The 85,935-nt window shown below is 38.6% G+C and carries 63 protein-coding genes and 1 rRNA gene; 26 read left to right on the top strand and 38 right to left on the bottom strand.

What is annotated here, in order from left to right; genetic code table 11:
• Nucleotides 1-377 precede the first annotated feature (377 nt).
• Entirely contained in the window at nucleotides 378-659 is a 282-nt protein-coding gene (locus DSM106972_RS44655) for a hypothetical protein (RefSeq protein ID WP_127086743.1), read from the top strand.
• 359 nt (nucleotides 660-1,018) lie between these two features.
• Here the strand turns inward: DSM106972_RS44655 and DSM106972_RS44650 are convergent, their stop codons facing one another.
• From DSM106972_RS44650 to DSM106972_RS54420, 3 genes are all read right to left on the bottom strand, one after another.
• Nucleotides 1,019-1,297: a hypothetical protein gene (locus tag DSM106972_RS44650; protein ID WP_325052276.1), complete on the bottom strand. Its 279-nt coding sequence runs from the start codon at nucleotides 1,295-1,297 to the stop codon at nucleotides 1,019-1,021.
• Nucleotides 1,282-1,599 carry a hypothetical protein gene (locus DSM106972_RS44645; protein ID WP_127086742.1) on the bottom strand — a complete coding sequence of 106 codons (318 nt, stop codon included), beginning with the start codon at nucleotides 1,597-1,599 and terminating at the stop codon, nucleotides 1,282-1,284. Before DSM106972_RS44645 ends, DSM106972_RS44650 begins: the two co-directional genes overlap by 16 nt.
• Before the next feature lie 122 nt (nucleotides 1,600-1,721).
• Entirely contained in the window at nucleotides 1,722-2,030 is a 309-nt protein-coding gene (locus tag DSM106972_RS54420; protein WP_127086741.1) for a DUF1016 N-terminal domain-containing protein, read from the bottom strand.
• Nucleotides 2,031-2,464: 434 nt separating this feature from the next.
• Between DSM106972_RS54420 and DSM106972_RS44635 the strand changes: the two genes are divergently transcribed.
• The 5 genes from DSM106972_RS44635 to DSM106972_RS44615 all read left to right on the top strand — a co-directional run bounded on the left by DSM106972_RS44635 (nucleotide 2,465) and on the right by DSM106972_RS44615 (nucleotide 24,958).
• Nucleotides 2,465-13,237 carry a non-ribosomal peptide synthetase gene (locus tag DSM106972_RS44635; protein ID WP_127086740.1) on the top strand — a complete coding sequence of 3,591 codons (10,773 nt, stop codon included), beginning with the start codon at nucleotides 2,465-2,467 and terminating at the stop codon, nucleotides 13,235-13,237.
• Nucleotides 13,238-13,479: 242 nt separating this feature from the next.
• Nucleotides 13,480-21,918: a non-ribosomal peptide synthetase gene (locus tag DSM106972_RS44630; RefSeq protein WP_127086739.1), complete on the top strand. Its 8,439-nt coding sequence runs from the start codon at nucleotides 13,480-13,482 to the stop codon at nucleotides 21,916-21,918.
• 85 nt (nucleotides 21,919-22,003) lie between these two features.
• Entirely contained in the window at nucleotides 22,004-23,020 is a 1,017-nt protein-coding gene (gntB, locus tag DSM106972_RS44625) for a guanitoxin biosynthesis L-arginine gamma (S) hydroxylase (protein WP_127086738.1), read from the top strand.
• Nucleotides 23,021-23,022: 2 nt separating this feature from the next.
• Entirely contained in the window at nucleotides 23,023-24,141 is a 1,119-nt protein-coding gene (locus DSM106972_RS44620) for an aminotransferase class I/II-fold pyridoxal phosphate-dependent enzyme (RefSeq protein ID WP_127086737.1), read from the top strand.
• Between the two features lie 52 nt (nucleotides 24,142-24,193).
• The gene (locus DSM106972_RS44615; RefSeq protein ID WP_127086736.1) at nucleotides 24,194-24,958 is read left to right on the top strand and encodes an SDR family oxidoreductase; all 765 of its coding nucleotides are present in this window, start codon (nucleotides 24,194-24,196) and stop codon (nucleotides 24,956-24,958) included.
• Nucleotides 24,959-25,321: 363 nt separating this feature from the next.
• Here the strand turns inward: DSM106972_RS44615 and DSM106972_RS52920 are convergent, their stop codons facing one another.
• Nucleotides 25,322-25,462, bottom strand: a complete 141-nt coding sequence (locus tag DSM106972_RS52920) for a hypothetical protein (protein WP_186538622.1) — start codon at nucleotides 25,460-25,462, stop codon at nucleotides 25,322-25,324.
• On the opposite strand from DSM106972_RS52920, the gene DSM106972_RS44610 reads away from it, so the two are divergent.
• Complete coding sequence (locus tag DSM106972_RS44610) at nucleotides 25,462-25,941, top strand: hypothetical protein (protein WP_127086735.1); 480 nt, start codon at nucleotides 25,462-25,464, stop codon at nucleotides 25,939-25,941. The genes DSM106972_RS52920 and DSM106972_RS44610 overlap by 1 nt on opposite strands.
• 353 nt (nucleotides 25,942-26,294) lie before the next feature.
• Here DSM106972_RS44610 and DSM106972_RS44605 read toward each other — a convergent pair whose 3' ends face one another.
• Entirely contained in the window at nucleotides 26,295-27,071 is a 777-nt protein-coding gene (locus tag DSM106972_RS44605) for a type 1 glutamine amidotransferase domain-containing protein (protein WP_127086734.1), read from the bottom strand.
• A gap of 101 nt (nucleotides 27,072-27,172) precedes the next feature.
• Here DSM106972_RS44605 and DSM106972_RS44600 point away from each other — a divergent pair, with 101 nt between their 5' ends.
• Entirely contained in the window at nucleotides 27,173-28,057 is an 885-nt protein-coding gene (locus DSM106972_RS44600) for a LysR family transcriptional regulator (protein ID WP_127086733.1), read from the top strand.
• A gap of 4 nt (nucleotides 28,058-28,061) precedes the next feature.
• Here the strand turns inward: DSM106972_RS44600 and DSM106972_RS51850 are convergent, their stop codons facing one another.
• From DSM106972_RS51850 to DSM106972_RS44590, 3 genes are all read right to left on the bottom strand, one after another.
• Nucleotides 28,062-28,214, bottom strand: a complete 153-nt coding sequence (locus tag DSM106972_RS51850; protein WP_158632980.1) for a hypothetical protein — start codon at nucleotides 28,212-28,214, stop codon at nucleotides 28,062-28,064.
• Between the two features lie 180 nt (nucleotides 28,215-28,394).
• Nucleotides 28,395-28,868 carry a hypothetical protein gene (locus DSM106972_RS44595; RefSeq protein WP_127086732.1) on the bottom strand — a complete coding sequence of 158 codons (474 nt, stop codon included), beginning with the start codon at nucleotides 28,866-28,868 and terminating at the stop codon, nucleotides 28,395-28,397.
• 84 nt (nucleotides 28,869-28,952) lie between these two features.
• Nucleotides 28,953-29,231 (bottom strand): hypothetical protein, encoded by a 279-nt coding sequence (locus DSM106972_RS44590; RefSeq protein WP_127086731.1) that lies wholly within the window; start codon nucleotides 29,229-29,231, stop codon nucleotides 28,953-28,955.
• Nucleotides 29,232-29,341: 110 nt separating this feature from the next.
• Between DSM106972_RS44590 and DSM106972_RS44585 the strand changes: the two genes are divergently transcribed.
• On the top strand, nucleotides 29,342-29,527 hold the full coding sequence (locus DSM106972_RS44585; protein ID WP_127086730.1) for a hypothetical protein: 186 nt from the start codon (nucleotides 29,342-29,344) through the stop codon (nucleotides 29,525-29,527).
• Between the two features lie 4 nt (nucleotides 29,528-29,531).
• Here DSM106972_RS44585 and DSM106972_RS44580 read toward each other — a convergent pair whose 3' ends face one another.
• Entirely contained in the window at nucleotides 29,532-29,810 is a 279-nt protein-coding gene (locus DSM106972_RS44580) for a hypothetical protein (protein WP_127086729.1), read from the bottom strand.
• A 187-nt stretch (nucleotides 29,811-29,997) separates the two neighbouring features.
• Between DSM106972_RS44580 and DSM106972_RS44575 the strand changes: the two genes are divergently transcribed.
• Both DSM106972_RS44575 and DSM106972_RS44570 read left to right on the top strand, forming a co-directional pair.
• Nucleotides 29,998-30,246, top strand: coding sequence for a hypothetical protein (locus tag DSM106972_RS44575; RefSeq protein WP_127086728.1), 249 nt, complete (start codon nucleotides 29,998-30,000; stop codon nucleotides 30,244-30,246).
• 225 nt (nucleotides 30,247-30,471) lie between these two features.
• On the top strand, nucleotides 30,472-33,210 hold the full coding sequence (locus DSM106972_RS44570) for a pentapeptide repeat-containing protein (RefSeq protein ID WP_127086727.1): 2,739 nt from the start codon (nucleotides 30,472-30,474) through the stop codon (nucleotides 33,208-33,210).
• 213 nt (nucleotides 33,211-33,423) lie between these two features.
• Here DSM106972_RS44570 and DSM106972_RS44565 read toward each other — a convergent pair whose 3' ends face one another.
• On the bottom strand, nucleotides 33,424-34,038 hold the full coding sequence (locus DSM106972_RS44565; RefSeq protein WP_127086726.1) for a calcium-binding protein: 615 nt from the start codon (nucleotides 34,036-34,038) through the stop codon (nucleotides 33,424-33,426).
• Nucleotides 34,039-35,042: 1,004 nt separating this feature from the next.
• Between DSM106972_RS44565 and DSM106972_RS44555 the strand changes: the two genes are divergently transcribed.
• Complete coding sequence (locus DSM106972_RS44555; RefSeq protein ID WP_127086725.1) at nucleotides 35,043-35,318, top strand: hypothetical protein; 276 nt, start codon at nucleotides 35,043-35,045, stop codon at nucleotides 35,316-35,318.
• Nucleotides 35,319-35,334: 16 nt separating this feature from the next.
• Here the strand turns inward: DSM106972_RS44555 and DSM106972_RS44550 are convergent, their stop codons facing one another.
• The 3 genes from DSM106972_RS44550 to DSM106972_RS44540 form a co-directional block, all read right to left on the bottom strand.
• The gene (locus DSM106972_RS44550) at nucleotides 35,335-37,761 is read right to left on the bottom strand and encodes an ATP-binding protein (RefSeq protein WP_127086724.1); all 2,427 of its coding nucleotides are present in this window, start codon (nucleotides 37,759-37,761) and stop codon (nucleotides 35,335-35,337) included.
• 330 nt (nucleotides 37,762-38,091) lie between these two features.
• Nucleotides 38,092-40,515 carry a two-partner secretion domain-containing protein gene (locus DSM106972_RS44545; RefSeq protein ID WP_127086723.1) on the bottom strand — a complete coding sequence of 808 codons (2,424 nt, stop codon included), beginning with the start codon at nucleotides 40,513-40,515 and terminating at the stop codon, nucleotides 38,092-38,094.
• 202 nt (nucleotides 40,516-40,717) lie between these two features.
• Complete coding sequence (locus DSM106972_RS44540) at nucleotides 40,718-41,878, bottom strand: hypothetical protein (RefSeq protein WP_127086722.1); 1,161 nt, start codon at nucleotides 41,876-41,878, stop codon at nucleotides 40,718-40,720.
• A gap of 565 nt (nucleotides 41,879-42,443) precedes the next feature.
• Between DSM106972_RS44540 and DSM106972_RS52915 the strand changes: the two genes are divergently transcribed.
• Both DSM106972_RS52915 and DSM106972_RS44530 read left to right on the top strand, forming a co-directional pair.
• Nucleotides 42,444-42,881 (top strand): type I restriction-modification system subunit M N-terminal domain-containing protein, encoded by a 438-nt coding sequence (locus tag DSM106972_RS52915; RefSeq protein ID WP_325052277.1) that lies wholly within the window; start codon nucleotides 42,444-42,446, stop codon nucleotides 42,879-42,881.
• A complete protein-coding gene (locus tag DSM106972_RS44530; RefSeq protein WP_201800871.1) occupies nucleotides 42,871-44,088 on the top strand; it encodes an N-6 DNA methylase in 1,218 nt (405 codons plus the stop codon). Before DSM106972_RS52915 ends, DSM106972_RS44530 begins: the two co-directional genes overlap by 11 nt.
• A gap of 260 nt (nucleotides 44,089-44,348) precedes the next feature.
• On the opposite strand, the gene DSM106972_RS44525 is transcribed toward DSM106972_RS44530, so the two are convergent.
• Together DSM106972_RS44525 and DSM106972_RS44520 are read right to left on the bottom strand one after the other, a co-directional pair.
• Nucleotides 44,349-44,585 (bottom strand): hypothetical protein, encoded by a 237-nt coding sequence (locus tag DSM106972_RS44525; RefSeq protein ID WP_127086721.1) that lies wholly within the window; start codon nucleotides 44,583-44,585, stop codon nucleotides 44,349-44,351.
• The gene (locus tag DSM106972_RS44520; protein WP_186538620.1) at nucleotides 44,575-45,531 is read right to left on the bottom strand and encodes a hypothetical protein; all 957 of its coding nucleotides are present in this window, start codon (nucleotides 45,529-45,531) and stop codon (nucleotides 44,575-44,577) included. Before DSM106972_RS44520 ends, DSM106972_RS44525 begins: the two co-directional genes overlap by 11 nt.
• A 112-nt stretch (nucleotides 45,532-45,643) precedes the next feature.
• On the opposite strand from DSM106972_RS44520, the gene DSM106972_RS52910 reads away from it, so the two are divergent.
• The 4 genes from DSM106972_RS52910 to DSM106972_RS55195 are packed head-to-tail and all read left to right on the top strand — an operon-like array spanning nucleotide 45,644 to nucleotide 46,346.
• The gene (locus tag DSM106972_RS52910) at nucleotides 45,644-45,961 is read left to right on the top strand and encodes a hypothetical protein (protein WP_201800870.1); all 318 of its coding nucleotides are present in this window, start codon (nucleotides 45,644-45,646) and stop codon (nucleotides 45,959-45,961) included.
• A complete protein-coding gene (locus tag DSM106972_RS52905) occupies nucleotides 45,897-46,157 on the top strand; it encodes a hypothetical protein (RefSeq protein WP_233787968.1) in 261 nt (86 codons plus the stop codon). The genes DSM106972_RS52910 and DSM106972_RS52905 overlap by 65 nt, the downstream gene beginning before the upstream one ends.
• Entirely contained in the window at nucleotides 46,085-46,264 is a 180-nt protein-coding gene (locus DSM106972_RS52900) for a type I restriction-modification enzyme R subunit C-terminal domain-containing protein (RefSeq protein WP_201800874.1), read from the top strand. The genes DSM106972_RS52905 and DSM106972_RS52900 overlap by 73 nt, the downstream gene beginning before the upstream one ends.
• On the top strand, nucleotides 46,212-46,346 hold the full coding sequence (locus DSM106972_RS55195) for a hypothetical protein (protein ID WP_267901224.1): 135 nt from the start codon (nucleotides 46,212-46,214) through the stop codon (nucleotides 46,344-46,346). The genes DSM106972_RS52900 and DSM106972_RS55195 overlap by 53 nt, the downstream gene beginning before the upstream one ends.
• 35 nt (nucleotides 46,347-46,381) lie before the next feature.
• Here DSM106972_RS55195 and DSM106972_RS55190 read toward each other — a convergent pair whose 3' ends face one another.
• Nucleotides 46,382-46,516: a TPR end-of-group domain-containing protein gene (locus DSM106972_RS55190; RefSeq protein ID WP_267901223.1), complete on the bottom strand. Its 135-nt coding sequence runs from the start codon at nucleotides 46,514-46,516 to the stop codon at nucleotides 46,382-46,384.
• Between the two features lie 99 nt (nucleotides 46,517-46,615).
• Between DSM106972_RS55190 and DSM106972_RS44510 the strand changes: the two genes are divergently transcribed.
• The 3 genes from DSM106972_RS44510 to DSM106972_RS44500 all read left to right on the top strand — a co-directional run bounded on the left by DSM106972_RS44510 (nucleotide 46,616) and on the right by DSM106972_RS44500 (nucleotide 51,741).
• A complete protein-coding gene (locus DSM106972_RS44510; RefSeq protein WP_127086720.1) occupies nucleotides 46,616-47,479 on the top strand; it encodes a Tab2/Atab2 family RNA-binding protein in 864 nt (287 codons plus the stop codon).
• Nucleotides 47,480-47,601: 122 nt separating this feature from the next.
• Nucleotides 47,602-48,924: a TldD/PmbA family protein gene (locus tag DSM106972_RS44505; RefSeq protein WP_127086719.1), complete on the top strand. Its 1,323-nt coding sequence runs from the start codon at nucleotides 47,602-47,604 to the stop codon at nucleotides 48,922-48,924.
• 57 nt (nucleotides 48,925-48,981) lie between these two features.
• On the top strand, nucleotides 48,982-51,741 hold the full coding sequence (locus tag DSM106972_RS44500; RefSeq protein ID WP_127086718.1) for a chloride channel protein: 2,760 nt from the start codon (nucleotides 48,982-48,984) through the stop codon (nucleotides 51,739-51,741).
• Nucleotides 51,742-52,050: 309 nt separating this feature from the next.
• Here the strand turns inward: DSM106972_RS44500 and DSM106972_RS44495 are convergent, their stop codons facing one another.
• The 3 genes from DSM106972_RS44495 to DSM106972_RS44485 all read right to left on the bottom strand — a co-directional run bounded on the left by DSM106972_RS44495 (nucleotide 52,051) and on the right by DSM106972_RS44485 (nucleotide 54,625).
• Nucleotides 52,051-53,040, bottom strand: a complete 990-nt coding sequence (locus DSM106972_RS44495; RefSeq protein WP_233787322.1) for a glycosyltransferase family 2 protein — start codon at nucleotides 53,038-53,040, stop codon at nucleotides 52,051-52,053.
• 238 nt (nucleotides 53,041-53,278) lie between these two features.
• A complete protein-coding gene (locus DSM106972_RS44490; protein ID WP_127086716.1) occupies nucleotides 53,279-54,070 on the bottom strand; it encodes a DUF4058 family protein in 792 nt (263 codons plus the stop codon).
• Nucleotides 54,071-54,316: 246 nt separating this feature from the next.
• Nucleotides 54,317-54,625, bottom strand: a complete 309-nt coding sequence (locus DSM106972_RS44485) for a WGxxGxxG family protein (protein WP_127086715.1) — start codon at nucleotides 54,623-54,625, stop codon at nucleotides 54,317-54,319.
• Nucleotides 54,626-54,823: 198 nt separating this feature from the next.
• Between DSM106972_RS44485 and DSM106972_RS44480 the strand changes: the two genes are divergently transcribed.
• Nucleotides 54,824-56,197, top strand: a complete 1,374-nt coding sequence (locus DSM106972_RS44480) for a glycoside hydrolase family 140 protein (RefSeq protein WP_233787321.1) — start codon at nucleotides 54,824-54,826, stop codon at nucleotides 56,195-56,197.
• A gap of 258 nt (nucleotides 56,198-56,455) precedes the next feature.
• Here DSM106972_RS44480 and DSM106972_RS44475 read toward each other — a convergent pair whose 3' ends face one another.
• The 3 genes from DSM106972_RS44475 to DSM106972_RS44465 form a co-directional block, all read right to left on the bottom strand.
• Nucleotides 56,456-58,048 carry an SDR family NAD(P)-dependent oxidoreductase gene (locus DSM106972_RS44475; protein ID WP_127086714.1) on the bottom strand — a complete coding sequence of 531 codons (1,593 nt, stop codon included), beginning with the start codon at nucleotides 58,046-58,048 and terminating at the stop codon, nucleotides 56,456-56,458.
• 315 nt (nucleotides 58,049-58,363) lie between these two features.
• Nucleotides 58,364-59,182 (bottom strand): alpha/beta hydrolase, encoded by an 819-nt coding sequence (locus tag DSM106972_RS44470; RefSeq protein WP_127086713.1) that lies wholly within the window; start codon nucleotides 59,180-59,182, stop codon nucleotides 58,364-58,366.
• Nucleotides 59,183-59,247: 65 nt separating this feature from the next.
• The gene (locus DSM106972_RS44465) at nucleotides 59,248-59,736 is read right to left on the bottom strand and encodes a helix-turn-helix domain-containing protein (RefSeq protein ID WP_083605055.1); all 489 of its coding nucleotides are present in this window, start codon (nucleotides 59,734-59,736) and stop codon (nucleotides 59,248-59,250) included.
• Nucleotides 59,737-60,088: 352 nt separating this feature from the next.
• On the opposite strand from DSM106972_RS44465, the gene DSM106972_RS44460 reads away from it, so the two are divergent.
• Nucleotides 60,089-61,144, top strand: a complete 1,056-nt coding sequence (locus tag DSM106972_RS44460; protein ID WP_127086712.1) for a hypothetical protein — start codon at nucleotides 60,089-60,091, stop codon at nucleotides 61,142-61,144.
• 204 nt (nucleotides 61,145-61,348) lie between these two features.
• Here DSM106972_RS44460 and DSM106972_RS52895 read toward each other — a convergent pair whose 3' ends face one another.
• The 9 genes from DSM106972_RS52895 to DSM106972_RS44415 form a co-directional block, all read right to left on the bottom strand.
• The gene (locus DSM106972_RS52895) at nucleotides 61,349-61,699 is read right to left on the bottom strand and encodes a GNAT family N-acetyltransferase (protein WP_201800867.1); all 351 of its coding nucleotides are present in this window, start codon (nucleotides 61,697-61,699) and stop codon (nucleotides 61,349-61,351) included.
• On the bottom strand, nucleotides 61,672-61,935 hold the full coding sequence (locus DSM106972_RS52890) for a GNAT family N-acetyltransferase (RefSeq protein ID WP_201800866.1): 264 nt from the start codon (nucleotides 61,933-61,935) through the stop codon (nucleotides 61,672-61,674). The genes DSM106972_RS52895 and DSM106972_RS52890 overlap by 28 nt, the downstream gene beginning before the upstream one ends.
• 204 nt (nucleotides 61,936-62,139) lie before the next feature.
• Nucleotides 62,140-62,574, bottom strand: coding sequence for a hypothetical protein (locus DSM106972_RS44450; RefSeq protein WP_127086711.1), 435 nt, complete (start codon nucleotides 62,572-62,574; stop codon nucleotides 62,140-62,142).
• A 321-nt stretch (nucleotides 62,575-62,895) separates the two neighbouring features.
• The gene (locus tag DSM106972_RS44445; protein ID WP_127086744.1) at nucleotides 62,896-64,962 is read right to left on the bottom strand and encodes a prolyl oligopeptidase family serine peptidase; all 2,067 of its coding nucleotides are present in this window, start codon (nucleotides 64,960-64,962) and stop codon (nucleotides 62,896-62,898) included.
• Between the two features lie 560 nt (nucleotides 64,963-65,522).
• Nucleotides 65,523-66,161, bottom strand: a complete 639-nt coding sequence (locus DSM106972_RS44440) for a histidine phosphatase family protein (RefSeq protein WP_127086710.1) — start codon at nucleotides 66,159-66,161, stop codon at nucleotides 65,523-65,525.
• 497 nt (nucleotides 66,162-66,658) lie between these two features.
• Nucleotides 66,659-66,901, bottom strand: coding sequence for a CTB family bacteriocin (locus tag DSM106972_RS44430; RefSeq protein ID WP_127086709.1), 243 nt, complete (start codon nucleotides 66,899-66,901; stop codon nucleotides 66,659-66,661).
• Between the two features lie 217 nt (nucleotides 66,902-67,118).
• Nucleotides 67,119-67,739 carry a PEP-CTERM sorting domain-containing protein gene (locus tag DSM106972_RS44425; RefSeq protein WP_127086708.1) on the bottom strand — a complete coding sequence of 207 codons (621 nt, stop codon included), beginning with the start codon at nucleotides 67,737-67,739 and terminating at the stop codon, nucleotides 67,119-67,121.
• Between the two features lie 450 nt (nucleotides 67,740-68,189).
• Complete coding sequence (locus DSM106972_RS44420) at nucleotides 68,190-68,615, bottom strand: response regulator (protein ID WP_186538617.1); 426 nt, start codon at nucleotides 68,613-68,615, stop codon at nucleotides 68,190-68,192.
• 476 nt (nucleotides 68,616-69,091) lie between these two features.
• Entirely contained in the window at nucleotides 69,092-71,695 is a 2,604-nt protein-coding gene (locus DSM106972_RS44415; RefSeq protein WP_127086706.1) for a CHASE3 domain-containing protein, read from the bottom strand.
• A 235-nt stretch (nucleotides 71,696-71,930) separates the two neighbouring features.
• Between DSM106972_RS44415 and DSM106972_RS44410 the strand changes: the two genes are divergently transcribed.
• Together DSM106972_RS44410 and DSM106972_RS44405 are read left to right on the top strand one after the other, a co-directional pair.
• Nucleotides 71,931-72,146, top strand: a complete 216-nt coding sequence (locus DSM106972_RS44410; RefSeq protein WP_127086705.1) for a hypothetical protein — start codon at nucleotides 71,931-71,933, stop codon at nucleotides 72,144-72,146.
• A 16-nt stretch (nucleotides 72,147-72,162) separates the two neighbouring features.
• On the top strand, nucleotides 72,163-72,435 hold the full coding sequence (locus DSM106972_RS44405; protein ID WP_127086704.1) for a hypothetical protein: 273 nt from the start codon (nucleotides 72,163-72,165) through the stop codon (nucleotides 72,433-72,435).
• A gap of 188 nt (nucleotides 72,436-72,623) precedes the next feature.
• On the opposite strand, the gene DSM106972_RS44400 is transcribed toward DSM106972_RS44405, so the two are convergent.
• The 5 genes from DSM106972_RS44400 to DSM106972_RS44380 all read right to left on the bottom strand — a co-directional run bounded on the left by DSM106972_RS44400 (nucleotide 72,624) and on the right by DSM106972_RS44380 (nucleotide 82,620).
• On the bottom strand, nucleotides 72,624-77,144 hold the full coding sequence (locus tag DSM106972_RS44400; RefSeq protein WP_127086703.1) for a hybrid sensor histidine kinase/response regulator: 4,521 nt from the start codon (nucleotides 77,142-77,144) through the stop codon (nucleotides 72,624-72,626).
• 196 nt (nucleotides 77,145-77,340) lie between these two features.
• Entirely contained in the window at nucleotides 77,341-80,319 is a 2,979-nt protein-coding gene (locus tag DSM106972_RS44395; RefSeq protein WP_127086702.1) for a methyl-accepting chemotaxis protein, read from the bottom strand.
• A 22-nt stretch (nucleotides 80,320-80,341) separates the two neighbouring features.
• Entirely contained in the window at nucleotides 80,342-80,872 is a 531-nt protein-coding gene (locus tag DSM106972_RS44390; protein WP_127086701.1) for a chemotaxis protein CheW, read from the bottom strand.
• 7 nt (nucleotides 80,873-80,879) lie between these two features.
• Nucleotides 80,880-81,245 carry a response regulator transcription factor gene (locus DSM106972_RS44385; protein ID WP_026093613.1) on the bottom strand — a complete coding sequence of 122 codons (366 nt, stop codon included), beginning with the start codon at nucleotides 81,243-81,245 and terminating at the stop codon, nucleotides 80,880-80,882.
• A gap of 103 nt (nucleotides 81,246-81,348) precedes the next feature.
• Nucleotides 81,349-82,620 carry a response regulator gene (locus DSM106972_RS44380; protein WP_127086700.1) on the bottom strand — a complete coding sequence of 424 codons (1,272 nt, stop codon included), beginning with the start codon at nucleotides 82,618-82,620 and terminating at the stop codon, nucleotides 81,349-81,351.
• A 351-nt stretch (nucleotides 82,621-82,971) separates the two neighbouring features.
• On the opposite strand from DSM106972_RS44380, the gene hmpF reads away from it, so the two are divergent.
• Nucleotides 82,972-84,720 (top strand): pilus motility taxis protein HmpF, encoded by a 1,749-nt coding sequence (hmpF, locus tag DSM106972_RS44375; protein ID WP_127086699.1) that lies wholly within the window; start codon nucleotides 82,972-82,974, stop codon nucleotides 84,718-84,720.
• Nucleotides 84,721-84,840: 120 nt separating this feature from the next.
• On the opposite strand, the gene DSM106972_RS44370 is transcribed toward hmpF, so the two are convergent.
• Together DSM106972_RS44370 and rrf are read right to left on the bottom strand one after the other, a co-directional pair.
• Nucleotides 84,841-85,278 (bottom strand): SMI1/KNR4 family protein, encoded by a 438-nt coding sequence (locus DSM106972_RS44370; RefSeq protein ID WP_127086698.1) that lies wholly within the window; start codon nucleotides 85,276-85,278, stop codon nucleotides 84,841-84,843.
• 354 nt (nucleotides 85,279-85,632) lie between these two features.
• A 5S ribosomal RNA gene (gene rrf, locus DSM106972_RS44365) occupies nucleotides 85,633-85,750 on the bottom strand.
• Nucleotides 85,751-85,935 lie beyond the last annotated feature (185 nt).

The raw sequence follows: 85,935 nt of genomic DNA, 5'->3' as shown, positions 1-85,935 counted from the left end.
CATCCTTGCCCGCCCATAGTTTGAACGGGCAAGGATGCCCATTCCACAATATGGAGAATTAAATTTTTGGAAGTCCCTTATATCTTGCGCCTATATAATATTAATTGCTGAATCTGCAACTACGCTCATACCCGTAAGCAGGTTAAAACCCATAGGCTAATAGCAAAAGTCCATTAAAATGGACTGCATATAAAGTAGTATTAGTAACATGATTATGTTAAATTAAGGCTTAATACGTAGAGGCACAAGATGTCAGGTATGTATGGTATCATTTATATTACACCCCACATTCCACACCCTAACTACCACAAGTTCATGAATACTAAAATAATTATTGTAGAATATTGTATAAGTAGTTAACAACGGAGATATTAATTATGAATAATGATTTTGCTTATGAATATGTTCATTATCAATCAGTTGGAAATTTAGAAAAGTGTAAAGAAATAATTAAAGATACTAATCAAAAACTCAAACAACTTTATAGTATACAGAATATTAAAGGTTATGAACTTCTTTTAATTAAGGATGATATTGATGTCGAAGAAAAATTGATAGAGCCAAAATTTGAAGAAGTTACTGAGGGGAAATTTCCATTTGTTTATTCAGCCGTACAACCTGTTAAAGATATTTATTTTTATTTTAATAGTTTAATGTAAGATTTACAATACAAAAGGGTTGATATATAAAGTTGATATATGTATATAAAAAATTTATAGTTATATTTATAATATACAGATAATTGATGTTCTTTGGCATTACGAACTTCTCAAATTTTATAACATACTGTAGGGTGTATGACGCCCACAGAAAGATTACGTTTTTCACGAAGAGACTTGTAGCGTCACGCACCGGCATTCGATGGTGTGAGATTAATATCAAACAAATGTTAAGCGTGGTTCACACTTATATGTAGTGTAAAATTATCCTAGAGTTAATAAACCCTGTGGTTTGTTTACTAATAACTGTTTAGTTTCTAGCCATTGGCGCCCAAGTAGAACTTCAGTTAAATTCTTACCTACATGTACAGGGATATCATATTCCTGACCATCAGTTTAATTTTTCCTACATAAATATCAAATGATGAAGTACCTTGTGCCGTCCTCATATCTTCCTGGTCAATATATATCCAACCAAAATCATCTATATCCTGGTCGTTTATAGCCAACCAACCGGAAAATCCGGTGTCGAACATAGACTCTATTTCTAGCCCTGAACCATCCGATGCAATTAATTCTATTTCAAAGAGCAAGGCATCCTCAACACCAAAAGTACCGTTTATCATATTGTTCCGCACACACCTGTTTCATTGATACGGAAAGTATGAAACCTGCGGTCAGGATATTTGTCGCGCGCTTCTAAGGCGCCTTTTATTTCATCTTGATTAATAAAATACTCGCCACTGTCGGGTTCAATTGTTAAATACCAATTGTAATGAGTTTCTATTAATTCTGGTTTGAGTTTTTCAAAGATAGGCAGACAGCGCGCTCTAAAAGCTTCTCGTTCAGCTTGACGTTGCTCTTTTTGTTCCTCAGTCCACTGTATTTCTGGAAAAATGCGTCCCCTGCGGACGGTGCGGGTTGGTTTTGTTTCAGTCATAACCTTCTCACGATAAAAGTGCAATATATATATTAAAGCGTATATTGAACCCGGAGGTGAGAGAACGAGGAGTCTTAACCCTCATTCGTTAACAGCACCAGTATTCGATGGTATGTGACGCCCTAAAACATCGCACATCTGCCTACCCTCTCATATATCCAAGCGCTTCCACGACTTTGGCGTCCCTTTATATAGAGTTTACTATCTCCGGCAAGCAGATGTAATCGCCTCTTGCAGTTTAGCTTGTCATATTCAGCGCGTTGACCTTGTAAAACTTCGGTTTGGATGCGTTTACCAACTTGCCAATATAATAAGGTTATTTCTGCATTGACGGCAACGGCGGCGCGTTGTTTGGCAGTGTCAATGAGTTGACGAATTTCTTGAAATAACAGATTGGATGGTTGGCTTGGTTGGGTGAGGTCATTGCTCATACTGGAATTTATTATTGAGCAGTTTTCAAAGTATTGTATCATTTATTAAAAATTACTTGGCGCCATAGAAATAACGTTTTTTTAGAAGCAAGGCACCTTGGCGCCTCAATACTGCAAAGGATAGAATTAAATCCCCCCTTCCACACGCAGGACGTGTACACATAAGTGGTTGAATTACGCTTATATCTTCAAAGCCCACCCCCTAACCCCCTCTCCGTTGCGGGGAGGGGAGTAAAATTTGTATATACACGGTAGCCGAAGAGAGCGGGGGATTGATTCTGAGAAAATTGCTATCCCTTGTAGTATTGCTTGGCGCCTGGGTGAGTAACTTAATAAATTCCCTAACTTTCCCTAACTTATATGCGTTGATTGTATTGAGCTTAATCAATAAAGTGAGATGTAATCCCGTATTACTACTAGAACTTTATTGATATATGAACCTGAAAGATAATATTGAAAACATCTATCCTCTTACACCATTACAAAAAGGGCTACTTTTCCACTCTCTCTACAATCCTGAGTCAGCAGTATACTTTGAACAGTTAAGTTGTACTCTAGAAGGCGCCGTTTCTATAGAAGCAGTCAACCAAGCATGGCAAAGTTTAATTGACCGTCACTCAATTTTACGCACTGCCATCATCACCAAAGGGCAAACCGAACCTGTACAAGTTGTTTTTCGTAAAATTGTATTCAAGGTTGTTGAGCAAGACTGGCGTGGTTTAAACACTTTTGCCCAACAAAACCGTCTCCAGCAATTTCTTATAGAAGACCGAAGCCAAGGATTTGTCTTGAACCGTCCCCCTTTAATGCGGGTTACTTTGATACGCTTGGGCGAAGAATCTTGGCAAATGGTATGGAGTCACCATCATTTACTACTTGATGGCTGGTCTATGCAATTACTGATGCGTGAGTTCTTTTTATTACACAAAGCTGCAAAGGAAGGTGTAAAGGCATCCTTACCATCTGTGCGTCCTTTTGGTGACTTTCTTAGCTGGTTAAAACAAAAAAATTCTCAAGCCGCAGAACCTTTTTGGCGCCATTATCTACAAGGCTTTAGCAGTCAAACTCCTTTATCAATAATACCAGCTAAAAAGCGAGATAATATAAGTAATAATACAGAAATTAGGCTACAACTTAACCCAGAAGAAACTGCTCAATTACAAAAATTAGCGCGCGCTTGTAATGTCACACTTAATACTATAATTCAAGGTGCCTGGGCAATTTTGCTCAATCGTTATAGTCGTTCCGAGGATATTGTATACGGTATCACAGTGGCAGGAAGACCACCTGAAATGTCTGGTGTAGAACAGATGATTGGGCCATTTATCAATACTTTGCCATTACGTGTTTCGGTATCCAATCAAACGTTAGACTCCTGGCTACAGATGCTACAACAACAGCAAGTAGAAATGCGTGAGTTTGAACACTCTAGCCTTGTAGATATTCAACGCCTTTGTGATGTCCCACGTGGGCAAACGCTGTTTGAAACTTTACTAGCATTTGAAAATTTCCCTGTTGATAAATCCTTAAAAGCCGAAAATTTTGGACTAAATATTCAAGATGTATCTTTCTTTGAAGTAACTAATTATCCCATTACTCTTATAGTAATTCCAGGTTTAGAGCTTTTATTTAAATTAACTTACGATTCGCAGCGCTTTGATGAAGATGCAATGCAGTTACTGTTAGAACAATTGCACAATCTTTTAAAGAATATGGCGCGCGATGCCAAAACGGCTTTAAGTTCGTTATCTCTGTTGACCTCTAATTTGACCTCTCCCCCTACTTTAATACAAACTCAGGGTGATACTCTCGGCGCCTGTTTTGGTCGAACTGTTAGTAAATATCCAGAGCGCATTGCAATTACCTTTGGTCAGGAAAATATTACATATGGCGAATTAGACCGTCGTTCTAACAGCATCGCTAGATTTTTACAGAAACAGGGAATTGGACGAGAAAAGCGCGTTGCTATTTGCCTAGAACGCTCTATTGATTTAATTATCGCCATGTTAGGTGTTGTGAAAGCGGGTGGTATTTATGTTCCTGTTGACCCTAATTATCCACGAGAAAGAATTGAGTTTACTGTCACCGACTGTGAAGCAGAACTGATTTTAACAACACAATGTCTGTCTGAGGTTTTACCAGCATCGGCTCAACTTCTATATATTGATGCTCTCGATGCACCACATTTAGTAGAAAGTGATGCACCAGTATTAAATGATAATTTAAATCCAGAAGATGGTGCATATGTAATTTACACTTCTGGTTCTACAGGTAAACCCAAAGGAGTATTAGTCACTCAGAATAATGTTACTCGCTTGTTTAGCAATACAAACGAATGGTTTGGATTTAATGAAAACGATGTTTGGACATTTTTCCATTCCTTCGCTTTTGATTTCTCTGTTTGGGAAATTTGGGGAGCATTGCTTTATGGCGGGCGCCTAGTTATTGTGAGTTATGCAGAAAGTCGAAATCCTCAAAAGTTTCTACAACTACTTCAAGAGCAAAAAGTTACTGTTCTCAACCAAACACCTTCAGCGTTTACCCAGTTACTAGCAGCAGAAAGTACCTCGTCATTATTAACTCAATTACGCTATATTATATTTGGTGGCGAAGCATTAAACTTACAAAGTTTGCGTCCTTGGTTTGACCGTCATGGTGAAGAAACACAACTAGTCAATATGTATGGTATTACCGAGACAACGGTTCACGTTACCTATCGACCAATTCGGCGCCAAGATTTATTAGATAATGTATCCGCTAGCTTAGTTGGGGTGCCAATACCCGACTTAGATATATATTTACTTGACCCCAATGGAAATCTTCTTCCCCCAGGAGTTACGGGTGAAATTTATGTAGGAGGAGCAGGAGTAAGTCGCGGTTATCTTAACCGACCAGAAATAAATAAAGAGCGTTTTATTCCTAATTCTTTCGCTTCAGATTCTAACGCGCGTCTTTATCGTAGTGGTGATTTAGCGCGCTTTCTGGGCAATGGTGACTTAGAATATTTAGGGCGGATAGATAATCAGGTAAAAATTCGCGGTTTCCGTATCGAAATTGGCGAAATTGAAGCGGCTCTTTCCCAGTTTCCTCAAGTAGTGGAAAATATTGTTGTAGTTCATTCAGAGGATGGGAATCAAAGATTAGTTGCTTACTTAGTTTGCACAGGCGCCATTAAGAGCATCGAAGCGTTACGAAACCATCTGCTTCAAAGTTTACCAGATTACATGGTGCCTTCGCAGTTTATTTACCTCGATAAATTACCTCTTACAACCAACGGTAAAGTTGACCACAAAGCATTGCCGGCGCCTGAATTTAAAAGAGAAAATCTTGAAGTTAGTTATGTTCCTCCTGAAACAGATGCAGAAAAAACCCTAGCACAAATTTGGGCGCAAGTTTTAGGAGTAAATACTGTGGGACGGTATGATAATTACTTTGCTTTAGGTGGTGACTCTATTCGCAGTATTCGTGTGTGTTCGCTAGCTTTATCAGCAGGACTAACGATAAAACTAGAACAAATTTTCTCTTATCCCATTCTATCAGAACTTGCCGCTCTATCTGAGTCTAAACAATCCTCAGCTAGTGATACTTATCAAGCATTTGAACTAATTACACCCACAGACCGTGAGAAACTTCAGCAGCTAAATATGGATGCTGTAGACGCTTACCCACTAGCTCAACTGCAAGCAGGGATGCTATTTCACAGCGATTATTTTGAAGGTGCAACGGCTTATAATGATGTTTTTAGTTTCCGTATTCGGATGCCTTTTAACCTCAATATTTGGCAGCAAGCTTATGCAGAAATGTTGCAACATAATATACTAAAAACAGCATTTTATTTAGGAGAATTTTCTCAACCTATTCAGGTAGTACTTAAAGAAGCCAATGCAGAAATTAAATTTGTAGATTTTACTTCTTTATCTTGCTCACAACACGAAGCAGAAATCAACTTATTTATTCAAAAACAAAGGGAAGAAGGATTTGATTGGTCAAAAGCACCGCTTGTAAGGTTTTATATTCATCATCTTGACCAAGATATCATCCAAGTAACTTTTGCCCTGCATCATGCTATTATGGATGGCTGGAGTTTAGCCCAATTTCTTTCTGAACTCATTAACACATATCTCCACCTTCTAGATAGTAAAGTACCATTGCCACAGGTGCCTCCATCTCTCCAATATTCTCGGTTTGTGGCATTAGAACAAGAAGCTTTAAAAGACAAAACTCAAAAATCGTTTTGGCAACAGCAACTAGCTTCAATTCCTTTTACTCAACTACCCCGTTATCAAGTTGACAACTCATCATCAGGGCAAATGGCTAAGATAGACATTGCGCTGTCACACGAACTTTCACAACAGATAAAAGCCTTATCTAATCAATTGGGTGTTTCTGTAAAAACAGTTTTGTTAGCTGTGCATATGCGTTTGTTAGCTTTTTATTCTGGCGAAGAGGAAGTTGTCACCGGATTGGTTTGCAATGGACGACCCGAAGAAAAAGATGGGGAAAGAGTTTTAGGACTTTTCTTAAATACTGTACCATTTAGACTTCAACTTTCTGGCGGCTCATGGATTGATTTAATTAAGCAAACTTTTCGCAACGAACAACTCATTATACCTAATCGTCGTTTTCCGCTTGCAGAAATTCAAAGAATGCATGGGAATCAACCGCTATACGAAAGTTCTTTTAACTTTGTCCACTTTCATGTTTATAAAGGACTTTTAGAATTGCGAGATATTGAATTAATCGAATCACTGTCTTTTGATGAAACAAACATTCCCTTTAGCGTTAGTTGGAGCGAAGAAGTTGATTCAGGAAACTTGCTATTTAATATTTCATATAATAATAGTGAGTTTGATGAGCAACAAGCAAAGAGAATGGGCAATTACTGCGCGCGGATGTGTGAGTCATTAGTGAGCGACCCAGAAGCAAACTATACCCAAGTAACAGAAGAATTTCCTGTCTACCCTACAACTCAAACCGAAAGCACAGTCAAAAATATAACTTTTCACATACATGAAATTTTTGAAAAACGGGCTGTTGATTTCCCTGACTTGCCTGCTGTCACCTGCCTTGGAAAAACTTGGACATATAGCGAATTAAATCAAAAGGCAAATCAATTAGCACGGTTTTTGCGTGAGCGTGGAATTTGTGCTGACCAACCAGTTGGAATTTGTCTAGAACGTTCTTTAGATATGGTTTGTGCGATTTTAGCAATCAATAAGGCTGGTGGTTGCTATGTACCTATTGACCCTCATTACCCAGATGTTCGCAAAAAGGAGATGCTTCAAGATGCTAAAGCGAATATTGTTATAACTCCGCAGTTCTTTTTAGATAATGACTCAGAAATAAGGCGCCAAGCATCGGAAAATTTAGGCATACCAGTATTGGGAGAACAAATAGCATATATTATTTTTACATCCGGCTCAACTGGGCGAGCTAAAGGTATTGCTATTTCTCATCAAGCTTTAGCAAATCACATGGCTTGGTTCTTAGAGACTTTTGCTGTAAACCAATCTGATGCAATTTTACAAAAAACCCCATTCAGTTTCGATGCTTCTGTATGGGAATTTTGGGCTGCTTTAATGACAGGCGCCAAACTGGTCATGGCAAAACCGGGAGGACATCAAGATACTACCTACCTTGTAGAGACAATCAAAAACAACAATATTACTTTGTTACAGGTAGTACCAACACTTTTAGAGATTCTGCTTAACGAACCAGGATTTTGTGAATGTTCCAGCCTGCGTCTATTATTTAGTGGTGGTGAAGCACTTAAAAAACGGGTATGGGATGATTTCCAAAACACTCTTAATATCCCCCTCATCAACCTTTATGGTCCTGCTGAAACCACTATTGATGTAGCTTTTCACTCTTGTAGAGTCAGTGAAAATACTCTTACTATTCCCGTTGGTAAGCCAGTACTTAATACTTCTTTATATATACTAGATAAATATTTGCAACCAGTGCCTATTGGGACTCAGGGCGAGTTATATGTAGCTTCCGAACAATTAGCTCGTGGTTACTGGCAGGCGCCTTTTATGACTGCCGAACGCTTTCTACCAAATCCATTTTCTTCAAATGGCTCCCGTTTCTATCGTACAGGAGATAGAGCTAGATATTTGCAGGATGGCACAATTGAGTTTCTCGGTAGAATTGACCACCAAGTTAAACTACGTGGTTTCCGCATTGAAACGGACGAAATTGTTACAGTTTTAGAACAGCAACCTTGGGTAGTACGTGCAGTAGTTAAAGCTTGGTCGCGTTTAGTAGCTTATGTAGAATTGAAAGAAGCTCCCAACAATTGGCAGGATATATTGCGCTCAGTAGTCCGCAATACTCTCCCCAGCTATATGGCGCCATCTTTGTTTGTGAATGTGGATACTTGGGAATTACTCCCCAACGGCAAGATAAATTTAAATGCGTTACTTGAACCGGAAGCAGAGCAAACAGTTACAAATAAAACTTACGTAGCTCCTCAAAACGAAGTTGAGAAAAATCTCACAAAAATTTGGTCTGAAGTATTGCGACTTCCCCATATAGGAATTGAAGATAACTTCTTTGACCTGGGAGGAGATTCTATTCTTTGTCTGCAAGTAATAGCCAAAGCTAGAAGTTTGGGAATTACTTTTACCCCCCAAGATTTATTTAACTATCCGCAAATTATCCAACTGGCGCCGAACGTTAAAAAATCAGTAACAACAACGCTTCCCTTAGTTCCGGTGGGTAGTGAAATACCCCTAACTCCAGTACAGCAGTGGTTTTTCCAACAATCATTTGCAAAACCAGAACATTGGAACCAAGCAGTTTTACTAGATTTAAAACAAAACTTTGATGTTGCAGAGCTAAAAACAGCTTTAGTTCAAATAGCCCAAAATCACGAAGCAACAAAACTCAGGTTCCGCAAAACACCAAACGGTTGGAAGCAATATCTTAGTAATAATGATAATCATGTAACTTTTGATGTCGTTGAATTAAGCGCGCGTCAAGCCTCATCATTACAAACCATCGCTAGTAAGTTTCAAGCTCAACTAAATTTAGAAGAAGGTACCCTGTTCCGGGCAGTTTATTTTCAAATAGAGGGAGACACACCAAATAAACTCTTGCTCATTATCCATCACTTAATAGTAGACGGTGTTTCTTGGCGAGTAATTTTGCAAGACCTAGCCATTGCGCTACAGAAACAACTTGCTAGCTTGTCGGTAAGTAACTTTGCGACTTGGGCAACTCAATTACATCTTTTGAGTGATACTCAGCAAGAAAAAAATAACTTAGAGAAAGACCTTGATTTTTGGACACAACAAATCTCTACCTCTGAACTACCACTTGATTTTCCAGAAAATCTTGAAAATAACTTTGAAGACTCTATAGCACAAATCGAGTGTAATTTTAGTCAGAGTGAAACTGAAAGTTTGCTTTATGAACTACCGCGCGCTCATAAAATACGTATCCAAGAAGCATTGTTAACTGTGTTACTCGAAGCAGTAACAGAATGGACTCAGCAATCTGAGATAGTTATTGCATTAGAAAGCCACGGTAGAGAAAGTAATTTTGAGGTTTCATTAGATGTTTCTAACGCTGTGGGTTGGTTTACCTCGCTGTTCCCGTTCAAACTAAAAAGAAAAACGGACAGCTTGTTAAAAAATCTAGAAGCTGTAAAACAACAGTTAGGAAACTTACCCAGTAACGGCATTTCCTACGGTTTACTTAGCTGTCGCCAAGAATTAGCTGATGTCTTACCAAAAATTCCTGAAGGTATTTTATTTAACTACCTAGGGCAATTTGATGAAAACTTTGGCAACGAGTCGGCGCCTTTTGTCCCTGCTACCGAAGATGCTGGAGTTTCGAGGGCACCCGAAAATAGGCGCCCGTTCCAGTTGGAAGTGACTGGTTTAATTATCAATGGCAAATTACAAATGCGGTTTGTGTTTAGCAAAGCATTACATCAAGAAGAAACTATTCAGGCTTTGGCGCAGAGATTTTACACAGCTTTTCAATCTCTTTTACAAGAAAGCACGACTATTGTAATTGAGGAAAATAATGTAGAAGATATTTATCCACTTGCACCAGTTCAAGAGGGAATGCTTTTCCACGCCAACTACGAATTAGAAAGCGGGGTTTACCTTCAGCAAGTAACGGGTGAAATGACGGGAGTTTTGGAAACAAGTGCTTGGAAACAAGCTTGGGAACGCACTATAGATAAGCATCCCAGCTTGCGCGCGACTTTTATCCAGCAAGATTTACCTCGACCGTTGCAGCGAATTCATCAACGGGTAAACTTACCTTTTGTTTACGAAGATTGGTCTGCACTAGATGCTGAGTCTATAAATAGTCAGTGGAACGAACTTTTAAAAACAGACCGTCAGCAAGGGTTTTGTTTAGAAACTCCTCCCCTGATGCGGTTAACGTTATTAAAAACAGGGGAGCAACAATGGCGATTTTTATGGACTCATCACCATCTTTTGCTTGATGGTTGGTCATTACCTTTAATTTTCCGCTCGGTAATTAATTTTTACTACAATCGTCCACAATATGAGGCGCCGTCATATCGTGATTTTATCGCCTACTTAAACAATAAGCCATCAAACTCAGCATCTGTAGCTAACTTTTGGCGCCACTCATTGAGTAATTTGTCTCAAGCAACCAGTTTTGGACTAAAACATGCCAATTCTGATTATCAAACCTTAGAAACAACTCTTGGTCATCAAACTTACCAGCAATTACTTACAGTCGCACAAAAAAATCGGGTGACTTTAAATACCATAGTTCAAGCAGCTTGGAGTATCCTATTAAGTCGATATAGCACATCCAATGATGTTGTTTTTGGTGTTACTGTGTCTGGGCGCCCGCCAGAATTACCTGGGTCATCAGAAATGGTAGGTCTATTTATTAACACCCTACCCTTACGTGTCACCTTAGATGAAGCAACACCATTAAAACAATGGTTACAACAACTGCGCGATTGCACATTACAAATCAACCAACATTCCTCTAGTCGTCTCGTAGATATTCAAGGTTTTTCTGACATTCCACGAGGACAATCATTATTTGAATCTATAGTTGTTTACGAAAATTATCCAGTAGATAACACTCTGCGGCAAGAGGAAAGCGAACTATCTATTAGTTCTGTGCAGTCACTAGAAAAAACTCATTACCCTGTCACCTTATATGCATTACCTGGAGACGATTTAACTTTAAAAATTGCTTTCCAAAAGAATATTGGTAGTGTAGAACAAAGAGAAAAGCTGCTAGATAACTTAACCCAAGTTCTACGGAATTTTACTGAAGATTTAGAGTTTGTTGGCGAAATTGGCTTGTTAAGTCAAGCTGAAGCACTCACCCATAACAAAGCTGACACAAATTTAATCCCGCAAGTTACCGTAGATAAACTATTTAGTCAGCAAGCATCTCTCACCCCCAATGCATTAGCAGTTCTCAACGGTTCCGAGTGGTTGACTTATGAAGAATTAGAACAAAAATCTCTTCAGTTTGCCCAAGTACTCCGACAAAAGGGAGTTACTCAAGAGACATTAGTTGCTGTGTACTTAGAGCGTCACGCCAACTTGTTGGTTACATTTCTTGGTATTTTAAAAGCGGGAGGCGCCTTCGTTGGGCTTGACCCATCTTTCCCAAGTGACCGTCTGGAATTTATGCTTGCCGATAGCGGAGCTAAATTTATTATTACCGAAGAGAAATTAGCTTCTCAACTGCCGTCTTCCCAAGCGACAACAGTATTACTGTCTGAACTAACATCACAACAAGCAGAAGAATTACCTGTTGTAAGTAATAACCACAACAATCATTTAGCTTACGTTATTTATACATCTGGTTCCACTGGGCGCCCAAAAGGAGTACAAATATCACATAGCGCGCTCGTCAACTTTTTATTGAGCTTCCGCTCTCAACCAGGAATGTCTGTTAGTGATACATTTGTCTCAGTTACAACTACAAGTTTTGACATTTCTATTTTAGAGTTGTTCTTACCCTTAATTACAGGCGCGCGGTTAGTTGTGGCAGAACGTGAAACTGTTTACGATGGTTTTAAGCTAGTTCAATTGCTACAGCAAACTCAAGCAACAGTTATGCAGGCAACTCCTGCAACATGGAGATTACTTCTAACAGCAGGTTGGCAACCGAGCAAATCTTTCCGCGTTTTTTGCGGAGGTGAAGCAATGCCAATTGATTTAGCAAAATCTTTACTACTTGCTGGAGTGGAACTGTGGAATGTTTACGGACCAACAGAAACTACAATTTGGTCTACCGTTAAGCAAGTCAAACAGCCAGAAGATGCACTTTCAATTGGTCAACCTATAGCCAACACCTCAATTTACATTTTAGACAGTGCAGGAAAACCAGTTCCTAACGGAATTGTGGGAGAATTATTTATAGGTGGTGCCGGAGTTGCGCGGGGTTATTTAGCCAGACCCAACCTAACAGCAGAGCGATTTGTGCCCAATCCATTCTCAAAAGAACCAGGAGCGCGAATGTACTGTACAGGTGACTTAGCGCGGTTTCTACCGAATGGAGAGATTGAGTTTCTTGGTCGTTTAGATTACCAAGTTAAAATACGTGGTTTCCGAATTGAACTAGGAGAAATCGAGACAGTTGTAGGCAATTACCCAGAAATTGCTCAAGCTGTAATCAAAGCTATCGATGATACAAGTAATACAAGTACAGACAAAAAACTTGTTGCTTATCTCGTCGCTAAACCCAATACAGACAAACCATCACCCTCAAACCTCCGAGCATATGTATTAGAAAAATTACCTGAATACATGGTTCCATCGGCTTGGGTATATTTAGATGCAATGCCTCTAACACCCAACAACAAAATAGATAGAAAAGCCCTAGCGGCGCCTACATTCGATTCTAGACTTGGATATACGGCGCCTAGAAATGATATTGAAGCAGCGTTAGTTGATATTTGGCAATCAATAATGAATATAGAGAGCATAGGTGTAAAAGATAACTTCTTCGACCTAGGTGGACATTCTTTGATTGCAGCACAAATTCATGCGACTATTAGAAAAGTTTTCTTTGTTGACGTTTCACTAAGAGAAATGTTTGCAGCGTTAACAATCGAGAAAACAGCACAACTAATCACTGGCAAAGAAACCCAACCAGGACGCACTGAGAAAATAGCCAAAGCATTCTTACGCATGAAACAGATGACACCGGAGGAAAAAGCCAAGCTGCTACAAACAAAACGTTAAAAAATTAAACCCCACCCCCTAACCCCCTCCCCGTATACGGGGAGGGGGAAAAAACTCTTACTCCCCTCTCCGCTCGCGGGGAGGGGTTGGGGGTGGGGTTTAATTCCGCCGAACCACATCATCTTATGCTTAATAAGTTAAGCTTCCGTATTCGATAATCCCTAACTTTTCTATATCGACGCGCGCATTCTAAAAGTCTATAAATAATGTAAAGCTATATTTAATTTGTACTATAAAACCCTATGCAAGACTTTGAACTGTTAGAATTAATACTTCAAGAAGAAGGAATTGAAATTGAAGCCGAACAAAGTTTAATTATACCACGATATGGTTTGCAACAGGCGCCAGCATCTTTTCAACAAAGCCGTTTGTGGTTTTTACACGAATTAGAACCTACTTCCTCAGCTTACAATATTTGTTCCGTTTTTCGTCTAGATGGAAAGCTTCACGTAAAGGCATTACAACAAGCTTTTGAACAGTTGCAAAAAAGACACGAAAGTCTTCGCACTACATTTACAGCTGTTGATGGTACACCTTGGCAACAAATTCATGCAAATGCATTAACCGAACTTCTATGGGAAGACTGGAGTCATCTGTCAGACATTGAAATTGAAAAACAAATCTCTACGGTAACACGTTCAGAAGCTGGACACGCTTTTGACCTAGAAAAGGGTTCTTTAGTTAGAATGCGGGTTTTTCAAATCAACTCTTTGCAAAGCATTCTCACACTAACGCTTCATCATATTATCGCTGATGGCTGGTCAATTGGTGTATTTTTAGAAGAATTAGCTTATTTATACCAATTAGCTCTTAAAGGTGATACTTCTTCTCTTGAAGAACTAAAAATTCAATACGCTGATTATTCAATTTGGCAAAAAGAGAAATTATCTAATTCTTCTTTAGAGTCACACCTGAGCTATTGGGAAAAGCAATTAGCTGAATTACCAGTTTTACAATTTCCTCTTGATTTTCCTAGACCAAACCTACAGTCATTCCGAGGAGATTTAGTTAATTTTTCTATACCGTCAGAACTAACTCGTGCAATTCGTGCTATTAGTCTCGAAGAAAGTACTACTCTTTTTACAACTTTAATGACTGCTTTTGCTGTGCTTTTAGCGCGTTACTCCAGTCAAGAAGATGTAAGTGTAGGAACTTCTATTGCTAACCGTCCAGGTAGCGGCGCCGAAAAGCTGATTGGTTTCTTTGTGAATATGTTGGTAATTCGCACTGACTTATCAGGAGAACCTAGTTTTCGTAGCCTTTTAAGACAAGTTCAAGAAACGGTATTAGAAGCATTTGAACATGGGGAAGTACCTTTTGAATCACTAGTTGATAGATTAAATGTTGAACGCGATACCAGTAGAAATCCCTTATTTCAAATAGCTTTTACTTTACTTAATGCTCCAAAGCCTAACTTCGCAGATGGTGATTTGCAAATAACAACTTTGGCAAGTCAAGATGCTGCTCGCTTTGATTTAGAACTTTTTGTTACAGAACATTCAGATAGTTTAAGCGCTGTTTTCTCCTACAACGTCGATTTATTTACACGAGACACTGTTGAACGTATTGCAGGTCATTTTAGCAACCTGTTGAAAAATTTAGTAGCACAACCCGATACCCCAGTAAGTTGTGTACCAATTCTGCAAGATGCCGAATATGCTCAGTTAATGCCAGTTAAGGCGCCTCAAAGTTTTCCAGTTAAAGATTGTCTCCATCAAATTTTTAGCCAACAAGCAGCAAAACGTCCAAAAAATACCGCATTAGTTTATGGAAAGGAAACTCTAACTTATCAAGAATTAGACGAGCGCGCAAATCAATTAGCTAATTATCTCATCAGTTTGGGTGTTAAGCCCGAATCACGAGTTGGGCTTTGGGTAGCTCGTTCTTTTGATACAGTAATTGGTATCCTGGCAATTCTTAAAGCTGGTGCAACTTATGTTCCTTTTGACCCAGAATATCCACGCGAACGAGTTGCTTATATGCTTGAAGATAGCGAAATATCAGTTTTGCTTACACAAGTTGAATTTGAGCATCAACTTCCGCCCCATCCAGCCATAAAAGTTTTTATTGATAGCTGTGAAGCGGCTTCACAGCAAAATTCAGAAAATCCAGAAGTTTCTGTAACCCCAGATAATGCAGCTTATGTAATCTATACTTCTGGTTCTACAGGAAAACCAAAAGGGGTTGTTGTTACTCATCGTAATGTTGTGCGCTTGATGTTGGCAACGGCACAGTGGTTTCGCTTCAACGAAAAAGATGTGTGGACTTTATTCCATTCTCACGCTTTCGATTTTTCTGTGTGGGAAATTTGGGGCGCCTTATTCTTCGGTGGGCGCCTGGTTATTGTCCCCTACTTAGTCAGCCGTTCACCAGAAGATTTTTATAACTTATTATGCGATGCTAGAGTCACTGTCTTAAATCAAACACCGTCAGCTTTTAGACAATTGATGCAGGCAGAAGAAATTGAGCGCCGAGAAAGCGAGCTAAATTTGCGCTATGTAATTTTTGGTGGAGAAGCCTTAGATTTACCTAGTTTAGAGCCTTGGTTTGAACGTCATGACGAGAATTTCCCACTTTTAGTAAATATGTATGGGATTACGGAAACAACGGTTCATGTAACTTACCGTCCCATTCGTTTACGCGATGTCAAAAAACGTTTAGGAAGTGTTATTGGTAAAGCAATTCCTGACCTTTGTCTCTACATTCTTGACCATAATCATCAACCTGTTCCAACAGGTGTGGTAGGTGAAATATATGTTGGTGGAGCAGGTATAAGTCGCGGTTATCTCAACCGTCCACAATTAACCGCCGAGCGCATGGTGGTTAACCCTGTTAATACAGAAGGAGAACGACTTTACAAAACAGGTGATTTAGCTCGCTATCTTGCTAATGGAGAAATTGAATATTTAGGACGTAACGACCATCAAGTTAAAATACGCGGTTTTCGCTTAGAGCTGGGTGAAATTGAAGCAGTTTTACAGCGTCACCCTGGTGTGCGTGAAGCTCGCGTTATGACTTATGGTGAGCAAGAAGATATACGTTTAGTAGCTTACATTATACCTCAAAATAATTTCACCAATCATGAAATATCAGATACGTTCACAATTGAGCAAAATCAAGAATGGCAATATACTTTTGATGAAACTTACGGAGGTAGCGACAAGATAGACGAGGAAAATATTAGCTTTAACATTGTCGGTTGGAATAACAGCTATGATGGTAAACCGATAAAAGCAGAAGAAATGCGCGAGTGGCTAGATAATACTTTATCACGTATTAAAACCCTTGCCCCAAAACATGTCCTAGAAATAGGATGTGGTACAGGCATGATACTTTTTAATATTGCTCCTCAAGCTGAATCTTATTGGGCTACTGATTTTTCTTCTACAGCTATTAACCGTTTAAAAGATCTTACTCAACATTCTTTACCTGGGGTAAATTTACTACATCGCGAAGCAACTGACTTTGATAATATTCCCGAATCTTATTTTGATACCATTATTATTAACTCGGTCGCCCAATATTTCCCCTCTATAGAGTATTTTCAACAGGTTATTGAAAAAGCGTTGCGCGCGCTAGTACCTGGAGGTAGTTTATTTATTGGTGATAATCGTCATTTTGGGCTACTAGAATCTTTTTATACTAGTGTGGCTTTGGCTCAAGCTGGTGATGACATAGATGATACAGCATTTTCTGCCTTTGTAAGGCGCCTAGCAGAAAAAGAAAACGAACTCGTTATTGACCCTGCTTACTTTATAAACCTTCGCCAAGTTTTTGACTGTGTAGATGCAGTCGAAGTTCACCTCAAACAAGGCACCTCTGATAATGAATTAACTAAATACCGTTATGATGTAATTCTGCATCGAAAAGTCGGCGCCGTAAACACAATATTAAATAGTACATGGCTTTCTTGGCAACAAGCAGATATAGATTTAAAAAACTTACATCAAATTCTCAATAACTTAGAATCTCCCATTGGTTGGCGAAATATTCCCAATGCTCGTCTTGTTGAAGAAACCAAAGCTATTAACCCATCACAGTTACAGCGGATTGCTACTGAAACAGGTTGCCAAGTTGTAATTAGCTACTCACCAACGCATCCCAATTATTTTGATGCTTGCTTTTATCCAGCCATAGAGAATACAAAACGTTGTCCAGTAATGCCATTGATTGATTTGGCGCCAACCAAACTCATTCAACCATACTCAACTAACCCGTTGAAAGCAAGTTTTACTAAAGCACTTATTCCCCAACTTCAAGAGCAAGTACGCGAACAACTTCCAGAATATATGCGTCCTACTACATTTATGATGTTGGAAAAGCTTCCCATGACTCCTAGTGGTAAGCTCGATAAACTAGCTTTACCAGCACCAAGTCGCGAAGAAGTTAGTATCAAGGATGTTTTTGTTCAACCCCAAACTCCCACCGAAGAAAAATTATCTGTAATTTGGAGCAATGTACTGGGTGTAGAACGAATTGGACGAGAAGAAGACTTTTTCCAAATGGGGGGACATTCTTTACTCGCAACAAAACTTGTTTCACGTATTCGCGAAGAATTTAAAGTTGGGTTGCCATTGCGAACAGTTTTTGAATATCCAACCGTGAGTCAACAAGCTGAACAAATCGATTTACTTGTTGATAGTGGAGATGTTGCGAACAATAGTACTAAAATTGAACTGGCGCCAAGACACACCATAGAAAATCTGCCGCTCTCATTTGCTCAATCTAGACTTTGGTTCCTTGATAAACTAGAGCCAAATAATCCCGCTTATAATATTGTTATTGGCTTGAGCATGAACGGATGTTTAAACAGTTCAGCGTTTGAGCGTAGTTTACAAGAAATCGTCGGGCGCCACGAAGTATTACGCACTACATTTTCTCAGGATGAGTACGGGAACCCAATTCAAATAATCAATGAATCAAATCATATATCTATAATCACCACTGATTTAAGTTATTTATCTCAAGCAGAACAGGAACAGCAGCTTGAAAAAATTGTCACAAAAGAAGCACTGCGTCCGTTCAACCTTGAAAGCGATTGTTTGCTACGGGTTCATTTGTACCGACTGGCAGATAATAATCATGTATTTGTTGCAGTAATGCATCATATTGTTTCTGATGCTTGGTCATTGGGAATAATGGTCAAGGAATTATCGCAGTGTTATACAGCTTTTTGCTCATCCAAAGCATCTGCTTTACCTCCGTTGTCTTTACAATATGCTGATTTTGCTTATTGGCAACGCAACATTTTTGAGAAAACACAGTTGCAACAGCAAATTGATTATTGGAAGCAAGAACTTGGTGGAAATATAGAATCGTTAGAATTACCTACCGATTTTCCTCGTCCAGCAATTACTAGTTACAGTGGTAGCGAAATACCTTTTGTAATAGAGCGCAAGTACTACGAAGGCTTTAAAAAGTTATGTGAAGTACAAGGCGCCACATTATTTATGGGATTATTAGGAGTATTCAAAACGCTGTTAATGCGTTATTCTGGTCAAGAAGATTTATTAGTTGGAACTCCAATAGCCAATCGTCACCATAAACAAACTGAAGAGTTAATTGGCTTTTTTGTCAATACCCTTGTAATTAGAACTGACCTGAGTGATAATCCTTCGTTTTTAAACTTGCTTTTAGGTATCAAAGAAAAAACCTTGCAAGCATATGCTCATCAGGATGTACCCTTTGAAAAACTGGTAGAAGAATTACAACCAGAGCGAAACCTTAGCCATAACCCCTTATTTCAAGTCATGTTTGTGATGCAAAATGCCCAAATTGGGGAGTTAGAATTGCCTGGTTTGAATTTATCTCCCTTGCCAATGAAAAGCACCACCGTTAAGTTTGATTTAAGTCTCTCGATGTCGGAGACAGAACAAGGACTTGAGGGAGTATGGGAATATAACACCGATTTATTTGCAGCTACCACAATTTCTCGAATGATAGAGCATTTCCAAAATTTACTAGCAGAAATTGTTATTAATCCTCAACAGCGGGTTTCTGAATTACGTTTACTCAAACAAGCAGAGCAACATCAATTATTGCAGAACTGGCGCCTGAATGTAGAACCTTTAGATGAGCAACTGCAAAAATTATGCATCCATCAATGGTTTGAAATACAAGTTGAACGTACACAAGGCGCCATCGCGGTAGAATATGAGCAACAACAATTAACTTACCGAGAATTGAATGAGCGTGCAAACCAATTAGCGCATTATCTGCAATCAAAGAAAGTAGGAGCAGAAGTACTGGTAGGTATTTGTGTAGAGCGTTCTTTAGAAATGGTAGTTGGAATATTGGGTATTCTTAAAGCTGGTGGAGCTTACGTACCTTTAGACCCAACTTATCCCCAAGAACGACTAGCTCTCATTTTGGAATCACAGGTATCAGTATTACTGACTCAACAAAGATTAATATCAAACCTACCACATCATGATTGTGTAGTTTGTTTAGATACAGACTGGCAAGCTATTTCTCAACACAGTAAAGAGAATTTAGTACAGTTAGTTCAGCCCGAAAACCTAGCTTATTTAATTTACACTTCTGGGTCTACTGGCAAACCTAAAGGGGTAATGATACAGCATTGCTCTCTAGTTAATTATACGATGGCAAGAATTACTGAATGTAGGCTTAACAGTAGTGACAAAGTATTACAATTTGCCTCAATTAGTTTTGATGGAGCAGTTGCAGAAATATTTTCAACTCTTGCTAAAGGCGCCACTTTGGTACTGCGAACTCCAGGTATGTTGACGGTGACAACATTTGTCGAGTATTGTCGAAATTATAAAGTAACAGTATTAGAATTGCCCACAGCATACTGGCATCAAGTTGCTTTTGAAGTAGCAGAGGGCAACGTGGTGTTACCTGAATGCCTTAGAGTCGTAGTAGTAGCTGGCGAACGTGTAATCCCAGAAAGGGTAGATTTATGGAGAAAATGCGTAGGTGCATATCCTCAGTTAATCAACGAATATGGGCCAACAGAAGCGACAGTTTCCGCAACCAGTTGTAATTTATCTAAGTTACAGCAATTAAATGGGCGCGAAGTAGCGATTGGAAAACCATTACCTAATTTACAAGTTTACCTGTTAGACAAAAACTTACAGCTTGTACCTGTCGGTGTGCCAGGTGAGCTATATATTGGTGGTGTTGCTCTTGCCAGAGGCTACCATAATCAACCTTATTTAACAGCAGACAAATTTATCCCTAATCCTTTTAGCGAAGGCGCCCGTCTATATAAAACAGGTGATTTAGCGCGTTATTTACCAAACGGTAATATTGAATATCTAGGACGAATTGATAACCAGGTAAAAATTCGAGGTTTCCGCATTGAACCTGGAGAAGTAGAGACTGTGCTAGCTCAACATCAGCAAGTGCGGGAAGTCGCGGTTGTAGTTCGCGAAGATAAACCAGGAGAAAAGCGGTTAGTTGCATATGTCGTATCTAACGATAAAAATACTAGTGACTTGCGCGCGTATCTCAAAGAGAAATTACCTGCATATATGATTCCCCCAACATTTGTAATGTTAGAGACTCTACCTGTAACACCAAATGGCAAAGTAGATAGAAAAGCATTACCGACGCCGAGTGTAGATAATTATCAAGCTAGCAAAATTTCACCCAGAACATCATTAGAATCTAAATTAGTAAAACTGTGGGAAGAAATGCTTCAAGTTAGTCCCATTGGAATTACAGATAATTTCTTCGACTTGGGTGGACATTCCTTGTTAGCAATTCGTATAATTACAGCAATGGAAAAACGGTTAAGTATAAGTTTGAGCGTTACTACCTTTTTCCGCGAAGGAACAATAGAAAAAATAGGCGCCTTCCTAGAGCAATCTTATCGCACTAAAGGATTGGAAGACTCTGATATTTTACTACCTTTGGAAACAAAAGGTGATAAACCTCCAATCTTTTTAGTACATCCTGCAAGTGGTTATGGTTTGCCATACTCGATTCTAGCTCATCACCTTGGTAAAAACCAACCATTTTATGCCCTACAAGCTCGTGGTTTGGATGGAAAACAACAGCCTTTAAACACCATTGAAGCAATGGCAACCACTTACATTCAAGCAATTAGAGAAATATATCCTAATGGTGATTATGTTATTGGTGGCTATTCATTAGGTGGATTAATAGCTTTTGAAATGGTATCCCAATTGGAAAAAACTGGACAGGTATCAAATCTGTTAATTATTGATACTCATCCTCCCTTACCCGATGAAACAAATACTCAACCAGACGATGATATAGCTTTACTTATCTACATTGTTGAGCAAATAGGAATTTACTTTGGTGTTGCTTTAAATCTTGACTACAATGAATTAGTAGTGATGGATAAAGCACAACAGCTAGAGCATGTAGTGCAAATCTTGCAGAATCATCAAATAATTACACCCTCTGAAAGCTTAAATTCAGGGAAAAACATGATTATCGGTTTAATTAACGTGCTTAAAGCTAGTTCGCAAGCAAGTAGCTATTATCAGCCAAAGCCAATTCAAACCGATATTTCTCTGTTTAACACTCCTGCACTCGCAAACAAATTTTCTCAAGATGCGAGTTTAGGTTGGCGTAAATTAACTAGTGGACAAGTGCATATTCATCAAGTCACAGGTAATCATGAAACTCTGTTGCAAGAACCTCATGTTCAACAACTAAGTATCGCTCTACAAGCAGCATTAAAGTAAGGTGGGCACTGCCCACCATACACACCGCTTCATCCCTCCAGTAAGGTGGGCACTGCCCACCATACACAAATATTTAAATACTACTATGAATACTATAAAATTACATCAAACTATCACCGAAGAATCATATCCCAAAAGGCTCAAATACAAATATAAAATCTATAAATTTGAGCATTCAATCCAGCAGCAAATAAAGACATTAGCAAAACTAGATAATTGGCATGGTATACTAGCTTTACTAGAAGATTATTCCTTAATAATTATCAGCATCTTAATAACGTACTACATTAGCTGGTATTTTTACCCTTTAGCAATTCTAATAATAGGCGCCCGTCAGCGAGCTTTAGCCACTTTACTGCATGAAGCAGCTCACAGAACCTTAGCAAAAAATAAACATCTGAACTTTGCATTGGGAACATACTTCTCTGGATACCTGATTTTACAAACTTTTACAGGATATAAAAAATCTCATGTAGATAACCATCATCGATACTTAGGTCATCCAATTTTAGACCCCGACTATTACTTTCATATTTCCGAAGGATTATATAGTTATATAAATCCTATGAGTTTTGTCAAAAAATATATACTTATGCCACTAGTGTTATCTAAAGTACCAAATTATCTTTACACATTAATTCAACAGAGATTACTCGCCAAAGCATCTCAACAAAAAGAAACCTTAATCATGTGTCTTTATATTCTCATAATTACAGCAACATTATGGAATTTAAATTGTCAAAACATGTTAATACTATTTTGGATAATACCTTATTTGACAACATTCCAAATTATTGGATGGTTTATAGAACTTAGCGAACATTATCCTTTAGTCGGCAATAATGACATTGATATTTACATGACACGTAATCGTCAAAGTCATTGGTTAGAAGCATTTTTCTTGAGCATCCACAACGAAAACTATCACCTCGACCACCATCTAAACCCCTCTACTCCTTTTTGGAACTTAGCAAAAGCTCATCAAATTCGCTTACAAGATAAAAATTATGCAGCATTAAATAAATCTGCAGGAGGAATTTTTATCTCTGCTAACGATTTACCCAGTCTTATACAAACCTTTATTGCCAAAATCAAAGTGTAACTATGAAAATATCACAATCTTTAATGGAACCGTGGTTTCTAAAATATCAAGACGTTCCTTACAACTTAGCCGAAAGTGGAGTTGATAATCAAACCTTAGAGCAATTAATTGATTCAACTAACATCAAAATAGCAGACTTGCTGCAAATTAGTTTAGCGAACAATGATACTCATGGCTCCTTAAATTTAAGAAAAACCATAGCATCATTTTATGAAGGAATAGACGCTGATAGAATTTTGGTAACTCATGGAACTACAGAAGCGATTTTTATGTATTTCCATATCCGTTATAAACCCAAAGCTAATGTTGTGGTTTTTTCTCCAGCTTTTGAAGTCTTATATCAAATTCCACAATATCTGAACTACGAAGTTCGCTTGCTTCCACTCAAAAAGGAAAATGATTTTAGACCAGATTTAGAGCAATTATCAAATTTAATTGATGATAATACAGAAGTTATAGTATTGAATACTCCCCATAATCCGACTGGAATTATGTTTTCGGGAACAGAAATTGAAACTATCATCAAGTTAGCAGAAAAGCATAACTGTGAAATTTTAGCTGACGAACACTATAGATTTATTAACTACGACAACACCGATATTCTTCCTTCGTTGATAAATAAATCTTCTAAAATAGTGTCTCTAGGTTCACCTGGTAAATGTTTTGGTTGTATTGGTTTACGTATAGGATGGATAATTGGTTCTCACGAGCTAATTAGTGCCTGTCGTGATTTCAAAGACTATACAACACATACTGTTTGCTCTGTCAACGACTTTCTTATTTTATCTGTTTTACAAAACTGGCAGAAAATAATACCTAAATATAAACAGCGAATTCAGGATAATTTGCATCAATTACGTACTTTTATAAACCAGCATCAAGATTTAATAAATTGGATAGAACCTCAAGCTGGGATTGTTGCATTTCCCTTTTTTGTCAAACCTATTAATAGCCAAGAATTTGCACAAAAATTAGTAGAAAAAACAGGTGTGCTGATTCTACCAGGTGAAGCTTTCAACATGCCTGGTCACTTGAGAATTTGTCTAGGTGTTCAGCAACATATTTTTGCAAAAGCATTAAGTCATTTCTCCGAATTTATCTTATCTAAACATTGGCTGTAGCCTACCAAACCAAATACATAAACAAACGCAAAAAATACAGGTTAAAATAATTATGAACTTAAAAGATGTAAGAGCAATAGTTACAGGCGCCGCTAGTGGAATTGGGCGTTGTATAGCTTTAGAACTAGCTTCTTCAGGCGCCCAAGTAGTTGGTGGCGACATTGATACAGATGGACTAAAAGAATTAGAAACACTTGGCGCCGACTTAGAAGGAAAAATCTATGGAGAATATGTAGATGTAGCAAACGAAACAGACGTTAAAAATTTTACAGAACAAGCCTTTAAAAAACTAGGATATGCCAACACTCTAGTCAACAACGCTGGAATTTTAAGAGATGGTTTGCTTGTAACTCGTGAAGAAGAAGGTTGGTTACGTAAACTGCCAACAGCACAATGGAAAAAAGTTCTGGATGTAAATTTAACAGGTTCATTTTTGATGGCACGAGAATTTGCAGCCACCTTAATGGAGATGAACATTGCTCCCAGTTTAATAGTAAATATATCCTCTGTAACAAGCTCTGGTAATCCAGGTCAATCTAACTATAGTGCATCAAAAGCAGGACTCGATGCACAAACACGCACTTGGGCATTAGAACTGGCGCCTTATGGATTTAGGGTAGCAGGTATAGCACCTGGATTAACCGAAACACCAATGTTAAGTTATGTATCACCAGAAGCTCAAGCAGAGATGATTTCCAAAATACCCTTACACCGTATGGCTAAACCTTATGAAATATGGTTAGCAATGCGCTTTATCGTCGAATGCGATTATTTTACAGGTAGCGTAATTGAAGTAAACGGCGGCGCGCGATTTTAATAACCCAAGTTATGAGTTACTCATAAGGGCGCCTATATTAAATTAAGTGGATACATTCATTTTTACATTGGCGCCTGTAATTGAAACAGGTGAAGGAGTTTTAGTCGGATAAATGGCGCTAAAATTAGCCGAAATGTGTAATAAGCAACTTGTAGATATTCACTGAAATTCTATAAGTACATTTAAAAGCAATGATAAACAAGGTACCCAGGACAGTTGGAATTTATTTTAGGTTAGATAACTGTTAAAACTATATATCGTCACATGAAAGTAGATGTATCTGGATAAATTAGCTTTATATTGGTTTGTTGCTATTCCGCTTTCTTCGAGTATGTCCGTAAGTTGAGAGTTATAAATGGCGCCTTAATCAGGAGCATAGTCGTTCGCAAAGGTTTCATCTAAAAATACTCTGATGCATAAAAGCTGTAAATCAACCATTTGAGTAAATAGAGGAATTATTCCTTGTCTTAAATACTCGTAATAAATCATGAGGTAAATTATCAATGATTTTTGCTCCTAAGCGCAAGCTGATCTTGCTATCTATTTTGGTTATTATCTTAACTGTTACAGCAAGCAAGGTTCAAGCTCAACAAGTAGATGATTTAGTGTTTTATGAAGGCAATGGCTGCACCCAAGGTATAGTCTTTGCGTATAACAGCTACAAAGCAGCAGATGATAATTGTAAGAAACGCAGTGCTTGTAAAGGTGATAATGACGAAGCTCGTTCACTAAGAATTGGAAAGTCTGTAAAACAAGGTGCAAAAATTGTTGTATTTGACAACCCTGGTGGTAGTACTCAGGATGACTATACAACAATAGATATTATCAACAGGTCGTTTATACAACCTGAAGGATATTGTTTACGTAGTTTTGAGCAAACCTTTGATAATCCAAATGCCAATTCAGGTATCCGAGTTGATCACTTCCATCAAAATGGTTTAGACGGTAAAGTATCGCGAGTTAAAGTGATACCTGGTTCTTAACCTTCAACAATTCAAGAACAGAGTCAATGTTTGACTATCTTGAATAGGCGCCTATGAACACGTGTTTGGTGCGTTCAACATCATTTTTTACGATTTTAAGCACCCTAACTACATTTGAATAGCACAGTACTAAGACTATTTAGTACTTGTGCTTATTTTGATTCCAAGCCCCATATCCAAACAAACAGGCGCCTCAAATTAATTAGAATCCAATGATTGAGCATTTATTAACATAAAAGCTGTTGGCGCCTGCTTCTTCAAATATAGCGCTAGATTTATTTGTACCTATGTTTGGAGTTTACAGGCATCACTTGGGATTACTCCGACGCACCTGTTTTAAGATTTTATCATAACTAACTACCTGGGGATGTTTTTTGCATCAACTCTACCATTTTTTCTCCCACACCTGTTGCTGATGCGGGATTTTGCCCTGTTACCAAACGCTTACTCACAACTACATGAGATTGAAAATTGGCAGCTTTGGTGTGTTTGGCTCCACGTTCAATTAATTTCGACTCCAGTAGGAACGGCATCACTTTCGTAAGTCCTACTGCTTCTTCTTCATCATTAGTAAATGCAGCCACAGTTTTACCTTTCACTAAATATTCACCATTGGATAATTTCACATTTACAAGCGCTGCGAGACCATGACATACGGCGCCCACTAATGCTCCTCGTTCGTACATTGATGCGGTAAGTTGCTGCAATGGTTTGTTATCGGGTAAATCCCACATTACTCCATGTCCACCAGCAAAGAAAATTGCTTGATAATCGTTGGGTTTAACTTCCCCAGGTGCGAGGGTGTCTTGGATTTTTGCCATCACTGCTTTATTTTGCAATAATTGCAGATTTTTCGGGTCGCTTTTATCGTTGCTTTTGGGGTCAATGGGAGCAGCTTTTCCTGTGGGACTGACGAAATCAACTTCGTAACTAGCCTGAGTAAAGGCAGCATAGGGATGGGATACTTCCGATAAATAAAATCCGGTGGGTTTACCCGTATTTCCCAATTGGGAATGGTTAGTCAAAACAATCAAAACTCGTTTACGTGCGGACTCTTGAGCAGAAGAAGTAGCACAAGCCGACATAGCTAATCCAACAATCACAGCAATTAAACCTTTTTTGATACTCATGGATAGTAATTTTTTAAGAGCAAAAGTTGCTTAATATCATCCTAAGCAGCATTTATCCAAAATACAAATTATAAAAATTGTGTCGTACTATAAATATATTTATGGTTAGCTTGGAATGGTATCGCAGTTTTGTCGAGGTTTATCGGGTAGGAACTGTATCTGGTGCGGCTCAAGTTCTCCACCTCACTCAACCCGCAGTCAGTCAGCATGTTGCAGGGCTGGAGTCGGCTTTAGATTATCCCTTATTTCAGCGAATGCCGAGACGTATGGTTCCTACTGAAGCGGGAAAGCGACTTTATACGGAAGTTATTGCCGCAATCGAGCGTTTAGAATCGATTACTGCCAAGACTACAACCATAGATGCACCCAAAATTCTGCGGATTGGTACACCTCAAGAATTTTTTGCAGAAATGGTTTTGCACCGTTTACCCCAATCATTCCAATGGCTGTATCGAATTCATTTCGGGTTGACGGGGGATGCAATTGCGGAATTATTGGAAGGTCGTTTGGATGCGGTCATTGCCACCCAAAAAATCGCGCGTACCGATTTGGAATATCAATTAATTTACGAAGAAAGCTTTTGGTTGGTGACTTCTCCTCGATTAGAAATTTCCTTCCTTAGCAATCTGCCGCAGTTAGAGGAATATTTGAGAACTCAACCACTCATAGCTTACGGTGAAGATTTACCGATTATCAGACGATTTTGGCGAGTGGTATTTGGAAAGCGATTAGATATGGTTCCCAGAATTGTGTTGCCAGATTTACGGCTAATTCAAAAAGCAATCACCCTAGGTAATGGGTTTAGTGTTCTTCCCGATTATCTTTGTGAAAGAGCAATTAATTCGGGTGAGTTACAATTACTACTGAAACCAACTGATGCGGTGACGAATCAAATTTGGTTAGCCTATCGCAAATCGGAACGAGAATCACAATCAGTGCAATTATTATTAAATGAACTTTCGAGAAAAGGTGCTGTGAAACCCTAATAATTTAGGGTTTTAAGAGTACAAATGCAAAGCTTAGTGTAAGGAACGGCGCCTTGAAGAGAGTCGCTTCAGTCGGACAAGGACGAAACCCATAATTCCACCCCGTTCGGGGGGCGCCGATGTAAGGAGGCAACCACACGCCCGGTATTTTCAGCACCTGAATCACCAGATACCACCTCCCAACCTGGAGAAGGCGCCTCCTTCGTAATTAGGATTCCGCTCTCATAAGAAAACAGTAAACTCGATTTTTAGGCGCCGTTCTGATTTTGATATGCTTCTTATCAAGAAAAATTGAAAGTCATAGTAAGTGCTTTAATTACGCCCAAACATACATCAATCATTTTTTGAATGAAATCAGGATTTTTTTGATTTTATTCACCTCTTGTTGAGTCGCTGTCTTTGTTTTGATGCCTAGCTTATAATTAACAGTTTTATCAATATCATTCCACCTTACTACAGGTTGTTCGTTACGCAAACCAGTGGAAACAAAATGGTCAACATATGAAATTTGCACTAATTTACCTTTTCTGAACTCATAGAATGCATGAGTAATATCACCAGAACTAGCTCGTAGAAATATTGGTCTACCTGAAATAGTACAAAGTTCATATTTGACTTTGTTATTATTTTCGATTACTTCAAGTTTCTTTAGTGGGCATTTCTGTGGTGCTTTATCACCACTAAACTCTTGAAGTTGCGTTTTTTTGAATTGATTGTAAGCTGCGCTAGCATTAACTACTAATGGCATACCTACAACTAAACTAATACTCATCAAGCTGCAAATAATTTTACGCATAGCTCCAGATCGCACGATTATTACCGTGTTATTAATTTGATAGATACATTGGTTAAAACTTACTACATGTCAGTAATCAGCAATTCCGCAAAAGTAAAACTATGTTCGTGAGGTTGCAGTGTAACTATTAACATAGCGTAAACAAGTACTTCTACAAGCTGTTAAATAAAGTCTGAATAACCGACACCACTCACTACCATAAGGAAAATAACGGATGCGGTCATATTTAGACCAGGGAGTTATTTTAGCTTTAATCTTGTAGTTCATGGGTAGTACACACTCGGTATATGCAAGTATAAAAGTAAAATAGGCGCCTGTATTTTCGATCCCCCTAATTCCCCTTAATAAAAGAGCTTTGGGATAAGTTCTATATTCCATAGTTTCCGGCGCCTATCTATATATATAGCGTGAAGCGCTCTTAACATAGTATATAAACTCTATCTATCTTACTAAAAAATGGGTATATTGTTCCAAACAAGCTATTTTATGTGCATAACCGCAGTAAACCACCTGTTTTCGACCCAAATATATTGCGCCTCAAAGTGGAAGGAACAGGTGTATCAAAGACAATTGAATTTACCCAGAACAAGGAATTTATAAAGTTGTTGAGTCAAGCTGGTTGTGGTAAAACGGCGCCAAGTCAAGTTCTTGATCTGACGTTATTGATAAAATAACCGACTACTTTACATCTGAATCGATATTAATGTCAATAGGTGTTGTTAGGATTTTACATAAATTATCAAGTTCATCTTTTTTTTCTTTAACAAGTTCATCTCCTAACTGTTGGAGTCGTTTTATTTGCTCTATCGAAGTGCCATCCATAGGGACATTTTCTTTAAACTTCTTCTGAAAACGGTAATATCGTTGTTCATATTCTTTCGATTCGTGGAGTATGTGAGGGTCTAAATATTCTAAAAGATCAAGCGTTTGATTGTGAGCTTCATTAGAATTTCCCATTGATGTAACCTAAAAAATCGAACCAGCCCAATTGGTTTTACCTGCTTTCTCTAAATCTTTTCTAGATGGACTAAATTCTCCAGTTCCAACAGAAACTAATAATTGGCTCTGCTGCTTAATGTGAGGAAACTTCTTTCTTGCTCGAAGGAGAAGATTTAATACCGGATTGTTAATGTAGACTCTTCCATTGATTAATAATAGTGGAATGCCTGTGGCACTGCTAGGCCCCGGTGGGATGATTGGCGGGATTGCATTTTTAGGTGTAATAGGTATTGCGGGAGATGCGCTTTCAAAGTTTGGTTTATCGGCAGTTCTTAAGGGAGTGTACTTGGAACGCAGGCACAAAGGTGAGTCTACTCAGAATCTTTGTCGAGAAATTGATGGGCTGTGGATTTCTAATGATTTAAAAAGAGAGTTGCGCGAACACATTAGCTAGTCATAGCTTCGATTACTCGACCACTTGCAACTTCTTCAGTTAGTTTGGCAATCCACACCGTTACATCCGCTACATCCGTTGCAAAGTTACAAACAAAGATTCGTTTTGTAAAATAGCCTATCCGTTACATCCGCTACATCCGTTGCAAAGTTACCCATAAGGAGTATTGTTTTAACTAGGCAAACTGGTTAAGCTACAATTGTGAAGTTTTGATGAAGCGAAGGAATGGAGAATTCTATAGAGTTTGCATATCAAGACCTTCGTGGTCGTTCGTTTCATGGCGCCAATTTAAGGGGTGCCGACTTTAGTTATTGTGACATACGCGGCGCCGACTTTAGCGAAACTACACTTATTGGCGCCAATTTTAGTCATGCGAAAGCAGGGTTGGGAAATTACCAAAATCTGCTTTTGATAGCAGTAGCTTTGATTTTATCGGGAATCTGCGGATTTGCGGCAGCGTTTTCGGGAGTTATTGCCACAGATTTTATTTACTTTGCTGTTCAGGAAGGATTAAAGTTTACTTTCGTTGCGGGTGGTATTGCCTTAGTAACGCTTTTCGTTTTTTGTGTGTTGAGTAATTATCAAGCACTCGAAGTTGCACTGGGTGCTTCAGCTGTAGTTGGTGCTGTAGCAATAGCAATAGCTGCTATTAGTGCTATTGATGGAGTAATAGCTGGTTCGGTAGCTGGGGTTTTGGTTGCTGTAAATGTGGCTTTTGGTTTAGTGATGGCTGTTTCGTTTACAATGACGATAATACTAACCCGTACTTTGGGTGTAATTATAGCTATATTTGCTGTAATAGTGGGTGGAATTGGGGGAGTAGCGTTAGGTGCTTTGATTACCAATAATGATAATGCATTTGTCAGCGCCATTAGTGTGGGAATATGTACAGCGTCAACGGGGACATTTTTAGGTAGTTATTTAGCAAGACAAGTTTTTAAGAACGAAGAGAAGTTTTTGTTCTTTCGTACCATAGCTGTAAATTTAGCTTCGATTCGTGGTACAAGTTTTATAAATGCCAATTTGACCAATAGCAACTTTCAGCAAAGTGTTCTCAAACACTGCGACTTTAGTAATGCGACTTTAACTCATACAAACTTTCATCTTGCCCAAAAGCTTGATTGTGCGAGAGTTGGCAATACAATTTTGGCAAATCCAAAAGTGCGGGAATTATTGGTCAAAAAGCGTGGTGTTAAACAATTATACATTGGATGCAACATTAAAGGTGGCAATTTAGCAGGCGCCGATTTAAGTGAAGCGAACTTCACGGAAGCAGATATAAGTGAAGCAACGTTTGTAGATGCAATTTTAGAACGTGCGAACTTTACCAAAGCACAAGCGATAAATACCAACTTTCAACACGCAAGACTAACCGCAGCATGTTTAGAAGCTTGGAATATAGATAGTACCACACAGTTAGAAGAAGTAATATGTGATTATGTATTTTTATTAAATAACCAAAATGAACGTCGTCCCAGTAGCGGAGTATTTGCACCCGGAGAATTTACTAAATTATTCCAGGTATTTATTAATACAGTTGATTTAATATTTCAGAACGGCTTAGATTTACAAGCATTATATAGTGCATTGGTAGATGTAAAGGCAGCAAATCAAGATACTCAGTTAGCGATAAGGAGTATAGAGAATAAAGGGGACGGAGTAGTAGTAGTAAAAGTTGAAGTAACCGAAGAAGCGAATAAAACAAAGATTCACAGTGACTTTACGCAAAGTTACCAGGTAGCATTGCAAGCAATCGAAGCGAAATATCAAGCACAATTACAAAGTAAAGATGAACAAATAGAATTATACCGTCAACACCAAGCCGATTTAAAGAACTTGATGCAAATGATAGTGGCGCCTGCATCAAAGTCAGAAATACCGGGTAAACTAGTAGTACTCAAAATTGGAGACACTGATGAGTTAAGTGGGAGTATTCCTGTAACGCTGCAAATTTCAAATGAAGGTGCAACTCCTAGTGTCGAATGTACAGCCAGACTACCAGTGGCGCCGCAGTTAGAGATATTATATAGTCAATGGCAATCAGCTTACTATCGTACCTTACTTTCAAGCGCGCGGTTAGAAATACCTGAGATGCAAACAACAAATATTAGTCGTTACGACTATTTACAAGAATGCGAAGCATCAGCACAACGCTTTAAACAATATTTAAACCACTGGTTGAATAACTCAGAGTCATTCCGAGTTATTAAAGAAAAACTGCTCGAACAATTAAACCCATCAGAAACAATACGTGTTATCCTGCAAACTGAAAACCGCACTTTACTAAAATTACCTTTTCAACAGTGGACTTTCTTTGATACGTACCGAAATGCGGAATTAGCAATATATACTGCTGCGTATAATAAAATAGAGGCGCCGTCCATTAGAAATAATCGTGTTAAAATCTTAGCAATACTAGGAGACAGCACAGGAATAGATGTTAACCAAGATAGAAGAATACTAGAACAATTACCGAACAGCGAAGTAACATTTTTAGTCGAACCGTTACGAAAACAAGTTAACGATGAGTTATGGCAACAACCGTGGGATATTTTGTTTTTTGCAGGACACAGTTATACAAAACAAGAAATAGGTCAAATTAACATTAACAAAAATGAGACGTTGAGTATAGGTCAACTGAAGAACGCACTACAAAAAGCTATTCAGCAAGGATTGAAACTAGCAATATTCAATTCCTGCGACGGTTTGGGGTTAGCGTTAAATTTAGTAGAACTAAATATACCCCAAATGATAGTAATGCGCGAACCTGTACCCGATAAAGTCGCGCAAGAATTTTTGAAGAACTTTCTTACAAAGTTCTCCAACGGTAAAACCCTATATATATCAGTAAGAGAAGCAAGAGAAAAACTACAGGGACTAGAAAACGAATATCCCACCACCACGTGGTTGCCCGTCATATTCCAAAACCCCTCCCAAATTCCACCCCTCTGGAATACAGATTAATATGTCATGCATAGTACTTTTGCACTGTTAAATACGACTAAATACGACTAAATACGACAACCTGAAAAAATACGTAGGTATGGCGCCATACCCACGAGTAAAAAGCACAAGTATTTTACTAAACGTACTTGCAATATTTAACACAAAGAGGAATGTAAAGACGCATTCACGGAGTGTACCGCAGGTAAATTTTGCGTCTTTACAAGGTCTAGCTTAAACGACGTAAGTTAGAGATGTTGGGTCAGCATTAATTCGCAATACAAGTTCTGCACCACCGACCTCAAAAGTTTTCGCTTCAAAGAAATTTCCTTTATCTTGAATTTCAGCGAAGCCACTAACACTAGTAACTCCAAAGCTTCTCAGGTCAATCAGGTCTATACCAACTTCGTAATCAGCAACAGTCAAGGTGTAGCCAACCCCATCCTTGTTTACAGCAACAAAAGTATCCTTCTGATTGTCAGGTGTAATGGCAGTGGTGAAGGGGTCATTCTGCAAGTTAGTAATTAACTGAGCATTATATTGGTTAGACCCTCCTCCTAAAAGAATGTCGTCTCCCCAAGCATATAAGATATCAGAACCAGAACCACCTACAAGAATGTCATTTCCCTTTTCAAATTGATTAGATGGTGATGTCGTTCTGTCCCCATCACCAGACAATATATCAGCACCCAAACCTCCAAAAAGATAATCATCATCCTTGCCACCTAGAAGGGTGTCAGCACCTCCAAGTCCTTCAAGAATATCATTTCCATTTCTTCCTCGAACTGTATCTGAACGGGATGTTCCTCTTAAACGGTTATCACTATCATTGCCAGTTATGGATGCCATATCTATTCTCCTGGAATTGAATTACATTATTTGAGTATTTCGGTATCATTAGAAACACACAGGTGTTGGCTTTGTCCCAACTTGAGTATTAATATATACGGTCTAATATGAGGTTTATATGAAAATTTAATGAGAAAATTCTTATTTATCGCGAATTCGTTGGCTTTACTACTTTTTCATTAAGCAGGCTTCAATATCCTCTTTTTTTCTGAAATTTGCGGACCAGAGCGTGTGATGGCATTGCATGATGCGCTTGCATATCAAAACTATGGATTGACAAGCATTCGTCAGAAAACCATGTAGTAACGAATATAAGGAATTTATAGTTAGTATTGCTTAGATTTACAACTCAATTTTTTCTTGATGGTTCCAGTGCAAACGGATATCCGAGTTGCGAATTGGAGATGACCTACAGGCGCCTATCATATTGATTAATATCACAGTCTTATGTAGAAAGTGATACCAGAATAAGTATGCTCAAAATATCTGTAATTAATCAGGAAATCAATCTCATTCCCATGCATAAAAATAAAGACTTGAAAGTTGGAACTTTAAAAGCGTTAATTAAAATTGCGGATTTAACCGAAGATGACCTAATGTAAAATAACTTACTCTAGGGCAAAATTTCACCTATCGTATGTTGGGTTCCGTTAATCTCTCGTAGAGAAGCCCGGTTTCTTTGAGCTTGTTGACAATGGTGCATTCCGGTAAGGTTAGGACACCTATGCAGAATAACAAATCGAAACGAAGTGTATTGCTATAGAGAAAGGCGCCTATTTATCCTAGAATTGGCTTTATCTTAAGTTGCACTTAAGTTGTCAAAGTTATGTGGTGCAAGTAGTGCTTCTTGTGTTCTCCTAGTATATAGAAAATCGGCGCCTGGGATATTACAAAAACTTTACCTTTATAGTATTTTGAAAAATAACAAGTATGATGGTTGTTTTCAGGTACCAATTTTAACAAATAAGTTTGTTATATTTATAACAAGTGGCTAAGTTTAACTTATGAAACTAGAATATGCTTGTATTATTAACCAACGTTGTATTTTGATGGTGCGTGCGGAGGCAGAAGCTGTTGCACATGCTCCAGATTTAGGTGAGGAAATATACACTGCTTGGGTAGAAACAATGGATGTTGCAAACCCTAACGATGTTGATTTGCACGATTGGATTGATGTATTAACTGTTAAATATCAAGCAAGTGAAGTTAGTGTGCGTGCGTTGTTTGAGGCAATTAGATTAATTATTATTCGGTACGATGAGCTTATTAATATTAATTAATTAGCTTAACCGTCCCTTAAGCAGTAACCAATCGCATTATAGTACAAATTAACTCATCTGGGTCAACGGGTTTGGCTAAGTGTTTTTGAAATCCAGCCATTATTACTTGCCGCTCGTTGACTTCTCCAGCAAAGGCAGTTAATGCTATCGCTAGAACTTCTCGATGCTGAGGTGGTAATTTAGTTCTGATTTGCTCGATAAACATATAACCATCCATTTCTGGCATTCCGATGTCGCTGATAATTAAATGGGGTTGAATTTGTTGAAGAATTTGCAGTGCTTCAATTGCGCTTGGCATGGCAATTACCTCTGCACCCGCTTGTTCGATAACAAAGGCAATAAAATCGAGCGAATCTGGTTCATCATCAACGACAATAATTCTGAATCCAGCTAATGGTTCGGAGTCGTCAGGGTAGGGTAAAGGGTCATCAGAATTATTTATGGGTTCTGTTACTTGCTTAATTAAGGGCAAGTTAACAGTAAAAGTGGCGCCAAATCCTTCTCCTGCACTTTCTGCTGTCACCATACCACCGTGAAGTTCGACGAGTTGACGCACAATTGCTAATCCTAATCCTAATCCGCCAAATTGGCGTGTTATGGCGCCATCTTCTTGACGGAAATGCTCGAATACATGAGGTAAAAAGTCAGAACTAATACCCTTACCATTATCGATAACTTGAATTTGAGCGCTTGTTTGAATTTGTGTTAATTGAACTTCAACTCGTCCCCCTTCTGGGGTAAATTTAACAGCGTTGGATAGAAGATTCCAGATTATTTGCTGTAAACGACCTGTATCGCCTAATATTTGTCCTACATTTGGTTCAAAAATGGTTTGAATGTAAATACTTTTAGCCTCTGCGGCTAATTGTACTGTTTCAAGGGCAGCATTAATTATTGGCGCCAGGGTAACAGGTGCAACATTCAACGTAAGTTTGCCACGCAGAATTCGAGAAACATCAAGTAAATCTTCGATTAATTGCGATTGTAGTTTGGCGTTACGCTCAATAGCTTTCAATGCATCAGCAGTTTTGGTTGCATTCAACTTACCAGTTTGTAGTAGTTTCGACCAGCCCAATATGGGGTTGAGTGGTGTTCTCAGTTCGTGAGACAACACTGCCAAAAATTCATCTTTAATACGGTTCGCACGCTCAGATTCTTCTCGTGCCGCTTGTTCTTGTTGTAAAATACGTTCACGGTCGCGCTCAAGTTGAACACGTGCGGTAATGTCATTCGATATGCCAATTAACCCTATTACTTCTCCAGCCTCATTACAATAAGGCGCCTTCGTGCCCAAAAATGTACGTATTCCATCTGGAGATTCTTCAACCACTTCGGTTTGCCCAGATTCCATGATGCGTCTATCGTTTTCTGACACCATCTCTCCCAATTCGCGGTCTGAGTACAAATCGCAATCACGTAACCCTATAACCTCTTTCTCAGATTTACCTAACACCTGAAGTGTAGCTGGATTTGCGTAAATAATTCGCCCTTGTCGGTCTTTAACAAAAATTGGTGTAGGCAGCGACTCGTTAATTACACTTAAAATAGCATTTTTTTGTCGTAGTTCTTCTTCGATGCGTTTACGGTCTGTAATATCGATGGAGATACCAACCAATCGCTCAGGTTGTCCATCGGGGTTATAAAATATTTGACTGCGGGAATCAAACCATCTTACACCTTGTACGGGATGGTTAATGCGAAACTCAAAGGTAAGCGAGGTTTGTTGCTGCTCTAATGCTTGACGAATGGTTCGCTCTACGAACTCTCGGTCTTCCTCTACAATACTTGCCAACCAATTTTCATAAGTTGAGGGTGTTGCTGCGTCAAGTCCATACAGCGTGTAATACTCTGGAGACCAATAAACGCTATTAGTTGCCACATCCCAATCCCAGGTTCCAGCGTTGGCAACAAGTTGGGCAATCCGGAATCGTTCTTCATTCTTGCACGAAAATTGAGTCCGTTTATGAGGCGCCTCCAACTCGGCTTTTATTGATTGTATCTCAATAGCAGCAATAAGAGAAAACGTTGTAACTACAGCATAAGGAATCGATGTATTCGGTTGGAATAAAGGGTGTGAATTTATATTCAACCATACTAAGTTCCCACTTGGCTGATAAAGACCCATCACTATATTTAAGCAAGGTTGCCCCGTTTGTAATGACACCATTGCTGGATGCAACTCACCTGGAAAAGGAGAACCATCTTCATGCACAGCTTGCCAAGGACAGTTTACAGAAGTCCACCCATGTATCTGTTCAGCCGTCAACCCTAATATTTCCTCAGCGCGAGTATTACACGCTTTTAACGTGCCATCTGCCAAGTGTAAAACCATTCCAATATCTGTTTCCACCCGAAGCGAACAGCGCGCGGAGCTTAAATCAGAAGCCATTGAAACAGAAGGGTCATCTTTCAAACGGAAATCAGCTTTACCTTGATTGTGCATTAGTTTCTAGCAACAAGACATGTATCGTAACTGAGCGAACACAGTAGCGTGCAAAATCCTCATTCTACCACACTATCGTTCTCCTGTTTACCAATGACTTTAAATGTAAATTTTGATACTAAGAAAGGCGCATTTATATATATTTATATATGTTTATATCCAAGCACCATCAATATTTGTTACTATAAAATCAGAGTCAAACATAATTTTATCGGCTTCAAATAACATAGGACTGACGCACAGAAACCTGGTTTCTACTAAAAATCGTCGTTTTTACGACAAATTATCGACCAAAAAACCAGGTTTCTAGGATTTTTGCGTAAGTCCTGGTCAATTACAAGCAGACCTTGATATAATGACAGGCGCCTCAGCCAACAAATAAATCTCACCCTTATCAATCACGACTGTTTGCGCTTCTGTAACTTCTTGCCTTCGAGTCAAATTAACCGCATTTGATGTTTGAGAAGATAGCAATTCAAAAGGTTCAAGTATCGCAGTTTGCTGCTGTATAAGCAAATCATCAGGACTTGATGGTAAACCACCTCTTCCAATCGTTACAAATTGATTATTATTTGATTTACTACAACTAGCAGAAATTTGTTGAGTTCGATCAACAACAGTTTCTGGTAATTCAATAAGTCCAGAACTAGGGTCTGTATCAATACTATTTATATCAACTATGCCATTAAAAGAGGCGCCGACTTCAGAAGTAGCAGTAATATCGCTTTTCTCAGTTTGTGAAGTGCGAAACTGAGTACCAAATATACCTTGAGCATTAATAGTAACTCTGCCGCCTATACTGTCTTGAGAATTAGCAGTAATATCACTATTTTCAAAAGCAGCCAAAGTATTAGTATCGATATTAATATTACCACCATTACCACTACCACCAGCGCTTGTAGTGATATAACTACCATGTCGCATTTGTAAATCTTTTAGCTGCAAATTAATATTACCACCTTGACCCGATGCTGTATCAGCAATAAAGCTACCAATGCGAGATAATAACACTGAGTCAGCATTTACTTCTATTGTACCACCACCTCCAAAACCTTGGTTTCTAACCACAACATTCCCTGAATTGCTGATTTTTAAAGAACCTGTATTGATGGTAATATCTCCTGAAGTAGCAGTGGGTGTATCAAATAATCCTAGTAACTCCCCAACTAATGCATTTGGTTTCTCAACAGCAGAACTGATACTGCTATTATAATTTGAGACAATACCAGTTATTTCTACAGATTCAGATGCATTAATAATAATATTACCTGCATCCCCTGAGTTAAAGCTGTTTGTAGTTACTTGTCCTCCAGAGCGAATTGATAAAATACGAGAATTTAAAGTTAAATTACCTGCTTTGCCAGTACCAAAATTTGGTGCAGATATAGAAGAAGGTACAGTAATTGAATTAGTATCGCTAATATTTATAACATCAGCATTTACTGTAATATTACCACCCATTCCAGCGTCAAAGTTTGTACTTGATATAGTTCCAGCATTAAATATATATAAATCAGGAGTATAAATATTTACATTTCCAGCCTTTCCAACACTATTTGTAGTAGTACTTATAGTAGTTGTAACACTTGGATTAACAGCGACAAATCCACTCAGTTTAACAAATTCTGTAGCATTGATATTTATATCGCCGCTTTGAACTGGGCTAAAAGTTCGATTAATAATAGAGGCGCCATTATCTAAGATTAACTGTTTGGTAGTAATGTTAATATGTCCACTTTGGCCTAAACCAAAATTCTGATAGTAGATACTACTGCGAGTAAAACCATTCAAACGACTATTTCCATCTAATTTTAAACTATTAGCAGCATTAACATTAATACTACCATTAGGTAAAAATCCTAAGTTTTGGGAAAACAACATCGAACCATCGGTTATATTTATATTACGTGCCTGAACTTGAATAGAACCAGAACTCACACCACTAACATCTGCAAGTCCTTGCTGTTTGATTTCAATATCTTGTAAACTAGATATTCCCGTAGAATCTAACTGTAACTTAGGCGACCAGTTAAGTTTTACCTCTCCACTTTCAACACTAGTTAAATTAATGCTGCCACCAGGAGCAACCAGAACTCCACCATTGAGTACAATATTTCCACCAACTAACGCTAAAGTTTGTTCTGGTTTAACTCTCAACTCCGATATATTAGGATATTGTATAACTGGAGCGAGTGCTGATGTTATAAATAAATTGTGTCCACTACCCTCCACCGTAATGGCGCCAGGGTTTGTTAACTTTAACCCAATGGGTGTGCTAATAGTTAATAATGGTGCATTACTATTTTTAGTACTAAATTCTGTACCATCGGCAAACTTAACGCTATTTGCAGTCGTACCAACAAACGAACCACCAATATTTAACCTAGCATTGGCGCCAAACACAATACCCGAAGGATTAATTATAAATAAATTGGCGCCACCTTGTGTCCCAATAACACCATCAATATTAGAAACATTAGTACCAGTAACGCGAGTGAGAATATTCTGTATATCAACACCATTATTAAACAAAGCGGTGCCGCCAGTAGGCACAGAAAACAGACTAAAACTGTGAAATAAATTATTGCCTCTAACCGTCCCGGACTCAATAGTACAAACACTGCATCCAGGAGTAACAATAGAATTTACAGGTAAAGTACCATCAGGAACAATCTGTGCGCTAGCACTATTTGCAACCAACAACCAAAAAAAACTAACAGCAAATAGCTTAAACTCCCCACGTAAACGTACCATATAAATATAATCTTAATCCTATAACTACACATAGGATGCCCATAAAATCCATAACACTAACAAAAAATCAATCCGTGTAATCCATGCAATCCGTTAAATTTGTGATTTCAAACAATAAAAATGTGCCCTGTTACGGGCACAGTAGTACTAATGTTGCTTACAGTATAGCAGGTTATTTTAACTGCGGGTGATTTTTTTAAAATTAATATCTAACAGGTACACTCAAATTAAGAGATTGACCGGGGACTTGACTGGGAGTAGGTTGTACACTCGGAGTTGTCAAAGTTGCGTTTCCTCTCTCATTAGTAGGAGTTAAAGTACTCGCAGAAGGGTTGGTTACTGTATTAAAAGTACTTGGTGTTACTGCGGATGTTTGGGGTAAAAGAGTGCTGTTAGGCAAAGGTTGGGTATTGAATGTTTGTTGAATGGTGGTACTGGCGCCGTTTACGTTACTGTAAGAAGTGGCTGGTTGAACAGAGTTGATGGTGCTGGGGTTAGTGTAAGTAGGTACTTGAGTTGGATTGGCGCCGTTAAAGTTATTGTTATAAGTAGAAGGTTGAGTAGTGATTGGTTGTACGAACTGTGTTGGTGGAAGAGAATTATTTATAGCTTGAGGTGCAGTATTAAAATTATTATTACTTGGTTGAGTAGTAAGCTGACTACGGCTGATGATTTGATTAAAAGGAGTTTGAGTTGGTAAAGGTGTTAGAGATGATGGATTGAGTGCAGCTTCTAAAGAACCGCTAGCAACTAATCTTTGCGTCGAGTTAGTGGTGTTGAAACCTTGACCCAAATTTGAATCTAGTTGATTTGATTGAGTTTGACTCGAAGAGTTAGCAGTATTTAACCGAGTAGAACGATTATTCCTATCACCTAAAGTATTGCCAAACTGCAATAAATTCTGAGCTTGGGTCAAAAAAGGATTATCGTATTTGAATGAAGGTGCAGGCGCCGTTGAAACTGCTGGATTAGAATTTGACTTAATAGCATTAGAAGCATTTTGATTTTTAAGTGCTTCCTGCAAAGGATTTTGATTACCCTTCTTAGGTTGAGAAATGGGTTCAGCAACATCTAAAGCAGATTCCTCAGTCTGCTCAGAATCATACGCCAAAATAGGTAAATTATCAATATCAGCTGCAATAGCACGGTCTTCAGCCGTAAGCGTCGAATTCGCTTGTGGTTGGGTAGCTACGGGTTTAGACTGTCTACTAGTTAACATATCCGGACGCATCCAGAACTCTCTAATAGTCAACCCAATAACAGATAAAAACAGAGCAGTTCCCCAAAAGCCAGGACGGGCTAAATTCCACAATCTAGCTTTAAGGTAGCGAACATACGGAGAAGAAAGACGGCGATTTGACATGATATAAAAGCAAAAGCTTTCCTTAATTGATATAGAAAACCTAAATTTTATCGTAGCCTCTCCACAGTTATTTAGTCATCTGCCAAAAAGATATATATCCAAAACTTCACGTTCTGCGTAAATATTCGGCGCCTATCCATATTGTTTGCGTTATTACTAAACACCATTATCAAATGTCAATATAGGCAAGCGAATATCACAGATTTTGTTCGTGTTATTACAATTTTCCAAAAAAAGACTCTGGAAAAAGGTACTCCCAGAGTCAAATAGTGGATCATCTACCAAAAAACGTAAGCGAAGGCGCTAATTTTTTGCTATAGTTATTTTACTCTATAAAGTACAAATTTTCTAAATTTCGTTGAAATAAATATTGTTATAGCGTTACGAACCTCACGGACGCTATTAAAAAGCCTCGAAACAATTTTTTTAGAAAGCTAACCAAGAACAATCGCCAAATACTGATACAATCAATTATTTGCACATCGGAAATCGTTATTGGAGTTCTGGTAGATGATTACAGGGGAGCTAAAGTCAAAGGTAGACCGTCTGTGGACAACATGAAGGAATAACGGCATTAGTAACCCGCTGTCGGGAACCCTCGCAAATTTCTTACTTGCTATTTATCAAGCGCTTGGATGATTTGGAACTGGTAAAGGAGAAGAAAGCACAGCGGTTAAGTAGACCCGTGGAAAACCCAATTTTTGGGGACAATAATAAACACGCGCGCTGGTCATACTTTAAAAACATCGCAGATGCAGAGGAAATGATGCGGGTAGTGCGTGATGAGGCATTTCCTTTTATTAAAAACCTAGGGGGAGAAGCAGCAAAGTCAGCATACGCGCGTCACATGAAGGATGCGATGTTTTTAATTGCTAATCCTGGGTTACTTAGTAATGTAGTAAGTCAAATTGACTCTATCCCGATGGAAGATAGGGATACAAAGGGCGATTTGTATGAATATATGTTGTCTAAGTTAACCACCGCAGGAACTAATGGACAATGAGCGAACACCACGCCACATTATAAGGATGATGGTAGAATTAATGGCGCCTAATGCCAGAGAAATTGTGTGCGACCCTGCCTGTGGAACTCCAGGATTCTTAGTATCAGTAGCTGAGTATTTACAGGAACTAAAAGACAGCGATGGTAATTATATTTTAAACGCACCAGGCAACCGCGAACACTTCAATAAAGATATGTTTCACGGGTTTGATTTTGATGCCACAATGCTGCGAATTGGTAGCATGAACTTAATGCTGCACGGTATTGAAGACCCAAAAATAGAAGCGCGCGATTCTCTTTCTCAAGACCACGCGAATATAAAAGAAGCTTTTACATTAATCTTGGCAAACCCACCATTTAAAGGTTCAGTGGAAAAATCCAACATAGCCAAGGATTTAACCAAAGAAGTTAATACAACCAAAACCGAATTACTATTTTTAGCGTTGTTGCTACGATTATTAAAAATAGGTGGACGCGCGGCGGTAATTGTACCTGATGGGGTGCTGTTTGGGTCATCAACAGCACATAAGAAAGTCCGGCAAATGCTTGTAGATAATCACAAGCTCGATGGTGTGATATCAATGCCTTCAGGAGTATTTAAACCTTATGCAGGTGTATCAACAGCAGTATTAATCTTTACAAAAACAGGCGCCGGAGGTACAGATTGGGTTTGGTTCTACGATATGACAGCAGATGGTTTATCTCTTGATGATAAACGTCAACCTGTACAACAGAATGATATACCAGATTTATTACAACGATGGCACTCAAGAGTGGCGCCGGATGTAGCTGTAAAAGATGGCAGCTATAAAGGATTACCATTATTAGATCAAAATGAAGAAACCCCGAAAGTAGAGCGTGGGGGTAAAGCGTTTTTTGTACCCAAGGATGAAATACAAGCAAACGGTTATGATTTATCGATTAATAGATATAAAGAAGTAGAGTATGCAGAAGTTGAATATGAGGCGCCGAAACTTATTTTACAGAAGTTACGCGATTTAGCAGGCCGTACAGCTGTTCAATTTAATGTAAATGCACAGCAAATATCAAGAGTGGAGATTCCTTTGCCTCCTATTGCACTTCAAGAACAGTTTATTAACTTTTATATAAGGACTCTCAAATGTCTTGAGAATTACGATAATGGAGAAAAAGCTACAAATAAACTCTTCAATTCTCTCCTTCATCGCGCGTTTAGGGGAGAACTGTAATCATTCTGCCTATACGAGAAACTACGTGGGGGGTTATCTCTCTTTTAAAAAAGGCGCCATTTGCAAATGTTAGGTCTGACTCATTAATGCCGATATCGCCTACACCATAGAATGGTAGGGCTATTGATGCAAAGCCTACCTGCGTGGGCTGTTGTCTTTAGCCCACGTAGGTGGGCTTCGTTGTATTAGCCACACCATTCTATGGTGCTTAGGGTGACGGCGCCCATTTCCCTTTACTCCTAGAACACGTATCTAAAAGATTAATCAGGTGGGTGTTGATTCATTATGACAAGGACTCGACGCATATTAACCACACCCTCACGGTTGGTTTGGAATAGAGTAACGGTTGCCCGTCCTGTTGGTGTAATACCTAGCATTTGCGTTGTATCTTCGTTCCAAATAAAATACTTTGCTTGACTACGGCAATATTCGCACAAACCACGCGCACGCTCAAACACCAGTTGCTTTAGTGCCACAGGAACATATTCACTCGACATATGTAACAGGTTGAATACCTAATGAAACCATAAGCTCTGATAGAGAACAGGCGCGAAGTTGAGCAAGGTTAGCAAGAGCTTCAAGGCGTTGGGCGCCGAATTGTTCGATAGTATTACTAAGTTGAATTAGAGTGTTATATTCAGCGTCTGTAAGAGTTTCAGCTTCTTTTTTCGCACGAAGTGTTTGGTACTGGGTACGCAGTTCAGGGTTGATACCTTGGTTAATTTTTTGGAGCAGTGCTTCTGCTAAATCTCGTTCATAAATTGGTGATAATTGCATAATTAATCTATCATCCTCCTTATTCTTATCTTGTTTAACTTGGATTATTGCTTTTAAGTTACTTAATAAATGCATTGCAGTATTACGCAAAGGATTATCTTCAGGAAGCGCTTGCAGTTCTGCAATTGCCTGTTGCTGAAATTTACCTCTGCCTAACACCCTTAGCCATAGCGTTTCTTGTGTAGGTGGTAGCTTGTGTATTGCGACAATCACGGTTTTCCAGTGTTCGCCACAAAAATAAACACCTTCCATCCACCCTTCCTTTAGTGTAGCTGAAAACCCTTTGAGTAGAGATGGCGAAGCTGTGGGAGACAAAACCCATAAAAGCGGCAGTTCTGCTTCGATTGCTTTAACAGTTTTGTTTTGCGTTGTTCGCTTGATATCAGCAAAAACATCAAATAACTTGTTGGCACAAACGCGAACTCCATCCGCTGTAACAGCATTGCGGTAAGGTTCAAAAATTGCAGGTGTTGTTGCAAATCTTCCTAACAACCCAAGAGTTTGTTTCTTTTGCTCATCAACAGGCTCTTCTTGGTTAAGAGTATAATAAACATCTATCTCTTTTATTTCAGTAGCAAGTTTGCCGCTTGAGTCAACTTTGCCAATTGATGATAACAATTCTCTCAGGTAATTTTTGGAAAACTCATCGTAGGGGAACTTAGTCATTAATTTGTTACTCCATCAATTGTAAATATTAATACATGAAGAGAGTATTCACGGCGCCTGTACTCAATTTTTCCAAATATGCAACGCTTGGAACTGTCATCGTACTGTTCCAATGGTAAAAGCACAGTTACCGTTAATAGAGGAATTACAAACAGAAACTTGGTGGACTGATGTAACACCAGAAATGTTAGAAAGCATCCGGCGCCAGTTACGTGATTTAATCAACTTTATAGACCGTGAAGAGCAAGCTATTGTATATACTGACTTTATTGATGAACTCGAAGAACTGGAAGAGGTTTCTGTACCAACTCACCAAACTGGTTTTAGTAAGCAACAGTATTGTAAAAAAGTAGAAACATATATTCGTGAGAACCAAAACCACGTTGCTATCGCGCGCACTAAAACGCAACGTACCGTTAACTTACTCTGATGTAACTGCACTTGAAAAAATGGTATACGGTTCTGAGATAATCGAAAGTAGAGAGCAGTTTCAACAAGTATATGGCGCCGTTAATATCAAAAGCTTTATTCGTACACTTGTAGGTTTAGACCTATTGCTGCAAAACAAGCATTTAATAAGTATCTACAAAAACAAAACTTTAACGCTAATCAAATACGCTTTGTAGAAATGATTATTGATTATCTCACACAAAACGGAGTGATGGACCCAGGAATGCTTTATGAGGCGCCGTTTACTAATGAACATCAAGATGGTGCGCGAGGGTGTGTTTAGTAATGATAGTGATATTAATGAAATTATCGCTATTGTAACCGAGTTTAATAAGAATGCTGACGTGAAATTTGGCGCCGCATGAGTTTGAAAACGTTACTTAGCTTAACAAATAAGCTGCTACTGTGATGAAATTAATCTTTGAAAGCGCGTGTCATTACGGATGTTATCAAAGTCCGAGTAAATTGGCGCCATTTCTTGATATTTATAATTAAGATTAATTGCTTGCTGTAAATCTAAAGAAACTAACAACAATAACTTTGTACCATTGCGGCGGATGAAAGCTTCCTTGCGTGTCGTTCGCCTATATCATAAGAGATATAAGAAATGTAGCTTAGGAATGATGGGATTAGCATGGGCAGTATTTGGGAACTAGATTTCTACTCACGGCCAATTTTGGATGAGAATCAAAAAAAAGTATGGGAAGTGTTGATTTGTGAGAGTCCTACGGATGTTAGCGCCAATCCCGAATCTTTGTTTCGTTTCGCGAAATATTGCCCTAGCAGTGAAGTAAACTCAGGGTGGTTACGGGTGGCAATTAATGAAGCGGTCGAAAAAGCACCAAGTCCACCCGTTCGCATTCGCTTCTTCCGGCGCCAAATGAATAATATGATAACCAAAGCCTGTACTGATGCGGGAATTGCCGTGCAACCAAGTCGGCGTATCTTAGTATTATATAAATGGCTCCAACTTAGAATGGAAGAAGTGTATCCAAATGAACCTGGATACCAAGGAGGCACTAATCCATCGGTACGTCTAGATGCTCCTATACCACAGCGTTTACCCGATGCATTAGAAAGTGAAAAATGGGGATTTGTAACATTAAATGCGAGTGATTTTGCGGAAATGTCCGAATGGGATATTGGTTTTGGAGAAGCATTTCCTTTATCTATGATTGGTATTGAAGATTCAACCAAAATTCCAGGTATCTTATTATTTTCAGGACGAGCATTACCATTAGCAGCTTGGATGTCAGGTTTAGAATTAGCTTCTTTAAGATTTGACCCTAGTTTGAACGGAAGATTGGTACTAGAAACAGGCGCCACCGAAAGTTGGGTATTAGCAAGCACTCGTACACCACAAATGCAAAGCGAAGCTTCTTCATTTGAAGCAGCCAAACAAAAAGCTTCGGGAGTGCATTTTATTGGCGTCCAGTCAAGTCCCGAATCAGAATCTTTTGCAGGATTTTGGCTTTTGCAAGATGTCGTTCTACCGTAAAGTGATCTAGGAGTAAAAAGTTAGGAGTTAGAAGTTAGAAGTTAGGAGTTAGAAGTTAGGAGTGCAGAATTTAGACTCTTAATTCCTCACTCCTCATTCCTCACTCCTAACTAATAAAAATCATGGCGCCTTATCAATTTCCACCTTTACCTCTTCCTGAAGAACTTTTAGAACTTGCCATCAAGTCAGGAGCATCGGATGCTGAGGTGTATCAATCACGGTCTTTATCTCAACCAGTATTTTTTGAGGCAAATCGACTCAAACAAATCGAAACAAGTTCTTCAGAAGGCACTGTATTACGGTTGTGGCACAATGGTTGTCCAGGACTAACTGTCGCATACGGTTCGGTTGACCCCAAAGCAATGGTAGAACGCGCGCTTGCTTCATCACTACTTAATTCATCCGAACTTATAGAGTTAGCACAAGTTAACGAACCAGTTTTTGGAGATGTTGGTTCATCTGTACCTTTATCTGTACTAGTTGATTGGGGGAAAGAAGCTATTGCGATTATCCGTGATGCTTATCCAGAGGTTTTGTGTAATGGTGATTGGGAATGCGATTCAGAAACGACACGTATTGTCAACACGGAAGGATTAGATTGTTGCTATACCGACACTACACTCTCTTGTTACTTATCGGGTGAGTGGGTACGAGGCGAAGATTTTTTGAGTGTTTCTGATGGTGAAACAAATCGCGATAGTTTACACCCAGAAAAAATAGCACAGCAAATTATTCAAAGATTAGACTGGGCAAAAGAAAATGTGACGTTACCAAGTGGACGGGTACCAATTTTGTTTACATCTAAAGCAGCGGATATGTTATGGGGTACCGTACAAGCTGCACTCAACGGTAAACGTGTATTAGAAAAAGCTTCACCGTGGGCTTCGCGAATTGGTCAACCTGTAATGGATGCTCAGTTAACTATATATCAAGACCCTATTGCTGGTCCTTATAGTTGTCCATTCGATGATGAGGGTACACCAACACAGAAAAGAGTATTTATTGAAAATGGTGTTTTACAGAATTTTTATAGCGACCGTGCCACTGGACGCAATTTAGGTACAAACAGTACAGGTAATGGCTTTCGTCCAACTTTGAGCAGTTATCCAACTCCTGGTTTATTTAACTTTTTAATTCAGCCAGGAACTGTGCCGTTACAAAAATTGATAACTCAGTTAGACTCTGGCTTAATTGTAGACCAAATGCTCGGAGGCGCCAGTGGAATATCTGGTGATTTTTCTGTCAACGTTGATTTAGGATACTACGTCAAAAATGGTGAAGTTACGGGTCGAATCAAAGATACGATGGTAGCAGGAAACGTTTACACAGCCCTAAAACAACTCGTATCTTTAGGTAATGATGCTGATTGGAATGGTTCATGTTATACCCCCTCTTTGATTGTAGAGGGATTATCAGTTACAACAAAAGTTAACAACGACTCGTAAGCTATCATTTACACATTACTTAATCTCAGGGTTTTCCCCTTTTAACCAACAAACTTTATGGCTTCTCCGGTTCTTCCTCAACGGTTTCGCAATTTATTGCAACCAAGAAGAGGTTTAGCGATAGCCGAAGCTTCGCTGATTGGATTAGTTGCTGCGCTATCTGCGGTACTGTTGAAATTAGGTTCGGGTGCTTTAGGTACATGGCGAGTTCACACATCGCACTTGTTACCACCTTGGATAGCACTTCCAGTAGTCGGCGCCCTTTTTGGATTTATGGCAGGTTTCCTTGTCGAGCGATTGGCGCCAGAAGCATCAGGGAGTGGAATTCCCCAAGTTAAAGCATCACTCGCGAATGTTCCAATTAAACTATCATTACGAGTAGCTTGTGTAAAGTTAGTTAGCGCCCTACTTGCCATTGGTTCTGGCTTAACACTAGGGCGCCAAGGTCCAACAGTACAAGTTGGCGCCGGACTTGCAGCAGCATTAAGTCGCTTAGTTCCAACTTCACCCGACCATCGGCGCCAAATGATAGCAGCAGGTGCAGGTGCAGGACTAGCAGCAGCATTTAACGCCCCAATTGCGGGAGTTTTATTTATAGTAGAAGAACTACTTCAAGATTTATCAGGAATCACACTCGGAACCGCTATCATCGCTTCATTTATTGGCGGAGTTGTTTCAAGGTTATTAGGTGGTGGTACTTTACAACTCGACCTCCAAGCTACTTACAGCACAAATCAAAACTTCAGTACTTTTGCCCTTATAGATATCCCTTTTTACCTACTTCTAGGTATTCTCGCAGGTGTTTTCGCGGCATTTTTTAATCGAGGCTTAGTGTATAGTATTAAACTATACCGTAGATTGCATATTAGTTTACCTTTACGTGTAGCATTAGCAGGATTATTTTCTGGAATAGTCATAGCAATACTGCCAGAGTCATTTCGTGATAACACAGGTTTACGGGAATTTATAATCGGAGCAAATGAACCAAACGAACCAAATATACCCGATGCGCCATTAGCCTTGCTAGTATTTGCAGCGCAGTTTCTTTTAACTTTAGTCGCATTTGGTTCCGGCGCCCCAGGAGGATTATTTGCGCCAAGTTTGATATTAGGTTCATGTTTGGGGCATTTAGTTGGGGCATGTCAATATTATTTACTAGGAGAAAGTTCGATAACCACGTTTGCCCTAGCAGGGATGGGGGCATTTTTTAGCGGTGTCTCCAAAGTTCCCATAACAGCCATCGTCATCGTATTTGAAATGACGACCAATTTTACTTTAGTATTACCCTTAATGATTTGTGCAGTTACATCATATCTTGTTGCCGAGAAATTAGTGCCTGGGTCATTATACGACAAGCTTTTAAAATTAAACGGTATAGATATAGAACAAGCAAAGGCGCCTGAAGGATTATTAACAAGATTAACAGCAAGAGAAGTAATGCAAAGTCGGGTTGAATCGTTAGATGCGGATATAACGATAGAAGAAGCGATTCAAGCTTTTTCCCGGTCACACCATCGAGGATTTCCAGTAGTTGAAGAATCAAAGTTAGTAGGAATTGTAACGCAATCAGATTTATTAAAAGTGCGTGAATTGAGTTTATCGCACGAGCAAGCATTACGAGAAATAATGACACCGCAACCAGTATCGGTAACACCCAAAAATACTTTAAGTAATGTACTATATTTACTCGACCGCTATCAAATTAGTAGATTACCAGTAGTAGAAGGGCGCCGACTAATTGGAATAATCACGCGCGCGGATATAATTCGTGCAGAAGCAGACCATCTCAACTGTAAAAACCCCCAAACAGGCCCAACACCCGAACCATCTTACGTTGTATATCAAACACGTTCCCCAAGTGTAGGAAGAGGAAGATTATTACTTCCAATCGCAAATCCAGAAACAGCCGTAACATTAATTAAAATGGCAATAGCGATTGCACGCGACCGACACTACGAAATAGAATGTGTACAAACCGTAATCGTTCCTCGTTATAGTTCACCATCAGAAAGCGAAGTACGCACAACAAAAAGTAGACGTTTGTTACGTCAAGTCGAAGCACTAGGCAAAAAATCAAAAATTCCCATTCATACGCAAATTCGCGTAGCACACGACATTTCTCAATCTATCTTAGAAACAGTAAACGAACGTCATATAGACATTGTTTTAATGGGATGGAAAGGTAGCACCTCCACACCCGGACGTATATTTGGTAACGTAGTAGACACAGTAATTAGACAAGCGAGTTGTGAAGTAGTGCTTGTCAAACTGGGGGTAAGCAAAGAATATAAACCAAAAAGTTTAAAATCCAAACTTATCTCAGCTTCCATACGAGAATATGTAAAAACAGGTAAACCCCCAGAATTTTCTTCAAATACCGTAATATTACCAACACCTCATACACCCGAACTTAAATTCAACAATTGGTTAGTACCAATGGCAGGAGGGCCAAACGCTTGGCTAGCAATAAAATTATTACCAGCATTAGTCACATTAGGTAAAGACTCAAAAATTCGTTTAACCAGAGTTTTTAATACAAGCGAAGACAAACCAGATATGAAAGTATTAGAAGAAGCAATACGTCAACTTATCCGTAACCGAAAACTTCAGAGTACCGTCATAGCAGAACCTATAAAATCAGACTCAGTTAGTGAAGGAGTAATTAATCTAGCAAACAAAGAACACTACGACGTAGTAATTATTGGCGCCTCACGCGAAGGACTATTACAACAAGCAATAAACGGAAACATACCCGAAGCAATAGCATCCGGTGTTGAAAGCACAGTCATTCTAGTACGAGGCGCCGTAAATAGATAATTAAACCCTATTTTACTTGAAATTCTCTAAAACTTAAACAAAAGTAAAATCATCTCTTGTGGAATGGGCATCCTTGCCCGTTCCATTTAAAAAGGACAATCACAACAGAAGCACATCTACGCTCGTCGCATAAATAAAACCAGCCACTGGTCTTGTGTATCGAGAAATCATCGAAAATGTACCGATGTTTCAAATGGTGATAGTTTGGCGCCAAGATAACCACTCCAAAATCTTACATAATTTCCTCAATATAGTCAGAAAAACATCTGGTCAATAGCCAGCAATTAACAGTGCTTGTAGTGTTTTTTATCATTTGTATTCAATTAAAGTCGCTTGTTGATTGCGCCATTGATTCCAACAGTACTTCAACTGTCCTATCGCTTGGGGAAATTTTGATAAAACACACCAAAATGCATACAATCGCGCATGTTCGTGTATATCACCCTGAGTAATGCGATATTTATATATACGCCAAAATAACAAAAAATAAGCCACCAGCAACAACAAACTTAAACCCGATGTTTCCCATAGCATTAATAATACTCCTGATGGAAGGATAATTCCCCAAAACCAATTACTCATCGCTTGACGAACGCAAAATCTTTCATTATGAGAACCATGCATTACCACACCTTCTTGAAATGCCCATCCTGAACGCATTGAGCGCTTCCACCATTGGCTAAACTTAAACATAGCAGCATCATGTACTGCCATATCAACATCAATACGCCAAATTTTCCACCCTAATTGCCGTAAACGGAAGTACATTTCTGGCTCTTCACCGGCAATCAGCGATTCATTATAACCATTAACCGCATTCAGCGCGCTAACCCGCATCATTGCAATACCAACACAAGCATTAACTTCCCCTAACGGAGTATTCCATTCCATTTGAGCAAGACGATTATATATAGATAACTCAGGTTGCCGTTCTTGCAAATTACCACTAACAATTGCGATTTCAATATTATTGCTCAAGGTCATACACGCTGGCTCTATCCATCCGCAAAGCATTTCGCAATCACCATCAATGAACTGAACGTACTCAACAAATGGAAAATGCTCACATATATAGTTAAACCCAGTGTTATATCCTCGTGCCATCGTAAATGGACGTGACATATCCAATTCTACAACATTCACACCCAAAGATATTGCCATATTCACACTACCATCAGTAGAACCCGAATCAACATAAACTATTGGTGTCCCTGGTGGAAGGTTCTCAATAAGCGATTTCAAACAGCGCACTAGCCGCTGCCCCTCATTTCTTCCAATTGCAACTGCACCTATACCCATGATTATAAAATACGCCTACATAATACTAAGAAAATCTTACATTATTTCGGTAATTACTTAGGCGTTGAACGCTCGTAAGAAGAAAGAAGGAAGAAGTTTTGTTTTGAGATAAAGAGAAGTTGCTTTTAAATACTCCCTACGCTGACTCATTTAACCATCCCCGTGCAATTAATTCCGAAACGGGTAGTATATTGATATAAAAAAAAATACTTGTCAACCACGAGAAAATACCACTGTGCTAACCCAACCTTAATCCTTGCTCCCGCAACACTTTATCAACCCAAGCAGCATTCGTTTCTGATAAGTTGGGCATTGGTTGACGACTATAATCAAGTCTAAGGTCGTATCCTCCTTGGTCATAGATTTCATGCACTAACTTTTGTAAATCAACCACAGGTTCTGTATCTTCTGAGCGTAAGGGTAAAGGAAACTGGGGAATTCTATCTGGAAGATTAAACGCATAAAATTCCGCTTTTGGACGAGTATCACTCCTGCTGACTAAAATGCGATAATTACTCTCAACTTTTGGACTCAAAATTGGCATTGGTTTTCCTTGACGGAGTAGGTCAATTTCTACCAAATGAGTGGAACTACTAAACACACTTTGCCGCTTAGTTTCATATTGTAGGCGACCAACGGCTGATAGCTTATTCTTAGGCGAGAGAATCTCAATGGTTGTAATAACTTCCCCAGTTTCTACTGAGCGAATTTCTAGATAACCTTCGGTTAAAATTTCTGGTATGGGAATTGTTGCTTCTATTGGCTGTGCAGTCGCAGCAGCAACCGCAACACTGGAATCAATACTATTAGTTGCCTTTTGTACACGTTGTACCGAGACATCAGGAACACCAATTAAAAGAGATTCCTCTGGGCTGATTTGATAGACTCGCTCCTCAACAGCAACAATATACTTAGGTCGAATGTGGGGAGCTAAGTCATTGGCAATCGCGGTAATCAATCTATGGTGAATACCCGACCATAAAGATGGATGCTCCAAATAGGGATTCATTCCAAAAAAGGGAGAAGGCATAGTTGATTCCCTTATATATTTATTGCCTATAAGCAGGCTAGCAAACATTATTTTATTCTACAATACATAGAGCCAAATTTAAACGGCGCCAAAAAAGGTAAAGAACTATTTATAACCAACTACGAAATTAAACCCAACTCTAACTCGACCAGGCATTTTAATGCGCGTTCCCATAATAAACGATAGAGAGACCGTACATGTACAGTCTCTCTTATATATTCCCATCTTTATATAACCACGTTCAAATTAACGAACGCGGGTACCAGAAGTACCAACAGTACCCCGGTCATCATAAGCAACAGTTTCAACGTTTTTCTTACTTCTACGACCTAGTAAACCAAATAAACCAAGTAAACCCATTAATCCCCAGTCACCATCAGCAAAATTATTATCAGTTGCGCGGTCAGCATCATTCACAACTATGCGTTCGGTAGTAGTTGTTGTTGTATTGGTATCACCAGTCTGAGCAGAAGCGCGCATAGTAGCAGGTACAGTTACCAAACTAGCTACTAGCAAACTAGTTCCCAAAAATTTAGATACATTAGAGCGTTTCACGTTCAAATTCCTCAAAATTAATATTTATCGCCATCCATACACACAAGAATATTCAATTTTAACTGGCGCCAAATCACCCATCAGTCAGAGATGCTTCTACGCTTGAAGTTACATTTAACTTATTAGCTTCACAAAAAAATCATCATCAATACCTTTACCCTGCGCTTTAATTAATAATGCGACGAATCCTTTAAAAAGATGCACAAACCTTTAACTAGACGTACTTTTCTCAGTCTCTGCTCAGGGATAGCTTTGTCGGTATCTTGTTCACAAAAAACTCAAGCAGGACAAACTCTCAGAGTGCAGCAAAACAAACGTTTTTTAGTTCAAAAAAATGGTAAGCCCTTCTTCTACCTTGGAGATACAGCTTGGGAACTATTCCATCGAGCAAATCGTGAAGAGGCAGTTATATATTTACAAGACCGTGCCCGCAAAGGATTTACCGTCATTCAAGCTGTTGTTTTAGCAGAACTTGATGGACTTAGGCAACCCAACGCTTACGGAAACCTGCCGCTAAAAGATAACGACCCTACCAAACCTAATGAAGCTTACTTTCAGCATGTTGATTACATTGTAAATCAAGCCGAAAAACTAGGGCTTTACATAGGAATGTTACCAACATGGGGAGATAAATGGAAAAAGCTATGGGGTGTTGGTCCAGAAATATTTACACCCACAAATGCTGAAGCTTTCGGCGCCTATCTTGGCAAACGTTATAGAAACAAGCCTATTATATGGATTCTAGGCGGAGACCGTAGCCCTGAGAACGATAATCACTTAGCTATAATTCGGTCTATGGCAAAAGGGTTAAAACAGGGAGATACAGGAAATCATTTAATGACCTACCATCCACAGGGTGGCTCAAATTCAGCAACCTGGTTCCATAATGATGATTGGCTTGACTTTAACATGTTCCAATCGGGTCACATGGCTATTAATATACCCAATTATAAAGTTACATCACAAAACTATCTTTTAAGTCCGTCAAAACCCACACTTGACGGAGAACCATGTTATGAAGACCACCCAATTAATTGGAAACCAGAAAATGGTTGGTTCGATGATTTTGATGTTAGGCAAGCTGCCTATTGGTCAATGCTAGCAGGCGCCTGTGGTCACACTTACGGGAACCATAACATTTGGCAGATGTGGCAACCAACAAGAGACCCGATATCAGCAGCAAGAACACCTTGGAAAAAAGCATTAGCACAACCAGGGGCAACCCAAATGGGTTATTTAAAACGATTATTTGAATCTCGACCTTATACAAAACTCGTACCAGAGCAGTCTATTATTATAAACGGTACAGAAGATATAAGAGCAGCAGGCGCCGATGATGGAAGCTTTGCATTTATTTACACACCAACAGGAAACCCTATTACAGTTAAACTATCAAAAATGAAAGGCAATCGAATCAAAGCTCAGTGGTACAATCCACGTCAAGGAAAAGGAACAAAAGCAGAAGAATTTTCCAAAACAGAAACCAGAAAATTCACACCACCAACCAAAGGACGAGGCAACGATTGGATACTAGTATTAGACAACGCAGCAAGTAAATTTCCAGCGCTATAAAAACATCCGCTAGTAGCATAAGCTGGTTGCCAATACTTAAGTGTCTAATTTTTCTTGGTTAAAGCCTAAGAAACCGGGCTTCTGTACGACAAATTAAAGGTACGCGCGCAAAATTTTTCGCTCTTATGCCCGGTTTCTCGGACTGGTGCATTCCGGTGAGTTAAAGCTCCACATTTGGGTGGCGCCAGCAAAGGTGCGGATATAATAGAAGCTGTGTCAAAAAATTAGAGTCGTTGAGGTTAGTTGAGAAATATAAAGTTAGCTATTTTTTGAGTGCAAAGTTATTGGTTGGTAATAATTAGAAGTATAACCCTGTAAAACTTTTGTACCTGACTGAGTTAATCTTAGAGTTAAAGCGATTCTTACTTTACCGCTATTATTGCGTAAAGAACAATGTATAAGCTCATCAGTAAATAATATAAATTCACCTGGTTGTAACAGTACGGGAATCGCCTTTTTTGTAACTTCTTCAGGAATTTCAAAAAACTTATTACCACTGAAAGGGTCAGTAATTTTTATAGAGCAATTTTGAAGATATTTTTTTGGAATATATTCAAAACCATTATATTCATTAATTTCTGTTAAAGCGATATAAGCATAAATATTTTTAGATTGACTTTTAATCAAGTAAGGGTATGAATCTTGATGCCAATAAGGAATTATTTTCTGAGCAGGATAATTGGCCCAAATTTCAGACCTCCATAGCAAAAAATTTTCTCCTAAATGTGTTGTTAATTCTTCTAGTAATTTTTCATCTTGACATAATTGCATAATTACAGGCGAATCTAAGTGCCTTTCCATACTAAAACTTTTAAAAAAATATTGTGATAACGTCATCATAATTGAGCCAAAATCTTTTTTAATAATCGCTCTAATTAAGTGACTTAACAACAATTTAATAGAGTAATTTGGCAAAAGATTGTAAAGTATTTCGTCTTGAATTACAGCCATCTCTTGTCTAGTTAAACTAAGCTTATACGGTCCCCAAATTCCATCGCTACCATCGTAACTAATTGAGTGTTTATTTATTGGTTCATTACAACCTGTCCACAATAAGCTTCTCTCCCACAATTTTTGCGATAATTCTTTATTCTGCACATTTAAAGGTAAAGTAATTTCTTGAGCATGATTGTCTAAAAATTGCCCAGTGATACTGTAATATTTTGGTGAGGTAGCACAAACAAGAGTACTATATGCACCATTTTCTGGAGAAATACCGATACCTAAATATTTACTTAGTCGATGCCAAATAGTAATATTAGATTGTACAAATCCTGGATGAACTGCATTTACAGTCACTTGAGAGTTAGCTAATTTTTGAGAAAGCTCTTGTGTTAATAGCAATAAACAAAATTTAGAAACAGAATATAATTCTAGAAAATTCAAATGTGTTTTTTTAACTAATAAATCCCAACTAATATCATTTGGTCGTAATCCTAAATCTGAAGCTACAATGACAATGCGACCAGGAGCAGATTTTTGCATAATATCAAATAACAAATGTATAAGCAAAAAATGCCCTAGATAATTAGTTCCCCAAATTAGTTCAAAACCTTCTTTTGTTGTACCTCGGCGATTAAATATACCTGCATTAAGTACTAATATATGTAATGGTAATTTTTTTGCGATAAAAATGTTAACACAATTGCGAACAGAATCTAAAGAAGCCAGGTCAAGCGAAAGAAATTCAACATTTGAATTTCCAGTAGTTTGACGAATATATTCTACAGCTTTAGAGCCTTTACTTGCAGAACGGCCAGCAATAAGTACATGATTATCTAATTTAGCTAAACCAACAGCAGTCATTAGACCAACACCAGAACTACCACCTGTAACTAGACAAACTTGCATAATCTATAATTAATCCTTAAAATTATTAAATTAGATTTTAAATGTTTCAATATTCGAGTACTATTTGATTATTTAATTACTCTCTAAGAGTACCCAAATTATTTCAAAATCTAACAGTACGGTTAAAACTAGTAAAAAATGCTACATTAAAAACTGTGCATTTTACCATCTTAATTTTAGCAGGATAGTGCAAAGCAGTGTTTTTACGGTTTACTAAATCCGTTACTTAGCAATGATACACAAATAACTAAATATATAATTCCTCGCTTTGCCAATCCAATATCTTGTGTTATTAGGATAGGTTAGCGTATAAAACTACTTTTCAATTAGGTTAATAAATTCCTTTAAAACTTTACCGTAACGGCTCCCAGCTACATATGTAAAATCATTATGACTGGCGCCTTCTACCCACAAACTCAGCTTTGGTGATGACGCCTTCTCAAAAAGCTGTTGACTATGCCAAAAAGGAATCACATTATCCTCTTTACCATGCATAACTAGTACAGGTGCTTTAATATCATCGATTTTGTCAATATTGGAAAACCTGTCAAACGGTAAAATTGGAAAAGGAACTTTAACACGAAAAGTTGAAGTAAAAGTACTTTCTAACACTAAACCAGCTACTTGCTTTCTCTTTGCTAAATCTACAGCAGAACCACCACCAACCGAACGCCCGTATACAATAATATTTTGTGGCGCCACTTTTAAAACTTGAGTTAAATAGTTATAAGCAGTATCTATATCTTTGTAGGCATTCTGTTCTGAGGGGGTTCCTTGGCTTGTGCCATAACCACGATAGTCATAGGCAAATACATTAAAACCTAATGCATTTAGATTCTCTAGTACTTGCCTAATATCTCCCAAATCTTCAGCGTTGCCGTGAGCATAGAGTATAGTGTACTTTGCGGCAGGATTAATTAAATGCAGCGCTGAAAGCTCAATACCATCTCGACTTTTAAGCTTGATAATCTCTTTTGTGTCTTGATAACTAGATGGCTGAGGTAAGAAAATCATACTGTCAGCCCGAAAATAGACGAAAACAGCAAAAAGTAAATATATAAGAGCAGCAGACCTTACTAGCCTTTTCCAACTAAATTCCCCAACCAAGAGCTTTCGCCAACTAACTGGTCGCATCCCCTCCCCCAACTCCCAACTCTTAACTCCTAACTCCTAACTCCTAACTCCTAACTCTTAACTTTTTACGTTTGCTGTGCTAGAAAAGCAGCAGTGACAGAAATAATTTCAGCAATTTCTGCGGGTTCGAGCAAGCGAATTTTCGCTAAAACCTCTTGCTTTATCTTCTCGTTCGAGGGTTTCGACGAGCGCTTTTTTACTTGAGTCATCATCCTACCTGCCACACCTTGACGATATACCGATAAAGTTATTTCACCATCTAGATACTTTTGCAGCGTTTGAGAAGTTCCGCCACTCAAGCGGGCTAACTTCTCAAAGTTCCTAGACTCCGGTTCGGGAACGGTCTTCCCCTTTACCCAGCGGTACACCGTTGTAAACTCTACGCCAATAAACTCAGCTATTCCAGTTTGAGTCCAGCCATCTTGCAACAGCTGTTCCATCAACTGAACTAGTCGATTTTGGCGCGCTTGTATGAGTGATGGTACAGATGTGGCAGTCACAATTTTTACCTTGGTAACTTCAATAACAGGCAAATTTAATGTAAAGCCGACCATACCCCCGCTTGAGTAGCAGTTGAGGTAAAGCGCTCACGTTCTTAGATTTATAAGGTTTGTATACCCTATTTAAAAGTATAACTCCTGTATTTACAAGGGTTTGAGCAAAATTTAAACGAAACTACAAACAAAAAAGGCTAATTACCTATATTCCTTGAACGGAAAATCAATACAAAACGTAAAAAGTTTGCATAAAGCACAGAACTTGTGCAATATTATTTATTGCATGTGCAATATAATCGGAATATGTATAGAGCGTTGACAAAGCGGTGACAGTAAGTGCTGGCGCCGTGGATAGTTCATGGATAAATAAACAATAACGCAGTCGTTAACCCAGAGATAAAGGATATCGATGGAACATCTAGACTTTACTGCTTCCTGTGCAACTTTTCAACTATCTAGTGGCGGTGAGCAAGAATTAGCAGTTGCTTCAACTCCGAATAGTAATGTAGACCAAATAAATACCAACAACCCAGAAGCGCTTTCCGAAGCTGAAGTTCTAGAGCTACAAAGTTTAGAATCAACCGTTCAGCGAGGTTTGCGGGCATTTTGGGAAATAGGACAAGCGTTGCGTATACTGCGCGATAAGCGATTGTATAGGCAATGTTACGACACCTTCGAGGAGTATTGCATCAACCGTTGGGAAATGTCCCGACGTTCCGCTTACTACCTGATAGATGCTGCTGCGGTTTATGAAAATGTGAACCACGGTTCACAAATTCTTCCCGCTAACGAACGTCAAGCGCGTCCATTAACTGCATTACCACCATCCGAACAACAAAAAGTTTGGCAACAAGCAGTTTCTACGGCGCCGAACGGTAAAATCACAGCAACCCACATCATTCAAGTAGTAAAAGCATACCAAAAACAAAACGACAACTCTGAATCGAATAGGAGTAAAGGCAAAAAGAAGCTAAAATCACGAACAGAGCATAAATCATACACACCTCAAAGTGTAGACACAGCAACATCACATGCAGGACATACACAGCCAAAATCATCATGTACACCAAGTACACCAATACGAAGTTGTTGGAACTGTTTGAATTGTAGTCCGGAATTACTAGAAGAAAAAGAAAACTTCTATTGTTACCAGTTAGGTAAATTAAACTTTCTGGAAAAAGATGGCGAAACCCGCGCGCATGAATGTGAGTATTGGACTTACCGTAACAGTGAACCAGAGTTAAAACTCTCCCGAATACCTTCACTCGAAACAGTCGCATTAACCTTACACATTCCAGCGTACTTGCAGCGAGAAATGCAAGACATCGCTAAATCATCAGGACTTAACTTAACAGAGTGGGCAACCAGAATATTAACAGAAGCAGTTGCTAGCAGTAACGGCGCCGATGAATTGACAATCAACGGAGAAACATTTGAAATTCTTAGAGAACCAGCAACTCTTTGAAGAAAGTCCCTCGGAAGTCAACCGAGGTTATTTTATTTTTTACAACTAATCCTCACCACCAAAATATTAAATATAAAGGCGCCTTAAATACCCATATCGGTCTTCAGGGTCATATTTGGCACCTTAAATATTTTTATACTGTCATGCTGAGGTACGTTAACGTAGTTTTCCGGCAGGGTAGCATCTTAAATATTTTTATGCATGTTAAAAAGTCAAATTATAACCGTTTTGAGTATAAGTAGTTTCATCTTGCCAGTCTTTCCGAAGAATTGCCCATAACTTTACATCTTCAAATACTCCCCACTTCCGTACCCGTTGCCGTAGTATCCCTTCTTGTACAAACCCATTTTTCTGCAATACTTTACCTGAACCTGGGTTTTTGATCATATGGTAAGCGTAAAGCGTGTTAAGACCTAAGTCTTCAAATCCAAAACGAAGTAAGGGTTTTAAAGCTTCACTCATATATCCTTGCCCCCAAACACCAACCGCTAACCAAAAACTCAATTCTGCCTGAGAATGTTCTCGTTCTATATCTCGACTTCGATAATTCCACAAAATTCTTTTTCAGATTTGCGCTCAATTACAAATGAAACAGAATGTCCTGCCTGAAACTCTGCAATTTGTCTTTGTATGTATTGCTCTGCCTCCCCATCAGGATACGGATGAGGAATAGAAATCATCGTATTAGCAATCTCACGAACACTAGCCACGTTTTGAATCAACGGTGCATCTGCATGAGTTAATGGGCGCAAAATCAATCTGCTTGTTAAGAGCGTAGATTGAGCAGGCATAAAATTCTTTTATTTTAAGCGACTCTCATGGGACATTTTAACACGCTCGATCAGGAGCCAGGTATCCAAAGGGTGGCGCCACCTATATTTTCTGTTCGGGTGCGTGAAAGCAGTTTAATTTTCGTTACATTGAGTAACTGTAATGACTTTCACGCACCCTACAAATGTGAACCACGGTTCACAAATTAATCGTGAGCGAGCGAATTAACGACTCCAGACGCTACCACCAAAATTCTCTCCACCAGAGATTTTTTGAATGCGTCCACCTGAGATTCTAAGTGTCATTTCACCATAACCTCTTATACTACCCTTGGGAACATCAGCCCAACTACCAATTATTCTGCTACCTGTAATCGTTCCTTGAAACACATTCGACCAAGTTTGTCCACCATCACTGCTTTGACCATACCACCATATTTGATTTCCAACTTGGCGAATAAAATAAACACCACCATCGTTACAATTCCAGGCGCCAGTTAGATTACCAGCCTGTGCAATAATCATTCCTGGGTTAGCAACTTTTGTGGGAATGTTAGAATTTTGTTGTACAGTGGGCTGAGATGTTACTTTTGCATGTGTAGCCACGTTACCTATTAACGTCAATGCGATTGCCGAACAGAGAATAGCAAGCTTTTTCATAGTAATTATTACCTAATCTATTGTTTACAGAAATGTAAGTTTTTTAACCTCACATCTCTCTCTAAACCTAGATATGTCTGGTAAAGCTAGTTTATGCAGCTAAGTTGAAAATATGAATAAAAGTTTTTAAGCTAGTCTCTGTCCTGCTCTTACGACTCATCGCTTGTAAGACGCTATTTTTTGTAGCAAATAATACAATTTAATTCTAAATATACGTAAAATGTGAACCGTGGTTCACAAATAGGCACCTCCAATATCAGGACGGGCAAGGATGCCCATCCCACAAGATATTAATTTATTTTTTGGAAGCTTTCACGCATCTTACATCTTCATGTCTAAGACGCGCGTAAGAAATGCCCATTTATCTGCTGCTTCTTCGATAATTTTTGTTGTTGGTTTGCCTGCTCCGTGTCCGGCTTTTGTTTCTATTCTAATTAACACTGGTGCCGAACCCTTATGGGCTGCTTGTAATGCTGCGGCAAATTTGAAGCTATGTGCTGGTACAACTCTATCATCGTGGTCTGCTGTGGTTATTAAGGTTGCTGGATATGCTGTACCTGGTTTGAGGTTGTGTAGTGGCGAATATGCGTATAATGTTTTGAAATCTTCTGGATTATCTGGTGAACCATATTCGGCAGTCCATGCCCAACCAATGGTAAACTTATGGAAGCGCAACATATCCATTACACCAACAGCAGGTAGTGCGGCGCCAAATAAGTCTGGACGCTGTGTCATACAGGTGCCTACCAAAAGTCCACCGTTACTGCCACCACCAATTGCTAGTTTAGTGGATTTTGTATATTTATTAGCTATCAACCATTCTGCTGCTGCAATAAAGTCATCAAATACATTTTGCTTATTCTGCTTCATTCCAGCTTGATGCCAGTCTTCGCCATACTCACCACCTCCACGTAAGCTAGGCATAGCATATACTCCACCCATTTCCATCCAAACCAAGTTACTGACAGAAAAGCTTGGTGTTAGCGATACGTTAAACCCACCATATGCATATAAGTATGTTGGATTATTCCCATCTAGCTTAATACCCTTTTTATGGGTAATAAACATTGGAACTCTAGTACCATCTTTACTCGTATAGAAAACCTGTTTAACTTCGTAATCATCAGGTTTAAAATCTACTTGAGGTTGTCTAAATACTTTACTTTTACCCGTTATCATATCGTAACGGTAGATAGTACCAGGCGCCGTAAAGCTAGTAAAGCTATAAAACGTTTCGGTGTCAGTACGTTTACCACCAAAACCCCCAACTGACCCAATACCTGGTAATTCAACATCACGAACAAACTTACCGTTGATATCAAAAATCTTGATTTGACTACGTGCGTCTTTAAGATAGTCAGCAACGAATAAATTATTGACGATATTCACACTTTCGAGCGTTTCTGGTGTTTGGGCAATTACTTCGCGCCAATTTGCCCTTGCTGGTTCTTTTGTATCAATTGCAATTACTCGTCCGCGCGGCGCCTCTAAATCGGTGCGAAAATATAAAACGCGACCATCACTATCAACCAAGCTAAAATCTGACTCAAATTTATTAATTAACTCAATCACATTAGAATCAGGTTGCGTTAAATCTTTGTAAAATACCAAATTTCGAGAATCAGTTCCCAACCATACGGAGATAACTAAATAACGTCCATCTTCCGTAACTTTACCACTAAAACCCCATTCTTTCTGGTCGCGACGCTCATAAATTAAAGTATCTTCAGATTGTGGCGTACCTAGTCTGTGGTAATATAACTTCTGATAATAATTAACATCCTCAAGTTTAGTTTTTTGATTTGGCTCATCGTAACGACTGTAGAAAAAGCCTTTATTATCGTTTGTCCATGAGGCGCCGGAAAACTTAATCCATTTGAGATTGTCATCTAAATCTTTCCCTGTTTCAATATCGCGAACTTTCCACTCCTGCCAGTCAGAACCCGAAGTAGAAAGACCGTAAGCTAAAAATTTACCGTTATCACTAATCGATAAACCAGAAAGTGCTACAGTTCCATCAGCAGAAAGCTTATTCGGGTCAAGTAATACATTTGCTTCAGTATCAAGACTTTTTTGAGTATAAAGAACACTCTGGTTTTGCAGTCCATCATTTTTAAAGTAAAAATAGTTACTTCCTTCCTTAAAAGGAATGCCATATTTTTCGTAATCCCATAATTTAGTGAGACGCTGCTTAAGCTTCTCTCTATATGGTATTTGATTCAAATAGCCAAAAGTCAATTGATTTTGAGCTTCAACCCAAGCAGCAGTTTCTTTCGAGTCAGGGTCTTCCAACCAGCGATATGGGTCAGCAACCTCAGTACCATGATAATTATCAACTTGGTTCACTTTACGGCTAACTGGATAAGTCAAACTTTGATTACTTGACATAGGTCGGCGCCTAAATGGTACTTTTACATAGTATCGACCCAACTCCGATAATGTATTACCCTTTAGGAAGTCATCAGGACTATGGAATAAATTATGTCTAAATAAATACTCAGTACTATTCCGAGATGCGTTATCTACATTAGTAGTACGAGCAACTGCAATATTCGGTGCAAGTAAATACTTACAAACAATAATCGTTGTTAAAAAAGGAATAATAAACGGGAGCAATCGTATTATTAACTTATTCATTTTTCAGCAAAATAGCATAAATATAGACTAAGAGCCTAAAATTATAGCAATTTTGTTACATTTGTCCAGTCAAACCCAAAATTTTAGAAAAGCTACAGAACAAGTAAAAGCTGCTAAAAATGGTTCTTTCGTACATAGCGTGCTAACTGTTTAACTACAACTGATAATTTTCTTTAAAATCAAGGCTTACAGGCACTTATAGTCCAAATCTCAACAATCTTGGCTTTTTGAAAGTGATAATAGCTGTAATGCAATTCCAGCAATAGTTTCAAGCTTATTTTTTGCACAAATTTAGCACGCTAAGTTCCCCGTTATGTTCCTGGGCGAGAGCGAAGATGATCGGGTAGATGATGGCGATCTCCTAGTATTTCTAACAAGGGACCATTTACGTCAAATTTAACCATACTTACCGACGCGACCAAAATATTGACCCGATAGCGATAGCGTCCCAAATCAATTCCCAGTAAACTGCAAAGCATAATCCGAATCGTGGCTTTATGGGAAACTACTAAAACATTACCTTGAGGATGTTTTTCTTGAATTTCAGCAATTACAGGCATAGAACGGTTAGCAATATCTACCGCAGTTTCTCCACATAAAGGCGCATTCCAAGCGGGTTCTGTCAACCATTTTAGATAATTTTCTGGGTAATTCTCTTGGACAAAGGATTTACTCTTAGTTTCCCAAGAGCCGTAACTACCTTCTCTAAGTCCGTCACGCAACTGCATATCCATACCAATAGCATCACAAAATGGCTTGGCAGTTGCAATTGTGCGTTTCATTGGGCTAACATAAACGCCAGACCACTTCAATTTTTGATACACGTCAGCAAAACTTTCTGCCATCTGCATCCCTTCTGTAGTCAACTCCGCGTCAGTTTCACCGCAGAAATTACCACTTTGACTAAAAGTAGTTTCTCCATGTCGCAGTAAATATAAATTGAGTGTCATAGCTTGTATTGCGATTGGGATAAAGGAGTTTGTACCTAAATAAAATACCATCAATCTCGCAATCGAATATGTGACACTACGACAAAGTAATCGACCAAAACAGTCAATCAATCACAAATTATTGAAATCTAAGACAAAAGTAGCGCTTTATGCAGTCCCGCTTGGAGGATAAATGACACAGCTTGACTAAGAACTCATCCTTGTTCTTGCGGTTATATGTAACGAACTGTAAAGACAGGTATGTAACAACACGTGCATTATACTGTCAATGTATTTATACATCCTGTCCACGTGGGTAAAGGTTTATCTGAAGTTTTGCTTAGGCGCCAATGGTTAACAACGCGACGATTATTAGTTGACATGCCCCAAAGTTTACTAATCTTAGGATGATAGTATTAATAATAATATAAAAAGCAGTTAAAAACGGCGCCAACATTTAAATTAGTGGCGCCGTACAAAATTATCCCAGAAGAAATTAGAGGTTGAAGGGGGTATAATTACTTAATAGCAATTGCTTGACCAGCAGTGCTGACGATTTCTTGTAAGTTAGTAACAGAAGCAGTGTAGCTGCCACCAGAACCCGCGAAGGTTTGTTGACCCACTGTTAAATTCTTCTGTTTAAAGGTGTTTGAAGCATCTGATGCAAAACCACCAATATCACCTAAGCTAATAGCCAAACCGCCAGATACAGTGTCAAGTTCATCAAAAGATAATTCAACTGCGTTAATTTCGTTATTCATAACCATTACTCCATTAAGTATATTTGTTACATTTGAAAGCTTGCAGCACTTGCTGTTCGCTTTCATGTTTATATAATATGAATCTCCCTTGAGCTTACACATCAGAATAAAGCTTGAATTGTAGCAATACTTTTAATGGAGAAGGCGCCTAATACTAAAGTTGGAGTAGCGACGCGCGATTCGTGAATGCACGCATTCAGAAGCGGTAAATAAATTGTTAGCCGACAGTTTGGTTTTTACGACGACGCGATACTAATATTGAACCACCATACAAACTTAAAGCAACTATAGTACCTGGCTCTGGAACTGAAGTAACTGGTGGTTTGGCGCCTTTGGTATAGTAAACACTAACGTGGGATACATTTCTACTACCGTTGCTATTGAAATTGAATGCAGCTTGTTCAAAAGGGGAAATCCAACTTCCAGAAGTTATGCCATCAGTAACCTTATAGCCAACAAGATTTGTTCCTTGTCCAGACTTAAAGACCAGCATAACATTGTTCCAAGAGTTTTGAACCACACTGGATATATCCCAAGTTCCTGACTGTCCTGAACCTGTGCCACCATAACCAGAATTTTCGCCAATTTTGCCACCGAACTCCCAGTTAGTTAAATCAAAAAATCCAGCTTGGTTGACTGTAGAAGGGTTAGTATTTAGAAAGTCTTGGTTAAAATCATTGCTAATTTGGCAACTAGATGTACCTGTTACATTATCTGCAATATTAAATTGGCTGGTGGTACATGTGCTGAAGCTAGCAGCATGAGCGGGTGCAGAATTTGCAATAACAGTAGCTCCAATCCCAGTGATAATAAGACAAGCAATCGCAGTAGCTTTCATATTAAATGTGTATCTCTTATTATTTGTTTTCCGTGTGAATACTAATTTAATCCGCTTATTTCTAAACGGCTAGATATTTTTACGGAATTAATCGAAACTTCATTAGGTATATCTATTATGTAAAGTAGCAATAATCAAAAATAGATGAGATCGGAATTCTTACGTAATTTTACTAATTTAAATGCTAGATTTTTCGGAATTTAAAAATAACTTTATATATTCTTTTAATAATGATATTTCTTTTAAGTGATTTCACGGAAAATTAAGAAAAGTTTTCGTTATCAAATAACTTTGACTTTTACAGGTGCAGGTAAAGCTTTTATAGCGCGCAGTCCAAAATATTTATAGGCGCCTCCGCACCGTTGCACTTTGTACCAATTCGATGAAAAATTTATCACGCGGGACAGAGCTGCTTAGGCGCCTTTAGGAAAAAATTTTAAATTCAATCAGTTAATTATCTCTGTTACTAATAAATAAATCTAACAGTAATAATAATTTGTTTTCATTAATTGGTTTTGCTAGCCTTTCATTAAAGAGCTTATAATCTTCCAAGTCAACATCGTCCATATAAGCTGTTACTAACACAATCGGTATACTTTGTGTATATGGATTCCGCCGAATACAACATGCTACTTCAATTCCACTCATACCAGGCATCATTAAATCAAGAAAAATTAAGTCAGGTGGATGAGATTCTATGATTGCCAATGCTTCATTCCCAGAATAGGCAGTGCTTATTTGGCATCCAGTTTCTTCAAGCATGTATTCAAGTAAGATAATATTGTCTGGATTATCGTCAACTATCAAAATATGCTTGTTTGAAGCTTTTGATGATGAAGCAAACACATCCATGTAGTTTTTATCTTGAGTTATCATTTTTTTTGAAAAATAAATTTCGTAAAAATTAGCAGTCAAAATCAATTTATCACAAAGTAATGTTGACCATAAATTACTACGAAAGCAATAATTTTCTAACTTATATGTCATTTGATATATTGAAGGGGTCTTTCTTTAGATATAGATTATCCTGCTCTTCAAACTATTCGCAAAACCCCTATCCATAAACGTTTTAATTTTATCATCTATCTAAAGATATATTTTTATAGTTGAATTTGAGAAAATTCAAGTAAGAAGGGAAAACTTTCAATACTGCTCGGTTAAGCTTTTTTCGGCATCATAAACAACAATATTATAAGGGTTTCAGCCTACGTTATCTCCTTAACCGAGCAGTATTGGGAAAACTTTGGAAAGTAATAGAAATTACTTATACTTATTATAAGTAGTAAAAGTAATTATTATTCTCACAAATTAATGATGATAATTTCAGGTGGGAATTTAACTCCATAAATTCACTACTGTATTTCTAATATTTCTGCTATCAATGTTACTAACTCGATAGGTTCTACAGGTTTGGCAATATGTCGATTAAAACCTGCTGCTAATACTTGCTGTTTATCTATATCTCCAGCAAAAGCAGTTAGCGCAATTGCAGGAATTTGTCCTCCTTGTTCAATAGGCATATTTCTAATTTGACGAATTAAACTATAACCATCCATTTCTGGCATTCCTAAATCACTTAGTAATATATTTGGCAATATGTCTGAAAATTTATCTAAGGCGCCTGCTGCAGACTCTGCTACTGTTACTATTGCCCCATATTGCTGGAGTAAAAAAGCTAAAAACTCGCGGGTGTCAGCTTCATCATCGACAATTAAAATTTTTATACCTTCTAAACTAGGTATTGCTTGAAAGTTTATGTTTGATGCAACAAAATTTTCAGATGAAATTAGCGGTAAATTTACAGTAAAGGTTGCTCCTCGTCCTTCTCCCTGACTTTCTGCCACTACAGTACCACTATGTAATTCTACTAAATGACGAACTATCGCTAATCCTAAACCCAAGCCGCCAAAATTTCTAGTGGTGCTGCTATCCGCTTGACGGAAGTGTTCAAATACATATGGTAAAAATTCTGGGTTTATTCCTCTACCTGTATCGCGTACTTGAATTTGAGCATAGGGAATAGATTGAGAATTGCAAACCGACAAGGAAACTTCAACTTGTCCTCCATTTGGTGTAAATTTGACTGCATTGGTAAGCAAATTTGCAACAATTTGCTGTAAGCGATTAATGTCACCTCTAACTTGAATAACACTTTTTTCAATATGAGTTTGGATTTGAATTGATTTTGAAGAAGCAGCTAACTGCACTGTTTCAATTGCAGCATCAATTACTAGCGTTAAGTCAACGGTTGCTTCATTTAAACTTAGCTTTCCTCGTAAAATACGTGAAACATCTAGTAAGTCATCAATTAGTTGAATTTGTAATTTAACGTTACGCTCTATAGTATCCAAAGCTTTTGCTATAGTTACCTCATCAAACTTACGCGACTTTAATAGTTTTGTCCACCCTAAAATTGGGTTAAGAGGGGAACGCAATTCATGAGAAAGGATTGCAAGAAATTGGTCTTTAATTTGGTTAGCGGATTCAGCTTCACTTCGTGCAACTTGCGCTCTTTCCAAAACTTTTGCACGCTCAGTTTCCAGTCGAACGCGCGCGGTAACATCCAGTACTAAAGATAATACCGAAACTAATTTACCATTTTTATCTACTAAAGTTGAATTGTACCATTCACAGTACACTATTGAACCATCTTTTGTATAATTCCGATTGCTACATATATTACGTTGCTCTATACCGTTTCGTAATTTATTTTGCACTTCCATTACTGCTTCTAAATCATCAGGGTATACAAACTGCCAATCATTAACAAAATCATTTCCTGTAACTTCTAACGCTGTCCAGCCAAAAATTTGTTCTGAAGAATGCGACCATCGAGATACTCGAAACTCACTATCCCACTCAATTACAGCTAAAGATAAGTTTTCGATATGAAAGTTTAACCTTTGCAACGCTAAGAAGAGCGCTTCTTCTGTTTGCTTGCGTGCGGTAACATCTACTGCTGCACTTAATACTAATTTTCTACCATCTGGCGCCAAACCTAAAGGCGCCGAACTAAAATCCCAAATTCGTTGTTCACCATTTTTCGTGGTAATTAAGCATTCACCTTGGTGATTATTTTCCGAAAGCTTATATAACTTGTTTATATATCGTTGCACGAATTGGTTTTTCTGTCCATAAGCCTTTTCTATCCAATCAGAGATTGTGGAAATTTCCGCTTGCATATAACCCGTTAATTCCTGCCATGTGGTGTTGATTTTCTCAACTACCCCATCGGATGCGTGTATCATGATTGGAAAAGGAGCATTACGAAAAGCGTTTGAATAGCGCGTCGAAGTTTGACGCAAAGCCAATTCCGTTTTCACACGTTTGCCAATATCACTATTAACCAGGTAATAAATTAAACATATTAGCCCAATGTCAAGGAAAATTAATATTAAAAACGTTTTTTTTAGAGTTCTACTAGCTGCTTCTTCTTCCTGAAGGCGACGAAAAAATAAATTGTTTTCCTCCTGTTGCATTTCGGCAATTGTCCGCCGAATTGCATCCATGTCTTGCTTACCCAAACCTTCACTTACTATTGCCGCTGCCGCATTTAAACCTTGCGTTCGACGTACTTCAATCGTTCGCTTTAACCTGCTAAATTTAGCGTTTATTTGCGGCTTCAATATCGCTATTCTACGCTGTTGATTGGGGTTATCTTGAGTCAAGGAATGAAGTTGCTCAATACGTCGATCAATTTCAGCATTTGCCTGATTATAGGGTTCTAAGTAACTTTCATCACCTGTAATTGTATATCCACGCTGTCCAGTTTCAGCATCCTTGATAATTGATAGTGTTGCTTCTAACTCAGTAAGCACTCTACTAGTATGTTTTACCCAATTGTTTGCTGTGTTGTACTTTTCGGGAATTTTATATGAAAGCCAGCCAGAGAAACCAAGGGAGACGATTGCAGTTACAAAAGCTGTAATAATCTTTTTATTGAGCAACAGTTTCATTGATATTACTTAGTGCTATCTAATACAATTATTTTAAAATTTTTTGCAACACTTTATATTATCTATTGAAACGGCGAATCAATGTTAGAGACCATTAAGCATAAGCATTACATTGCTCTATAGATTAATTTTGCCGGACAAAATAGGAATTTGTGTTTCGTTTGTATAATACCACTCAAATATACATAATGTATATATATCTATCCTATGAAAGATTAAGAAATACTAATTCAATATGAATTTTTTACAACAAATTAAGTTTACAGTTCGTTTACCAAAAAGAAATTTAAGCGCTTGGTATAAAGCATACGGCGCCGTTTCAACACAAAAACTTACAGTCATTTATGATTGTAATAGTCAATTACGTATAAATAGATACATATTTTTGGTAAATTATATCATACTCACGATAGATGGACAAATGCAAGCGAGAACAAATAATGCTATCTAATTACTACTAAAAAAATATGACTGAAAGCGCTGAAGCCGAAGGGATATCGCCAGAATATGCTAATTTTTTAAATCATTACCAAGATTTTCTTAAACACTATAATTATTGCCATAAAATAACCGTAATAATTAAGGAAAAGCATGTTCAAAAACAAGTATATTTAGTAAAACTACTTGAAGAAGTCATGCAAGCGTATAATCAGGCTACAAATTCGTATCATCAAGCGATAGAAGCATACGAAGAATTTAGAAAAAAAGTACTTATAGACCTTTTTAACAAAACTTATTAACTAGCAACAAAAAAGGCAAACAACTTCTTATATAAAATTCCCCAAACCCACCCAACCAACAATGTACGGGCGGGTTAACCAACAATCTACCTACATAAAACAATCAACAAAACCCGCCCCCCAAACCAACCAACAATCTACCTACATAAAACAATCAACAAAACCCGCTCCCCTCCAAACCGATCACATCAACCATTACCCACCAATTTCTCCCCCTTCAGCATCCGTCCTGCAGCTTCCAACAAAGCTTCCTCCAAATAAGGCTTAGTAAAATACCCACTGGCGCCTAAATTTATTGCCATTTGTTTGTGTTTATCGGCGCCACGCGATGTCAGCATAGCTATAGGTAACTGACTCAAGCTCGGTTCTTTAGAAATACGAGATAATAATTCCAGTCCATCGCAGCGTGGCATTTCTATATCACAGAATACTATGTCACACGGTAAACCTGAACGTAATTTCTCCCATGCTTCTTGACCATCGCGCGCTTGTTCCACCCTATACCCAGCTTTATTAAACGATAATGATAATAATTCACGTACTGTTATCGAATCATCTACTATCAGTACAGTTGGGTCAGTAATGGCGCCCATTGACTCAGTACCATTACCTGCTGCTTCAAAGAATGGTACTGGACTTGAGAGTGCGGTACGTCCAGTGAATATATCAATTATTTCCAATACGTCCGCTATGGGCATTATTCTACCATCCCCCAACACTGTGGCGCCTGCAACACCTATTGGCTTCGGCGCCGGACCTTCAAACTGTTTAATTACAATTTCCTGTTCGCTTAATACCGCGTCTACTTGCAACCCTATTAATGTTGATGCCGAACGTATCACTACCACAGATACCATATCATCATCGCGCGTTCCCCCATACACACTTCCCCGACTTATTTGTCTATTTAATGTTAATAGTTCTTTCAACGGTTTAAATGGTAATTTCGTATCACGCCACAATATATATAACGTACCATCAGCATTTTTATGAATGCTTTTAGTAGATATATCTAACGTGTCTTCCACACCATCCATAGGAAACGCAATTCGCGCTTTATCCCATACACAACACAATGCTTTACATATACTTAGGGTTAACGGTAATCGTATCGTAAAGTTTGTTCCTTTACCCAATGTTGAATCTGTTGTTATTGTTCCTCTAATTTCACTAATACTAGTTCGTACAACATCCATCCCCACTCCACGACCTGCTAAGTCATCCGCTTGGTCTTTTGTACTAAAATTAGGTTGGAACAACAACTCATACACTTCCATCTTAGATATGGTTTTGGCTTGTTCTGGTGTTATTAACCCGACTTTTATCGCTTTTTGTTTCACATAATCAGCATTAATACCCGCACCATCATCCGATACAGATATTACAGTTTGGTTTCCTTGATGGAATGCACGCACTGTTATTATCCCTACAGGTTGTTTACCCTTACTCGTTCTTTCTTCGGGAGTTTCAATACCATGAGCTATGGCATTATTGAGCATATGTATTAACGGGTCAGTTAAATGCTCTAATATCATTTTATCTATCAGCGTATCTTGACCTTCTATTACTAATTCAACTTGCTTACCACACTTAATCGCATTATCTCGCACACCCCGTTTTACCCGGTCGGTTACAATAGAAAAAGGAACCATGCGAGCTTTCGTTAAACCTTCTTGTAACTGTGTTGTTACCTGCCTAAATTGCCTTGCAACTCTCTCTGTTTCTTCGGTAACAAAATCTATATCACTCGCTGATTCTCTCACCCTAACTATCAACTCAATCATCTCTTGAGATAATGTATGGAACGGTGTAAACCTATCCATTTCTAACTCAGAAAATCCTCTATCACTATCCTTATTACTTACTGGTGTACTAAAACCCCCATTATTACTATGTTTTCGTGTTGCTAACAAAGATGCTTCGAGTAACGAACGTTCGTACAATTCCTGCATTCTGGCGCCAACATCACTTAAATGGTGTATTTGTATAAGTAAATTATCCAGCGACTGACGTAAACGTTCCTGGTCTTGTTCGAGGGTGTTACGGTTAACCACCAACTCCCCAACCAAGTTGCTCATATCATCAAGATGTTTTACCGACACCTTCATTAACTGTTCAAACCTTGCTCCTGTCGAACGTCTATTCGTATTGCGGGGTAATAAAACAGAAGAAGCTGACTGTGATGTTCCACCAATACTGTCGCTCGGTGCCAGCATTTTTTCTAAATCGCCAAATTCATCTATCGCATCTATATTATTATTGTTCGATGAAACACTCTTGTAAGCTGCTATATTTAAAGGCGCCTCTACTTCACTATTACCACTATCATTAACTAATAAAGCTTCGAGTGCAGCAAATTCATCATCATCAATTAAATCTGAATTAAATGCAATAGACAGCGGTTCAACTGATTTTGAGGGTTTAACAGCATATTCTTTTTCTTCTATAATAAAAGTTTCTTCTAAAAAGTTATCCGATATTTCTGAGTTACTGCTAACATTATTTACCTGATGATAAAACTCAATATTCAACTCAGTATCATCTAAAATATCATTTAATCCAATATCAAAACTTTGTCCAATTGTTTCAGGAGCGACTTGCGGTTCGACGGACGATGTATCAAAGTTCCAAATATCCGTAACTTCAGGAATAATACTTGGTGTTTCGGTAGTCGAATGTATAAATTCTGGCTCGATGGGAGTAAAATTTAATTGCTGTAATTCCTCAACATCATCATTATTATTATAATCAGAAACAGCGGCAATTTGCGATGGCGTTAACTCTTCAAATAAATCATTAACATCATCAAATGTTAGTGACAAATTATCATCCGAATTCTCAAACTCTATATAACCATCAAAAATATCATCATTTGCAGTTGCGGCAAATAAACTTGACTCTAATATAGATGCTACAGACGACTCATCATCAACTAAACTTAATACAACTGACTCGGAACTAACTCCAGACTCCTCCATATTCCATAAGGGTGCAAAATCATCCTCTGTTTGCAACTCTTGTACGTTTGGACTAATTGGTTCGCCTATATCATCAATACGAAAAACGGACGGATTGGATAAGTCGTTATCAACAATAACTAACTCTTCAACATCATCCAGAGAACTACCAAACAACTGAACAACCGTTAACTCATCGTTACCCCTATTAGGACTAAGGTAAAAATTGGTACCAGAATCAATAACTAACAAATCGTCGAGTTCGCTATCCGACGCATCAACATCATAATCAGCATCGTCATTGTTTTCAATACTACTCAATACCTCAATTTCTGGAAGTTGCTCAACCAAATTAATATCATCTACATATGAAGCATCATCCTTAAATAACTCGTCGAGTTCGGTAAGTTCAGCAATACCTACAATAGGCCCATGATGGTCTTCATACGCACTCGTACCATTTAAAACACGGTTATCATTAATATTTAATGCAACTTTATAATCCTTGGAGAAAACATCTTCTATCTCTTGTATCTCTTGTATCTCTTGTATATCATCAGATAATTCAAATAAAGACTCAATAGTATCAGACGAGTCTAAAGTAACTTCTATTTCGGTAATATCAGTAATATCAGTAATATCAACCTCAAAGTCCAATTGTTCGGTTATATCAAACAAAGAGTTAATATCATCCGAGTTGATATCATCGAAATCGACATCGTGTAAAAAAGGACTATGGTCAGATATTTGATTTAAATCAGTTATTTCAACTATAGATTCATGTGGCGCCGAATATACAACATTATTATCAAAAAAGTCGCTGCTAAGTTCGAGTAAAGAAATATCTGGTACATTCTGGAGTGCTTCTAACTGTGGACTAATGGTAATGGAAGCATCTCTCCCCCTTATTGCCAATTCAAGAGCGGTTTTAATTTCTGTAATAATAATCTTTGCTAGGGTCAAATAACTATTATCTGGGTTAGTCACCGCAGTTGCAGCACTTCTACACAAATGACACCAATTAGTCAAGTTTAAATCTTGTCCAATAATCACCAAATATTGTAAACAAGCTTCTAAACCCTTACGAGACGACTCAGTTGCATCTTGTTTAAATAATTGCAACATATCTCGAAGTTTTTGTAATACCCCACTTTGGAATTGTTGCCAATCGTCAGGGGTGCTTACGGGTGTTATTGTTGGGGAGGGGGAGACGTGCGAAGGGGAGACGTGCGAAGGGGAGACGTGATGAATCCCTTCGGGAAATCCTTCGGATAACACGTCATTACTATGGGGTTCCAGGGTGCTGACTTTAATAGTGGTACCATTTTGTGTACCCAAGAGTGACTCTAAATGTTCATTCAACCATCCAAAGACGGGTTCAGCTTCACTCATCAAGTTAGCTGCTGCTTCTTCAGAAAGTCCAAACGGGCCGCTTAAATGTTCGAGTAAAGCTTTGAGAGTATCAGAAACACCCAGAAACAAAGACTCTAACTTTTGGTCAACAATAATTGGATTTTCTTTTAAAACCTTAAAGCAATCTTCTAAACGGTGAGCAGTTCGCTGAATACTATTTAAAGATAACATCGCGGCGCCACCTTTTATAGAATGAGCAGCCCGAAACACCTCGTTAATCATTTCCTGGTCGTTTAAAGTTTCCTGAAGATTCAGCAAACCTTGCTCAATCGTATTTAAATGGTCTCTCGCTTCTTCTATAAAATAGCCTAATATACGTTGTTGTTGTTCAGGTAACATAAATTTAAAAATAGTTAAAAGTGCTGAATATATAAATAGTACTGAGTGCGCTCGTGAGTCGTGCGCTCGTAGGTAAGAAGTAAGGAGTTTTGAGTGAGAAGTAAGAAGTGATAGATTATTAGAAGTTATAACTTTTTAACTTTATAACTTTCTTCTCTTCCCACTCAGCACGAGCGCACGAGCGCACTTTCCACTCTTATCTGGATTCTGCGGTTTCTACACGGAACCGTTCTACCGAGGCAATTAAGTCGCGGGATACACCCACCAAGTGTTGTAAAGCTCCACTTACTCGTTGTGCTTCTTGCGATGTTTCTTGGGCAGTTAACTCCACCGACTGCATAACCTGGGCAACCGCACGGGATGTTTCTGTTTGGTCTACGGTGTCAGCAGTAATGGAGCGCACTAATATATCGATACGGTTGGCAACCTGGATAATATTGTCGAGTGAGCGTTTTGCTTCTTCGGCAAGTCGAGTTCCGGTAATTACCTGCTGTGTTCCTTCCTCCATTGCCGTCATTACAGAAGAAGTCTCACTTTGAATTTGCATCACGATTTGTTCTATCTCTTTGAGAGATTTCGCTGACTTATCTGCTAACTGCCGAACTTCGTCTGCGACAATTGCAAATCCTCGTCCTGCTTCTCCTGCCCGTGCTGCTTCTATACTCGCGTTTAATGCCAATAAGTTTGTACGCGAGGCAATTTGAGAAATTAATGCCACAATTTTCGAGATTTCCTGGGAAGATTCTGCGAGTCTCTTAACTTTGCGCGTGGTTTCTGCCACTGTTTCCCTAATTTCTAAAATACCCGCTACGGTGTTTTCTACTGCTTCTCCACCCTTCAATGCAATAGAACTTGCATCGCGCGCAACAGTCTCAGCTTCGCGTGCTGCTTCTGCTACCCGTTGTATAGAATCTGTCATTACTTGTACAGAGTTGAGCGTGACTGCGAGTTCTTCAGCTTGTCGTAATGCGTCTGTAGAAAGTGCGCGTGCAAACGTTTCGGAATTAGTGGCGCCACGAGTTACCTCCTTCGCAGCAACTTTTACCTGTTGGACGATATCTCGCAGGTTTTGAATCGTTAAATTAAAGGCATCGGCAACGGCGCCAAGTACGTCAGCGGTTACTTCGGCTTGCACAGTTAAGTCACCACGCGCGGCACCTTCTACATCATCGAGTAAGCGAATTACCTGGCGTTGCAAATTTTCTTTGGCTTCTTCTTGCTCTTGTGCTTTGCGTGTAGCTTCGTTGGTCGTGGTAAAAATGACACGAGTCATCTCATTAAAACCCGCAGCCAACTGTCCAAATTCATCTTCAGAATATACAGTTGCTTGCACTCCCAAATTACCTTGACGTACACTATCAAACTGACTTTGTAAATCTTTGGTGGTGCGACGAATTTGTTTAAAGGTGAGACTTCCCATTACACCAGTTGTAGCAAAAGAAACAACTCCCGCAGCTAATGCCATTGCCCAACCAGTTCGACTAATGGCGCCACGTTCAACTCCTTCTTTTGATAAGTTAGCAGCACCAAAGCTGACGGTGGCAACAACGATGGCACTGACTACACCTACTGTTGCTGCTATAAACCATTGTTTACTTTCTAATGGAGCATTTTCTAATGGCGCCAGTATACCTTGTTCGTGACTGACTTGTGGTTCACTTCGACTAACATCAGATTGAGTAAATATAGGTACAGCTTCATGTGTTGAAGTGATACTAAATAACTCTGAGTCACGTGTAGCTTCTGGTTTATTTAATTTAGGAGAAGTCGCGGTGCTTTGTGTGTTCGATTTTATCGGGGTATTAAAAGACCCAGAATGATTTGATTGGGAACCACCAAAAGTAGATTCGTGGCTCATTTCAAACCCTGGAATGTTACCAAGGTCATCGAATGCATCAAAATCTTCTAAAAATTCTATATTGTTAGAGTTTTTGTTGGCACTATTGTTTGAACTCGAACTTTTTGATTCTGAATAGGGGACACTGTTATTATCAGATGCTTTCTCAATATTTGAGGCGCCGCTATCTGACCCAAACGCTGATTCAAATGCCTCAAAATCAAAGCTGTCATCCATATCAAAGCTGCTAGCATTCGATGTCGGATTACTCGCAAACACGTTCTTATCTTGGGTTGCATCGATACTGAACGTCGAAAACTCACCCCGAATTCGTTGTTGTGTTTCTGTAGTTAAATTTGCACTACTTTCAGTATCAGGAGCATCTAAAATACTATCAAACGTTGTAAAATTTAATGTATCTGTTTTTATTTCTGGTTCTGAAGTTGCATTATTATCATTAATATAAAGAGTTACATCATCATTATTATTTACACCATTTAAATCATAGTTACGATTATAAACTGATTCTGACTCCATTACAAAGTCAGGTATATCAAATGGTTCGGAGCTATTAGTAGTATTTAGATTATTACCATCACCAGTCTCTAAGTTATTACTTTGTGGTATATCTGATAGCCAAAATGCGGGTAATTCTAGTTCACTTTTATCTTCGGAAGGGTTGTTAGTAGTTGCCGAATCTGAGTAATTAGCAAATGGGTCATTATTGCTGGGAGTCTCGCTAGCTTTGTAACTAAATACGGTGCTGTCGGTGGGTATGTCAAAGGGATTGTTTGATGGTGGGTTGTTGCCATTAGAATCACTATTTAAATCACTATTTAAATCACTGAAGTGATTATTACTAAGGGCGCTCAGGTCAAAACCGCTTTTGGATATGTCCATGTCGCCAAATGGAGATGCGTCTGCGGTAGAGTCTAGATATGGCGCCACTGCATCAAACTCGCTAGCATCAACCAAATCAGAGAAATTAGCCTCGGAGTCGTTTGTAAGCACGTCGTCGATTATATCTGACTCTTTAAAGTTGGTGTCGGTATTAGAAAATTGTTGGTAGTGACTAATATTTTCTAAACCAGTTTTAGCAAAAGCAGTAATTTCTGGGTTACTAGTAATTTCTAAAACTTTTTCGTACTCAACTGTTGCAATATCATATTTTTGCAACACGTAATATACATGTCCCCGTAGTAAATGTGTATTTGGGTCATGCGGCGCCATCGTCACTACAGTGTCAACCAAGGTGGCAGCATGGTGATAATTTTGTTGAGCATAGGCATTAACAGCCTGTTGATAAATAGAAGAGTAATCATCAATACTAGTAGTCATTTATAGCCTCCGTCTAATCTTATTAACCTGCCCACCGCGCAGAACGCAAAATAGCAGTTTGGTCTAGCAATCGTAAGCTAGAATTACCTTCGGTACTGGAATACCACTCACCTCGTAAAAAAGGCGCTGCTATATCAGGAATATTGGTTGGAGCGGCAAGATGCTGCACCAAAAGCCAATCCATACCACCAATAGAATCAACAGCTAAACCAACAATTGTTTCTTGTTCTTCAATAGCAATTACTGGAATTTCTGCGCGGTCGGTATTTAACGGAGTAGCGTCACCCAAAAACTGTCCTAAATCAGCCACCCAAATAACACGACCTCGTAAATTTAGAGTACCCAAAAGTAAAGGAGAAGCATTAGGAATAGGGGTAATTCTATCGGGACTAAGTTCAATAACCTCGCGAATACCAGTAGCGAGTAAAGCGAACTCTTGGTGCGAAGGAATAAAAAACCTTAAATGTAACTCACCTTCGGGACTTGATACTTCTAACTCTCGACCCAACTGGTAATCTGAGTCTCCAACTAAAAAATCTGGTTTGAGCGTCATATGTGACTCATCCTCGCAGCAATTGTTTAACAGTACCCACCAACTCAGTCGGTTGAAAAGGTTTAGCAATATAGGCATCGGCGCCTTGTTTCATACCCCAATAGCGGTCAAACTCCTCCCCCTTACTAGAACACATCACAACAGGGACATTTTGAGTTTTTGGGTCAGACTTAAGGCGCCGACACACCTCGTAACCATTCATTCTAGGCATAACAATATCCAAAACCACCAAATCGGGGGGTTCGCTTAAAATAGCCTCAAGCGCCTCAACCCCATCTGCGGCATGGGTAACAATCATCCCGCTCGCCTTCAGAAGGTCAGTAATCATCTCCCTCTGCGCGATACTATCTTCTACAATCAGAACTGTACTCATATACCCCATTACTACCTCTTTGTATGTAGATGTCCCTATAAATATGGAACATTCCCTGCCCCGCTTGATTTATGTATAAATTTATTCTATTCCTTGACAAATTTTATAAACGATGGGTTTTTGTTTGTTCTGTGATATTATTTTTTACCCTATATTGAGTGTAATCAACAAGTCCTGTATTTTTATTGTTCCCGATAACAGGGCTATTCAGGCACTGTTTGACTATCATTACTAAATCAGCATTGTTAAAAGGTTTACTTAAGAACCCTGTAGCTCCCGCCATTTTGGCTTTAGCAAGAAGAGAAAAATTCTTTTGGTCAGTCAGCATAATAATTGGTAAGTGCCGAAATGCTTGACACGAACGCAACATTGCACAAATCTCATAGCCATTCAATTCTGGCATTGTTAGCTCAGATAGAATTAAATTAGGCTTCAGGGTAAAGATACCAGTGAGCGCTTGTATGGGATTTGAGAAAACGCTAGCATTAAAACCTTCTGACATAAAAATAGACTCTACCGATCTACGTGTACTTGTTTCTGAGTCGATGAAAACAATAGTTTTTTTTGTGGTTATTTGATTCTCCTCTGTGGTTGGTTCATTTTCTGCTAAAGCTATTGTATTCGTATATACAAGATGTACCCACCCTTGTAGCACATAAGGATATAAAGCCTTAGCGACAGTCAATATATCGCGATTGAGGTAGCGTGCGAGTTGACGAAGCGAAGTTTTTCCATCAGCCCACTGTTTGAGTTTGTTCGCAGTAGCCATTGGCACAGAAGACTGTAGTCGAACGACAGATGCGAGCATTGGCAGTTGGTCAGGAGATTGGATATAGGGGTAAAGCTGTTTCCAGTCTTGTACTTGCCTGATGGTTTGTGATGTCAGTGGTGCAGTCTTCCAGGTGTTTAATACAGGAGCAAGCGGGGAAGTTACCTCAAAAAGAAAATTTCCACGCTTTAAATTCAGTAAGTCAAAGATTGTTTCGCGTATAAGACCTTGAATAATGGTACGAGCTTGAGTTGTGTTAATAATATTTTGTCCGAGCAACGCCCATAAGTAACTATATTCTGGCAACGAATACGATTCACTAAAAGCTAGTTGATCTTGTCGTCGTCGTACCTGGACATCAAATATATTGTTTGTGAACTTATCAATAGGGGGTTTGACTCGATAATGTCGTAAATAATCATCAAGTCTTGATAGGTTTTGCACTCCATTGCTAGCATATGCAATTTGACCATTAAGAAAAAACATGAACCAAGATTCAGTTGGGTTGGGTTCCAACGAGGATACAAACAGTACCCCGGTTCGCTGTCCTAGCTCAATCAATTGCAGGATACTGCGAATATCAATTTCATCTAAATTTCCCTGCATCTAGCTCCAAGGCACTTAAAGGCACTCCTGTATATACTTGTTTTTATTGTGCCCATTTATGCAGCCATATTTAAAGGTGAGATCAAAATTGTGAATACTTGTTTTAACTGATTGATTTCATATTTTAATGCCAGTGATAACACGGTAGTCATTTTAGACAAAATAGGTACACAATATGATGACGCGATTACAGTATATGTCTATAGTAAAATTTGACATGTCGCGAATATAAATAGTTTTGCCTGCCTTGTCTAGCTATTATCGGGTTGGATATCGTAGGTTGCATGATTATTTAACGTATAACTATTAACAACTAACGACACTATTAAGTGCATCAAAAGGATTAAAGGTGTGCTGTATTTAGCAGAAGTACAAAAACAAAAAGGCGGTTTACTCGGTGGTGGGAGCAAAGCAGAACTAAAGCTCCTAGCTTGTCAGCGCAACGACCAAAGTTGGAGCGCAGTATCTGAAGAAGTAATCTCGGCCGAGGATGCTAGTAAATTAAATGATGGCGCCCTTGTCATGGTGGAATTAAGTCCAACTCGACAAGTTCAACGTATTCAAGAAGCTGGGCGCCCTTTGGCCACAATTTTGCAGAATTATTCTCGACAGGTAGAAAAATTCAAAGCCAAGGAGGAAGAAATAAATCAGTGGAAGGAGTCGTTAACTTTCCAAGCGCAGGAACTCTCACGACGAGAGCTTGAGATGGAAGATAGGATGGCACAACTTCAGCAGCTTGAAGAGGAGTGCCAAAATTTAGACTCTGAAAAACAAGAGGTTGACAACTCTCGTGCTGAAATTGAAACCTTAAAACAAGAAATTGAGAAAAGGAGTCAAGAGTTAGAAGGCGCCTGGAAGCATTTACGTGGTGAACAAGGGCGTCTAGAGGAATTAAGTGCAAATTTACAACAGGGAACAGTAATAGATTCAGAGCAAGCTGGAGTTTTTTATGGGTTGCTCGAAGGTATGCAAGCGAGTGTTGTTTCGACTGATGCTATTCAAGAGAGTTTAAATTACGCTTTTGAAGTGGTAAATACTCAACAGGAGTTATTGAACACGCACTGGCAAAAGTTCGAGCAACAAAAAGCTTCGGTAGAACAGGAGCAACTTGAAATTGAAAATTTATCACAAGAGCTTGATGCAACTCAAAATGAGTGTCAGCAAGTCAAAGCTGTTTTAGACCAGCAGACAAACGATTTAAAAGCAAACACTGCCGTGCTTGATGCAAAGCAAGAGTATGTGCGTATTCTCAAAGAACAGTTACGTTCCCAAGAAGACTTATATCAGCAAGTTTGCAGTTTAGCGGCGCCTGGTGATGCAAGTTTGATCGAATCTATTGATGTTGAAGCTTTAGAGTCAATGTCTTTGGAGGAGTTAGAAAAAACAGTACAAGATTTACAAGACAAGTTAAATATCGACTCAAGTTTTGTTCACGACCAAGAACAAGAGCTTAATTATAAAGAAGATGCGATTAAGGAAATTCAGCAAAAAATAAGTATTGCTGACGTTAGCGAGTTAGCTACCCTTGAAGAAGAACTGAACGATGAAAAAGACCTTTATCAGATGTTGAACGAAACACTGGTTGGTCAACGTCGAAGTTTGGTACAACGTCAAGGAGAACTGCGGCAATATCAAACGGTTTTAATGCGGCGCCAAGGTAAGAATAGCAACGAGCAAGGTAGCCAAATCGACTTAAAACCGATATTGGCACAAATTGAGTTGCAACAAAAACAGCAATTTGCAATCTTGCAGGATGTTGAGCGTCAAATTGAACAAATAAATGCTGGCATTGAATTATCGCAAGACACTATAGAAAATCAAACATCAGAGTATGAAGAAAAACATCAAGATTTAAAAGTTAAGGAAGATAATTTATTAATGCTAAAAGACGCTCTTGCAGAATCGAGAGCAAAAGTAAGCTTATATGAAGAAATACTACAACCAACTCAAGAAGGCTTAAACGAGTTGCGACATAAATTGCAAACTCTGAGTGACACCCTTGTTCAAATACAACAAAGCGGTAATTCTCAACTCGATATAGTTAGTCAGATGCAACAAGCACTGCAAAACTTAACAGCACAACCACAGTTAGCAGCTTAGAGTAATATCTAAACAGAGCCATGCTAACAATAAATAAAAAATTCACAAGCGTTGGGAGAGTTTTCTCCTGGCGCCTTGTGCCGTTTTCATATTCTAAAATAATTTGGCACCGACATATTATTATATAACGTAGGGTGTGTGACGTTGATCACACGTTACATTTCCAAAAAAAATAGGAAGTGTGTAACGGCTCATAAAAGAGAATAAATATGGGTTATCGTCTATGTGATGCCGAGACAGATATTCATTGACCACTGAATTTAAGGGTTTAAAGCTCCAGCAATCAAAGAATAAACCAAATTCCCAGTATTGGTCTGCTTGACTTGTACCATTTTTCCATTGATACAATTCATAAACTTCATGCGGTAATTTAAATGGTAGTTTTTCAGTAATTATTTCTATCTCATTTTTAGTAAGTCCTGGTTGTAAAAAGGAGACATCGTATGGTCTGTATTTTTCTAGCCACTTTACAATTCGCTCTAAGAGGATGTTGGAAAAGTGTCCGTGAATGTCATGAGTCGGGTACGAAGGGCGCAGTTTTCCCGCTTTCGCGCGCATCTGGTGTATATGTCTAAAACCCTAGATTCTAGCAGTAAGGGCAAATGCTCCGCATTACGTTCCGTAAGACTCCACTCGCTTGGGACAATTTATACCTTATCTGACTTTTCAAACATCCTCTAAGGCTGTTGTTAGAAGTGACATAATCTACGACGTGGTGTTGTCAAGAAGAAGTATTTCGCTCAGGTGCCTTCTTAATAATTGTATTAAATAATTTTCGCACGTTTTGATTGCTACAACTATCTGGGCTGGTACAAGATGTAAGTTACACACGTCAAAACTACTGTAAAGAAAGGCGCCAAAAACAAAAACCTCCTCTTATATACAAGAGGAGGTTTTTGTTTTGTATTATTGCCCTGGCACCGAGCAATTGTTGCAGGAGACAACTCTCCAACTATCGTAGCCGCTGCGGCGTTTCACAACTGAGTTCGGGATGGTATCAGAGTGGTTCCACCACGCAAAAAGCACCAGGAAAAACTTTTTTTAGTGCTGAGTTCTGAGTGCTGAGTTAAAAGTAGTTATTTCTTATACTCAGCACTCAGGACTTTCTACTCAGCACTTTTAAAAACCCTGAAGACTGCACAGTGACGCGCTTTGAATTGTTTTTTGGTCAAGCCCTCGGTCTGTTAGTACTTCTCGGCTTCGCATGTTACCACG

Origin of the sequence: Dulcicalothrix desertica PCC 7102 (assembly GCF_003991905.1) — a bacterium.
GTDB lineage: Bacteria > Cyanobacteriota > Cyanobacteriia > Cyanobacteriales > Nostocaceae > Dulcicalothrix > Dulcicalothrix desertica.
Note: the sequence above shows the minus strand (reverse complement) of the source record. Positions and strands in the feature narration are given on the sequence as shown.

Bases quoted from the DNA above. Each gene is read 5' to 3' on its own strand.
- DSM106972_RS44655 (WP_127086743.1), top strand. From the start codon at position 378: ATGAATAATGATTTTGCTTATGAATATGTTCATTATCAATCAGTTGGA.
- DSM106972_RS44645 (WP_127086742.1), bottom strand. From the start codon at position 1,599: ATGACTGAAACAAAACCAACCCGCACCGTCCGCAGGGGACGCATTTTT.
- DSM106972_RS54420 (WP_127086741.1), bottom strand. From the start codon at position 2,030: ATGAGCAATGACCTCACCCAACCAAGCCAACCATCCAATCTGTTATTT.
- DSM106972_RS44635 (WP_127086740.1), top strand. From the start codon at position 2,465: ATGAACCTGAAAGATAATATTGAAAACATCTATCCTCTTACACCATTA.
- DSM106972_RS44630 (WP_127086739.1), top strand. From the start codon at position 13,480: ATGCAAGACTTTGAACTGTTAGAATTAATACTTCAAGAAGAAGGAATT.
- gntB (WP_127086738.1), top strand. From the start codon at position 22,004: ATGAATACTATAAAATTACATCAAACTATCACCGAAGAATCATATCCC.
- DSM106972_RS44620 (WP_127086737.1), top strand. From the start codon at position 23,023: ATGAAAATATCACAATCTTTAATGGAACCGTGGTTTCTAAAATATCAA.
- DSM106972_RS44615 (WP_127086736.1), top strand. From the start codon at position 24,194: ATGAACTTAAAAGATGTAAGAGCAATAGTTACAGGCGCCGCTAGTGGA.
- DSM106972_RS44610 (WP_127086735.1), top strand. From the start codon at position 25,462: ATGATTTTTGCTCCTAAGCGCAAGCTGATCTTGCTATCTATTTTGGTT.
- DSM106972_RS44605 (WP_127086734.1), bottom strand. From the start codon at position 27,071: ATGAGTATCAAAAAAGGTTTAATTGCTGTGATTGTTGGATTAGCTATG.
- DSM106972_RS44600 (WP_127086733.1), top strand. From the start codon at position 27,173: ATGGTTAGCTTGGAATGGTATCGCAGTTTTGTCGAGGTTTATCGGGTA.
- DSM106972_RS44590 (WP_127086731.1), bottom strand. From the start codon at position 29,231: ATGGAATATAGAACTTATCCCAAAGCTCTTTTATTAAGGGGAATTAGG.
- DSM106972_RS44580 (WP_127086729.1), bottom strand. From the start codon at position 29,810: ATGGGAAATTCTAATGAAGCTCACAATCAAACGCTTGATCTTTTAGAA.
- DSM106972_RS44570 (WP_127086727.1), top strand. From the start codon at position 30,472: ATGGAGAATTCTATAGAGTTTGCATATCAAGACCTTCGTGGTCGTTCG.
- DSM106972_RS44565 (WP_127086726.1), bottom strand. From the start codon at position 34,038: ATGGCATCCATAACTGGCAATGATAGTGATAACCGTTTAAGAGGAACA.
- DSM106972_RS44555 (WP_127086725.1), top strand. From the start codon at position 35,043: ATGAAACTAGAATATGCTTGTATTATTAACCAACGTTGTATTTTGATG.
- DSM106972_RS44550 (WP_127086724.1), bottom strand. From the start codon at position 37,761: ATGCACAATCAAGGTAAAGCTGATTTCCGTTTGAAAGATGACCCTTCT.
- DSM106972_RS44545 (WP_127086723.1), bottom strand. From the start codon at position 40,515: ATGGTACGTTTACGTGGGGAGTTTAAGCTATTTGCTGTTAGTTTTTTT.
- DSM106972_RS44540 (WP_127086722.1), bottom strand. From the start codon at position 41,878: ATGTCAAATCGCCGTCTTTCTTCTCCGTATGTTCGCTACCTTAAAGCT.
- DSM106972_RS44530 (WP_201800871.1), top strand. From the start codon at position 42,871: ATGGACAATGAGCGAACACCACGCCACATTATAAGGATGATGGTAGAA.
- DSM106972_RS44525 (WP_127086721.1), bottom strand. From the start codon at position 44,585: ATGTCGAGTGAATATGTTCCTGTGGCACTAAAGCAACTGGTGTTTGAG.
- DSM106972_RS44520 (WP_186538620.1), bottom strand. From the start codon at position 45,531: ATGACTAAGTTCCCCTACGATGAGTTTTCCAAAAATTACCTGAGAGAA.
- DSM106972_RS52910 (WP_201800870.1), top strand. From the start codon at position 45,644: ATGGTAAAAGCACAGTTACCGTTAATAGAGGAATTACAAACAGAAACT.
- DSM106972_RS55195 (WP_267901224.1), top strand. From the start codon at position 46,212: ATGAGGCGCCGTTTACTAATGAACATCAAGATGGTGCGCGAGGGTGTG.
- DSM106972_RS44510 (WP_127086720.1), top strand. From the start codon at position 46,616: ATGGGCAGTATTTGGGAACTAGATTTCTACTCACGGCCAATTTTGGAT.
- DSM106972_RS44505 (WP_127086719.1), top strand. From the start codon at position 47,602: ATGGCGCCTTATCAATTTCCACCTTTACCTCTTCCTGAAGAACTTTTA.
- DSM106972_RS44500 (WP_127086718.1), top strand. From the start codon at position 48,982: ATGGCTTCTCCGGTTCTTCCTCAACGGTTTCGCAATTTATTGCAACCA.
- DSM106972_RS44495 (WP_233787322.1), bottom strand. From the start codon at position 53,040: ATGGGTATAGGTGCAGTTGCAATTGGAAGAAATGAGGGGCAGCGGCTA.
- DSM106972_RS44490 (WP_127086716.1), bottom strand. From the start codon at position 54,070: ATGCCTTCTCCCTTTTTTGGAATGAATCCCTATTTGGAGCATCCATCT.
- DSM106972_RS44480 (WP_233787321.1), top strand. From the start codon at position 54,824: ATGCACAAACCTTTAACTAGACGTACTTTTCTCAGTCTCTGCTCAGGG.
- DSM106972_RS44475 (WP_127086714.1), bottom strand. From the start codon at position 58,048: ATGCAAGTTTGTCTAGTTACAGGTGGTAGTTCTGGTGTTGGTCTAATG.
- DSM106972_RS44470 (WP_127086713.1), bottom strand. From the start codon at position 59,182: ATGCGACCAGTTAGTTGGCGAAAGCTCTTGGTTGGGGAATTTAGTTGG.
- DSM106972_RS44465 (WP_083605055.1), bottom strand. From the start codon at position 59,736: ATGGTCGGCTTTACATTAAATTTGCCTGTTATTGAAGTTACCAAGGTA.
- DSM106972_RS44460 (WP_127086712.1), top strand. From the start codon at position 60,089: ATGGAACATCTAGACTTTACTGCTTCCTGTGCAACTTTTCAACTATCT.
- DSM106972_RS52890 (WP_201800866.1), bottom strand. From the start codon at position 61,935: ATGCCTGCTCAATCTACGCTCTTAACAAGCAGATTGATTTTGCGCCCA.
- DSM106972_RS44450 (WP_127086711.1), bottom strand. From the start codon at position 62,574: ATGAAAAAGCTTGCTATTCTCTGTTCGGCAATCGCATTGACGTTAATA.
- DSM106972_RS44445 (WP_127086744.1), bottom strand. From the start codon at position 64,962: ATGTCAAGTAATCAAAGTTTGACTTATCCAGTTAGCCGTAAAGTGAAC.
- DSM106972_RS44440 (WP_127086710.1), bottom strand. From the start codon at position 66,161: ATGACACTCAATTTATATTTACTGCGACATGGAGAAACTACTTTTAGT.
- DSM106972_RS44430 (WP_127086709.1), bottom strand. From the start codon at position 66,901: ATGAATAACGAAATTAACGCAGTTGAATTATCTTTTGATGAACTTGAC.
- DSM106972_RS44425 (WP_127086708.1), bottom strand. From the start codon at position 67,739: ATGAAAGCTACTGCGATTGCTTGTCTTATTATCACTGGGATTGGAGCT.
- DSM106972_RS44420 (WP_186538617.1), bottom strand. From the start codon at position 68,615: ATGATAACTCAAGATAAAAACTACATGGATGTGTTTGCTTCATCATCA.
- DSM106972_RS44415 (WP_127086706.1), bottom strand. From the start codon at position 71,695: ATGAAACTGTTGCTCAATAAAAAGATTATTACAGCTTTTGTAACTGCA.
- DSM106972_RS44410 (WP_127086705.1), top strand. From the start codon at position 71,931: ATGAATTTTTTACAACAAATTAAGTTTACAGTTCGTTTACCAAAAAGA.
- DSM106972_RS44405 (WP_127086704.1), top strand. From the start codon at position 72,163: ATGACTGAAAGCGCTGAAGCCGAAGGGATATCGCCAGAATATGCTAAT.
- DSM106972_RS44400 (WP_127086703.1), bottom strand. From the start codon at position 77,144: ATGTTACCTGAACAACAACAACGTATATTAGGCTATTTTATAGAAGAA.
- DSM106972_RS44395 (WP_127086702.1), bottom strand. From the start codon at position 80,319: ATGACTACTAGTATTGATGATTACTCTTCTATTTATCAACAGGCTGTT.
- DSM106972_RS44390 (WP_127086701.1), bottom strand. From the start codon at position 80,872: ATGACGCTCAAACCAGATTTTTTAGTTGGAGACTCAGATTACCAGTTG.
- DSM106972_RS44385 (WP_026093613.1), bottom strand. From the start codon at position 81,245: ATGAGTACAGTTCTGATTGTAGAAGATAGTATCGCGCAGAGGGAGATG.
- DSM106972_RS44380 (WP_127086700.1), bottom strand. From the start codon at position 82,620: ATGCAGGGAAATTTAGATGAAATTGATATTCGCAGTATCCTGCAATTG.
- DSM106972_RS44370 (WP_127086698.1), bottom strand. From the start codon at position 85,278: ATGCGCGCGAAAGCGGGAAAACTGCGCCCTTCGTACCCGACTCATGAC.